At 43.1% G+C, this 115343-nt stretch carries 89 protein-coding genes and 2 tRNA genes (1 of these 91 running past the window's edge); 46 read left to right on the plus strand and 45 right to left on the minus strand.

Translation table 11 applies throughout. From position 1 onward, the window contains the following. Nucleotides 1-857: 857 nt before the first annotated feature. From K333_RS0105930 to K333_RS0105940, 3 genes are read left to right on the plus strand one after another with little or no spacing between them, the layout of a single operon-like run. The gene (locus K333_RS0105930) at nucleotides 858-1061 is read left to right on the plus strand and encodes a helix-turn-helix transcriptional regulator (protein WP_024989756.1); all 204 of its coding nucleotides are present in this window, start codon (nucleotides 858-860) and stop codon (nucleotides 1059-1061) included. After that, nucleotides 1058-1390: a HipA N-terminal domain-containing protein gene (locus K333_RS0105935; protein WP_024989757.1), complete on the plus strand. Its 333-nt coding sequence runs from the start codon at nucleotides 1058-1060 to the stop codon at nucleotides 1388-1390. The genes K333_RS0105930 and K333_RS0105935 overlap by 4 nt, the downstream gene beginning before the upstream one ends. Beyond that, entirely contained in the window at nucleotides 1390-2319 is a 930-nt protein-coding gene (locus K333_RS0105940) for a HipA domain-containing protein (protein WP_024989758.1), read from the plus strand. The genes K333_RS0105935 and K333_RS0105940 overlap by 1 nt, the downstream gene beginning before the upstream one ends. A 204-nt stretch (nucleotides 2320-2523) precedes the next feature. On the opposite strand, the gene K333_RS12015 is transcribed toward K333_RS0105940, so the two are convergent. The 3 genes from K333_RS12015 to K333_RS0105955 all read right to left on the minus strand — a co-directional run bounded on the left by K333_RS12015 (nucleotide 2524) and on the right by K333_RS0105955 (nucleotide 5025). Further along, entirely contained in the window at nucleotides 2524-2727 is a 204-nt protein-coding gene (locus K333_RS12015) for a hypothetical protein (RefSeq protein ID WP_036889089.1), read from the minus strand. 337 nt (nucleotides 2728-3064) lie between these two features. Further along, nucleotides 3065-4078, minus strand: coding sequence for an IS110 family RNA-guided transposase (locus tag K333_RS0105950; RefSeq protein WP_024989760.1), 1014 nt, complete (start codon nucleotides 4076-4078; stop codon nucleotides 3065-3067). A 341-nt stretch (nucleotides 4079-4419) separates the two neighbouring features. Next, nucleotides 4420-5025, minus strand: a complete 606-nt coding sequence (locus K333_RS0105955) for a hypothetical protein (RefSeq protein WP_024989761.1) — start codon at nucleotides 5023-5025, stop codon at nucleotides 4420-4422. 506 nt (nucleotides 5026-5531) lie between these two features. Here K333_RS0105955 and K333_RS0105965 point away from each other — a divergent pair. Then, nucleotides 5532-5738: a hypothetical protein gene (locus K333_RS0105965; RefSeq protein WP_154652993.1), complete on the plus strand. Its 207-nt coding sequence runs from the start codon at nucleotides 5532-5534 to the stop codon at nucleotides 5736-5738. 398 nt (nucleotides 5739-6136) lie between these two features. Here the strand turns inward: K333_RS0105965 and K333_RS0105970 are convergent, their stop codons facing one another. The 7 genes from K333_RS0105970 to K333_RS13125 form a co-directional block, all read right to left on the minus strand. Continuing rightward, on the minus strand, nucleotides 6137-7441 hold the full coding sequence (locus K333_RS0105970; protein ID WP_027452448.1) for a fimbrillin family protein: 1305 nt from the start codon (nucleotides 7439-7441) through the stop codon (nucleotides 6137-6139). Nucleotides 7442-7510: 69 nt separating this feature from the next. After that, a complete protein-coding gene (locus tag K333_RS0105975) occupies nucleotides 7511-8533 on the minus strand; it encodes a fimbrillin family protein (protein WP_024989765.1) in 1023 nt (340 codons plus the stop codon). A gap of 86 nt (nucleotides 8534-8619) precedes the next feature. Continuing rightward, nucleotides 8620-9537 carry a FimB/Mfa2 family fimbrial subunit gene (locus tag K333_RS0105980; protein WP_154652994.1) on the minus strand — a complete coding sequence of 306 codons (918 nt, stop codon included), beginning with the start codon at nucleotides 9535-9537 and terminating at the stop codon, nucleotides 8620-8622. A gap of 9 nt (nucleotides 9538-9546) precedes the next feature. Next, nucleotides 9547-10728 (minus strand): OmpA family protein, encoded by a 1182-nt coding sequence (locus K333_RS0105985; RefSeq protein ID WP_027452449.1) that lies wholly within the window; start codon nucleotides 10726-10728, stop codon nucleotides 9547-9549. A 70-nt stretch (nucleotides 10729-10798) separates the two neighbouring features. Next, on the minus strand, nucleotides 10799-11530 hold the full coding sequence (locus K333_RS0105990) for a hypothetical protein (RefSeq protein ID WP_024989768.1): 732 nt from the start codon (nucleotides 11528-11530) through the stop codon (nucleotides 10799-10801). 321 nt (nucleotides 11531-11851) lie between these two features. Continuing rightward, entirely contained in the window at nucleotides 11852-12988 is a 1137-nt protein-coding gene (locus tag K333_RS0105995) for a helix-turn-helix domain-containing protein (RefSeq protein ID WP_027452451.1), read from the minus strand. Nucleotides 12989-13553: 565 nt separating this feature from the next. Beyond that, entirely contained in the window at nucleotides 13554-13715 is a 162-nt protein-coding gene (locus tag K333_RS13125; RefSeq protein ID WP_154652995.1) for a hypothetical protein, read from the minus strand. A 27-nt stretch (nucleotides 13716-13742) separates the two neighbouring features. Here K333_RS13125 and K333_RS0106000 point away from each other — a divergent pair, with 27 nt between their 5' ends. From K333_RS0106000 to K333_RS13135, 3 genes are all read left to right on the plus strand, one after another. Beyond that, nucleotides 13743-13928, plus strand: coding sequence for a hypothetical protein (locus K333_RS0106000; RefSeq protein ID WP_024989770.1), 186 nt, complete (start codon nucleotides 13743-13745; stop codon nucleotides 13926-13928). 15 nt (nucleotides 13929-13943) lie between these two features. Next, a complete protein-coding gene (locus K333_RS13130; protein ID WP_154652996.1) occupies nucleotides 13944-14105 on the plus strand; it encodes a hypothetical protein in 162 nt (53 codons plus the stop codon). An 89-nt stretch (nucleotides 14106-14194) separates the two neighbouring features. Continuing rightward, nucleotides 14195-14359 (plus strand): hypothetical protein, encoded by a 165-nt coding sequence (locus K333_RS13135; RefSeq protein WP_154652997.1) that lies wholly within the window; start codon nucleotides 14195-14197, stop codon nucleotides 14357-14359. Between the two features lie 96 nt (nucleotides 14360-14455). Here the strand turns inward: K333_RS13135 and K333_RS13670 are convergent, their stop codons facing one another. Next, on the minus strand, nucleotides 14456-14542 hold the full coding sequence (locus K333_RS13670) for an N-acetylmuramidase domain-containing protein (RefSeq protein ID WP_154653000.1): 87 nt from the start codon (nucleotides 14540-14542) through the stop codon (nucleotides 14456-14458). A gap of 119 nt (nucleotides 14543-14661) precedes the next feature. Beyond that, a tRNA-Ile gene (locus tag K333_RS0106020) sits at nucleotides 14662-14735 on the minus strand. A 223-nt stretch (nucleotides 14736-14958) separates the two neighbouring features. Between K333_RS0106020 and K333_RS0106025 the strand changes: the two genes are divergently transcribed. From K333_RS0106025 to K333_RS0106035, 3 genes are read left to right on the plus strand one after another with little or no spacing between them, the layout of a single operon-like run. Continuing rightward, nucleotides 14959-17547: a calcium-translocating P-type ATPase, PMCA-type gene (locus K333_RS0106025; protein WP_027452452.1), complete on the plus strand. Its 2589-nt coding sequence runs from the start codon at nucleotides 14959-14961 to the stop codon at nucleotides 17545-17547. Next, complete coding sequence (locus K333_RS0106030) at nucleotides 17544-18482, plus strand: bifunctional riboflavin kinase/FAD synthetase (protein WP_024989771.1); 939 nt, start codon at nucleotides 17544-17546, stop codon at nucleotides 18480-18482. Before K333_RS0106025 ends, K333_RS0106030 begins: the two co-directional genes overlap by 4 nt. Then, on the plus strand, nucleotides 18482-19315 hold the full coding sequence (locus tag K333_RS0106035) for a CPBP family intramembrane glutamic endopeptidase (RefSeq protein WP_027452453.1): 834 nt from the start codon (nucleotides 18482-18484) through the stop codon (nucleotides 19313-19315). Before K333_RS0106030 ends, K333_RS0106035 begins: the two co-directional genes overlap by 1 nt. Before the next feature lie 209 nt (nucleotides 19316-19524). Here the strand turns inward: K333_RS0106035 and K333_RS0106040 are convergent, their stop codons facing one another. The 9 genes from K333_RS0106040 to K333_RS0106080 all read right to left on the minus strand — a co-directional run bounded on the left by K333_RS0106040 (nucleotide 19525) and on the right by K333_RS0106080 (nucleotide 29556). Continuing rightward, entirely contained in the window at nucleotides 19525-20013 is a 489-nt protein-coding gene (locus tag K333_RS0106040) for a hypothetical protein (protein WP_027452454.1), read from the minus strand. Next, nucleotides 20003-20515, minus strand: a complete 513-nt coding sequence (locus tag K333_RS0106045; protein ID WP_024989773.1) for an RNA polymerase sigma factor — start codon at nucleotides 20513-20515, stop codon at nucleotides 20003-20005. Before K333_RS0106045 ends, K333_RS0106040 begins: the two co-directional genes overlap by 11 nt. A 111-nt stretch (nucleotides 20516-20626) precedes the next feature. Beyond that, the gene (argB, locus tag K333_RS0106050) at nucleotides 20627-21403 is read right to left on the minus strand and encodes an acetylglutamate kinase (RefSeq protein ID WP_027452455.1); all 777 of its coding nucleotides are present in this window, start codon (nucleotides 21401-21403) and stop codon (nucleotides 20627-20629) included. Between the two features lie 66 nt (nucleotides 21404-21469). Continuing rightward, nucleotides 21470-23362: a biosynthetic arginine decarboxylase gene (gene speA, locus K333_RS0106055; RefSeq protein WP_024989774.1), complete on the minus strand. Its 1893-nt coding sequence runs from the start codon at nucleotides 23360-23362 to the stop codon at nucleotides 21470-21472. 15 nt (nucleotides 23363-23377) lie between these two features. Further along, complete coding sequence (locus K333_RS0106060) at nucleotides 23378-23905, minus strand: shikimate kinase (RefSeq protein WP_024989775.1); 528 nt, start codon at nucleotides 23903-23905, stop codon at nucleotides 23378-23380. Between the two features lie 3 nt (nucleotides 23906-23908). After that, the gene (topA, locus tag K333_RS0106065) at nucleotides 23909-26242 is read right to left on the minus strand and encodes a type I DNA topoisomerase (protein ID WP_027452456.1); all 2334 of its coding nucleotides are present in this window, start codon (nucleotides 26240-26242) and stop codon (nucleotides 23909-23911) included. Nucleotides 26243-26366: 124 nt separating this feature from the next. Next, the gene (locus K333_RS0106070; RefSeq protein ID WP_024989776.1) at nucleotides 26367-26888 is read right to left on the minus strand and encodes an NUDIX domain-containing protein; all 522 of its coding nucleotides are present in this window, start codon (nucleotides 26886-26888) and stop codon (nucleotides 26367-26369) included. Between the two features lie 19 nt (nucleotides 26889-26907). Continuing rightward, nucleotides 26908-28344, minus strand: coding sequence for a sialate O-acetylesterase (locus K333_RS0106075; RefSeq protein ID WP_024989777.1), 1437 nt, complete (start codon nucleotides 28342-28344; stop codon nucleotides 26908-26910). A 33-nt stretch (nucleotides 28345-28377) separates the two neighbouring features. Beyond that, entirely contained in the window at nucleotides 28378-29556 is a 1179-nt protein-coding gene (locus K333_RS0106080; RefSeq protein WP_024989778.1) for a TlpA disulfide reductase family protein, read from the minus strand. Nucleotides 29557-29750: 194 nt separating this feature from the next. On the opposite strand from K333_RS0106080, the gene pnp reads away from it, so the two are divergent. Together pnp and K333_RS0106090 are read left to right on the plus strand one after the other, a co-directional pair. After that, entirely contained in the window at nucleotides 29751-31970 is a 2220-nt protein-coding gene (gene pnp / locus K333_RS12020) for a polyribonucleotide nucleotidyltransferase (RefSeq protein WP_024989779.1), read from the plus strand. 157 nt (nucleotides 31971-32127) lie between these two features. Further along, a complete protein-coding gene (locus tag K333_RS0106090) occupies nucleotides 32128-34011 on the plus strand; it encodes a heavy metal translocating P-type ATPase (protein WP_027452457.1) in 1884 nt (627 codons plus the stop codon). A 364-nt stretch (nucleotides 34012-34375) separates the two neighbouring features. On the opposite strand, the gene K333_RS0106095 is transcribed toward K333_RS0106090, so the two are convergent. Then, nucleotides 34376-34449: transfer RNA gene (locus K333_RS0106095), tRNA-Asn, on the minus strand. A 174-nt stretch (nucleotides 34450-34623) separates the two neighbouring features. On the opposite strand from K333_RS0106095, the gene K333_RS0106105 reads away from it, so the two are divergent. The 8 genes from K333_RS0106105 (at nucleotide 34624) to K333_RS0106140 (ending at nucleotide 45911) form a co-directional block, all read left to right on the plus strand. Then, nucleotides 34624-36285 (plus strand): S41 family peptidase, encoded by a 1662-nt coding sequence (locus K333_RS0106105; protein WP_027452458.1) that lies wholly within the window; start codon nucleotides 34624-34626, stop codon nucleotides 36283-36285. A gap of 146 nt (nucleotides 36286-36431) precedes the next feature. Then, nucleotides 36432-36899 carry a ribosome assembly cofactor RimP gene (gene rimP, locus K333_RS0106110; RefSeq protein WP_024989780.1) on the plus strand — a complete coding sequence of 156 codons (468 nt, stop codon included), beginning with the start codon at nucleotides 36432-36434 and terminating at the stop codon, nucleotides 36897-36899. Between the two features lie 3 nt (nucleotides 36900-36902). After that, nucleotides 36903-38171: a transcription termination factor NusA gene (nusA, locus tag K333_RS0106115; RefSeq protein WP_024989781.1), complete on the plus strand. Its 1269-nt coding sequence runs from the start codon at nucleotides 36903-36905 to the stop codon at nucleotides 38169-38171. Between the two features lie 3 nt (nucleotides 38172-38174). Beyond that, complete coding sequence (infB, locus tag K333_RS0106120) at nucleotides 38175-40958, plus strand: translation initiation factor IF-2 (protein ID WP_024989782.1); 2784 nt, start codon at nucleotides 38175-38177, stop codon at nucleotides 40956-40958. Nucleotides 40959-41066: 108 nt separating this feature from the next. Then, nucleotides 41067-42512, plus strand: a complete 1446-nt coding sequence (gene sufB / locus K333_RS0106125; RefSeq protein WP_024989783.1) for a Fe-S cluster assembly protein SufB — start codon at nucleotides 41067-41069, stop codon at nucleotides 42510-42512. A 31-nt stretch (nucleotides 42513-42543) separates the two neighbouring features. Further along, nucleotides 42544-43308 (plus strand): Fe-S cluster assembly ATPase SufC, encoded by a 765-nt coding sequence (gene sufC, locus K333_RS0106130; protein WP_024989784.1) that lies wholly within the window; start codon nucleotides 42544-42546, stop codon nucleotides 43306-43308. Between the two features lie 38 nt (nucleotides 43309-43346). Beyond that, complete coding sequence (gene sufD / locus K333_RS0106135) at nucleotides 43347-44690, plus strand: Fe-S cluster assembly protein SufD (protein WP_024989785.1); 1344 nt, start codon at nucleotides 43347-43349, stop codon at nucleotides 44688-44690. Between the two features lie 6 nt (nucleotides 44691-44696). Next, nucleotides 44697-45911: an aminotransferase class V-fold PLP-dependent enzyme gene (locus tag K333_RS0106140; protein ID WP_024989786.1), complete on the plus strand. Its 1215-nt coding sequence runs from the start codon at nucleotides 44697-44699 to the stop codon at nucleotides 45909-45911. Here K333_RS0106140 and K333_RS0106145 read toward each other — a convergent pair. Beyond that, a complete protein-coding gene (locus K333_RS0106145; RefSeq protein ID WP_024989787.1) occupies nucleotides 45908-46204 on the minus strand; it encodes a hypothetical protein in 297 nt (98 codons plus the stop codon). The genes K333_RS0106140 and K333_RS0106145 overlap by 4 nt on opposite strands. A 112-nt stretch (nucleotides 46205-46316) precedes the next feature. On the opposite strand from K333_RS0106145, the gene K333_RS0106150 reads away from it, so the two are divergent. From K333_RS0106150 to K333_RS0106225, 16 genes are all read left to right on the plus strand, one after another. Next, complete coding sequence (locus K333_RS0106150; RefSeq protein WP_024989788.1) at nucleotides 46317-46952, plus strand: ribonuclease HII; 636 nt, start codon at nucleotides 46317-46319, stop codon at nucleotides 46950-46952. A 1-nt stretch (nucleotide 46953) separates the two neighbouring features. Continuing rightward, nucleotides 46954-47862 (plus strand): helix-turn-helix transcriptional regulator, encoded by a 909-nt coding sequence (locus K333_RS0106155; protein WP_024989789.1) that lies wholly within the window; start codon nucleotides 46954-46956, stop codon nucleotides 47860-47862. A 215-nt stretch (nucleotides 47863-48077) separates the two neighbouring features. Beyond that, complete coding sequence (locus K333_RS0106160; RefSeq protein WP_024989790.1) at nucleotides 48078-51056, plus strand: SusC/RagA family TonB-linked outer membrane protein; 2979 nt, start codon at nucleotides 48078-48080, stop codon at nucleotides 51054-51056. Nucleotides 51057-51086: 30 nt separating this feature from the next. Further along, complete coding sequence (locus K333_RS0106165) at nucleotides 51087-52655, plus strand: RagB/SusD family nutrient uptake outer membrane protein (protein ID WP_036889092.1); 1569 nt, start codon at nucleotides 51087-51089, stop codon at nucleotides 52653-52655. Nucleotides 52656-53148: 493 nt separating this feature from the next. Beyond that, nucleotides 53149-56466, plus strand: a complete 3318-nt coding sequence (locus K333_RS0106170; protein WP_024989791.1) for a SusC/RagA family TonB-linked outer membrane protein — start codon at nucleotides 53149-53151, stop codon at nucleotides 56464-56466. An 11-nt stretch (nucleotides 56467-56477) separates the two neighbouring features. Next, a complete protein-coding gene (locus tag K333_RS0106175; protein ID WP_027452460.1) occupies nucleotides 56478-58070 on the plus strand; it encodes a RagB/SusD family nutrient uptake outer membrane protein in 1593 nt (530 codons plus the stop codon). A 23-nt stretch (nucleotides 58071-58093) separates the two neighbouring features. Beyond that, on the plus strand, nucleotides 58094-58990 hold the full coding sequence (locus tag K333_RS0106180) for a zinc-binding metallopeptidase (protein ID WP_024989792.1): 897 nt from the start codon (nucleotides 58094-58096) through the stop codon (nucleotides 58988-58990). Nucleotides 58991-59004: 14 nt separating this feature from the next. Next, nucleotides 59005-60624: a DUF4302 domain-containing protein gene (locus tag K333_RS12025; protein WP_024989793.1), complete on the plus strand. Its 1620-nt coding sequence runs from the start codon at nucleotides 59005-59007 to the stop codon at nucleotides 60622-60624. Nucleotides 60625-60643: 19 nt separating this feature from the next. Beyond that, a complete protein-coding gene (locus tag K333_RS0106190; protein WP_024989794.1) occupies nucleotides 60644-61804 on the plus strand; it encodes a BACON domain-containing protein in 1161 nt (386 codons plus the stop codon). 630 nt (nucleotides 61805-62434) lie between these two features. Further along, nucleotides 62435-65674: a SusC/RagA family TonB-linked outer membrane protein gene (locus tag K333_RS0106195; RefSeq protein ID WP_024989795.1), complete on the plus strand. Its 3240-nt coding sequence runs from the start codon at nucleotides 62435-62437 to the stop codon at nucleotides 65672-65674. A 22-nt stretch (nucleotides 65675-65696) separates the two neighbouring features. Further along, nucleotides 65697-67322 (plus strand): RagB/SusD family nutrient uptake outer membrane protein, encoded by a 1626-nt coding sequence (locus K333_RS0106200; RefSeq protein ID WP_024989796.1) that lies wholly within the window; start codon nucleotides 65697-65699, stop codon nucleotides 67320-67322. A 250-nt stretch (nucleotides 67323-67572) separates the two neighbouring features. Then, nucleotides 67573-68286, plus strand: coding sequence for a hypothetical protein (locus K333_RS12030; RefSeq protein WP_024989797.1), 714 nt, complete (start codon nucleotides 67573-67575; stop codon nucleotides 68284-68286). A gap of 233 nt (nucleotides 68287-68519) precedes the next feature. Then, nucleotides 68520-69311, plus strand: a complete 792-nt coding sequence (locus tag K333_RS12670) for a GLPGLI family protein (protein ID WP_154652999.1) — start codon at nucleotides 68520-68522, stop codon at nucleotides 69309-69311. Nucleotides 69312-69535: 224 nt separating this feature from the next. Beyond that, the gene (locus K333_RS0106215; protein ID WP_027452462.1) at nucleotides 69536-70327 is read left to right on the plus strand and encodes a GLPGLI family protein; all 792 of its coding nucleotides are present in this window, start codon (nucleotides 69536-69538) and stop codon (nucleotides 70325-70327) included. Next, entirely contained in the window at nucleotides 70328-72886 is a 2559-nt protein-coding gene (locus K333_RS0106220; protein WP_024989800.1) for a peptidase associated/transthyretin-like domain-containing protein, read from the plus strand. Nucleotides 72887-72957: 71 nt separating this feature from the next. Next, nucleotides 72958-74157: a GDSL-type esterase/lipase family protein gene (locus K333_RS0106225; protein ID WP_027452463.1), complete on the plus strand. Its 1200-nt coding sequence runs from the start codon at nucleotides 72958-72960 to the stop codon at nucleotides 74155-74157. Between the two features lie 65 nt (nucleotides 74158-74222). On the opposite strand, the gene K333_RS0106230 is transcribed toward K333_RS0106225, so the two are convergent. Genes K333_RS0106230 through K333_RS0106240 form a run of 3 tightly spaced genes read right to left on the minus strand, consistent with a single transcriptional unit; the run spans nucleotide 74223 to nucleotide 82554 of the window. Beyond that, nucleotides 74223-76109 carry an alpha-glucuronidase gene (locus K333_RS0106230; RefSeq protein WP_027452464.1) on the minus strand — a complete coding sequence of 629 codons (1887 nt, stop codon included), beginning with the start codon at nucleotides 76107-76109 and terminating at the stop codon, nucleotides 74223-74225. 8 nt (nucleotides 76110-76117) lie between these two features. Beyond that, nucleotides 76118-80020 (minus strand): hybrid sensor histidine kinase/response regulator transcription factor, encoded by a 3903-nt coding sequence (locus K333_RS0106235; RefSeq protein ID WP_027452465.1) that lies wholly within the window; start codon nucleotides 80018-80020, stop codon nucleotides 76118-76120. 44 nt (nucleotides 80021-80064) lie between these two features. Next, complete coding sequence (locus tag K333_RS0106240; protein ID WP_051230890.1) at nucleotides 80065-82554, minus strand: glycosyl hydrolase 115 family protein; 2490 nt, start codon at nucleotides 82552-82554, stop codon at nucleotides 80065-80067. 161 nt (nucleotides 82555-82715) lie between these two features. On the opposite strand from K333_RS0106240, the gene K333_RS0106245 reads away from it, so the two are divergent. From K333_RS0106245 to K333_RS0106260, 4 genes are read left to right on the plus strand one after another with little or no spacing between them, the layout of a single operon-like run. After that, complete coding sequence (locus tag K333_RS0106245; RefSeq protein WP_027452467.1) at nucleotides 82716-83885, plus strand: SGNH/GDSL hydrolase family protein; 1170 nt, start codon at nucleotides 82716-82718, stop codon at nucleotides 83883-83885. 14 nt (nucleotides 83886-83899) lie between these two features. After that, nucleotides 83900-85297 (plus strand): MFS transporter, encoded by a 1398-nt coding sequence (locus K333_RS0106250; protein WP_027452468.1) that lies wholly within the window; start codon nucleotides 83900-83902, stop codon nucleotides 85295-85297. Nucleotides 85298-85319: 22 nt separating this feature from the next. After that, nucleotides 85320-86438: an endo-1,4-beta-xylanase gene (locus K333_RS0106255; protein ID WP_024989802.1), complete on the plus strand. Its 1119-nt coding sequence runs from the start codon at nucleotides 85320-85322 to the stop codon at nucleotides 86436-86438. Beyond that, entirely contained in the window at nucleotides 86438-87403 is a 966-nt protein-coding gene (locus K333_RS0106260; protein WP_024989803.1) for a glycoside hydrolase family 43 protein, read from the plus strand. Before K333_RS0106255 ends, K333_RS0106260 begins: the two co-directional genes overlap by 1 nt. A gap of 104 nt (nucleotides 87404-87507) precedes the next feature. Here the strand turns inward: K333_RS0106260 and K333_RS0106265 are convergent, their stop codons facing one another. Further along, on the minus strand, nucleotides 87508-89853 hold the full coding sequence (locus tag K333_RS0106265; RefSeq protein ID WP_024989804.1) for a beta-glucosidase: 2346 nt from the start codon (nucleotides 89851-89853) through the stop codon (nucleotides 87508-87510). A 149-nt stretch (nucleotides 89854-90002) separates the two neighbouring features. Here K333_RS0106265 and gpmI point away from each other — a divergent pair, with 149 nt between their 5' ends. Genes gpmI through K333_RS0106280 form a run of 3 tightly spaced genes read left to right on the plus strand, consistent with a single transcriptional unit; the run spans nucleotide 90003 to nucleotide 92799 of the window. After that, complete coding sequence (gene gpmI, locus K333_RS0106270) at nucleotides 90003-91526, plus strand: 2,3-bisphosphoglycerate-independent phosphoglycerate mutase (protein WP_024989805.1); 1524 nt, start codon at nucleotides 90003-90005, stop codon at nucleotides 91524-91526. A gap of 1 nt (nucleotide 91527) precedes the next feature. Further along, a complete protein-coding gene (gene ung, locus K333_RS0106275; protein WP_024989806.1) occupies nucleotides 91528-92193 on the plus strand; it encodes a uracil-DNA glycosylase in 666 nt (221 codons plus the stop codon). 3 nt (nucleotides 92194-92196) lie between these two features. Further along, nucleotides 92197-92799 carry a DUF3109 family protein gene (locus tag K333_RS0106280; protein ID WP_024989807.1) on the plus strand — a complete coding sequence of 201 codons (603 nt, stop codon included), beginning with the start codon at nucleotides 92197-92199 and terminating at the stop codon, nucleotides 92797-92799. 4 nt (nucleotides 92800-92803) lie between these two features. On the opposite strand, the gene K333_RS0106285 is transcribed toward K333_RS0106280, so the two are convergent. The 4 genes from K333_RS0106285 to rpsT form a co-directional block, all read right to left on the minus strand. Then, nucleotides 92804-93688 carry a helix-turn-helix domain-containing protein gene (locus K333_RS0106285; RefSeq protein WP_027452469.1) on the minus strand — a complete coding sequence of 295 codons (885 nt, stop codon included), beginning with the start codon at nucleotides 93686-93688 and terminating at the stop codon, nucleotides 92804-92806. A gap of 60 nt (nucleotides 93689-93748) precedes the next feature. Then, a complete protein-coding gene (locus K333_RS0106290; protein WP_024989809.1) occupies nucleotides 93749-94669 on the minus strand; it encodes an alpha-L-rhamnosidase N-terminal domain-containing protein in 921 nt (306 codons plus the stop codon). A 76-nt stretch (nucleotides 94670-94745) separates the two neighbouring features. Beyond that, nucleotides 94746-96719 carry a DNA topoisomerase (ATP-hydrolyzing) subunit B gene (gene gyrB / locus K333_RS0106295; protein WP_024989810.1) on the minus strand — a complete coding sequence of 658 codons (1974 nt, stop codon included), beginning with the start codon at nucleotides 96717-96719 and terminating at the stop codon, nucleotides 94746-94748. A 142-nt stretch (nucleotides 96720-96861) separates the two neighbouring features. After that, nucleotides 96862-97116: a 30S ribosomal protein S20 gene (rpsT, locus tag K333_RS0106300; protein ID WP_024989811.1), complete on the minus strand. Its 255-nt coding sequence runs from the start codon at nucleotides 97114-97116 to the stop codon at nucleotides 96862-96864. A gap of 202 nt (nucleotides 97117-97318) precedes the next feature. On the opposite strand from rpsT, the gene recO reads away from it, so the two are divergent. Continuing rightward, entirely contained in the window at nucleotides 97319-98044 is a 726-nt protein-coding gene (gene recO, locus K333_RS0106305) for a DNA repair protein RecO (protein ID WP_024989812.1), read from the plus strand. Here the strand turns inward: recO and K333_RS0106310 are convergent. From K333_RS0106310 to K333_RS0106375, 14 genes are all read right to left on the minus strand, one after another. Next, nucleotides 98041-98490 carry a GatB/YqeY domain-containing protein gene (locus K333_RS0106310; RefSeq protein WP_024989813.1) on the minus strand — a complete coding sequence of 150 codons (450 nt, stop codon included), beginning with the start codon at nucleotides 98488-98490 and terminating at the stop codon, nucleotides 98041-98043. The genes recO and K333_RS0106310 overlap by 4 nt on opposite strands. Before the next feature lie 18 nt (nucleotides 98491-98508). After that, nucleotides 98509-99825 (minus strand): cell division protein FtsZ, encoded by a 1317-nt coding sequence (ftsZ, locus tag K333_RS0106315; protein ID WP_024989814.1) that lies wholly within the window; start codon nucleotides 99823-99825, stop codon nucleotides 98509-98511. A 41-nt stretch (nucleotides 99826-99866) separates the two neighbouring features. After that, on the minus strand, nucleotides 99867-101312 hold the full coding sequence (ftsA, locus tag K333_RS0106320; protein ID WP_024989815.1) for a cell division protein FtsA: 1446 nt from the start codon (nucleotides 101310-101312) through the stop codon (nucleotides 99867-99869). 16 nt (nucleotides 101313-101328) lie between these two features. Then, nucleotides 101329-102135 (minus strand): hypothetical protein, encoded by an 807-nt coding sequence (locus K333_RS0106325; RefSeq protein WP_024989816.1) that lies wholly within the window; start codon nucleotides 102133-102135, stop codon nucleotides 101329-101331. Then, nucleotides 102136-103518: a UDP-N-acetylmuramate--L-alanine ligase gene (gene murC, locus K333_RS0106330; RefSeq protein WP_024989817.1), complete on the minus strand. Its 1383-nt coding sequence runs from the start codon at nucleotides 103516-103518 to the stop codon at nucleotides 102136-102138. It abuts the gene before it with no gap. 11 nt (nucleotides 103519-103529) lie between these two features. Then, nucleotides 103530-104642, minus strand: a complete 1113-nt coding sequence (gene murG / locus K333_RS0106335) for an undecaprenyldiphospho-muramoylpentapeptide beta-N-acetylglucosaminyltransferase (protein ID WP_027452470.1) — start codon at nucleotides 104640-104642, stop codon at nucleotides 103530-103532. 80 nt (nucleotides 104643-104722) lie between these two features. Then, nucleotides 104723-105991, minus strand: a complete 1269-nt coding sequence (locus K333_RS0106340; RefSeq protein ID WP_024989818.1) for an FtsW/RodA/SpoVE family cell cycle protein — start codon at nucleotides 105989-105991, stop codon at nucleotides 104723-104725. A gap of 14 nt (nucleotides 105992-106005) precedes the next feature. Then, the gene (murD, locus tag K333_RS0106345) at nucleotides 106006-107337 is read right to left on the minus strand and encodes a UDP-N-acetylmuramoyl-L-alanine--D-glutamate ligase (RefSeq protein WP_024989819.1); all 1332 of its coding nucleotides are present in this window, start codon (nucleotides 107335-107337) and stop codon (nucleotides 106006-106008) included. Nucleotides 107338-107342: 5 nt separating this feature from the next. Beyond that, entirely contained in the window at nucleotides 107343-108614 is a 1272-nt protein-coding gene (gene mraY / locus K333_RS0106350) for a phospho-N-acetylmuramoyl-pentapeptide-transferase (protein ID WP_024989820.1), read from the minus strand. Between the two features lie 18 nt (nucleotides 108615-108632). Then, nucleotides 108633-110093, minus strand: coding sequence for a UDP-N-acetylmuramoyl-L-alanyl-D-glutamate--2,6-diaminopimelate ligase (locus K333_RS0106355; protein ID WP_024989821.1), 1461 nt, complete (start codon nucleotides 110091-110093; stop codon nucleotides 108633-108635). Between the two features lie 17 nt (nucleotides 110094-110110). Beyond that, a complete protein-coding gene (locus K333_RS0106360) occupies nucleotides 110111-112270 on the minus strand; it encodes a penicillin-binding protein (RefSeq protein WP_024989822.1) in 2160 nt (719 codons plus the stop codon). After that, nucleotides 112267-112719, minus strand: a complete 453-nt coding sequence (locus tag K333_RS0106365) for an FtsL-like putative cell division protein (protein ID WP_024989823.1) — start codon at nucleotides 112717-112719, stop codon at nucleotides 112267-112269. The genes K333_RS0106360 and K333_RS0106365 overlap by 4 nt, the downstream gene beginning before the upstream one ends. Continuing rightward, entirely contained in the window at nucleotides 112716-113630 is a 915-nt protein-coding gene (gene rsmH, locus K333_RS0106370; protein ID WP_024989824.1) for a 16S rRNA (cytosine(1402)-N(4))-methyltransferase RsmH, read from the minus strand. The genes K333_RS0106365 and rsmH overlap by 4 nt, the downstream gene beginning before the upstream one ends. After that, entirely contained in the window at nucleotides 113627-114109 is a 483-nt protein-coding gene (locus tag K333_RS0106375) for a division/cell wall cluster transcriptional repressor MraZ (RefSeq protein WP_024989825.1), read from the minus strand. Before K333_RS0106375 ends, rsmH begins: the two co-directional genes overlap by 4 nt. A 269-nt stretch (nucleotides 114110-114378) precedes the next feature. On the opposite strand from K333_RS0106375, the gene K333_RS0106385 reads away from it, so the two are divergent. Together K333_RS0106385 and K333_RS0106390 are read left to right on the plus strand one after the other, a co-directional pair. After that, nucleotides 114379-115203 carry a glycerol acyltransferase gene (locus K333_RS0106385; protein WP_024989827.1) on the plus strand — a complete coding sequence of 275 codons (825 nt, stop codon included), beginning with the start codon at nucleotides 114379-114381 and terminating at the stop codon, nucleotides 115201-115203. Between the two features lie 13 nt (nucleotides 115204-115216). After that, on the plus strand, nucleotides 115217-115343 hold the 5' portion of the coding sequence (locus K333_RS0106390) for a GNAT family N-acetyltransferase (protein ID WP_024989828.1). Its footprint extends 866 nt past the window's final position; 127 of the gene's 993 nt are visible here — the first part of the coding sequence; it begins with the start codon at nucleotides 115217-115219; its stop codon lies beyond the right edge, outside the window.

A 115343-nucleotide genomic window follows, 5' to 3' on the forward strand; every position in this document is an offset into this window, starting at 1 on the left:
CCCCGTCAATTATTGTCACACTCTCCTCACATTGTTTCAACACATCACACGATACGACTAAAAATCGGTCGATTTTGGGGCGAAAACGAAGAAAAACAAGTCCGGAAAAGCAGAATTTATATCATTCAAAACAACTTTTGAACCCATTATGCGGTGTTTTTGAATTTTCAAAACCTATGATTTTAGAGATAGCCAACATAGTCTTTTACCCAATTTTTTGGCCATAACATCCTCTATATAAGTGTTTTAACGTGTTTGTAAAGAAATATTCAAAATTCCCGAATTTTGAGGTAAAATCCCGAAAATCGAGGATTTTTTTGATTTGATTTTGGCAAAATCGGGAGCAAAATGCGTGAAAACCGACATGAGTGATGTTTAGATTATCATATCTGTGTGTGCGCTGCGATGAGTTCTCTTTATTAAAGTTTGTCATCTTTTAACATATTTTACACTCGCAAAAAACGCTTCACAGTATGTTTGATCATATCGACAACACAAATGGTGAGGAGCAGTGAGCGAAAAATGGCAGATGACAGTTAATTGAAAAGAGGAAATCATCCTAATCATGGTAATATAAAAAAGCACTTGCGAGAAACTTGTAAGTGCTTGATTTTTAGTGTGGACCAGCCAGGGCTTGAACCTGGGACCTCCAGACAATGAGTCTATAGGTATATGCGCGACTATAACTCATGCATCAATTCTATAAACGACCGAATAAAATCGCCACAGATCACCGAAAAAGCTGAAAAACTATAGCAGAAAGCATATAAAAATGTTAAATATTACATTTTTTATATCAGAAAGCATGTAATTTGCAAACAATATTGTAATTTTGTATTCGAAGTAATATAATTTATATGGAAAAGACAAAGTTATCAATGGTAGTAAAGGCATTGCGCAAGGAATATGGACTTACGCAGGAAGATCTTGCCATGAAGTCTGGAGTAGGCTTATGCTTTGTACGCAATCTGGAACAAGGAAAGCCAACACTAAGAATGGATAAGGTCAACCAGCTACTTGATTTGTTTAACTACGAACTGACAGCAACGAAAAAGCAATGAGACAAGCAGAAATATACCGAAAAGAAGTCCTTGCAGGTGTTCTGACGGAAGATGGTGGTGAATACCGCTTCTGTTATGATGAAGCGTACCTCAAACGTGGTGATGCGCTACCTATAAGTTTGACGCTCCCATTACAAACGGAGGCATTTGTAAGTCCTGTATTATTTCCGTTCTTTGACGGACTGATACCAGAAGGATGGCTGCTTGATGTGGCACTTCGCAATACAGACATCAGCATTCTTGACCGTATGTCGCTATTATTGTTATGCTGTAAGGAGTGTATCGGTTCTGTCAGTGTTGTGCCGATAAATAAAGGAAGGAGGCGATAATGTGTAAATGTCTGTATTGCTACAAGGAATTGGAAGAAGGTCAGAAAGACTTTCACCCAAGTTGCGCACGAAAGTTCTTCGGAACAAAAGATGTGCCATTGCTGGAGTACAAACATGAAGATCTCGACCAATTAGCCGAGCAGGTGATTCGTGCTCAAACATCTCTAACAGGTGTTCAACCCAAATTGTCTCTGAACCTCGACAAACATGAAGGTTGTAGCCGACTGACCATCGTGGGACTTTGGGGTGACTATATCTTCAAGCCACAGACGGAGAGTTACGAGCTGTTGCCCGAAAACGAAGATTTAACGATGCACCTTGCGGAAGCCGCAAAGATAAAAGTCGTGCCACATAGCCTTATCCGTCTTGCTGACGGAAAACTTGGCTACATCACAAGGCGTATTGACCGAACCGAGAATGGCGAGAAGATAGACATGGAAGATATGTGTCAACTCACGCTGCATCCTACGGAATACAAATACAAAGGCTCGCATGAGCAGATAGCAAAGACAATAATGCAATATAGCAGCACGCCCAAACTCGACCTCACGAATTACATGCAGTTGCTACTCTTCTGCTTTGTCACAGGCAACAACGATATGCACCTGAAGAACTTCTCGCTCTATCGTCCTTCTAAAGACTATCAACTCACTCCAGCTTATGACCTTCTCAATGTCGCCATAGCCAATCCCAAGGACAAAGAGGAGTTAGCACTTTCTCTTTCGGGAAGGAAAACGAAACTCCGTCTGGCAGACTTCCTGAACGCTGCAAAGACAATGGGACTGGAAGAAAAAGTAGTGCTTCGTCTCATTGCAGGTCTTCATAAGGCATTCCCTAAATGGCAACAGCTTATAAAAGATTCCTTCCTCAGTGAAGAGCAAAAACAAGCGTATGAAGAACTTGTTGTTGCCCGACTGAATAGATTATAGACATTAATTCGAGTATGATTTTCATACTCTACCCAAGTATGATAGTTAAAGATGCTCAAAGGCACTCATTTTTATGCGGATAGATAGGAATACCTGAAATAAATAGAGTACCTTCTGCATCGCAGAACCACATTTCCACTACATCACCCGTTGCGACTGTGGTCATCCATGAACCACAAAAACAATTTTGAAACCACAGCCGCTTCAGTCAGCAAGGGGGGGATGTTCGCCTATCTGTTCCTCCGTTTGCCTTGGTATCATCTCCAATGCTTCTTCACATTTTCTTGTTTCAAGCACTGGCTCATCATTATAATGGTGAGTATCTGTCTTGTCTCTGTTTTTCTGACTTGTATCATGGCTATCGACAATGTCAGGATGCATCAGATGTACAACACTATTCTTATTCACTCAGGAATATAAAACAAAGAGGTTGCCTATGACATCAAATAAAGGTAAAGTTCAGATCATCCACAGTTGATGGTAAGGAGTGAGGTCTCTATTTCCAGATTATCCATAATCGAGTAGTTCGTCAGCTGAATACTGATTATAAAGTATTTGCAGAGAAATGTGATGCAGAGTCTGAGGGCATTGTCATAAACGGCAATCGCTCAAACCTCATGCTTGGCATTCAGGAACGTCTGGCATGGGACGTGGCACGTCTGGGAAAGGTGGTCAGCATTTTGGAAAATGATTTTGGGATTGCTTTCTATGTTAAAATCCAAATATTTCGACCATTTTTTTAGGTTTATGCTGATATTTTATAATCCTTGTCGAAAAGCTGCTTGTTTCTGACCATGGCTGTCACAATGTGTACAAGTTTGTTCTTGACATTGTTAAGTACTATCTGCCTCTTTTTGCCCCTTTCTATAAGCCTTGAATAGTATGAGGCTATGACGGGATTGAATTTGGCGGCAGAAAGTGCAGCCTGAGACAGCATTGCCTTAATCTGCCTGTTTGCCATGTAGTGCACGTGTGGATCGGTATGCACGCTTGTTCCTGAATCCCTGCCGAATGGGGCTATTCCATAATAGCAGGCAATCTTCCTTGAGTCAAAGTTGAACCTGCGGAAATTATCGGTGTAAACCATCAGACATACGGCGTTCTGCGTTCCTATGCCAGGTATGGAGGTTACGATGGTGAAGACTTGTGCAAGTTCTTCATCTGAATCTATCAGCTCCGCAATACGCTTGTCTATCTTGTTCAGTTCGGTAACGATATGCCGTCCGCTCTGGGAGATCATTGTCTTGACAGGTGACTTCTCCATGTTGAGTCTTTTCTCGCCTCTTCTGACTTGAAAACTGCATCTGTGTCTTACTACCATCTGTCTGTAGAGAAACAGTTCGCGGAGCTGCGACAGACTCTCGCTGAGAGGTTCATAAACTATAGCCTTGTCATTGTTTCGCATTGCATATTCAGCAATCATGTTAGCATCGGTGCGGTCGGATTTAAGTCTCCTTATTCCAGATGCGTCCTTGATGCTTTTTGCATTCTCAAGCCACATGTCAAAGCCCCTTCCGTAGAGGAAGTTGCACAACGGCTTGCTGTAGTCGCCGGTATTCTCGCCGCAGAACAACCACAGTGACGGTTCTGTCTCGTTTGAGCTCTCCTCAACCCATTTGACCAGCTGCTTGTAACCTGATACGGAGTTCTTGAACTCATTGAACAATCTCATGGAGGTTTCTGTCAGCCCCTCGGCAAAAATGATTGCCACATCAATTTTTTCTTTCGAAAAGTCAATTCCAATAAATAATTTTTTCATACTTTTGTATCTGTATTTTTAAAGAATTGGTCAATAGTTGTATGGACTAACACTCTAACGAGGCTCTATGCCGATAACTTTCTATCTTGTCTTTGCAACTATGTCGGGGAGGTCCTAAACAATCTATAGACTCCGTTCTGGAAGATTGACTGGTTTACCTCTTCGACAGACCGATTCTTCCTTACAACGACAAAGGTAAGAAACTGTCTTGAATTGCTATTGTTTTTCTCGACCAATTTGCTTTCTTGGGCGGCTGAGCCGCAATCATCTGCAAACTTAGAGAAAATTGAATTCTATTTATATAAGGATAACTCTTATATGCGATTCAATTCACTCATTTATTAATTAATACCTATGGCAACGCCACTCCAAACATAATGATTCGGAAGATTATTTCCGTTTGCATTAAATAAGGTTTCTGCCCCATTTGCAGGATCATACATGGTAAAACCATTTACTTCCCTTTTTACTGCAACCCAATGACCACCATTGTTAACTAATACCACAAAGTGGTTATAGTTTATGTTCTGATCTTGCAATATGTCCTGCAAAGTAGGATTACTTCCATTAAAATTCAGAAGCTGAATGTGATTGTTATTAATTCTTACAGTCTCTTCAGGAAACACGTTTGCGAAGGCTATATTTGCAGCTATCAGCAATGGCGTATTTACGAAGACTTCTGCTGCCATCCCAAGCTGATGTGCATAAATAGCTATACTTGATGGCAAACTGATATGTGTGCCTCCGACTATAGATGCATCTACCAAAGCTTGTGAATTAGGTGCCAAACCAATTTGGACCACTTGTATCCCATGATATGTATTCTCGGGTTGAGGCGGATTATGTACATTCAAGTCGAATAGAATAGCGTCCAATGCATAATCTCCACAACAATTGTTTGGGTTGGGTTGAAAACCAGTTTGAGCTAAATTAAAATTAAAAGGCATATTACTTGTTTTTTACTTTCTTACTCTATCTTAGGCTTTTCAGGAACCGCCTTGTTAATGGTAAGATTGCGATGCAAAGATACGGCGGTTTTTGGAGGGGAACAAGCGATTTACATGAGGGGTGGACTGGCTTACATGAACGGTGAGAATAATGAAGAAAATTTAGCCTTTATGTAAGCCGAAAGGCTGTTCATGTAAGTCGTGAGGTGGAGTGTTTCGTTGCCTTTAATTTTGCGTTCATTGTAGGCAGGTTTTGAGCATGCTTACAGAGTAAACAACTGTTTAACAAAATTGAAATGCAAATGAAATAAGATGAACTTTTGGATTTTGGTGAAGACAGTAGGCAAAGGCCGTATGTAGTAAGTGACGGCTTCTTCGTGAAGACTGATGAGAAGTGGGAGAAGGTGAGGTATGACGAGATTCTGTGGGTGAGAGCCTTCGAGACGTGTTGTTGAGCGTAAGCGAAAAATGGGAGTGTCGTGTTCCTGACCGACGGGAAGAGCCTGATGGTGAACCATCGGCTGTGGAGAATTGAAGAGATACTACAGGAGCATCCGAACTTCGTGCGCATCAACAGGTCGGAGATTGTTAATCTGGATGCTGTTGACGGCTTTGAGGGTAACTGCTACTACATCGGCAAGAATCCGCTCTATGCCACTGGCGACTATCGTCAGCGCATGGAAGGTGTCTTCGTCAAGGCAAAGCAGCAATGACGTAAAGATACGAAAAAACCGCCCGGGAGCCTTCTCATGAGGACTCTCGGGCGGCTTGGTCGTGCTTGCTATGGCCACGGGATGTGAGGGTTACTCTCACATCACGCTGTGTCATTGCCCTTACTGCCTGACCAGCCTGTGCCGTCAGACGGTATTGTGCCCAGCAAGAATCTGTGTCATTTGTTCAAAGAACACTTGAGCCGAATGCAGAGCCGAGCTTGCTCGTGCTATGCTGAGGCGATGGTGTTTTTCGGGCGAAGCCCAAAGAACACTATTTCCTTCTGTAAATGAAAAGGAGGGCGGCGTCGTCCGCGCCGTGGCTTTCGGGCCGCCCTCCTTGTGGTATCTACTGCCGCTCAAGCAGCTAAAATAGATAAATTGGTGAATCGATAAATGGGTTAGAAAGCGGAGATGAGCCTAGTATGGAAGTTCTCGGGAGATGACGGATTCGGGGCGAACTGGCCCCATCCATCCGCTTTAATGGCCCAAGCGACTGTCGTGGAAGCCATGATGTTGGACGTACTAGACCAATAGCGCACAGTTCCCATATTACTCCATCCTGTCACGCTGCTGCACTTAGTGTTGATGCAGTTGTAGCCAGTGCCGCCGCAAGCGGTCATGATTTCAGTCCACTGTTCCTTGCTGCCGATAGTGAAGGTACTGCCACCAGCGGTCACGCTGTAGCCGCAGGCGGTTGACCAGTTGCCTGAAGTAGAATAGTCGGTACACATGATGTAGTAACCGTTCGTAGCGCTGGTATATACCTTGGCGCAGTTGTAGCTGCCCATCGTAACAGACTCCACGGCGGCCGCCTGCTCCTCAGCCTGTCCTCCTGCGAGTGTCTCGCCGGTCCAGTCCTGTACGGTGACGCTTGCCACCTCAATCCTGTTCTTACCTACTACGAGGTTGAAGGTGTAGCTGTTGCCTGCATTCAGTTCGGGGATGCCCTTCACGAGGAGGGTGTTGTATTCGCCGTCGGTCAGGCGGATGAAGCGGGCGCCGCTGTCACCATAGCCAGGCACTACGAGGGCGGTGTAGGTAGAGCCTTGACCACCGTTGCCCTGTGCGTATGGCTGGATTTCGGTGCTGCTGCCCGTGGGATTGCCGCTGGAGATGCCGCTGGCTTCGCTGTAGATGCTGACGTTGCTGACGGTCTTCTCGTCGTCATCGTACTGGCTGCCGAAGCCGCTGATGCGTACAATGACGCGCGCCATCTTGCGCTCCAGCTGCATCTGGATGTCGCCGCCGCCCTCGGGACGGGAAATCACCTGCTGGCGGGTCATGTAGTCGGCGAGGGCGATTTTGTCCACGCTGCTCTGGTCGGTGGGCAGGGTGAAGGCGGTCATCGACGTGCCGGTGGTCACTGGATAGTAAGCCGAGAAGGTGAGCGTGGGCTGTGTCCAGAGGAGGAACTTGCCTGCCACGGTCTCTGTCCAAGTCTGGTTCTCGGTTGACGTACACTGGAAGATGACGGCCTCCTGGTCGTTGGTGCTGACGCTGATTTGGTCGCCTTGGTTGAACTGGCGCTGCGTGTCGTCGGTGGCGATGGCGTTGCTGCGGGTGGTCTGCAGCGAGCCTACGGAGACGTTGATGCCCACGGCGTTGGCGGGACGGGTGACGGTGAAGTCATCGTCGCTCTGGCAGCTGGCGAGGGTGCCCATGAGGGCGAGGGCTGCCATGGAAAGATATTTTGTTGCTTTCATATTATCTTTTTATTGTTTTTATTGTTAATGATTGGGGCTGCGATAGTATCGCAGCTTACTGGACATTTTTTACTCTGTGCCGAGGTTGTCGCCGGGCTGGTCTTCCCATGCGCTGGCGCTGAAGGCGCGGGCGGGAGCGGTCACGGTGTCATAGCCTACGGTGAGGGGCAGCGTGTAGCGCTTGCCCTGCTCCAGGGTGATGGCCTCCTCGTTGGTCCATGAGAACGAGCGGGTTCCGATCTTGAAGCTGACGGTCAGTGCGCCTGCAGCAATCTGCTGTGGCACTACGATGGCCTCGTAGGTGGCATGGCTGTGCATGTCGGCATCGGTGGCATCGGTAAAGGCGCACTGGTTAGCGAGAATGTCGGCAGGGGTCGAAGCGGTGACGGTCACAGTGCCGTAGTTCTCGTTGGCAGTCTCCATGGCCTTGAACTGGTAGCCGGCGTTGGTGCCCTTGATGGTGAACTCGGTAATGTCGGAGGCATTGTTCAGCTTCGGGTCAACATTGTAGAACTCGTTGGCCAGGTCGAGTGTCACGTCGAGCTTGGCCAGGGCGTGGTAGAAGTTGATGACCAACTTGCCGTTCTGCATCAGCGTCTCCTCGATAGAGGGGTTGGCGATGGTCTTAGTCGGCATGGTCAGCAGATCCTGCTGCTTCAGCTTGGCCTCGGTGCTCTGGTCGGCAGCCACGGTGAGGTTGGTACCGACGATGAAGTCATAGTCGCTGAATGTCTTGCCCTGCTTGTAGGTAGCGGTCACGGTGATGCTCTGCTGGTCGTTCTGCCAGAGCATACGGTTCACGGGTTTCCACTCAGTGCCGTTAAACTGTACGGTATTGAAGTAGCTGTACTGAGCCGATGTGGGGTTGACAATCTTCACCTGGAATTGCTGACCGTTCTGGTTCACATCGCTGCCAGTGATGCTGGCGCGGGTGGTGGCGATGATGGGGTCAACGAGGTTGGTGGTGAAGCGCATCACGCCGTCCTCTGGGAACTGCGACTTCTGCTGTACGGTCTCGATAGCGTCGTCGCTGGAGCATGCCGTCAGCGCCATGGCTGCTGCGGCTGCAAAGAAAATGTTTTTGATTTTCATAATACTTTAATTTAAATTAAAAAATGATGGTTATAAATGAATTTTTTGTTATTCCGACGGGGGAACCGTCGGGCGCAGTAGGGGGGCTACTGGTGGACCTGGCCGCCATTAAGGTCATTACCAACTTCCCAATCGTTGACACCAGTTGATTTGATATAGATATAGGGGTGAATATCGTCATAACTCAAATCCAACTTGTAGTTCTGACCTATCTGCATGTTAGGAGCATCGATTGTACAGTCTTGTTCTATGCCCTGTGATGTAACAAGATAGAGGTGAATTATCGTACGTTCTGCGGAAGAAGCCGTCGGCATGAGTCGTTTGGTCATACTGAAGCTTGTGCCCGTCGAAGGCATGCTACCGAAGTCAACCGTCAGCTCATCTTCGGAAGGTACACCATAGTGGCCCGCAGTTGTCTGACTGGTCAGCAAAACGCTCTGAGCAATATGTTCCACCTTGGCATTAATGGTATAACCCTCTGGCATATTGCCGATGTTCAGCGTCAAGGTTGTCAACAAGCGGCGAAGGCGAAACTCTGCCACCGTGATTTTGTCCTCACTTATGGTGACGTGGGTCACGGCATACCACGACTGGCGGGGCGACGAGGCGGGTTCACGAAGCGAGACGCTGGTGGGCGTGAGGAGATTTTCTGCGGGAGAACCGCTGGACGCGAGGACATAGCCGGATGGCTCGTCCATGTCGGCAGTGACGAGGATGTCGTACTCGCCGACGGGCAACTGCTGCAGCCAGTCGGCACTCTCCTCAATGGATGAGAACGAGCGGGCGTGGCTCACGCCGTTAGCACCCTGCACCTGGAACGAGAGGGCGTTGATGGAACCAATGGCAGCGGCATCGGCCTCGTCTTCCCAGAGGAGTTGCGGAGCGACATAGCCTACGGGCTTGCCGTCGAACTCGTTGGGCGTAAACTCATGCTTATCGTGATAGCAGGCGGTGAGCAGCATCATGGCAGCTGCCGCCATCAATGGAAATATCTTCTTATTCATACGCATCACTTATTTCTTGTCGTTAATAATCAGTTCCACGCGGCGGGCCTGCTTGCTGTCGGCAGCATCGCGGTCGATGCCACGGCCAACGACAGGCTTCAGACGGCTGCCGTCAATGCCACGGCGCACAAGCAGCATCTTCACCGTGTTGGCGCGACGCTGGGTCAGTCGGAGATTGTAGTCCTCGCTACCCGTGTTGGAGGCGTGGCCGACGATGTTCAGCGTTACATCGGGTTGTGCCTTCATCATCTCTGCCACGGCATCGAGCTTGTCAGCCTCTTTCTGTGTCAGGCGGCTGCTGTTGTTGGCGAAGTAGATGGTGGGGAGGTCAGCAGGAGCGGTTTCCACCACTTCGGGCTTCTTCTCCTTTACGGCAGCGGTCTCGACCACAGGCTGTGCCTTCTCCATAACGGGCTGCGGCTCAGGCTCTGCAATGACAGCGGCTTCTTCCACGACGGGAGAAGCCTTGCCCTTCTTCCCGAAGTGATACGACAGTTTCAGACCGGCCTCATACATGAGGTTGCTCTTGTGGTGATACTTGGGAATGTTGTCGAAGCGGTCGCCCGTCAGGCAGGTGATGCCGCCGTAGAGTTGCAGGCCAACGTTCTTGGCCACACGGTAGCCCACGGCAGCCTGACCGCCCAGGCCGAGATGCCACTGGCGGTCGAACTCATGGTCATAGCCGGTGGCAAGGTGCTTGGTGCGTGTGGTCACAGCCGACACCTGCGGAGAGAGGTTGAGTGACCACCTGCTGGTAGGCTTAGTGAGAAGCGACAGCACATCGAAGTTGGCCTGCAAGCCGAAGCGCATCCACTGCGTCTTCGCTTCGAGGTCACGATAGTAGTTGCCCTGCTTGCCAAGGATAGGCGCAAAGCTGAAATCGCCATCGGTGGCCAGCCAGAACGGGTCGCATTCGAGCGAGGTCTGTTTCTGACTGCCCAACGAAGCGAGGACCTCTACGGAGAACAAGCGACTGAACTGATAGCCGCCAAAGACACCGAACTGAGCACCGACATTGGTCTTGCTCTCGGTGATGCTGCGGAACGTGCCCTGACCGAAGGAGGTGCCGCCGCTCAGCCCTGCGTACCAGCCACTATTGTAGTCGCGGCTGTCGGTTTGGGCAAAGGCCGTCTGCACCCCGGCGGTCATCATCGCCACAAGCAGCAGAAGAGTGATTATTGTTTTCTTCATTGGTTAATTGGGATTAAATGATTATATATTACTATTACTATTACTGTCTTCTTCCTCCTCCTCCACAATCTCACCCTGCGTGGTCAAGGTCTGCAGCGTCTCCGTGCGCCAGACCACGAAGACGATGATGCCGATGGAGAGCCACTGCGACAGGTACTCGTGCAGGAGCGAGCCGCCGTTGGTGGTATACACGGCATAGACGGACACGAACACCGCCATCAGCACCAGGCTCTGCCACACCTCCTTGTGCTCCAGGTCGGCAAAGTTCATGAGCAGCCACCGTTTGTAGTACCGCAGCGCCTGCACGTAGCATGCCACGAACACGACGATGAGCACCATCTGGCACATCACCATCAGCCCCGACGCATCGCCCCGCCACACAGCCCCGACGGCCAGTACCGCCATCGGCACATGCGCCACGAGCCACGGCCACACCCTGCGCCGCCGGTCCTGCAACAATCGCAGCAGCCACGCCATCATCAGCGGCACCAGCGTCAGCAGGTCGAGCGAGATGCACGCCATGTCGCGAATGGTTTTCCCTGCCCATGCCTCCACGGGTACGGCCCACCACACGTGGCTGCCCACCACCGTCGCCATGAACGCCGCCGCCCAGCGCCTGAGCGCCCTCGGCGGCATCTTCACCTCTCTCGTAAACGCGTTGCCCCGCGTTGCCAGCAGGTACACCCCGGCCAACGTTGCCATCATCGCCACCGCCCAGTAGAGCGCCACGAATAGAAAGTTGTCTATCCCTTGATGTTCGTACATAAATTAGATTATTATATTCAACCTTAAAATTAATCAAAATCCTTCGTCCCCACAATAGCAAATCGCCCGCCAACGAAAGTTTTGTAAATTCTGAAACAAGTTTTGTAAATTCCGTTACTCGATTGTAAATTCTGTAACTCTAATTGTAAATTCTGTAACTCCTTTCCGCACCAAACCCCACGGTTTCATCGATGAAGTGTTACAAAAAGCGATGTTTCTTCTATCATCGCTATGCCAAAAAACGAAGCCGCCGAGCCCATCCTTTCGGATGTCCCGGCGGCGGTATGTCAGCAGTATTAAATTGTTTGGGGGACCTGATGTATGACCACTCCACGGTCGTATGCCTAAGTAAGAAATATTACTTAATTCCCCCCCCCCCATTCATCCACTCGGTCACGCTCTGCCCCATGCGCTGCTTGAAGGCTACGCTGAAAGTGGTGTAGCTGCGGTAGCCGCTCTCCAAGGCCAACTTCTTAGCGGTGAAATCACGACCGTCGGTGACAGCCTCGTGGTAGAGGCTGACGAAATGCAGGATACGCAGGCCGTTGATGTAGTTGTTGTAGGTGGTGTTCTGACTCGAAAAGTATAGGCCGAGGTAGGTGCGGTTGGAGCCAATGGCCTGGGCCAACTGGGCAAGCGTCAGGTCGTGGTGCAGGTAGAGCCGCGCATCCTTGCAGCGCAACTTCAGCAGGGAGCCTATCTGCTCGAATGTTGCATCGGAAAGGTTGTCGGACGACTGGTGCTCACCGTCGTCTTCTATTCCTGTCTTCCCGTCTTCCGGAATCTCAATGGTCAGCGGCTGCGTGATGCTCAGGTCGCTCAGCGTCTCCACACGCCACAGCAGATGGTCTATGAGCACGATGCCACACACTTGCACGATGTATGCGTAGGCGATACTGCCGTCACCACCCACGTAATAGCCGAGCATGAGCACAATGACGGCCAGCACCACGAACGTATGCCACACCTCCTTGTGTTCCAAGTCGGCAAAGTTGTCGCGCAGCCACCGCCCATACTGCCTTAAGGCGTGTACCATATAGGCCACGAGGCCGATGCCAAACAACAGCAGATAGCCATACACCATCGGCATATAGGCCTCGCTGCGTGTGACGATGCCAGCTACCATCAACACCACGAGCGGCGCAGTCATCACACCGACCGGCCACAGCGGCCGCTGCCGGTCCTGCAGCATGCAGAGCAACAGCACGGTGACCAGAGGAATAACCGTCACGCAGTCGAGCAGTCCACCCACGAGCATGCACACTGTGAAGTCTTCATCCGTGAGTACGGCAGCCGGCAGGTACCACAGATGCCCAATGGCCAGGACGGCGAAGAACGCTGCCGTCCACCGTCTGAGCCGCACGGGCGACGTCACCTCGGGCGCAATGGCGTTACCCCGCCGCATCAGGTAAAGGCAAGCGATGAGAGCCGCCATCGTGCCTGCGCCGTAGAGTAGGAAAAACAGTATTGTATCGAGAGAAATCTGTCCTAACATTCGCGTATCTGAATCAATATTGATATAATAACGGTGCAAAATACGGAAAATTTTCCACTCTCATTACATTCATTATATATTTTTTTCGATTATTTAAGAATCCAGCAAATCGTTCGTTATTTGAGGAAAGTGCACATAGCATCTTTCAGCTTCCTATTCTCGTTAACCAACTTAGTCAGCCCGTATCCTTGGCAAGTCGGCACTCACCACGGACAGCCTCCAAGACCTGCTCCGACCTCTCAAGCAGAAGACAGAGAATCCTGATGATGGGCAGCTCTATTTTGATTCCAAACCCGATTAACATATATTAATAGACACTAGTGAAGTTCATAATATAATAAAACGCCTCATCCCGACAACGCAAGGTTGTCAAACGCAGGAGTTGGCCCTGCAAACGCTTAAAACAAACTGGCAATAATTTCCTGACAGTCAGTACGTTGCAAAGCATAGTGGTCGGGTAATCGGCCACCTTTTCTTTTTGGCGTTCACGAAATTTTTGGCGTGTTTTTGGCGTGATAACATTATTTAACGAGCTATCGCCCCATTTATACTGAATTGAATTGTATTAGTTTGCAAAATGATAGGCAAACAGATTTGATTTAATAATGCCGACGCCAACCGCAACAGTATCGTACTGCTGAGCGCAGGTAACAAGCTGGGCTATGCCAAGACCGACCGTACCATTGAGAACGGAAAGGCTCTCGGTGCGTGCCGTGCCTACTTCCATATTCCTGCTGTCAGTGGCAACGCACTGATGGCCCGCAGCTTCGTGCTGAATTTTGGCTTAGGCGAGACTACGGGCATTCAAGAGGCCACGGGGGCACAGGTACAAGAATATAAAGATGGTGGATGGTATACGTTAGAAGGTGTGCGTCTAAGCTGCAAGCCCACAAAGCGCGGCATCTACATTGTAAATGGTAAAAAGATAATCGTAAAATAAGCGGAGGATAGCAATATGAAGAAAAAATATATGAAGCCATCGATGTCCATCGTGCAGTTACAACAGCAGTGTCAGATTCTGGCTGGCAGTCAGCCTGCAGCTAGAGGCTTCACTGACGATCCCGAAGGCATCAATTGGGATTACTACGGCCTGGATGATGAAGATGATTTAAGATAATTCTTCTAACGATAAGTGATGTCAGATAAGATATGAGTATAATTCAAATAATAGCATAAATTGTTCTGGTTGGCTTTGTCATCTTTGGAATGTGGCTTCAATTCTATATCAGACGCTGCCATAAAAGCAATGCCAAAGAGCATGCCAAAGAGCATGCCAAGAGATTGCGCGAATGGATTAAGCGCAATCCCAAACGTACGAAAGAATTGGGCTACACCAATATGGAAAAAGACGACATGCCAGACGACAAATGACGTTAGTATCGTACGTACATACATAATTATTTATAACAAAGAAAGGACAAAACTTTAATATGGGTTTTGTCCTTTCCTATTTATATAAGATTATTGCTATTTATATTTCATGTAAGCCTTCTGCAGTTTCTCGTCGTATTTGTTCTGTGCATATTGAGGGCCATTCTGACTATAATGCATCATAGATACTCTATGATACTGGGTGTCCGAAAAGGGGAGACTGAAATAAAATGTTTACGCATTGTTTACGCAGACATGAAAAAAGGAGTTACGCGATTTGCGTAACTCCTTGATTTTCAGTGTGGACCAGCCTGGGCTTGAACCAGGGACCTCCAGATTATGAGTCTGTTGCTCTAACCAACTGAGCTACAAGTCCGTTGAAATCTTGAAATTTCGACTGCAAAGATATATAATTTTAGGGGAATAACCAAATCTTTTCGTAAAAAAGTTGGAATGAAGTGCTGTCGTTTCGGTTTTCTGAGGTCGTTGGTGGGCGTCCTCTCGTAAGGGAGAACGGCGTAAATTAGGTTAAAATATATTGATGGAAAAACGCATACACGGATTTTTTAGTAACTTTGCATAAAATATACTTTCGTGAAATGGACTTAAAGAATACATCGGAAAATTTTTATATCCAGGGATTAAACGATGCTCAGGTGGCAGAAAGCAGAAAGGCGCATGGACAGAATGTGCTTACTCCGCCTAAAAGAACTTCTTTATGGATGTTGTATCTTGAGAAGTATCGTGACCCAATCATCCAAATATTACTCGTGGCTGCTGCAATCTCGCTGGTGCTAGCCTTTCTTAATAAGGATTTTGTGGAGACGATAGGTATCTTCGCCGCTATCATCCTTGCCACCACCGTGGGCTTCTATTTTGAGCGAGACGCTGCTAAAAAGTTTGGTGTGCTCACAGCTCTTGGAGAGGAACAACCTGTTAAGGTGCGCCGAAATGGTAGGGTGATGGAGATACCGCGCCGTGATGTTGTGGTAGGCGATATCATCCTCGTAGAGGTGGGCGACGAGATTCCTGCTGATGGTAAACTGTTCTTTGCTACTGATCTGCAGGTGAATGAGTCGCAGCTTACCGGTGAACCGATCTGTACGAAGTCGCTCGATGCAAAGGGGGAGAACACTTATCCTGATGATGTTGTCTTGCGCAGTACGATGGTGATGAATGGCCGTGGTGAGGCCGTGGTGACCGCCGTGGGCGATGATACAGAGATAGGAAAGGTGGCACGACAGGCTACTGAGAAGACGGATTCGAAGACGCCTCTCAACTTGCAACTCGATCGGTTGGCCCATGTGATATCAAAGGTAGGTACGGGTATCGCCGTGGCTGCCTTCGTGACCTTCTTGGTGCATGATATCGTGACTAATCCGGAGTGGGGTGGTCATAATTATCTTAGGATGACACAGATCGTACTTGACTATTTCATGATGTCTGTGACGCTCATTGTGATGGCTGTTCCCGAAGGTTTGCCGATGGCGGTGACCTTGAGCTTGGCTCTGAATATGCGCCGAATGCTGAAGTCGAACAATCTGGTGAGGAAGTTGCACGCCTGTGAAACGATGGGTGCTGTGACGGTGATATGTACTGACAAGACAGGTACGCTCACGCAAAATAAGATGCAGGTGGGAGAGGTCTTTATGGTGGATGGTGCTGATAAAGAACTATTGGCACAAGGCATTGCTGTGAACTCTACCGCTGAATTGGATGGCGACATGGGTATCGGAAACCCTACCGAGGTGGCGCTGTTGCTCTGGATGAAGCGTAATGATATGGATTATCGCTCGATGCGTTCGGATGCTGAGATTATCGCTCAGGTGCCTTTCTCTACGGAGAAGAAATATATGGAAACCACAGTCAGGGTGGGCGAGAATAGGATGAGATTCATCAAGGGTGCACCTGAGGTCGTGATGGCGAAATGCAAAATCGAGGAAGAGGAATATGCGTGTGTTGCTCAGCAGTTGACGAGTGCACAGAATAGGGCGATGAGAACGCTTGCCTTTGCGGTGGCGAGAGATGATGAACCGATGCATCTGCAGGCTGTCGTCGCCATTGCTGACCCTATCCGAGAGGATGTGCCTGAGGCGGTGATGGAATGTCGTCGTGCCGGTGTACAGGTAAAGGTGGTCACGGGTGATACTGTGGCGACGGCCTTGGAAATCAGTAGACAAATTCATCTCTTCGATGATGTGGAATATGATCATAGCAGACCTTTGCTCGAACAACTGGATAAGGAATGGTATATCACAGGCCCGGAATGGGCTACCCTAAGCGATGATGAGGCCTATCAGCGTGCGGCGAAGATTCGTGTGATGTCGAGGGCTCGACCTACAGACAAGCAGCGCCTTGTGGCCTTGTTGCAGAAACGTGGCGAGGTGGTAGCGGTGACAGGAGATGGTACGAATGATGCTCCGGCATTGAATTATGCACATGTGGGACTTTCGCTCGGCTCGGGTACCTCTGTGGCCAAAGAGGCTTCAGACATGACGTTGCTCGATGATTCGTTCGGCTCTATCGTGAATGCGATCATGTGGGGTCGTTCATTGTATCGCAATATTCAGCGATTCTTGTTCTTCCAGTTGGTGGTCAATGTGGCAGCGCTATTGCTCGTGCTGGGCGGTGCTGTGTTGGGCACGGAACTGCCGCTCACGGTGACGCAGATTCTTTGGGTAAACTTGATCATGGATACTTTTGCTGCCATGGCGTTGGCTTCGTTGCCTCCTTCGAAGGAGGTGATGGCAGAGAAACCTCGTCGACGTAATGAATTCATTATCACCAAACAGCTTACTCGAGGTATCTTGTTGTGCGGAACGGCATTCTTTGCTGTGATGTTCGTTTTCCTCTGGTGGTGTGAACGCAGAGGACAGGGGGGCGTCGATGTGCGCGAACTCACGTGGTTCTTTACTAGTTTTGTGATGATGCAGATGTGGAATCTGTTCAATGCCAAGTGTCTAGGCACAAATCATTCCGCTTTCCGCAAATTGTGGGCTGATAGAGGATTGATGCTCGTGGTGGTTATCATTCTGGTGGGGCAGTGGATTATAGTAACCTTGGGTGGTGATATGATGCGCACGGTTCCTCTAAGTCTGAAAGAGTGGGGTGTCATCATTGCGGCAACCTCCATGGTACTCTGGATAGGCGAATTGTGGAGAGGTGTAAAAAGATTGATAAAGAAATGAAGATAATAAGATTAGATCAGGAAACAATGGTATATAAGCCTTGTGTGGCGACGATTGGATTCTTCGATGGGGTGCACCGGGGACATCAGTTTCTTATCAAGCATTTGGTAGAAACAGCTCGGGCTGAAGGTAGGGAGTCGACAATTATAACGTTTGAGGAACATCCGAGAAAGGTGCTCCAGAGTGATTACCAGCCACATATGCTGAGTACGCTCGACGAAAAATTGCAGTTACTCTCGAAAACGGAAGTTGATAATGTGGTGCTGTTGCATTTCGACCGTGAAATGGCAGAAATGTCGGCACATGATTTCATGAAGAATATTTTGCATGATAAACTTTGTGTGCAGAAGCTCTTCATTGGCTATGATCATCGCTTTGGGCATAATCGCAGTGAGGGTTTCGAGGATTATGTACGTTATGGTCGAGAGATGGGGATGGAAGTTGTGAAGAATCAGGCTTTCGTGCTCAACGGCATTAACGTAAGTTCTTCAGAAGTTCGCTCGTTTGTGGAAGCTGGTGAGGTGGAATTGGCGAAACGCTGTTTGGGGTATCCTTACACGATCATTGGTAAGGTGGTGAAGGGCTTTCAGGAGGGTAGGAAGATGGGCTTCCCAACGGCTAATCTTGATATCAGTGAGTTCGGACAGATGACACCGGAACCTGGTGTGTATGCTGTTAGGGTGAGGATGGAGAAGACTGACGGAATGAAAGAAGGAATGATGAATATAGGAACTCGACCGACCTTTGGTGGCGAAAAGATAACGCTGGAGGTGAATATCTTTGATTTCACGGGTGATCTCTATGGCCAGCTACTGATGGTAAGCTTTGAACATAGGATACGCGGAGAACGGAAATTCTCATCGCCGGAGGCTTTAGCTCGCCAGTTGACGACAGATCAAGAGATAATAAAACAGAAATTTAAGGAGGAATTATAATGGATAAAGGTGTTGTAAGAAATATCGTAGACGTGTGTTTTTATGCTGCTATGTTTTTCCTCATCCAGTTTGTTGTGCACATGATTGGTGTGGGGGTGATAACGTTGGTGAACCATGTAGATTTTAATACGGCTTTCTCTGAACTTATCGCGGGAAAGAACGGTGGTGCCTTAGCGGTGATTAGTGTGTTCTGCAGTTTGATAACGATCGTGCTCTATGCCAAACTGAAATGGTGCCCAGTGTCGCGTAACTATTTGGCTTCGCGCCCGTGGATTGTATTGATATGGGTGGTGTTCCTCTCGTTGGGCTCTATTTTGCCTTCTGAGTGGCTTTATGAGCAGATGCAGATTACTATGCCGGAAGAGTATCAAGAGCTCTTTGAGGGCATAATGAAAGAACCGTGGGGCTATGTAGCTATTGGTATGTTGGCACCGATAGCAGAGGAGATGGTGTTCAGAGGTGCTGTGCTGCGTTCATTGTTTAAAGTCATGGACGGAAAGTGGCATTGGGCAGCAATCGTTTGTTCTGCACTCATCTTCGGTGTGGTGCATGGTAATGTGGCTCAAGGTGTACATGCTTTTGTCATGGGCTGTCTGTTGGGTTGGTTGTATTATCGTACCCGTTCCATTGTTCCGGGCATTGTACTTCATTGGGTGAACAACAGTGTGGCTTATGTGTTGTTCAACCTCATGCCGGAGGCTTCTGATGGTAAACTGATTGATTTCTTCCATGGTGATGAGAAACTGATGTTGGGAGGAATCGCGTTTTCTCTGTGTATTCTGATTCCAAGCATCTTCCAGTTGGCTCTGAGAATGAAGAAAGTTGAGATATAAAGCAGAGAAGCAAAATTGAAGAAATAAAGTTGAAGAATTGTGCTCGTTCATCGGGCACTTATAAAAAACGAATTGGGCTGTCAATCATCATTGACAGCCCTTTTACGTTAGTATGTTATGAAAAATTTGAGAGAATTGAAACTTCACAGTTTCATAATTGTTTTGTTTTACTAAACATGATTTTTATAGAGAAAGCATAGAAATTTTTTCTACTTCAAGATAGTGGTGTTGGAGTTTACTTCGCTCGTCTCGATGCTACTGTGCTGTAGACTGTCGATACTGGAAGAGTCGCTCATGGCAACTGATTCTCCCTTTTGATGCTGTACACTATACCCTTGTGTGGTATTAGCATCATCACCACCTGTAAAAGAAACCTGTGCTGCGTTGCCGAGAGTCAGGAATATGGCTACTACGGCTGCTGCCTTGAACAATGGCATCAAGCGCTGACGCATGGTTACTACGCGCGCCTTAACAGGCTGAGGCTCTTCGATCATTGACAAAATCTTCTGGTCGAAATCGTCACCAAGTACTTCTGCCTTTTTTTCGTTGGCCTCATAGGTAAAGAGGTCTTTGTATGGAAGAAGTTCTGTAGGAACATCTTTCTGGCTAAAGAATGTGCGGAGTATAGCTTCCTCTTCGAGTGAAGTTTCGCAATTCCAATAGCGATCCAAAAGTTGTGTAATGTATTTATAGTCCATATTTGTCAAATTCTCGAAATTGTTGTTTAATAGCCTGTCGAGCTCTGAAAATGTTCACTTTCACTTGTTCTTCAGTGATGCTCAAGATGTTGGCGATTTCTTTGTAAGGCTTTCCTTCGAAATCTCGTAGCTGCATACAACAGCGTTGCTTTTCGGGTAGCCCATCTACTAATCTATGCAAGAGATTGATGCGATCTTTCTGTAGCATATCCTCGTAGGGATTGGATGATTGGTCAATCTCGTCTTGTGGCCTTTCATCAAGCGATTTGGTGTCTCTACCACTCTTCTTGAGATGGTCTAAACTGAGGTTTCGCGTGATCGTCAAGCAATATGCTTCTATCGAATCTATATCACCCCAGTGGTCTCGATTGTTCCAAACCTTTATCAGTGTATCTTGCACGATGTCTTCTGCCTCGGCTCGGTTGAGCGTAATGCGCAGTGCTAGTCTGAAGAGTTCATTCTTCAGTGGCAACACATCGTTACGGAAACTGATATTTTTCATCCTCTCTATTTTTTATGACGATTAGGTTACTTGGAAGTTACAAGAAATCTTGCTTTTCTCTCAAATTTAACGTTTATTTATATTTTCTGCAATTCTTATCTGTTGAAATTATCATTTTGTAATCATTGTGCCATGCTTTCCATCGATGGCTGTAGCAAGAGTGATGATGACCTTGTTCACTCCTTTATCTACGGCAGCGAGGGCATTTTCTATTTTAGGTATCATGCCACCTGCTACGGTTCCGTTGGCCACATATTTTTCGAAACCTGCTCGTGTGATGGTGGGGATAACACTTTCGTCGTCATCAGGATTGCTGAGTACACCTTTCTTCTCGAAACTGTAGATCAGTGTGACGTCAAAGTATTCAGCGAGTGCCTTAGCAGTCTCTGAAGCAATCGTATCGGCATTCGTATTCAGAATGTTGCCTTGTCCGTCGTGGGTGAGCGGTGCTATTACTGGTATGATACCTTCTTCGATAAGTGTTTTGAGTTTTGCACCGTTCACGCGTTCTACATCACCTACGAAACCAAAGTCGATACCATCTTTCAATGGTCGCTTATGACTATGGATGATGTCGATATCGGCTCCTGTAAGACCTAATGCGTTTACGCCATTTGCTTGTAACTTAGCAACAATATTTTTGTTGACGAGTCCTCCATAGACCATGGTGACAACCTCGAGCATATCGGCGTCGGTGATACGTCTGCCGTTTATCATCTTGCTCTCTATGCCGAGTGCTTGGGCAATTTTAGTGGCACGTCGTCCGCCTCCATGAACCAAGATCTTCTGACCTTTGATGGAAGCGAAGTCCTGTAATAATTGTGAAAGGCGCTCACTGTCTTCTACAATAGCGCCTCCTACTTTTACAATAGTTAATCTCTCTTTCATAAGCATATTTTATTTCATCGCGTAAGGAGATGTTCTCCTTAACGCGTGATATCTGAATTCGGCTGTTTACTCCAGATAAGTGTAACCGTAGAGGCCACTTCGATAGTTGTTAAGGAATTCCTTACCTTCTTCGAGTGAAATCTTACCAGTCTTTACACTCTTGGTGACCCATTGCTCAAGCTGGCGAACGAGTTTCTTTGGATTATACTGAACATATCCAAGTACTTCGTCAACGGTTTCTCCGTCGAATATCTGATCGATATTGTATTTGCCGTCTTTGATACTGATGTGTACGGCATTGGTATCACCGAATAGATTGTGCATGTCGCCGAGAATCTCTTGGTAAGCGCCTACAAGGAATGCTCCAAGATAGTAAGGTTCGTTCTTCTTTAGAGAATGGAGTGGCAATACATGACTTGGGCGACCGTTGACTACGAAGTTGGCTATCTTTCCATCACTGTCACAGGTGATATCTTGTAATGTCGCATTGCGGTTTGGACGCTCGTTGAGACGTTGGATAGGGATGATTGGGAATAACTGATCGATAGCCCAACTGTCTGGAAGACTCTGGAACAAACTGAAGTTGCAGAAATATTTATCGGCAAGTAATTTGTCGAGTCCACGAAGTTCATCCGGTACATGTTTCAATTGTTTGGCGAGGTTGTTAATCTCGTGACAAACACTCCAATACATAGCTTCAATCTCAGCACGTGTTTTCAAATCTACTAGGCCATGAGAGAAAAGCTCCAGTGCTTCATCTCTAATCTGTTCGGCATCGTGCCAGTCTTCTAGCATATTACGAGGTGTAAGGTTATCCCAAATCTCATATAAGTCTTTTACAAGTTGATGGTCTGTATCTTTGGCCTCAAATTCTTCTGGCATCTCTGGCAATGATGCAGTTTCAAGAACATCAATTACGAGTACGGAGTGGTGGGCTGCAAGGCTTCGACCACTTTCTGTAATGATATTTGGGTGCTTGATATTGTTTTTGTTGGCTGCGTCGACAAAGGTGTAAACACAGTCGTTGACATATTCCTGAATAGAGTAGTTTACGGAACTTTCACTGCTTGAACTTCTAGTTCCGTCATAATCGACACCGAGTCCACCTCCACAGTCTACGAAATCTACATCGTATCCCATCTTGTGTAGGTTGATATAATACTGTGCGGCCTCACGAAGGGCTGTTTGAATGCGACGAATCTTGGTAATCTGGCTACCTATATGGAAGTGGATAAGTCTTAGGCAATCGTGCATACCCATTTCGTCAAGTTTATTCAATGCCTCGAGTAATTCTGAAGAGGTGAGTCCGAACTTAGAAGCGTCACCTCCGCTTTCTTCCCATTTACCGGAACCCGAAGAAGCTAATTTGATGCGAATACCTAGATTTGGTTTCACATTCAGTTTTTTGGCTGCGCGGGCAATGGTGTCAAGTTCATTTAATTTTTCTACAACAATGAAGATTCTTTTGCCCATCTTTTGTGCAAGCAGTGCCAGTTCAATATAGCTTTCATCCTTGTATCCATTGCAGATAATCAGGGAATCACTCTGGCATTGTACTGCGATGACAGCATGAAGTTCTGGCTTACTTCCTGCCTCAAGCCCCAGGTTGAACTTTCGGCCGTGAGAGATGATTTCTTCAACGACAGGTTGCATCTGGTTAACCTTGATAGGGTAGATGATGAAATTCTCAGCTTGATATTCATATTCCTTCTTTGCTCTTTTAAAGCATTCTGAAGTTTTTTCGATACGATTGTCGAGAATATCAGGGAAACGAAGTAGTACAGGCGCTGTAATATCTTTCAGTGCCAGCTCATCCATAATCTCTCGTATGTCGACTTGTGTTTCGTCTTTGCAAGGGGTTACGTATACATTTCCTTTTTCGTTTACACCGAAATAAGAAGTTCCCCAACCATTAATGTTGTAGAGTTCCTTAGAATCTTCTATCGTCCACTTCTTCATTTATGTAATATTATCTTAAATCTTTAATAGTTCTTTTATTTTTGCTACTGAAATTTTAATTTTTTCGTAATTATCCATCAGGTCTACATTCAATGTGTACTTAGCCTGAGTATAATATGGGTTTCGTTTCTCAAGTTGCTCATTAATGAATACCTTCACTTCTTCTGGTGTCTTGTTGAGCAAAAGCGGACGAACAGTCTTCCCCATCTTTAAATGACCGTAGAGGACTTCGGGACTGGCTTTTAGAAATACCGTTTCACCTTGTTGATTCATATATTCGATATTATCGAAGAAACAAGGTGTTCCACCACCGCAGCTGATGATGACATTTTCGAATTCTGCTACTTCGTGGAGCATATTGTGCTCAATCTTTCTAAAGCCCTCTTCGCCTACTTCATCAAAGATTTGCTTTACAGTCTTCCGCATACGACTCTCGATATACCAATCAAGGTCGTAGAAATCCATATTTAGTTCTTTAGCAAGGCATTTGCCGACTGTGGTCTTGCCAGCTCCCATGTATCCAATGATGATAATTCTTTTCATTCTTTATTTTTTCGTGCGTCTTGTCTTTGTTTTAGGTTCTGGCGCATTCTTAATGATTTCCATACATTGTTCGAGTGTTAGCTCGGCTGCTTTCTCATGGAGGTCTTTAGGGATACGGAAATTCTTTCCATCGTAAACGATGTATGGTCCAAAGCGTCCTTTCAATATTTCGATATTCTCATCTTCTTCGAACTTCTTTATATGGCGCTCTTTCTCTGCCTGACGCTTCTTTTCGATGAGTACGACAGCCTCTTCGATGGTTATCGTCATCGGGTCTTTCTCCTTAGGAATAGAAACGTATTTCTTGTTGTGGAGAACATAAGGTCCGAAACGGCCTGCACCAATAGTTACTTTGGTGCCTTCGAAAGTGCCTAATGTACGTGGTAACTTAAAGAGTTCGAGAGCTTCTTCCAATGTGATAGTCTCCATGCTCTTATCTTTTGGAATCTGAGAGAAGCGTGGTTTTTCTTCATCTTCGGCAGTACCAATCTGTGCAACCGGTCCAAAACGACCAATCTTTACAAATACAGGTTTGCCACTTGCTGGGTCTATACCTAATTCGCGCTCGCCAGCTTTGTGCTCGCTTCGAGCGTTCAGAACTTCCTCAACAATAGGTTCAAACTTCTTATCGAAGTTTTTCATCATCTTCTCCCATTCTTCCTTGCCTTCAGCGATTTTATCGAACTGTTGCTCAACATCTGCAGTGAAGTTGTAGTCCATGATGTGAGGGAAGTTTTCCATTAGGAAGTCATTTACGACGATTCCGATATCTGTAGGCAGAAGTTTTCCCTTTTCAGAACCTGCCATCTCTTTCTTGGTCTTTTGGGTAATCTGAATACCCTTTAGCGTATCGATGGTGTAAGGACGTTCTTCCCCTGGCTTGTCACCCTTGGTAACGTATTCTCGATTCTGAATGGTACTAATTGTTGGTGCGTATGTAGAAGGACGGCCGATACCAAGTTCCTCGAGTTTTCTTACAAGACTGGCTTCTGTGTATCGGATAGGTCCCTGAGAGAATCTCTCTGTTGCAGTAACTTCTCTGCGTTGCAGATTGTCTCCCTCTTTGAGGGCTGGTAGTGTGCGTACTGCATCTTCTCCGTTTTCATCTTCATCGGTAGATTCACGATAAACCTTGATAAAACCATCGAAGGCAATAATCTCGCCATTGGCAACAAACTTCTCATCACAACCACTGATATTGATGTTTACTGTGGTTTTCTCAATCTGAGCATCTGCCATCTGAGAGGCAGCAGTTCTTTTCCAGATAAGGTCATACAAACGCTTCTCTTGTGAAGTACCTTCAATCTCAGCTTTATCCATGTAGGTAGGGCGGATGGCCTCGTGGGCTTCCTGAGCACCTTTAGAATGAGTTTGGTAGTTGCGTGGCTTACTATATTCTTTGCCGTAGAGTTTGATGATTTCATCCTTACTGGTGTTGATAGCTAATGTAGACAGGTTTACACTATCGGTTCGCATGTAGGTAATGCGTCCACCTTCGTAGAGGCGTTGAGCTACCATCATGGTCTGACTGACAGTAAAGCCTAATTTGCGAGCAGCTTCCTGTTGTAGGGTAGAAGTGGTAAAAGGAGGAGCTGGAGAACGTTTCAGCGGTTTTTTTGCCACAGATTCTACAGAGAATGTAGATTCCTTGCATTTTTCAAGGAAAGCTATTACCTCATCATGGGTAGCAAATCTTCTATCAAGTTCTGCTTTTACCTCAGTAGCACTTCCGTCTGGAGCAATCAATGCGAAAATAGCATTTACCTTAAAGTAAGGTTCGCTTTTGAATTTTTGGATTTCGCGTTCACGTTCTACGATAAGTCTTACCGCAACACTCTGAACACGACCGGCACTCAAGGCAGGTTTAACCTTGCGCCAGAGTACAGGAGAGAGTTTAAAACCTACCAAGCGGTCAAGTACACGACGTGCTTGCTGGGCATTCACCAAGTTCATATCGAGATGGCGTGGATTCTTGATAGCCTCAAGAATAGCCGATTTCGTGATTTCATGAAAGACGATACGAGAAGTCTTCTCCTCGTCTAAACCAAGTACTTCGCAAAGGTGCCATGAGATAGCTTCTCCCTCGCGATCCTCATCGGATGCTAACCAAATCTTTTTAGCCTGTTTGGCATTTGCTTTGAGTTCTGATACAAGTGCCTTCTTCTCTTGAGGAATTTCGTAAGTTGGTTCCATGGTCTTCTCGTTGATACTGATTTCTTTCTTCTTCAGATCGCGGATGTGTCCGTAGGAAGACATTACTTTGAAATCTTCACCTAAAAATTTTTCGATTGTCTTTGCTTTTGCAGGGCTCTCGACTATAACTAAATTTTCTTGCATATTCGCTTGTACTTCTTTTGGGGCACAAAAGTAAGCAAAGTTTTGGCTTGTACCTTATTATATAAGCAAAATTTTAAGATTTTTAATGTTTTTAGATTTCATTCTAAAAAATTAAGAAGATGCATCATGGCATCTCCTTAATAAATTGCATCAATCCTTGTTGTATGGATTTTAGTCCGAACAGTTCTGGATGTATGTCTTTTATTGCTATCCATTTTACTTCCAAAGCATCGTCCATGGCTTTTAAAGAGGAGAAGTCGTCCACCTGACAAAGATAAAACATATCGAGTGTCGGGATGTCGAGATCGGAATATCTATATTTGTTCGGCAGACTAAAGAGGTATTTTGCTTTTTGGACATTTAGTCCTGTCTCTTCCTTCACTTCTCTTATCACACCCTGCTCGGATGTCTCCCCGATGTCAGCAAAGCCTCCTGGTAAGTCAAGAGTTCCTTTGGCAGGTTCTTTTCTCCTCCTTACCACCAATAGTTCCTTTTTATCGTTTAAAATCAAGGCTACGTTGGCACTACTGGGATTCATGTAATATTCAAATCCGCATTCGTTGCAACGTTTACTTTTCTCATCTTGTTCTTCAAAGTGCGAGGAACCACAGATAGGACAATATTTGAATTTATCTAAAGGATGCAATGTGTTTTCTGTTTAAATTTTATTTATCCCAATTGTCGGTTCTGAAAGGAAATAGTGGAAGTAAACCGGCATTCTTTACATTACCGAGTTGGAAATTCTTGAAACAATATCTTACAGAGACAGGCTTTTTTACAGCAGGACTCTTTACCATAAGTCCGATTCTCCAATCGTATGAAACTTCGGCAGGATAGAAAACCTTATCTTCACCGGCAATCTCAAATCCTTTGAAGTCTTCGTATCTGGAGATGGCATCGAAATCATTCTTTAAAAAGATGATCGCTGTGTCACCTTTCACGGTCATATGGTCAAATTCAGGACTCTCGCAGATGATACTCTTCATTCCGTAGGTCTTGTTGAGAGCTTGAAAAGCAAGTCTTTCGCCTACTTGACGTTTCTGGCGAGGATGAATTTGTTGGGTCTCCCAAGGGTAAACCAAATCGTTGGTACAGATGATGCCGCTGTTTGGTATAATTTTGCTGGCTTTCAGTTGTTCCTCGCGCAAGAATGCTGCAGATGTTTGGTCTGCGTTATCATACCAATATGGAGCAATCTGAACAAAATAGAATGGAATCTCTCCTAATCCAAACTGGTTTCTCCATTGTTTTACGAGTAAATCGAGTAAGAAAGAATAACTAGGTTTCTCTGCTCCTACATTAGAACAACCCTGATAGAAGATGATTCCTTTCACGGTGTAGTTGATAATAGGATTAAAAGTGCCGTTTCCCCAAACTAGAGGACGTAGATAATCCCATGAATATTTCTTTACGAATTTGTTAGAGTCGAGAGGCTCTTCCGTGTATTTCTTCAGATTCTCTTTAGTAAGCCAACTTTCCACCCTAGAACCACCTTTGTTTGCCATGATCAATCCTACAGGGATGTTGAGTGCACGATTGATATACTGTGCAAAGAAATATCCCGTAGCCGAGGCATCACCGACGGTATTTGAATTGATTTCTTCCCACTTACAGTCGGCATCTTCTTGGGGCTTCATACTCATCACGCTGGGAACTTTCATATAGTGAATACCTCTGTAGTTGTTGGCCTCTATTACGGTTTCGTTGTAGTCTTCTATCGGACAGTTACTGAAACCTTTTATAGGCATTTCCATATTACTCTGCCCGGCACAAACCCAAACCTCTCCCGAAAGAATGTTCTTAAGTTCGATGCGGTCTTCTCCGTCGCTGAATGATATGGATAAAGGCGTGTAACTGGCTGTTGGACTTTGGACTTTTACAAACCATCTTCCACCTTTGTCGGCTTTTACAGAATATTTCTGATCAGACCAACTGGTATTTATCTTTACAGTTTTTCCGGGATTGTCCCATCCCCAGAGCCTTACTTCACAGTTCTGCTGGATGACCATATTGTCACCAATCAGATGCGAAAGTTTTAATTTGGCGTGAACGCCCATGGTAAGGGCAGTCACAGCCGATAATATAATGATACGTTTTAGCATGGTATGGTTATTATGTTTTTAGGCATTGCTGAATTACAGCAATGCCTTAATTTCTGCGTCGAGATCTGCAATCTGAGAATCTCTCTTATAAAGTGAATTATTTCTGTCAATCAAGAAGAAGGTAGGAATGCTCTGTACATTGTACTGGATGAGGCTCTGTCCCTGAATACCATCCTCGTCACGAACAGAGATCCAAGGAAGAGCAGCAGTCTGAGTCTTCCAGAAATGTTCGTCAGGATCTACAGAAACCTGATAGATTTCAAGACCGGCAGCATGATATTTGTTGTACAGATCGCGGAGCATCATGATTCTCTTGGTACTTTCGCTTGTCTGGAACATATGGAAGTCGAGCAATACAACTTTTCCTTTCAGATCCGTAAGTCTGCGAACATTACCTTTGTTGTCAGTCAAAGCCAAGTCGATGATATTTGAAACCTTTACCTTGCTGGCCTCAATCTGTTGCTGTGCACGTTCAGCCTGAACGATTCTGATATTCTTCATACCCTCAATAGCGATGTTATGAAGGTTCTTACCACGCTCAGAACCAGGATAATAGGTATCCCAACTTGTAGCAACGGCAGCAAATACCTGTACGTCTTCTTTGTTGGCACGAGGGTTGAAAATCAAACTGTTCGTATTTCCCAATTGTACAGTCTGGAATAGAGCATAGTAAGATGAGGCCTGCATAGGAGCCTTGAAGATATAGTTACGCTTTACATTATCTTTGTATTTCTCTAATACCATTTTTATGGCTAGTTCGGTAGAATCTACACCGATATTATTGTTAGCAGCGATAGCATTGATAGTTCCTTGCAATTGCATCTGCATAAAAGAAAGTTCCTTGATTCTTGTACAGTTCTCAGACCCCGATACCTCATATTTCGTAGCTATTGTAGGCCAGGCAGCCTTTACGGTTACAGTTTCAGTAGAGTCGATAGAGAGGTTAATACTCTGGTTGGCAATTCTCAATCGATAGAACTCAGGAGTAACAGAATCCATTGCAGCCTCGTCGAATTCGAAGGCACCATTTTCGTCGAGTTTAACAGAATCAACCTTTACAGGACCGTTAAGACTGATGTTTTCGAGATAAAGCATGGAATCCTTGGCATTTTCGATGTTGCCATTGATGTGGAACTTCTTGTTAGAGCAAGAAGAAATGGTCAGCGCAGCAGCGATGAGGGCTGCAACTGAAAAGAACTTTGATATTTTCATGTTTATAGTATTTTCATTATATTATCGATTGCAAAGATAGAAATTTTCATGGAGAAATGAACAAATGGAAAGATAATTTCTGAAAAATATAGAAATAAAGTGCCAAACTTTTGTTTTTCTCATATTAAATAGGTATCTTTGCGGAGTTTTATATTATGATGTTTAGTGAAAACAATAAAGTTTTAAATTTTTAGATGAACGTAATTACGAAAACAGTTCAATTGCCAGATGGAAGAACCATCTCAATTGAGACCGGAAAGGTTGCAAAACAGGCTGACGGCTCCGCAGTATTAAGACTCGGAAATACTGTACTTCTCGCAACCGTTTGTGCAGCCAAAGAGGCAGTTCCGGGTACAGATTTTATGCCTTTGCAGGTAGATTATCGTGAGCAGTACAGTGCTGCAGGTCGTTTCCCAGGTGGATTTACCAAGCGCGAAGGCAAGGCTAGCGATGAAGAGATTCTTACTTCACGTCTTGTAGACCGTGCTCTTCGTCCATTATTCCCATCAGACTATCACTGTGAGGTCTATGTACAGGTTATGTTGCTTTCTGCAGATGGCGTAGATCAGCCAGATGCACTTGCTGGTTTTGCAGCATCGGCAGCTATGGCTTGTTCAGATATTCCTTTCGAATATACAATTTCAGAAGTTCGTGTTGCTCGTATCAATGGTGAGTTTGTTATCAACCCAACATTCCAGCAGATGGAAGAGGCTGATATGGACTTGATGGTTGGTGCTACCAAAGACAATATTATGATGGTAGAGGGCGAGATGAAGGAGGTTTCAGAGCTTGACTTGATCAATGCTTTGAAGGCTGCTCATGAGGCTATCAAACCAATGTGTGAACTTCAGGATGAGTTGGCTAAAGAACTTGGTACTGACAAGAAGCGTGAGTATGATGATGAAATCAATGACGAAGAACTTCGTCAGCAGATCAAGGACGAGCTCTATCAGCCAGCTTATGATATCAACCACAAGGCTTTGCCTAAGCACGAGCGTTCTGACGCTTTCGATCAGTTGTTGGCAGAGTTTCTTGAGAAGTATGATGCAGCTCATACAGATCTTTCAGAAGACGAACTTGAAGAGAAGCATGCAGAAGCTAAGCGTTATTATGATGATGTTATGCGCGATGCTATGCGTCGTTGTATTCTCGATGAGGGCCTTCGTCTTGATGGTCGTGCTACTACCGATATCCGTCCTATTTGGTGTGAGGTATCTCCTCTTCCAATGCCTCACGGAAGTGCAATCTTCCAGCGTGGTGAGACTATGTCTCTTTCTACCTGTACTTTGGGTACTAAGTTGGATGAAAAGTTGGTTGACGGTGTTCTTAACCGTGGTTACCAGCGCTTCCTTCTTCACTACAACTTCCCTCCATTCTCTACCGGTGAAGCTAAGGCTCAGCGTGGCGTAGGTCGTCGTGAGATTGGTCATGGTCATTTGGCATGGCGTGCGTTGAAGGATCAGATTCCTGCAGATTATCCTTACACCGTACGTTTGGTAAGTCAGGTTCTTGAATCTAATGGTTCTTCTTCTATGGCTACAACATGTGCCGGTACTCTTGCATTGATGGATGCTGGTGTTCCAATGAAGAAGCCTGTATCAGGTATTGCAATGGGTCTTATCAAGAACCCAGGCGAGGATAAGTACGCTATTTTGAGTGATATCCTTGGTGATGAGGACCACTTAGGTGATATGGACTTCAAGACCACAGGTACACGTGATGGTTTGACAGCTACACAGATGGATATCAAGTGTGACGGTCTTTCTTTCGAAATCCTTGAGAAGGCATTGATGCAAGCTAAGGCTGGTCGTGAGCACATCATGGATGAGATGATGAAGACAATCTCTGAGCCACGTGCAGAACTTAAGCCACAGGTACCACGTATCGAAGCATTCACAATTCCTAAGGAGTTTATCGGTGCTGTTATCGGTCCTGGTGGTAAGATCATCCAGCAGATGCAGGAAGAGACCGGTGCTACTATCACCATCGATGAGGCTGACGGCGTAGGTAAGGTTCAGGTTTCTGCTCCTAATAAGGAAAGTATTGATGCAGCTTTGGCTAAGATCAAGGGTATCGTTGCTATTCCAGAGGTAGGTGAGGTTTACGAGGGTACTGTTCGTAGTGTTATGCCTTATGGTTGCTTCGTAGAGATCCTTCCTGGTAAGGATGGTTTGCTCCATATCTCTGAGATTGACTGGAAGCGTCTTGAGACTGTTGAAGAGGCTGGTATCAAGGAAGGTGATAAGATCAAGGTTAAGTTACTTGAGATTGATCCTAAGACAGGTAAGTATAAACTCTCTCACCGTGCTCTTCTTCCAAAGCCAGAAGGTTATGTAGAGCGTGAGCGTCGTCCACGTCGTCGTAACGAGCGTCGTCACAATGATGAGAAGCAGGAGAACAATAATGCAGAATAATCGTTAGATTACACATTATTATATAGTAGGAGTCCCGCAGTCGTAAGATTGCGGGACTTTTTTTATCCGCATCTTGATATGAAAGTTCACTTTGCAACCGAGTTGCATTGACATCATCTTATTTTTGCATCAGAAAGAAAACAAAAAGCAAGATAAGATGAATAAAAAACTATTGAGAGTGATCGGTTCTGCGGTACTTCTTTTAGGAGCATGGCTTGTGGAGACATATTGCATGTTGCCAATGTGGCAACTCCTCATAGTGTATCTCGTGCCTTATCTCCTTGTAAGTTATGATGTGCTGGGTGAAGCGATGGAAGGTATCATGGAAGGAGACCCTTTCGACGAAGATTTTCTGATGAGTATTGCGACGATAGGAGCGTTATTTATAGGATTTCTTCCTGGTGTAGAATCACAGTTTACGGAAGCTGTCTTTGTGATGCTATTCTTTCAAGTAGGTGAATTGTTTGAAGACTATGCTGAGGGCAAGAGTCGTGACTCTATCTCTAAGATGATGGATATCCGTCCCGATACGGCCAATGCGTTTCGTCATGGAGAACTGTCAGTAGTGAGTCCGGAGACAGTAGAAGTCGGTGAGACGATAGTTATCAAACCAGGCGAAAAAGTGCCAATGGATGGCGTTGTTATCGAAGGGCGATCTACTCTCAATACCCTCGCACTCACAGGTGAGAGCGTGCCCCGTGACGTAGAAGTTGGGCAACAGGTGATTTCTGGTTGCGTGAATATCTCAGGCTTGTTGAAAGTCAAGGTAGAGAAGAGTTTTGGAGAGTCTACAGCCTCCAAGATTATCGATCTTGTGGAGAATGCAGCCGAAAATAAGTCGCATAGTGAGTCCTTTATCACGAAGTTCGCTCATATCTATACCCCGATAGTAGTGTTTTTGGCTTTAGCTTTGGCTTTTCTTCCGCCATTCTTTACCGATGATTATGCAGAATCTTTTGCTGTGTGGCTTTACCGCGCATTGACCTTCTTGGTAGTCAGTTGTCCTTGTGCCTTAGTGATCTCAGTACCTCTTACGTTCTTTGGAGGTATAGGAGGAGCATCCCGACGAGGCATCCTGATCAAGGGAGGAAACTATATGGATGCTTTAGCACATATAGGTACTGTGGTTTTTGATAAAACAGGTACCCTTACCCGTGGTGTTTTTGCAGTAGATGCAGTCCATCCGGAACAATTTGACGAGAAAGAACTGCTTCATTTGGCAGCTCATGTTGAGCGATATTCTACTCATCCTATCGCTACGGCATTACGTGAAGCTTATCCAGATGAAGATGATGACTGTAGGATAGAGAATATACACGAAATAGCAGGTCATGGTGTTCAGGCCGATGTGAATGGTCGTGTTGTCAGTGTGGGCAATGCCAAGATGATGGAAGCTGTAGGAGTCAACGTTCATACCTGTGAAGTATGTAAAAACCATGTAGGTACCATCATTCATGTGGCTGTAGATGGCAAATATGCAGGTCATATTGTCATCTCTGACAAAATCAAATCCGATTCACGAGAAGCAATTTCTGCTTTAAAGCATTTAGGTGTAGAACGAACGGTGATGCTAACGGGTGATAAGAAAGAAGTTGGTGAGTTCGTGGCTCGCCAGTTACAACTCGATGATTATCAGGCTGAACTACTTCCTGTCGATAAGGTAGCCCAAGTAGAACAACTTCTTCAGTCAGAAACAACAGGAAAGACTCTTGCTTTTGTGGGTGATGGCATCAATGACGCACCTGTTCTTGCTCGTGCAGATGTTGGAATTGCGATGGGAGGATTGGGTAGTGATGCTGCTATAGAAGCCGCAGATGTGGTGCTTATGGATGACAAGCCTTCCAAGATAGCCTTGGCCATTCGTATAGCCCGTCGAACGATAGGTATAGCCTCCCAGAATGCTTGGTTTGCTATCATTGTCAAAGTGTTGGTACTTGTCCTTGCCACCTTTGGTTGGGCATCCATGGCTCTTGCCGTCTTTGCAGATGTCGGAGTGATGGTATTAGCAGTACTCAATGCGATGAGAGCCTTACGAGTATAAATGGTGTTGCTTTGAGAAGCGAAGAGTAACTTATCAGTATCTTTCTTACTCAGTTGATTGTGCGACGGCCGTGGCATTGGTGTGCGACGTTCGTCGCACATGTGTGTTACGGCCGTCGCACACTTGTATCACGGCCGCGGTACATACTATATATCCTGACAAATACAAATGTTATTTCACTTTAAGTTAACTACGTAATGCTTCAATGTATTCTTTGAAGGCTTTCCCGGTAGGGGTGATGCGACAGATAGTATAGGGTTTCTTTCCCTTAATTCCGCAAAGTGAGGACGTAAGATTGGGGTTGTTGTGAAATATATAAAAATAAAGCCTCGCAAGTAGAAAACTTGCAAGGCTTTGCTCTTAGCGCTTCAAGATGGGCTTGAACCAACGACCCCCTGATTAACAGTCAGGTGCTCTAACCAACTGAGCTATTGAAGCATTTAGCAATCGTTGTTTGCTTGATTGCGAGTGCAAAGGTAAGGCAAATATTTTATTCCACCAAATATTTTTGAGAAAAATTTCACGAAAAATGTAAAATACACTAATTTTTTTTGTTTTTTGACCATTTTACCGCTTTTATATAGTACTTTTGTGGTCATAATTCGATTTATCATGAAGAAAATAATTATTTCACTTCTCATCCTGGCCACATTGCCAGTGATGGCCCAGGTAGATAACGACCACAATTTTAAGGTGACGAAAGATCTAGAGGTGTTTACCGATATCTATCGTTATCTTGATATGATGTATGTAGATACCCTTGATGCCGATGAGGTTATCGGTAACGGTATCGATCAGATGTTGCGCAGTCTCGACCCGTATACGGAGTATTATCCAGAGAGTAAGGTGAAGAATCTGCAACAGATGCTTACCGGTAAGTATGCTGGTATCGGTGCTTTGATCAGATATAATCAGCAGTTGAAACGTGTGGTCATTGATGAGCCATATAAGGATATGCCAGCAGCAGAGGCAGGACTGAAGAAGGGTGATATCATCCTGAGTATCGATGATACCTTGATGACGAATAAAGACGTAAGTTATGTGAGCAGTCATCTGCGTGGTGATGCTGGTTCTTCTTTTATTATTAAGGTGAAGCGACCAACTACCGGTAAGATACTGAAGATGAAGGTAACCCGTCGCTCAATCCAGTTGCCATATCTGCCTTATTATGGAATGCAGGAAAACCAGATCGGATACATCAATCTGAATTCGTTTACAGAGAATTGTGCCAAGGATGTGCGTCGAGCCTTTATCGACTTGAAACGACAGGGAGCGAAGGGATTGATCTTTGATTTGAGAAACAATGGTGGTGGCTCATTGCAACAGGCCGTTGAAATCGTCAATATGTTTGTGCCAAAAGATATCACGTTGGTGAGAACCAAAGGTAAGTTGGCTCGTGCCAATCGAGAGTATAAAACCACTGTAGAACCTATAGATACCGTGATGCCTATTGTTGTCTTGGTGAATGGCAATACAGCCAGTGCAAGTGAGATTACCTGTGGTTCGCTACAAGATTTAGACCGTGCCGTCGTGCTTGGTACACGTACCTTCGGTAAAGGTTTAGTTCAGGTGCCTGTGGATGTTGCCTATAACGGGCAACTCAAACTCACGACAGCACATTATTATATACCTTCGGGGCGTTGCATTCAGGCAATCAACTACAAGCACAAGAATGGTGGTTCTGTAGAACAGGTGGCAGACTCACTTACAAGAGTTTTCCATACAGCCAATGGAAGAGAAGTGCGCGATGGTGGCGGTATCAAACCTGATCTGGAAGTGAAAGCAGATACATTGCCAAACATCTGTTTCTATCTGGCCGGAGCTCGTGATAGTTCAGAAGTATTGCTCAACTACGAAGTCGATTTCATTGCCAAGCATCCTTCGATAGCCACTCCGGATAAGTTCGAGTTGACAGATGCAGAATATGATGATTTCAAGCAGCGTGTGCTGAAGGCCGATTTCAAATATGACCGTGAGACTGAGAAATATCTGAAAGACCTGGTAAAGTTGGCTAAGTTTGAAGGCTATTACGATGATGCCAAACCAGAATTTGAGGCTCTGCAGAAAAAGTTGAAACATAATGTCGTAAAAGACCTTGATTACAATAAGGAAGCCATCAAACAACTTATAGAGACAGATATCGTTGCCGCATATTATTATCAAGCCGGAAGTACCCAGTTGAATTTGCGCTACGACCGACAGATGAAAGAAGCCATACGATTGATACAGAATAAGATAGAATATCAGAAATTGCTGACACCAAAGAAGAAATAATATGCTCATTTCCTTGAAAATGTGCAACTAAGATAAAGAATTTTATACTTTTATTTGGCTGCTTGCGAAATTATTACTAATTTTGCAACGTTCAGTGGAATGAGGGGCTCAATCAGAGCTCCTCATTTTATTTTAATAAGGATGATATGATAGACAAAAACGTCGTAAAGAAATTAGTCGACGAATGGCTTCAGGATAAGGAATATTTCCTGGTAGACATTCAAATTAGTCAGGACGACAGGATCGTAGTAGAAATTGATCATGCAGATGGCGTGTGGATAGAAGACTGCGCTGAATTGAGTAAGTACATCGAGGAGCATCTCGATCGTGAGGAAGAAGATTTCGAACTCGAAGTTGGTTCTGCTGGTCTTGGTCAGCCTTTCAAGGTAGAGCAGCAGTATTTGAATAATATTGGTAAAGAGGTTGAAGTGCTCACTGCAGAAGGAAAGAAAATCCAAGGAGTCTTGAAGAGTGTTGATGGCAATGACTTTGTGGTTACTGTCAATGAAAAGGTAAAGGTTGAGGGTAAGAAACGTCCTGTGAAGATGGATGTAGATCATACCTTCCAGATGGATAATATAAAATATACAAAATACTTAATAAGTTTCAAATAAGCTATGGCAGCAAAGAAGATTCTAGAAGAAACTGTAAGCATGATCGATTCGTTCAAGGAATTTAAGGAGACCAAGAATATCGATCGTACTACTATGGTGAGTGTGTTGGAAGAGAGTTTCCGTAATGTGCTCGCTAAGATATTTGGTAGTGATGAAAACTTCGATGTTATCGTCAACCCAGATAAGGGTGACTTTGAAATCTACCGTACCCGTGTCGTTGTGGCAGATGGGGAAGTTCAGGATGAAAACAAGGAGATTTCACTTACCGAAGCTCAGAAGATAGGACCTGATTATGAAGTAGGCGAGGAAGTAAGTGAGACTGTCGACTTCAATAAGTTTGGTCGTCGTGCCATTTTGAACCTTCGTCAAACCTTGGCTAGCAAGATTCTCGAGTTGGAGCACGACTCATTATATAATAAGTACAAGGACCGTGTCGGTCAGATCATCTCTGGTGAGGTTTATCAGATATGGAAGCGTGAAGTCCTTATCGTAGACGATGAGAATAACGAACTTATCTTGCCTAAGAGCGAGCAGATTCCTTCTGACCAGTATCGCAAGGGAGAAACCGTTCGTGCTGTCATTGCTCGTGTAGATAATGAGAACAACAATCCTAAGATTATCCTGAGCCGTACCAGTCCTGTATTCTTGGAGCGCTTGCTCGAGGCTGAGGTTCCTGAGATCAGTGAAGGATTGATAACCATCCGTCGTATTGCCCGTATGCCGGGAGAACGCGCTAAGATCGCTGTAGAAAGTTTCGATGAGCGTATCGACCCAGTAGGAGCTTGCGTCGGTGTGAAGGGAAGCCGTGTACACGGTATCGTTCGTGAATTATGCAATGAAAATATCGATGTGATCAACTACACCGATAATACAAAATTATTCATCCAGCGTGCATTGAGCCCAGCTAAGATCTCAAGCATCAATATTGATGACGAGAATAAGAAAGCTGAGGTATATTTGCAGCCAGAAGAGGTAAGCCTCGCTATTGGTCGTGGTGGTTTGAATATCAAGTTGGCTTCAATGCTTACCGAATACACTATTGATGTATTCCGTGAGATTGATGAGAATGAAGCTGAAGATGATATCTACTTGGATGAATTCTCTGACGAAATTGATCAATGGGTTATCGATGCTATCAAGGGTATTGGTCTCGATACGGCACGTCAGGTACTTAATGCACCTCGTGATATGCTTATCGAAAAGGCCGACTTGGAAGAAGAGACCGTTGACAATGTAATTAAAGTATTGAACGCAGAATTTGAAAAAGGATAATTAATGAGCATCAGATTAAACAAAGCACTTCGTGAATTAAACATAGGACTTCAAACGGCAGTTGAGTTCCTAGAAAGCAAGAAAAACCTGGGTGAGGTGAAAGCCGACCTGAACTTCAAGTTGAATGATGAACAGTATAAGGCATTGGAAAGCCAGTTCAAGCAGGATGCAGAAGTTCGTAGTCAGGCTGAGAAAATGATCTCCCAGAAGAAACCTAAGGAAAAGAAGCGTGCACCAGAGCAGAATGACGCCAACGCTGAAAAACCAGTTAAGGCCGATGGCCCTCAGAAGTTTACTCCTCTGGGCAAGATCGATCTTGACAGTATCGGCAAGAAGCCTTCTGCAAAATCTGCTGCTCCTCAAGAGCATAAGGAGGCTCCGAAGAAAGAGGCTGCTGCCGTCAGCCATGAGCCTGCCAAGTCTACTCCAAAGGTAGAAAAGCCTGCTGCTCAGGCACAGTCTGCTGCAACTCCTAAAGAGACTCCAAAGGAGGCTCCGAAGGCTGAGGCAAAACCTGAGAAAAAGGTTGAGACTCCAAAGGCAGAACCTAAGGAGACAAAGCCAGCAGAAAACACTTCTGCAGTATTTACCTTGAAGAGTGAGAAGAAGTTGGCTGCAAATGAACCTAAGGTCTTGGGTAAAATCGACCTTTCTTCGCTCAATCAGAGCACTCGTCCTAAGAAGAAGAGTAAAGAAGAAAAACGTCGTGAGCGTGAAGAGAAAGCCGCTCAGATGCATAGCGATCGCAAGAAGCGCGTACGCATCAATAAAGAGCGTGTAGATATCAATGCTGCTGCTAATCAGCAGAATGATAACAATAATAAAAAGAATCGCAATAATAAGAAGAATAACCGTAAGCGTAACCAGAAGCCGCTGGAGGTGAACGAGGAGGATGTTGCACGTCAGGTAAAAGAGACGCTTGCACGTCTTACCAATAAGCAGAACCAGAATAAGAAGGGTGCTAAGTATCGTAAGGAGAAGCGTGAGGCTGTTCAGGAAAAGCTCCAGAAGGAGGCAAGTGCTGAACAGAGAGAAAGCAAGACGCTGAAACTTACAGAGTTCGTTACCGTAAGTGAGTTGGCTACGATGATGGATGTTTCTGTTACTCAGGTTATCTCTACCTTGATGGGCGTCGGTTTGATGGTATCTATCAACCAGCGTCTGGATGCAGAGACCATCAACCTTGTAGCCGAAGAGTTCGGATTCAAGACAGAATATGTTAGTGCCGAGGTACAGGAGGCCGTAAGCGAGGAAGAGGACGATGAGAATGATTTGGTTTCTCGTGCTCCAATCGTAACCGTGATGGGTCACGTAGACCATGGTAAGACCTCTTTGCTCGACCATATCCGCAACACCAATGTGATTGCCGGTGAGGCAGGTGGTATTACCCAGCATATTGGTGCTTATGGTGTGACATTGAAGAATGGCCGTAAGGTGACGTTCCTCGATACTCCAGGTCACGAAGCCTTCACCGCTATGCGTGCCCGTGGTGCACAGGTTACCGATATTGCGATTATTATCATCGCTGCAGATGACTCTGTGATGCCTACCACCAAGGAGGCTATTGCTCATGCTCAGGCAGCAGGTGTTCCTATGGTATTTGCAATCAACAAGATAGATAAGCCGGGTGCCAACCCAGACAAGATTCGTGAAGACCTAGCACAGATGAACCTCTTGGTAGAAGAGTGGGGCGGTAAATACCAGTGCCAGGAGATTAGTGCCAAGAAGGGTATTGGTGTAGATGAATTGATGGAGAAGGTTCTCCTCGAAGCCGATATGCTCGACCTGAAGGCAAACCCTAACCGTAAAGCTACAGGTACTGTCATCGAGTCTTCACTCGATAAAGGTCGTGGTTATGTTTCTACCGTACTTGTAAGCAACGGTACCCTGAAAATTGGTGATATTGTATTGGCAGGAACCTCTTGGGGTCGTGTCAAAGCCATGTTCAATGAGCGTAATAGTCGTGTTGAAGAGGCAGGTCCGGCTTCAGCAGCTATCATCCTTGGTTTGAACGGTGCACCAACAGCAGGTGATCAGTTCCACGTTATCGATACAGATCAGGAAGCACGTGAGATTGCCAACAAGCGTGAGCAGTTGCAGCGTGAGCAAGGTTTGCGTACTCAGAAGCGTCTTACCCTGGGTGATATCTCTCATCGTATCGCACGTGGTGAGTTCCACGAGCTCAACATCATTGTCAAGGGTGATACCGATGGATCAGTGGAAGCACTTTCAGATTCATTCATCAAGTTGAGTACCGAGAAGGTTCAGGTGAACGTTATCAATAAGGCGGTAGGCCAGATATCAGAGAACGATGTCATGCTAGCGTCAGCATCAGATGCCATCATCGTAGGATTCCAAGTTCGTCCTTCTGCCGATGCTCGTCGTCTTGCCGACCGTGAGGGTGTAGAAATCAACACCTATTCTATCATCTACGATGCTATTGATGATATCAAGAGTGCTATGGTCGGTATGCTTGATAAGGTGAAGAAAGAAGTTGTTACCGGTCAGATCGAAGTTAAACAAGTCTTTAGAATCAGTAAGGTGGGTACTGTTGCCGGTGGTATCGTTACCGAGGGTAAAGTACATGCCAAGGATAAGGCACGTGTTGTACGAGACGGAATCGTTGTACATACAGCACCTATTAACGCATTGAAGCGTTATAAAGATGATGCTAAAGAGGTCGCAACAGGTCTCGAGTGTGGTATCAGCTTGGTTAACTATAATGACATCGAGTCAGGTGATATCATTGAGACATTCACCGAAATCGAGGTTGAACAGAAACTTTAGTAACATTTGTGCCCAGCCTTAGGGCTCGGCATCGTGTTTGTTATACCATTCATAGGGACGGATCTTAAAAGAAGTCCGTCCCTATATATTTAAATAGGTATTAATAATATGGCGCAAATCAATCAAAACGAGTTTGTCAAGGAGGTAGCCGATAAGAAGTACGAGTATGGCTTTACCACCGATGTACAGACTGATGTCATACCAAAAGGTTTGAACGAAGATGTCGTTCGACTGATTTCTAAGAAGAAGGGTGAACCGGAGTGGTTGCTCGACTTTCGTTTGAAAGCTTTCCGCTACTGGCAGACACTCCCTGTTCCTAAATGGGGTCATGTCCACGTACCGGAAATCGATTTCCAGGAAATTTCTTATTATGCCGACCCTATGGCAAAGAAACCAGCCAATAAGGAGATCGATCCAGAGCTGGAAAAGACATTCGATAAATTGGGTATTCCTTTGGAAGAGCGTTTGGCACTTAGCGGTACTGCGGTAGATGCCATTATGGACTCAGTTTCTGTGAAGACAACATTTAAGGAGAAACTGGCCGAGAAGGGTATTATTTTCTCTTCTATCGGTGAGGCTGTCAAGAATCATCCGGATTTGGTTCGTCAGTATCTGGGTTCAGTAGTTCCTTATCGCGATAATTTCTCAGCTGCGCTGAATAGTGCAGTATTTAGTGACGGCTCCTTTGTTTATATTCCTAAGGGTGTACGATGTCCGATGGAATTGAGCAGTTATTTCCGTATCAATGCACGCAATACGGGACAGTTTGAGCGTACACTTATCGTTGCGGATGACGATTCTTATGTAAGTTATCTGGAAGGATGTACAGCTCCGATGCGTGATGAGAACCAGTTGCATGCAGCTGTTGTAGAAATCGTTGTCAACGACAATGCAGAGGTGAAGTATTCCACAGTTCAGAACTGGTATCCGGGCGATGAAAACGGAAAAGGTGGAGTACTCAACCTAGTAACGAAACGCGGAGATTTGCGTGGCGTAAACTCAAAACTAAGTTGGACACAGGTAGAGACAGGTTCTGCTATTACCTGGAAATATCCATCATGTATTCTTCGTGGTGACAATTCAGTTGCGGAGTTCTATAGTGTAGCTGTTACCAACCATCATCAGGAAGCTGATACCGGTACCAAGATGATTCATATGGGAAAGAATACCAAGAGTACGATTATATCAAAGGGAATCTCTGCAGGATATAGTCAGAATTCCTACCGAGGACTGGTTCGTGCCACAAGTAATGCCGATAATGCCCGCAACTATAGTTCTTGTGACAGTTTGCTATTAGGCAGTAATTGTGGAGCACACACCTTCCCATATATGGATATACACAATGATACTGCCATTGTAGAGCATGAAGCGACCACCTCAAAGATCAGTGAAGACCAACTCTTCTATTGCAATCAGCGAGGAATACCTACAGAGGAAGCTGTAGGACTTATCGTCAACGGCTATGCCAAGGATGTACTTAATAAACTTCCGATGGAGTTTGCTGTTGAGGCTCAGAAACTTCTTTCCGTATCACTAGAGGGTACTGTAGGATAAGGTAAATAAAATCAGGTAAAGTAAAATTATTATGTTAGAAGTAAAGAATTTACAGGCCACAATTGCTGGCAAAGAGATATTGAAAGGCATCAACCTTACAGTAAAAGATGGTGAAGTACATGCCATCATGGGTCCTAATGGTTCTGGTAAGTCTACCTTGAGTGCCGTTCTTACAGGTAATCCACTTTATACGGTGACAGGTGGTGAGGCAATCTTCAATGGCAAGAACCTTCTGGAGATGAAACCTGAGGATCGTGCCCGTGAAGGTCTTTTCCTCAGCTTCCAGTATCCAGTAGAAATCCCTGGCGTTAGCATGACCAACTTCATGAAGGCTGCCGTGAATGCCAAGCGAGAGTATGAAGGCAAAGAACCACTGAAGGCTGCCGAATTCATGAAACTCATGCGCGAGAAACGCAGTCTTGTAGAACTAGACAGTAAACTGGCTCATCGCTCAGTAAACGAAGGCTTCTCAGGTGGTGAGAAGAAGCGTAATGAGATTTTCCAGATGGCTATGCTTGAACCAAAGTTGAGTATCCTCGATGAAACCGACTCAGGTCTAGACGTCGATGCCATGCGTATCGTAGCAGAGGGAGTCAACAAGATGCATAACGAGAAGACCTCTACAATTGTCATCACCCATTACGAGCGTTTGCTCGATATGATCAAGCCGGATGTAGTACATGTATTATATAAGGGCCGCATTGTGATGACAGCAGGTCCGGAGTTGGCCAAGGAAATAGAAAAGCGCGGTTACGACTGGATCAAAGAAAAGGCAGATGCTGAGTATGGCGAATAATATTCGTCGATGAAATCATGGATTTTTAAGTTTGAATAATGAGTAGCGAAAAACAATATATCGATTTATACAGTGAAGCTCGCCAGATGATTCTTGATCATAGTTCGGCTCCACTGAATGCGGTGCGCGATCAGGCTTTCGAAGATTTCAAAGCACAGGGCTTCCCGAATCGTAAGGTCGAGCGATATAAATATACCAATATGCAGGAACTCTTTGCTCCTGATTATGGTTTGAATTTGAATCGTTTGGAGATACCTGTCGATCCTTATGAGGCTTTCAAGTGCGATGTTCCTAATCTTAGTACATCACTCTACTTTGTCGTCAACGATGCTTTCTATGCCAAGGCATTACCAAAGGTAACCCTTCCAGAAGGAGTCATCATTGACTCTTTGAATCGTGTAGCTACAGAAAAGCCCGAATTCATCGCTAAATATTATGCCAAGATAGCGAAGACCAACGAAGATGCGATAACAGCACTCAATACCATGTTGGCTCAGGACGGACTTTTCGTATATGTGCCAAAGAATACTAAAGTAGATCGTGCCGTTCAGGTTATCAACATACTCCGGTCTGATGTTGATCTGATGATTAACCGTCGTGTATTGATAGTCCTTGAAGAAGGCGCCGAGGCGAAGTTCTTATTCTGTGACCATGCTGCTGACGACCGTAATTTCCTTAGCACACAGGTGATAGAGGCTTACGTAGGTGAGAACGCAAGTTTGGAACTTAACTGTTTGGAGGAAACCCACTATAAGAATGTACGCGTAAGCAATGTATATATCGATCAGCAAGCTAACAGTCGAGTAAATCATAATGTAATCACTCTTCATAATGGTACCACCCGTAATATGCTCAATCTTGTATTCAAGGGTGAAGGTGCAGAATGCCATTGCAATGGTTGCGTGATTGCAGATAAGAGTCAGCATGTAGATAATAACACCCTGATAGATCATCAAGTGGGACATTGTGACAGCAATGTACTTTACAAGTATGTGCTCAATGATAAAGCTGTAGGAGCTTTTGCCGGTAAGGTGTTAGTACGTAAGGATGCACAGAAGACCACCTCCCAAGAGACCAATCAGAATCTTTGTTCTACCAAGGAGGCACGTATGTATACACAGCCAATGCTGGAGATCTATGCAGATGACGTAAAATGTAATCACGGTTCAACGGTTGGTCAACTCAATGATGCAGCGATGTTCTATATGCAGCAGCGAGGAATCAGCGTAGAGGAGGCAAAACTACTGCTTGAATTCGCATTTATCAACGAAGTCATCGATAATATGGAACTGGAACCATTGCGCGATCGCTTGCATCATCTGGTAGAAATGCGTTTCCGCGGCCAACTCAACAAATGTGAAGGCTGTAAACTTTGTAAATAAGAGATTATGTATAATATAGATAAGGTAAGGGAAGATTTTCCGATATTATCGCGCAAAGTCTATGATAAACCATTGGTGTATCTCGACAATGCAGCAACTACACAGAAACCACTTTGTGTGCTCGATGCCATGCGCGATGAATATCTTAACGTCAATGCCAATGTACATCGCGGCATACATTGGATGAGCCAGCAGGCCACCGAACTTCATGAGGCCGCACGTCAGACCGTACGTAAGTTTCTCAATGCCAAGTCTACAACAGAAATCGTGTTTACCCGTGGTACCACAGAGGGACTGAATCTTGTCGCTTCCAGTTTCTGTGATGCCTTCATGCACGAAGGTGACGAAGTCATTGTCAGCACGATGGAACATCATAGCAACATCGTGCCATGGCAGTTGCAAGCCCAGAAGAAAGGTATTGTGCTCAAGGTGATTCCGATGACTGACGAAGGAGAATTGAAGCTCGATGAATTCGAGAAATTGTTTACGAACAAAACCAAAATTGTCAGTGTCACTCAGGTAAGTAATGTGATGGGAACGATAAATCCTGTAAAGGAGATGATCAAGATAGCCCATGCACACGATGTACCCGTTATGGTTGATGGAGCCCAGAGTACACCACATTTCAAGGTAGACATGCAAGACATGGATTGTGATTTCTTCGTTTTCAGTGGTCATAAGATCTACGGTCCTACCGGTATAGGCGTACTCTACGGTAAAGAAGACTGGCTCGACAAATTACCTCCATATCAAGGTGGTGGTGAGATGATAGCCAATGTAAGTTTCGCAGGTACCACCTTTGAGCGTCCCCCTTTGAAGTTTGAAGCCGGCACACCAGATTATGTTGCAAGTAACGGATTAGCCAAGGCTATAGAATACGTTTCCGCTCTTGGTATGGACAATATTGAGGCTCACGAACAAATGCTTACCCGCTATGCTACCGAGAAGATGAAGAACATCGATGGAATGCGTATTTTTGGTACAGCAGATCCAAAGGATGCCGTTATCAGTTTCCTTGTACGCGATATCCATCACATGGATATGGGTACATTGCTCGACCGTTTGGGCATTGCCGTTCGTACCGGCCATCATTGTGCACAACCTCTGATGGATCGTCTGGGCATCCTCGGTACCGTACGAGCAAGTTTTGCCCTCTATAATACCAAGGAAGAAGTAGATGCCCTTGTCGCAGGTATAGAGCGTGTAGCTCAGATGTTTTAGAATTCCTTTTTACATCTCAGTAGACTCCACACAAACCATCCGCCGCAAATAGCACGAAGGATTAGAGAGCAATCTACCGGGAAGATACCCAATACGAAAGCAGACTGTGTTTCCAGCAGAAGCATAGTCTGCTTTGTTGTTATCTCCTTCTCCATAACTTGAGAATAATATTTCCGCAACCATTCCAAAGGCATCCCGAAGCCTTTGGCGATACGGGCGATAGCCTTGACGAAGTTATCGTTCTCTAAAACCTTGTTGCTCTCGTTGACAGATAAAATGATATTCTTTTCCATAATTTTCCTTATTTCCTTGTTTCTGTTGGCAAAATTATGGCCCGTTTGTGCAATATATGTTCTATTCTTGAGTTTTAATGTTAAATATCAAAGATTTTAAAGTCTATTAACAATGTTAGAACCACATTATTATAAAGACCTGATAGAAGCAGGATGTGATGAAGCAGGAAGAGGATGCCTGGCAGGTAGTGTATATGCAGCAGCCGTCATATTGCCTGCAGATTACAACAACCCAGCCCTCAACGATAGCAAAAAGATCTCTCCCCGAAAGCGCTATGCCCTTCGTGAACAGATCCAAGAACAAGCATTAGCCTGGGCAGTAGGCATTGTAACCCCCGAGGAAATTGATAAAATCAATATCCTCCATGCCAGTTTTCTGGCCATGCACAGAGCCCTCGACCAGTTGAAAATACGTCCACAAGCCATCATCGTTGATGGAAACCATTTCGACCCATATCGTCCCTTGCTTGAAGATGGAAGTAGAGGAGAGCCCCTTCCTTTTACTACGATCATCAAGGGAGATGGACATTATCAGTCGATAGCAGCCGCCAGTATTCTGGCCAAGACCTATCGAGATGACTATATGGATGCCTTGGCCAAGGAATATCCATATTATGATTGGGAGAGCAACAAAGGCTATCCTACGAAGAAACACCGTGAAGGAATCCGACAGCATGGAATATCCCCGTTCCATCGTAAAAGCTATAATCTATTAGGAACAGGAGAACTCTCTTTAGACTTTAAGTAATATGCGACACGACAAACTGGAAAAAGAACTGAATCTGTTATTGCTTCTTACAGAGAACCACAATTACGAAGTAGAACAAATCTGCGAGAAGATCGGCATATCCCGTCGTATGCTTTACTATTATCTGGAGAGCTTCCGCGATTGGGGATTCAAGGTAGAGAAGAACGGACGATATTATAGTATCGACCGCCAATCCCCATTCTTCATGCACCTCTTCGAGCGAATCAATTTCACTGAAGACGAAGCCCTCACCCTTTTGGCCATATTAAATAAGGTAGACGACCGTAATGCCATCACAGAGCGCATCCGTCATAAGCTCGACCGATTTTATGACCTCAACATTCTTTCCCATCCAGAGATTCGCGAAAAGACAGCTCATAACGTAAGCGTACTTTATAAAGCCATCAAGTCGAAGCAATTGGTGAAGATCATAGGCTATTCATCACCACATAGCAAATCCGTAAAGGACAGAATCGTAGAACCCTTCCTGCTGTTGAACAATAATAACGAGATACGAGCCTATGAGTATAGTTCCAATATGAACAAAACCTTCAAGGTATCCCGAATGGGTAATGTAGAACTTCTCGATTTGAGTTGGGAGCATGAAGGGAAACACAAACAGATCTATACCGACATATTCATGTTCAGTGGAGAAGATAAACAACATATCAAACTACGTCTAGGTTTACTTTCTCACAATCTCATGCTCGAAGAATATCCAGAGTCACGCAACCATATCACCCAAGAAGACAACCAACATTGGATACTCGACCTGGAAGTCGTGAGCTATCTGGGAATAGGGCGTTTTGTCCTCGGTCTTTTCGAAGATATAGAGATACTCGAGAATGAAGAGTTCAAAGACTATATAGCCCAAAAGATAGGAGCGATGCTGAGCAAGGCAAATTCATAAGTTAAGGCATCAATAACTTACGATTTATTTAAAAATAAGACAAAATTAGCACTTTTTATTAATAAAATTTGGAAGTTTGGTGAAAATAATATAATTTTGTACCCGTTTGTGCGTATCGACGCCTTAATACAGGGACGAGAAAAAAACTTGTAATGTTTGAGGTTTTAGAATACACGAGAGAAGAATAGTTTAATAAAGTAATATTTAGAGATTTTATGGTTAAAAGACTAGCTATGTTTGTAGTCGGCCTTGTTCTTAGTGCAAGTGCGGCTATGGCACAAAAGCAAATCTCCGGTACCGTAATTTCCAGCGAAGACAACGAACCAGTTATTGGTGCGTCTATCAAGGTCGTTGGTACAAGTACTGGAACAGTGACTGACATTAACGGTCATTTCGATTTAAATGTTTCTAACAATGATGTTCGCTTGACATTCTCATACATTGGTATGATCAGCAAGACACTGAAGGCAAGCGAAAACATGAAAGTAGTTCTTGATCCAGAAAACAAGACATTGGATGATGTCGTTGTTATTGGTTATGGTTCAGCTCGTAAGATTGGTACCATCACCGGTAATATCGCTACGGTGAATTCCGACAAGTTGAAGAATACACCATCAACATCAGCCCTTGACAATCTTCAAGGTCAGGTAGCAGGTTTGAGCGTACTTTCTTCATCAGGTGAGGCCGGTGACAACTCATTGAGTGTCAACCTTCATGGTATTGGATCACTCGGAGCCAGCTCAACGCCACTCTACGTTATTGATGGTATTCCTTCATCAAGCCGTACCATTATGGCGATGAATCCAAACGATATCAAGACCGTTTCAGTTTTGAAGGATGCATCAGCAACCTCTATCTACGGTTCACGTGCAGCCAACGGTGTTATCTATATTACAACCAAGAATGGTGGTTACAACTCTAAAGCACAGATTACATTCAGCACTCAGTACGGTTGGTCAACATTGGCTAACAAGAGCTTCTATGAGGACATGATGAGTGGTGACGAACTCTATGATTTCTGGTTGAAGAGTGGGTTGGCAACAGAAGCACAGTTGAAGACCAAATACGATGACAACGGCTATCGTGCCAACACCAAGTGGTATGAGATCTATCAGCAGTTCAATAACCCACAGACACAGAATAACCTGTCTATCCAGGGTGGAAGTGACAAGATCTCTTACATGATAAGTGCATCACAGTTCCATCAGAGAGGTACCGCCGTTGGCAACTATTTCGACAAGTACACCTTCCGTACCAATGTTGATGCAAGACCAAAGGACTGGTTCCGTACAGGTGTAAACTTCAACATCTCTTACGACAAGCGTCAGCGTAATGCCAACTGGGGTAACTCTAGCGACAACTCAAACAACCTGAATGGTGGCTTGTCATACATGGTTAACCCACTTTATCCAGCTTATGATGAGAATGGAAACCTATATCCACAGCGTTTCCCTAACAGCATGCTCAACCCATATTATACTACAGAAAACAATCCAGACGTATATTCGCGTTATGGTTTAGTAGGTAATGTATATGCAGAGATCACCCCTGTCAAGGGTCTGAAGATTCGCTCACGTGTCGGTACCGACCTTTATTTCATCTTGGACAACTGGATGTCATATCCTTCTTATAGCGCAAACAACGGTAGTGGAACGAAAGGTAAGTCAACCTCATTCGAGTATAACAATACAATTACCAACACTATCGAGTACAGTTTCGATGTCAACGAAGACAATCACTTCACCGTACTTGCCGGTCAGGAAGGAACCATTGACAAATACGACTCCTACTATGCACAGTCACAGGGTCAGTTGGTAGATGAACTGATGAACCTTCAGAATGGTAAGAAGGACACCTATGCGATGAAAGAGAATGCAACGACAAGTAAGTTCCTTTCATTCTTCGGTCGTGTAGACTACAACTTGAAGGACACCTATTTTGCCGACCTCACCATCCGTAACGATGCCAGCTCACGTTTCGGTCGTGACAACCGTAATGCCACATTCTGGGCAGCAGGTTTAATGTGGAAGATTGCCAACGAGAAGTTCATGAAGCCTTACAAGTGGGTAAACAACTTAGATGTTAAGGTAAGTTACGGTACTCAGGGTAATGCAGCCATTGGCGATTACGCATCATTGGCACTCCTCGGTACAACCACCGATTTCGGCAACGCAACCTCATTGGTATTCAGTCAGCCACTTACATCAAACCTTACATGGGAGAAGCAGAAATTATTTACTGTTGGTGTAAACGGTCGTCTATGGAATAAGTTCGACTTCGATTTGTCATACTACGATCGTCGAACCAGCAACATGCTCATGAGCGTACCTTACGCATATACCACAGGATTCTCTTCATTGACCAACAACGTTGGTGAAGTTATGAATACAGGTATCGACTTGAAGTTAGGTTACGACATCGTACGTACCAAGGATTACTTCCTGAATGTATCAACAACCTTCAACTACAACTGGATGAAGGTCAACGAACTCTTCGACGGTCGTCATCGTTGGGAGGTAGCCGGTACAATGGTAGCCTATGTAGTAGGCAATCCGGTCATGTACTATCTTCCACTTTATGCCGGTGTAGATCCAGAGGACGGTGCACCAATGTGGTATAAGGCAGGCGAAGATGTCGATGTTACCACCAAGGCCGAGACAACCAAGAAATTTAGTGAGGCAGCCCTTACCCAGAATTCAGGTAAGAAGCGTTATGCTCCTGTTAATGGCGGTTTCAGTGTCATGGGCGGCTACAAGGGACTCAGTTTGCAGGCGGACTTCTCTTATGTACTTGGTAAGTATATGGTAAACAACGATGCATATTTCTATGAGAACCCTAATGTAGTAGGAATAGCATACAACCAGCGCAATACAGTAACCGACTTCTGGACAGAAGACAACAGAAATGCCAAGTTCCCTAAGTGGAGTGACGGTTACACCTTGCAGTTTGATGATCACTTGCTCGAAGACGCATCATTCCTTCGTCTCAAGAGTTTGATAGTAGCCTATACATTGCCAAAGCAGTTGCTCACATGGCAGAATGTAGTCAGTGATATCAAGATTTCGTTTACCGGTCGTAACCTACTCACCTTTACAGGTTACAAGGGTATTGACCCAGAAGCGGGTACAAACCTCTCTTTGGGTAAGATTGGTAACAGCAAGCAATACCTCTTCGGTCTCGAAATTACACTTTAATCAGGTAATCACATAACAAAGAAAACGATAATGAAAATCAATAAATATATCATGGTATTAGGTATGGGTCTTATGGCCCTTACCTCATGTAACATGGATGAAGCCCCAACGACATCAGTCTCTGTAGAGGATGCAAACCATGCTATCAATGACCGCTTGCAACTCGATGCTATGGAGAGAGGTATCAACCAGTCTTTCCGTGCATGCATGTATGGCGATATGTCAATGGTAGACGAAGTGATGTGTGATGGTTTCAATGCTACATCTGACTTCGGTAACAACTATGGTCCAATCCATCGTACAGATGTAAGTCTCACAGCAAGTGATGACGACGTAGAGTCCATGTGGTCAAATATGTATGGTGCTATCAAGAACTACAATATCTTTATCGATAATGTAGAGCGCTATGTACAGATCGATACACTTCCAGAGAATCAAGCAGAAGCACGTTATGGTCAGGCCGAAGCACGTTTCTTCCGTGCCTATTCATACCTACAGTTGGTTCGCCATTATGCTAAAGCTTACAATGCAGCAACAGCCGGTCAAGAGTTAGGCGTACCATTGGTATTGCATTTCGATTTGAAGGCAAAGCCAGCTCGCGCAACAGTAGCAGAAGTGTACGATCGCATCAAGGTAGATTTGGATTCAGCAGCATTACAGTTGAACAAGGTAGTCGGAGAGGCACGTGCAGAGCGTCCTACCGTAGACGCCTTGAACATGATGTACGCTCGTTACTATCTTGATATCAAGGATTACACAAATGCAGCAAAATATGCACAGAAAGTCATCGATACCAAGAAGTACCTTTTGTCAGCAACAGCTGATGAAATGGCAGCAGAGTATACCAACGACGAAGGTACAGAGCCAATCATGCAGTTGCCTGCAACATTGACAGAGAACGGTTCAGGTACCAACGGAGATTACACCCGTTTCGCTGCCTATGCACTACTCAAGCAGTATGGCTATCCTGGTGGCGGTTTGTACGAAGAGCCATATTTCTTGCCATCACAGAAGTTGCTTAACCTGTATGAAGACAAAGACCTTCGTGTAGATCAATGGTTCCAGACAGGTATATACACAGTTTATTTGGCAGGTCGATTCTTCAAGAGTGGTGTCATCACTTTCAACAAGTACGAAGGCAATCCAGCGTTGACATCTAATGGCGTACCAAATGGTCGTCAGCATGTTAAGCCATTCCTGATCAGTGAAGCATACCTGATTGCAGCAGAGGCCAACTTCAAGGCAGGCAACGTTCCAGCAGCCAAGACAGCATTGAACGCTATCCAGAGGGCACGTAAGGCAACCCTTACCGAAGCTACCGAAGAGACCATCGAGAACGAATGGTTCAAGGAGACCGTAGGAGAAGGTTTACGTATGAGTTGCTTGAAGCGTTGGGGCAAAGGTTTCGACGGTCGTGCCGCTCAGCCATTTGCCGCTAAATATGGCGCTGCGCTGACAGATGATCCAAAGAGTTCAGTTCACGTCTACGACTTGAAGAAGTTGTCAGCCGACGACTATCACTGGGTATGGCCTATTCCAGCTCATGAGTTCCGCTTGAACGACAATCTCAAGCAGAACAAAGGATATGATGAAAATTAAAATTAAAATCTCTCTTATATAAACTAAATCTTTTAATGCGAGTCGTCGTGAGACGATTCGCATTTTTTTATATGTATATCCCAGATATATGCAATAAATTAACATTCGTTTAAGTAAAAATCACTTATTTTTTTAATAAAGCATGAATTTAAAATCTAATATGTGTTTATAAAAGATGAAGTTAAATAATAGAATGTGTATAAAACTATATATTTACTATCGTTTTATTATTATATAATAGGTATAAGTATCAATCTGTACCACAAGTGTGGTATTTTGTTGTTAATATATGTAAAAATAACAACCCGAGATATGTGAATATTTGTTAGGTTAATAAAGATGCATTACCTTTGTGATATGTTAAAAAGATAAGGACAACGAATTAACCATTAAAAAGATTGTATTCTGATAAGATTTTTTCGTTGACAGGTTGTACTTAACTCATAAATATAACTTTAATATATGCGTATTTAATTTTTAAGAAAGAGATCTTATGGAAAAAAGACTAACAATGTTTTTAGCCTGTCTGTTTCTGAGTTTAGGAATGGCCCTGGCGCAAAACAAAGTTTCCGGAACCGTGGTTTCTGCCGATGATGGAGAGCCTATTGTTGGCGCCTCAGTATTGATACAAGGCACCAAGACAGGTACAGTAACCAATATCGACGGAGAATTTTCATTGAATGTTCCGGAGGGTAAGAAAATTGTGGTAACTTACATTGGAATGAAATCCCAAGTTGTTGCGGCAAAGGCTAACATGAAGATTAGCTTGCATCCGGATGACAAAACTTTGGGCGAGGTCGTCGTAACCGGTATGACCCAGATGGACAAGCGATTGTTCTCAGGAGCCACCACCAAGGTGAGCGCAGCCGACGCCAAGATCGACGGTATGGCCGATATCAGCCGTTCCCTCGAAGGTCGTGCAGCCGGTGTCAGCGTACAGAACGTCACCGGTACCTTTGGTACAGCACCGAAGATTCGTGTTCGTGGAGCCACCTCAATTTACGGTAGTTCAAAACCACTATGGGTTGTTGATGGCGTCATCATGGAAGACGTACAAGAAGTAGATGCCGACGCCCTATCATCAGGTAATGCTGAGACCCTGATATCATCAGCGATAGCAGGATTGAATGCCGATGATATCGAGAGCTTCCAGATATTGAAAGACGGTTCTGCCACCTCTATCTATGGTGCCCGCGCCATGGCCGGTGTGATTGTTGTAACCACCAAGCGAGGTAAAGCAGGTACAGCCCATATCAACTATACCGGTGAGTACACCATGCGCTTGAAGCCAAGTTACAACAACTTCAATATCATGAACTCACAAGACCAGATGGGCATCTATCAGGAACTCCAGCAGAAAGGATACCTGAACTATGCCGAGACCGCCAATAAGATGAATGGTGGTATCTATTCGAAGATGTACAACCTTCTCACCACCTACGATGAGACCACCGGTCAGTTTGCCCTTGCCAACACCACAAAAGCACGAGACGCCTATCTGCGTGCTGCCGAGTATAGAAACACCGACTGGTTCGATTTGCTTTTCTCTAACGCCATCATGCAGAACCACTCTGTCAGCATGTCAGGAGGTTCCGATCGTGCCAACTACTATGCATCAGTATCAGCGATGTACGATCCAGGATGGACCCTACAGAGTAGAGTACAGCGCTATACCGCCAATTTGAACAACACCTTCCACATCAACAAGATGCTCGATGCCACCATGCTTGCCAATGCATCATTCCGCAGACAGAAAGCACCGGGAACATTGACTTCAGATGTAGACGTTGTATCAGGAAAGGTAAAGCGCGATTTCGATATCAACCCATATTCATATGCCATGAACACCTCACGTGCGTTGGATCCAAATGAATACTACACAAGAAACTACGCACCATTCAACATCTTCCACGAGTTGGAGAGCAACTATATGGATTTAGGTGTGAACGATTTCCGTCTCACTGGTCAGTTAGATTTCAAGCCTATCGAAGGATTGAAACTATCTATGCTGGGTTCCGTAAAATATTCTACGACATCTCAGGAGCACTACGTATTGGATGATGCCAACCAAGCATTGGCATACCGCGCAATGGGCACATCTACCATTCGTAACAACAACCCGTTCCTGTATAGAGATCCAGACAACATCTATGCGTTGCCAATCTCAGTATTGCCAAACGGAGGTATTTTCGAGCGTACAGACAACAGTATGTTCGGTTGGGACACCCGATTCTCTGCAACCTATAACACCGTGATCAACAACGACCATATCTTGAACCTCTTCGGAAGTATCGAGACAAGTTCAGTAGATCGTCACAGAACTTGGTTCCGTGGTTGGGGTATGCAATATTCAATGGGAGAGATTGCCAATTACGCATACGAAGTATTCAAGAAAGGTGTAGAAAACAATACCGACTATTATGCATTAGGCAATAGCCATGTTCGTAGCGCATCCTTTGTAGGTATGGCCAACTACTCATACAAAGGCAGATACTCATTGAACCTTACAGCCCGCGATGAAGGAACCAACTTCCTCGGCAAGGCAACATCAGCCCGCTGGTTGCCAACGTGGAACGTATCAGCAGCATGGAGTGCACACGAAGAACCATGGTTCCAGCGCGCCTTCGGCAAAACATGGACAGATGCGAAATTACGTTTGAGCTACTCACTTACCGGTGACCGTCCATCTGTAACCAACTCATATCCAATCATCAAAAGTTACAACCCATGGCGTCCAACTGCTAGTGTTAAAGAGTCTGGACTCTATGTAGCAAGTTTGGGTAACGAAGAACTCACCTATGAGAAGAAGAAAGAGTTCAACCTCGGCTTAGACTTAGGATTCTTCAACAACCGATTGAACCTCCAGGTAGATACCTATTGGCGTAACAACTACGACTTGATCGGTTGTGCCACGACAGAAGGTCTCGGTGGAGAGATTATGAAATTTGGTAATATCGCCACAATGAAATCAAATGGTGTAGATTTAGCGATCAGCTCAGTGAATATCAAGACCAAGAATTTCAGTTGGATAACCAATTTCAACTACTCACATCTACATAACGAGGTTACAGAGTTGAAGACCACCAAACGCATTATCGATCTTGTTTCCGGCAATGGATTCGCACAGGAAGGCTATCCGGTAAGAGCCTTGTTCTCTATACCTTTCATGGGATTGAACAGCGAGGGTCTTCCAACATTCCTCGATCAAGACGGAAACATCTCCGTTTCAGGTATCTACTTCCAGGAGAACAATCCAGATAAGTTAGGCTTCTTGAAGTATGAAGGATCTGTAGAGCCAACCGACTTCGGTTCATTAGGCAACGTCTTCAAGTATAAAGGATGGACCTTGAACTTCTACATCACCTATTCTTTCGGCAATGTAGTACGTCTCGCCCCAGTATTCTCTAACGAATACGACGACCTCACCTCAATGCCAAAGGATTTCAAAAACCGTTTTGTCAATTCAGGTGACGAGAAGACCACAACGATACCGGTGATAGCAAGTGCCCGTCAGAACGAGTTGGATACCAACCTTAGCTACGCCTATAACGCTTACAACTATTCAACAGAGCGTATCGCCAAAGGCGACTTCATCCGTATGAAGGAAATCTCATTAGCTTACGATTTTCCACGCACTTGGTTGAATAGCCTAAGAGTTAACAACCTCTCATTGAAGTTGCAAGCTACCAACCTGTTCTTGTTCTATGCGGACAAGAAGTTGAATGGTCAAGATCCGGAATTCGTTAACAATGGTGGTGTAGCCGTACCAGTACCAAAGCAGTTTACACTTACTTTAAGATTTGGACTTTAAAATAGAAGACAATGAAAATCAAAAAGATATTTTACAGCACACTAACATTAGCATTTGCCGGGATGACCCTTATATCATGTAACGACTTCCTTGACAAGATGCCCGACAACCGTGCCACTATAGATACAGACGACGAAGCTATCTCACTACTTACTTCAGCCTATCCGGAGAATGATTACATGATGGTAGGTGAGTTTATGTCAGACAATGTAGACGATTACGGAGCCAACAATCCATATACCGATCGCTTTATCGATCAAGTGTACCATTGGCAAGACGTTACCGAGGACGATAGTGAGTCACCGGAAGAGTTCTGGCAGGCATCCTATAAGGCCATTGCCAATGCCAATCAAGCCCTAGCTTCAATCGAAGAGATGGGTGCAAACAAGTCTGAGAAATTGTCTCGTGCCAAAGGCGAAGCATTGCTTTGTCGCGCCTATAATCATTTTATGCTCACCAATATGTTCTGTAAGAACTATAATGACACAACGAGCAACAAGGATTTAGGTATACCATATATGGAAGCCCCTGAGACCACACTTTATCCTAAGTATTCGCGCGGTACGGTGGCCGAAGACTACGAGAAGATCGAGACAGACCTTCTTGAAGGTCTGTCACTGGTAGGCGATGCCGACTACAAAGTGCCAAAATACCATTTCAATGTCAAGGCAGCCTACGCCTTTGCCAGCCGTTTCTATCTGTACTACGAGAAATGGGACAAAGTCATCCAGTATGCTGATCTGTTGTTAGGTTCTGATGCCAAGTCACAGTTGAGAGACTGGTCACAGGTAGCAACGATGACAACATCTTTCGATGCAGAGTCACAACACTACATCGATGTCAGTCTGAATGCCAACCTATTGCTGCTCACCGCATACTCATCACTGCCATTGGCAACAGGTCCATACAGATATTACACCAGATATTCACATGGCAACTATCTGGCACAGAACGAAGATTGCAAGGCATCAAACCTGTGGGGAAGCTATATCTACTTCTATTCACGTCCTCATACCTACAGTGCAACCAACCTCGACCGTGTGATATTCTACAAGTTACCATACCTGTTTGAATATACCGACCCTGTGGCAGGTATCGGTTACCGTCATACCGTATATCCAGCCTTCACCACAGACGAAGCCCTACTCAATAGAGCAGAAGCCTATGTGATGCTGAAACAGTATGACAAAGCTGCCGAAGACCTGAACACCTGGATGCACAACATCACCAGATCTACCACCCAGCTTACTCCGGAGAAGATCACCACCTTCTACAAGTCAAAGGCATATTCTTATGACGATGATGCCAAGATCGCCTCTACCATAAAGAAACACCTTCATCCGGCCTTCAAGATCGACGAAGAAGGTAGCACCCAAGAGTGCATGCTCCAGGCCGTATTAGGTTTCCGTCGTATCGAGACCCTTCAGACCGGACTCCGTTGGTTCGATATCAAGCGATATGGCATAGAGATCGTACGTCGTGTAATTGGTGCAGACGGCAAGCCAGCCAAGTTGGTAGACGTATTGAAAGTCAACGACCCACGTAGAGCCGTACAGATACCATCCAAGGTTGTTGCAGCAGGTTTGGAAGCTAACCCAAGATAAATAACATATTAAGAAATATAGATATGAAAAAATATATATTGTATTCCATGTTGTTGGCATTGTCGGTATCATCACTGACCTCATGCTCAGAGGATTCACTCGATGATCACAGTATCATCAAGTCATCACAGACCGAAGATAATGCCTTCGACAAATGGCTTACAGCCAATTATATAAATCCATACAACATTCGTTTTGAATACCGTTACGACGATAACGAGACCGATATGGATTATTTTAATGTTCCTGCAGACTATGACAAGGCCGTGAAATTAGCGCATATCGTCAAGTATGCCTGTATCGAAGCCTATGATGCCGTAGGTGGAGTAGCCTTCACCCGTAATTACTTCCCAAAGCTCCTCTATACCACAGGAGAATTTGAGTATCGCAACAACGGTACCATGATTCTCGGTACAGCCGAGGGAGGTCGCAAGATCTTCCTTGCCGGAACCAACAAGTTAGATACCTATGGTAGCACCCGTGACGGCCTTAATGAATATTATCTGAAGACCATCCATCACGAGTTCACCCATATCCTCAACCAGACCAAGGATTACAGTCCAAGTTTCCAGTTTATCACAGGTTCATCCTATCTGTTGGATGACTGGAGCAGCGATGAAGGCAAGAGCGGTTATCTTACTCGTGGTTTCATCACAGCCTATTCACAGTACTCCCCAACAGAGGATTTCGCAGAGATGCTATCAACCTATCTTACCAATCCACAGTCAAAGTGGGACAGCTGGATGACATCAGCAGGTACCGAAGGTGCATCATTGATCGGTCAGAAGTTGGAGGTCGTTCGCAACTACATGAAAGATTCTTGGCATATCGACATCGACAAGTTGCGTGATGAAATTCTCAAACGTGAGGACGATGTCGTTAAAGGCAAAGTAGATTTAACAGATTTGACGGTTAAATAAAAACAGATGAAATTATGAAAATCAATAAAGCACTTATATATATACTTCTGGTTCTTCCGGCAATTCTGTTCCAGTCTTGTCTGATGAACGAAGAAGATAAATTCGATGATTCAGCAGCCAATCGTTTGCAGAAACGTTTGGAAGAGACCCAGAAAGTTTTGGTCAGTTCGCAATATGGATGGGCATTCGACTACTATCCTGATCGCGAGCAGAGCTATGGCGGTATCAACTATACCGTAAGGTTCACCAAAGACTCAGCCTATGTCGGCAAACTCGGTGCCGGTGAGGAGGTAGCCTCTTTGTATAAGATGGCCACCAACAATGGTCCGGAATTATCTTTCGACACCTACAACACCCTGATGCACCAGTATGCCACCCCAAGTTCATCTCGTTATGAAGCATACGACGGCGACTTCGAGTTTATCATCGACAGTGTAGGCGACGATAAGGTCAAGATACACGGTATCCGAAGTAAGAACGTCATGTACCTGTATAAACTCACCGAACCGGCAGAGAAATACCTGGAGAAGGTAGCCAAAGAACAAGCCGAATTCGCATTCTCAGGTTTGGAAGGCAAGAACGGAGAAGAATCCGTTTCAGTAAGTCTCGATGCGTATGACAGACAAGCATCCTATCTCTATTGTCCGGACAGCACCGAAGACGCGTCAGCCTTCATCTTCTCCGACAAAGGTATCCGTTTCTACAAGCCAATCACCGTGAACGGCGAGTCAGACTACGACTTCGAGTATCATGCCGATAATGCCACCTTTACCGGTGTCAACAATCCATCATTGGTATTGAAAGGCATCCTCTCACCAGAATATATCATCAAAGTGTTGAAGGGATCCGTAGGCTTTACTAACGAAGCATCAACCCGCACCGTAGAAATCGCCAACTTGGATCAGTTCACCTTCTCTACTGAAGACGACTGGTTGACCGTAACTACAGACAAGAACACCCTGACGATTTCAACAACTGCCAATACCACAGGCGAATGTCGTATGGGTAGCATCCTTGTTAAGTCAGCCCGTAGCGAGGCAACCCTTTCTGTAGTACAGGCCGATCCGGACGAAAACTTCGTAGGCATCTACGACTACGGATATTACGATTCCGAGGATAGTCCTACATTCGGTTATGGTAAACTGACCAAGGTAGCCGACAAGAAGTACAAGTTCTCGTTCACCATGGCAGTAGGAAGTTTGAATGTACCGATGGAAATTCCATTGACCTACAACCCTGATAATGCCACATTCTACTGGCAGAGTGGTCAGATCGTCAGTCCAGAGACCGTATTAGGCTATTATGTATTTGCAGGATTCCTCAATACAGAATTCACCAATTGGACCAAGTTCAGCACCGACTATTATGCCACATTCGCCATGCAGAACGACAAAGATAACGGAACCTATTCTGTTATCGGCGGTAACTTCGACAACGAAGAGATTGGTGGTGTCTTGGTAGGAGCCCTGAATGGTCCGGAGGTCATCGAAGGCAACTATGCCGGATATATCGAATTCCTTCAGGGCCTCATGATCTTAAAGGAATCAGGAGCATCTTCCAAGCAAAAGCTACAGAAGAAGTTTCAGACCCGCAAGCATGGTCACATCTCCTTGAAAAGGATAAATATAAAATAACCCACAAGATTATAAGGAAATGAAAAAAATATTCAATATAGCAACACTGCTTGCATTTGTTCTGGTCATCGCTTCTTGTAGCGATGACACAGACAATCCGTATGCAAAGACATCCACCCTGAAGGTGATCAGTTCAGACGTCATTTTCAGTGGTGCTGCAGATACAGGAACCGTTGTTGTCGATGCCCAGCAAGGCATCAGTAGTGTAGATTTCAAGAGCAGTTGGGCCAAGGCCAGTGTTGATGACAATAAGGTAACGGTCGTTGCCGATGCCAATGAAGATCTGGAAGGTCGCTCATCACTGCTCACCATCTGGTCGGGCAAAGATTCCGTGCAGGTCACCGTACAGCAGAGAGGTTTCGCGCTGAATCTCGGTTTAGGTAGCACAATAGCCTTTCCTAACAAGACCGAGTTGACCAAAGAAATCGAGATCGAGCACTCCACCGATGTAGCTTTCACCGCCGATGACGACTGGGTGAGCGCAAAGGTAGAAGGCAACAAACTCTCTATCGTGGCAGCACCTAACACGACAGGTCATATCCGAGCAACCTATCTGCATTACACCTCAGGAAAAGTCAAAGACTCTATTCAAGTGAACCAAGGAGAATTCTCCGATTTGCAAGGCAAGTACTATATGTTTGGTTATACCGAAGATGAAAACAATCCGGATAAACTCGTATCAATCTATTTGCCGGTAGAACTCAAGAAGAGCGGTAGCAGTTATATCCTAGATATCGCGGCAGCCAACTTGAAGTATCCTGTAGATTTCGATGCCAACACACTGTCGGTAACGATCAGCGGTGGACAGTCACTCGGAACCTATACCGTGAGCGGCACCAAATACTACGTGTTCTCAGAGATGTTCGACCCAGTATCAGGATATCTTACATGGAGCACAGCAGCCCAGATGACAGCACCTTTTGTCTATGATGCCGGCAGCGGTCTTGTAGAAGCCGTCTTCAAGGATAACGGAGGCTGGGGAACACATGTAGCCCGTGGCATTTTGCTCGAACTATACAAAGCCAACACAGCAACCAGTGCCAACCGTGCCAAGCAATATATCTTAGAGATGCAATATCCATATCTCATAAAGGTTCCTACCAAAGATCCTCGGGCCAAAGAAAAAATATTGAAATCAAAGATAAGTACTCCTCTCTCTCTTAAGAGAAATTCTAAGTGATCTTAGGATTATAATTCGCGTAAAGGGGTCAACCATATTATGTGGTTGACCCGTCTTTTTACGCAGTTAACTTCGTCGGCCTACATAGTTAACTTCATCAGCTTACGCAGTTAACTTCGTAAGCCTACGCAGTTAACTTCGTAAGAAAGCGTCTTCGGTAACGTAAAAACAAGATATATACAAGAATATAGCAAAATTAACATTCGTTGAGTAAAAAGGCGTGGAAATGTATGTGTATACAAGTAATATTTACGTACAAAGCGATATTGCGAGGAAAGAAAGTCGAAAATGAAAGAATGATGCATAAAATATATCTTTGGTTTTCAAAATGTAACAAAAAACCACATAAAAGTATCATATTATCCTCATTTTACCCCTCTGAACAGTTAATAAAAGTAAAAAATAGTAGGTTTTAATTAAGATTATTTGTTAGGTTAATAAAGTTGTTATACTTTTGCAAAGTGTTAAAACTTCAAAAGAGACGAGAAAAACTCTTAGAAGCAATCAAGTAGTTTTATGATCTTGTATTACGAGAGAGATTTTTAGTAGCGAGATTTGAGGACTGTTTTAGAATAGCGAAGATTTATTTTTATTTTTTTTATACTTAACTTTTTAAGAGAGAGAGATTTTATGGAAAAAAGACTAACCATGTTTTTAGCCTGCTTATTCCTTAGTTTAGGAATGGCACTGGCTCAGACACAGTTTAGTGGTACCGTAGTATCTGCAGAAGATGGTCAGCCAATTATTGGTGCATCTATCAAAGTAGTAGGTACTAAGACAGGTACAGTCACTAACATTGATGGTGACTTCTCATTGTCTGCTGCTGTAGGCGCAAAGCTTGAAATTTCATACATTGGTATGAAGAGCAAGACTGTAACAGCAAAAGCCAACATGAAAATTGCTTTGGAGGCTGACAACCATTCATTGGATGAGGTTATGGTTGTAGCTTTCGGTACTCAGAAACGTTCTGCTTTCACTGGTTCTGCTGCTGTCGTAGGTTCTGAGGAACTTCAGAAAGCACAGGTTACAAGTGTAACTAATGCTTTGGCAGGTGCCGTTCCTGGTATCCAGCTGACATCCTCAGATGGTGCTCCTGGTTCTTCTTCAAAAATTCGTATTCGTGGTTTCAGCTCTTTGAACGCAGAGCAGGATCCGTTGATTATTGTGGATGGCGCTCCTTATAGTGGTGACCTTTCTAACCTCAATCCTAACGATGTTGAGAGTATGACAGTATTGAAGGATGCTTCTGCTGCAGCATTGTATGGTGCTCGTGGTGCAAATGGTGTCATCATGATTACTACAAAGAATGCGAAGAGTGGTAGTAAGATTACCTTCGATGCAAAATATGGTTGGAATACTCGTGCGCTCCAGCATTATGAAACTGTAAATGACCCTGCTCAGTATTACGAGATGCATTATGGTGCTCTTCGTGATTATTATTTGGCAAACGGTAAGACCGCTGATGAGGCATGGACATTAGCTAATAAATATCTGACTTCTTCAAAGAATGGTGGTCTTGGATATAACATCTGGACTTGTCCTGATGGTGAAACTCTTATTGGCAAGGATGGTAAGATGAATCCTAACGCAACACTTGGCTATAAAGTTTCTTACAAAGGTCAGGATTTCTTGATCACTCCTGATGATTGGGAAAGTGTAGGTACACGTACCGGTATTCGTCAGGAATATAATCTCTCTATGAGTGGTGCCGGTGAAAAAGGTCATTTTTATACTTCTTTAGGTTACTTGAGTAATGAAGGTATTACTGAGGCTTCTGACTTGAAGCGTTTTACCGGTCGTCTTCGTGCTGACTATCAGATGAGAGACTGGTTGAAGGTTGGTGCAAATATGTCTTATGCTCATTTCAACGCTAATTCTTTGGATGATAATGGCTCAAGTTCTTCTACTGGTAATATTTGGGCATTTACTTCTCAGATGGCTCCTATCTATCCGGCTTACATCCGTAATGCAGATGGAACTGTTATGATTGATAAGAACGGTATTGGCATGATGGACTATGGTGATGGCGTGAATGCCGGTATGGCTCGTCCTTTCATTTATAATGCAAACCCTATCTTGGATACTCGCTTAAACACTCGTAACAAAGAAGGTAATGCTTCTACAGGTAGTGCATTCGCAGATATCAACATCTTTGATGGCTTGAAGCTTACCTTGAATGGTACATATAACCTCGATGAAGAACGTTCTAATAATGTATATAATCCATATTATGGTCAGTTCGATTCTACGGGCGGTACTACAGAAATGTCACACAAACGTACTCTTGATGTTGACCTCCAGCAGATTCTGAACTATTCTACCACAATTGCTGATCATCATAATCTGACCGCGATGTTGGGTCATGAATACTATAAGAACCGTGTTTATTATCTCTTTGCTGCCAAGTCTCAGATGTTCTCTCAGGAGAATAAAGAGTTGAATGGTGCTGTTGTAGATGGTAAGAGTGCTACTTCATATAAGAAGACATACAACAATGAAGGTTATTTCGGTCGTGTGTTGTATGATTATGATGGTAAATATTATGCTGAGGCTTCTTATCGTCGTGATGCAACTTCAAGATTCTCTCCAGATTATCGTTGGGGTTCTTTCTGGTCATTGAGTGGATCATGGGTATTGAGCAAGGAGAATTGGTTTAAGTCTTCATGGATCGATATGTTGAAGTTGAAGGCTTCTGTAGGTTCTCAGGGTAATGATAGAATTGGTGATTATCGTTTCACCGATCTTTACAATATTATTAATTCAAGTGGTAAAGTTGGTACTTCTTTCAAGTCAAAAGGTACTAAAGATATTACTTGGGAGACCAATACTAACTTCAATATCGGTGCAGAGTTCGAGTTATTCAAGAAACTTTCTGGTAGCTTGGAATACTATTATCGTAAGACCACAGATATGTTGTTCGAGTTCTCTGTAGCACCATCTATCGGTTATGCAAACTATTATGCTAACGTGGGTGACTTGTATAATACTGGTGTTGAGTTGACATTGAACTATAATGTTCTTCGTACAAAGAATGTAAACTGGGATATACGTTTCAATGCTGCAACATTGAAGAATGAATTGACAAAACTTGATGCTGATAAGAAGATTGCTACTGCTTTTGATGCTGACGGTAATGCTTATCAGGGTTATACATCTGGTAACTTCTTTATCACAGAAGGTAAGTCTCTGTACACATGGCGTATGAAGGATTATGCCGGCGTAAATGAGGAAGGTCTCCCAATGTGGTATAAGAATAAGTATGAGACAGATGCTCAGGGTAATCGTGTACAGGAGAATGGTCATGACAAGGTAATTGGTCGTGAAACTACAACTACATATGCTGATGCAGACTATTATGTAATGAATTCTTCTACAATGCCTAAGGTATATGGTGGTCTTGGTACTACTGTAAGTGCTTATGGTTTTGATTTCTCAATCAATTGCTCATTCTCTCTTGGTGGAAAGCAGTATGATGATACTTACGCCCAGTTTATGACTCCTCCAACAAGTAGCAGTTGTGGTTATAACTATCACAAGGATTTGTTGAAGGCATGGACACCTACAAATACAAATACTGATATTCCAAGATTTGTATATGGTGACTTGTATTCAGCTAGTACATCTTCTAGATTCTTGACTAATGCAAGCTATCTGAACATTGAGAATCTTAACTTTGGTTATACACTCCCTCGCAGTTTGACAAGCAAGTTTGCTATTGATATGCTTAGATTCTATGTTTCTGCAGAGAACCTTTGCTACATCTCTGCTCGTAAGGGATTCGACCCAAGACAGTCATATGATAAGATGACAAATGCAACAAACTATTCTCCAATGAGAACTGTTTCTCTTGGTGTAACCGTTCAGTTCTAATTATATCTAAAAAGAATATACAATGAGAAAAATTAATAAATTATATACGTTAATGCTTGCAGCATCTGTCTTGAGCTTCTCTAGTTGTATTGAAGAACCTATTCCAGAGGACTCTATTGCAACCTCAGAGCAACTAAGTTCTTCTTCAAGTGCTTTGGAGGCAGCTGTAAATGGTATTCCTTCACAGATGGCTCAGGGATATCTAGTTTATGGTAAGCAGGTCCATGAGACCGATATGGCTTTCCCTCAGTTGATGATTGCACAGACTGAGATGTTGGGTGATATGTATCCGGAAGGTTCTAACTCTGGTTATGACTGGTATCGAAATTACAACTGTTTTAATCGTGATTTTGGTGAGAATAGTTATTTCTCATATTTGCCTTGGTATACGCTTTATAAGTTCGTAAAGGCAGATAACGCTATTATCTCTTCTGTAAATATTGATGACCCTAAAGTTTCTAATGAAATTAAGGGGTATGCGGGTATTGCTTATGCAGCACGTGCCTTCGACTATTTTATGCTTTCTACTTTCTGGGAGCCAAAAGCCAATATCTATACCGATTGCTCTAAGGTTCTTGGTTTGACTGTTCCTATTGTAACAGATACAACTACTGCTCAGACAGCAAAGAATAATCCTCGTGCAACACATAGTGAGATGTTGAAGTTTATGCTTTCTGACCTTGATAAGGCAGAAAGTGCATTGAAGAACTTTACACCAGCAACAAAGAACGTTCCTGACTTGGCTGTTGTATATGGTATTAAAGCAAAAGTGTATTTCTGGGATAAAGATTATAAGAACGCTGCTAAGTTCGCACGTCTTGCCATTGAAAATACTGATGGTGAACCAATGAACGAAAATGAATGGACAGATCCTAATTCTGGTTTTACTACTGCTACAAGTGGCTGGATGTGGTATATCCATTATGATCCAGAGAATATGTCTAACTTGGCAAACTATGTAGGTTGGGTTTCCGGTGAAGCTGACTGGGGTTATTCTTCTTTGACATGTCCTTCTATTGATAAGTCACTCTATGATCATATCGGTAAGAAAGACTTTAGAAGAAAGGTCTTCTTGGATCCTGAGAGAAAAGCTACGGATTATAAGACATGCCGTGATACGAACTTTATTAATGAAGCTCCTGACTACCTGTCTCTCAAGTTCCGTTGTAAAGGTGGTAACTTTGAGACTTACTCAGAAGGTGGTGCTACCGATGTTCCTGTTATGCGTGTAGAAGAGATGTATTTCATCGAAGCTATTGCTAAGGGTTTATCTGATGGTGCAGCTGCTGGTGAGGATCTTTTGAACTCATTCATGCAGAAGTATAGAGATCCTGACTATAACTACACTGGCTCTGACGTAAATGCTTTTGTAAAAGAAGCTTTGGCTCAGATGAGAGTAGAGTTCTGGGGTGAGGGTAATGCGTTCCCAATTGCTAAGACTCTTGAGGTTGGTGTTATGCAGAACTATACAGGTACAAATGCTCCTGAGGATATCTTTAAGATTAACTGTAAGGGCATCAAGCCAAACTGGAACTTTGTAATTCCTATTAATGAGATTGATGCTAATGTGGCTCTTAAGGGAAAGAATAATCCAAACCCAACTCAGTCAGTAAAAATACCTTCGCCAATCGATAAATATTCAGAGTAATCTTATACAACATATTTGTAGGAAATAAGGTTAACCTTCGTTGTTAACCTATTTCTCTCTCGTCTTTCGAGGTCGGCTAGTGATAGCCGACCTCATTTTAGTTATTGCCTAATAGGTAGAAAGGCTAGAAATATACCTCTATTGTGGATAATATATACTATTTGAACATTAAAAAATGGTTAAAGTGATTCCCAGAGTTGGACATGTGAGGAAATTGGTGTAACTTTACATATTGAAAGATTAATAAACCATGAAACACTTCTCTGTTTACTTTTTTATCGCTTTAGAATTCTTCATATTATGCTCATGTGGGCATGATATTGATACAAAGTTATCTGATACTGATATCACAAAGGTTGCTCAGGTTGATGTATCAAAGAAAAATAAAGAATATGATATGGCATTATCCTCTGAAAGGGCTGTAAATGAAAAACTGGAGAATAGTAATAGAACCTTAGAGAGACTTATCGTTAGTGTGATATTGTTTTTTCTTATCGTTTCCTTTCTTGAATTGCATGTTATATTTGAAGAAGAGAAAGTCTTGAGGTATGAGAGAACGAAAGAGGAACACATATCGGAGAAATTAAAGAATAAAGAGTCCCAGTTGAATATCATGAAGAACTTTTTAAATGAGAAAGTTGATGTTTATAAGAAATTAGAAAAACTGAAAGGAGAACCAATTAAGCATGTTGCATTAACTCAAAGCGATTGGAATGATATTAGCGTTTTTCTTGAAGTCTCAGATAATCTCTTTGTGACTCGAATTAAAAAGTCTTTTCCGTCGCTATGTGCAAAAGATGTCAAATTATTAATGCTTATTCGTTTAAAACTTTCAACAAAGGTCCTTGCCTCTATATATGGAATTAGCGAAAAGTCGGTCAAACAAAATTTATATCTTTTTAAAAAGAAGGTTGGATTGATGGGAAAGAATCAATCTCTAAGGTCCTTTGTAGGAAACTTTTAGTGTCTGTTTATGTGGAATTAGACCTTGTTATTCCTTTTGCCCTTCTAAGTTGTTGATAATTAATGATTTGTGAAATGTTGTAGCCCCATATTTTTAGACCTCGTTTTCTTGCTTTTGAGAAATATTTACCATAACTTCGCCAACGAAACTAAATATTAAGAGTGCGAAGTTTTTTGGAAACAATCAGCCGGCATGCCGGCATATCTATTAAAAATCTTAAATTTAAATATATTATGAGAGAAATATTTGCGTTATTGTTTTTATTTTTTATTTCTTTGTCTACTACCGCACAAACCGTAGTTGATACTGTACGTTATCGGTTCTCGTATGCGATGAAGGTAACCACAACAGAGACTGCCAAAAAACAATATGATGACGAGTTAAGTGTAGATATAGGAGATCATATAACTTATTGCTATAGTAGATTTGATGAAGATAATACTGCATTATATGAGAAGATAAAAAAATCGGGTGGTAGTGCTGCTGATTATCTAGCTCAGCAAGGTCCTATTAGTATGTGGGATGAATATGATATCAAGAATTATCCCTCGAAAGGGAAACTCTCCGTGATTACATTCCTTTATAAGTATTTTATGTATGAAGAAGCTATCCCTACTCAGAATTGGACGTTAGAGCAGGGTGATACAACCATAATAGGCTATTCTTGTAAAAAAGCACGTTGCGACTTCAGAGGTCGTAGTTGGGAAGTATGGTATTCTTTGGAAATACCTATCTCAGAAGGCCCATGGAAGTTAAGTGGACTTCCCGGAATGATATTATATGCTAAGGATGGGAAAAATCAGTTCTCATTTGAATGTATAGGCCTAAAGGCTGGAATGAATGTTCCGATGAGTTTAAGATATGCAAAAAAATCTATAAAGACTTCTGTGGATAAGGTTCGAAGCCTTGTAAAACTGAAATACAAAAATCCGGATGCTTATGATAAAGCTGTAGGAGTTACTAATATAGTTTATGGATTCAAAGCTAAAAGTAGACAAGCATGCCTAATAGAGTTATGTAGATAGATGAAGAAACTCTTTTCACTTTTTTATTGCTTTAGGATTCTTCATATTATGCTCATGTAGGCATGATATTGATACAAAGTTATCTGAAACTATCCTCTCATGTGATAATGTGCCAAATACATTAATAGAAGGAGCTGCATCAAAAGAACAAATCTCGGCGACTCAAAAGCGCATGATGGAGGAATGTAGTAACTGATAGACAAACAATTAAATTTAAATATATTATGAGAGAAATATTTGCGTTATTGTTTTTATTTTTTATTTCTTTGTCTACTACCGCACAAACTGTAGTTGATACTGTTCGTTATCGGTTCTCGTATGCGATGAAAGGAACCTCAACAGAGACTTCTAAAAGACAGTATGACGACGAACTGAGTGTAGATGTCGGAGATCGTATAACTTATTGTTATAGTAGATTTGATGAAGATAATACTGCATTATATGAGAAGATAAAAAAATCGGGTGGTAGTGCTGCTGATTATCTAGCTCAGCAAGGTCCTATTAGTATGTGGGATGAATATGATATCAAGAATTATCCCTCGAAAGGGAAACTCTCCGTGATTACATTTCTTTATAAGTATTTTATGTATGAAGAAGCTATCCCTACTCAGAATTGGACGTTAGAGCAGGGAGATACTACAATAATTGGCTATTCTTGTAAAAAAGCACGTTGTGACTTCAGAGGACGTAGTTGGGAAGTTTGGTATTCTTTGGAAATACCTATCTCAGAAGGCCCTTGGAAGTTAAGGGGACTTCCCGGCATGATATTATATGCTAAGGATGGGAAAAATCAGTTCTCATTTGAATGTATAGGCCTAAAGGCTGGTATGAATGTTCCGATGAGTTTAAGATATGCAAAAAAATCTATAAAGACTTCTGTGGATAAGGTTCGAAGCCTTGTGAAATTAAAATCCCAGAATCCGGAGGCTTATGATAAAGCTGTAGGAGTTACTAATATAATCTATGGATTCAAAGCTAAAAGTAGACAAGCATGCTTAATAGAGTTGTGCAGATAAATGAAGAAACTAATCCTATCTTTAATATTTATATTTGTATCAATTTGTGTTGAAGCACAGGAACTTTATGGATATGTGAAAGATGCAGATGACACTAAACGGTTGGATTATGCATCTGTCGTTGCACTTGACGAAAATAATAGTCCCTTGTCATACTGTCTAACAGATAAAAATGGATATTTTAATCTGTCACTTCAAGATGACAAGAAAGTAAGAACTGTGTCTGTTACAATTTTGGGGTATAAAAAGAAATTACTACCAATCGGTTCGTTTAAGAATGGAATGGTTATTTCCTTACATCCTGAAAGAACAACGTTACGTGAAGTCGTTGTGAAGAGTAAACGATTGATGCAGCGTAGTGATACCCTGATTTATTCAGTATCCGGATTCCGACAGAAACAAGATCGAAGTATCGCTGATGTCCTTGCTAAGATGCCGGGAATAGAGGTCGCTGAGAATGGTATGATTAAATATCAGGGAAAACCTATCAATAAGTTTTATGTAGAAGGTATGGACTTGATGGGCGGAAAGTATTCTATGGCATCGGAGAACATCTCAGCTTCGAAGGTGAAGAATGTAGAAGTATTACGTAACCATCAGCCGGTGAAAGCCTTGAAGGGGGTGCAATTCTCTGATCAAGCTGCTCTGAATTTGGTTCTCAACGATGATGCTAAAAATATATGGACGGGTTCCTTGGAAATGGGTGCCGGAGGGCAATTGCAAAAAGGTATCGGGGAAAATCTTCTTCGGGATGGTAGAGCGGTGTCTTTGCTCTTTAGTAGTAGGGCACAAAATATCTCGATGTATAAATGGAATAATACGGGTAAGGATATTCAACACGAGATTAGAGACCTTACGTCTGGGGCAGGACTGAACGATTATAATTTCGGCTGGATTGGAAATATACATTTGAACGTACCGGAGTTGAAGCAAGAACGATACAATTGCAATGATACGCGAATATTGGCATCGAACGGTCTCATAAAACTGGGGACAGAGGCAAAACTTAGGCTACAAACCTCTTTCCTCTATGATAAGACCATTGGATTCAGCAGGCAAAGCACTACTTATACAAATATTCTCGGTATGCCCGTGGTTGATGAGAGCTTTGATGCTAGAATGTATCGAAGAGAATTCAAGACTGAGTTGCAATATGAAAAGAATGCTGATAGTACATATATTAATAATGTATTAAGGTCTTCCTTCGGATGGAATAATTCTTTCTCTTCTACTCTGTTCCAGGGTAAATCAATACGAGAGTCGGTGAAGCCTACTAATAGGATGGTAGAAGATGAATTGAAATTGATATTAAAAATCGGAAAGGAAAGAAGTTTTAACTTTAATGCTTTCTTAAGGTATCAGAATAGTCCAAGTTTGTTGGCCATAATAGATTCCGTGTCTCCTTTTCAGCGCTTGACTCTAGAATCTATAACCGCGAAGATGTTGACTGGCTTCCGTCATAGGATCATGAAGATGTATGTTTCTTATGATGCTCAGATGAATTATAATCAGCAGAAAGTGCAGACGATATTGTCTGATAAGCATGAAGAAGAGTATAGGAACATTGAATTTAAATTGACCCCAAGGCTAAGTTTCGAGAGATATGGACTCCGTACCGCTCTTGCGATACCGGTTAGTTTGATGAATTATAGAATATCAACAGGTGATAGCTACCATTTATATCTGAAGCCTTCTCTGTTCTTGGGATATAAGTTGGGCGCTTTATGGGATTTTACGGTGAATTGTAATCGGCAATATAATCCGTATGACTTTCGGACGGCAATACCTTTAATATATTATGTGGATTATTATAGACGTAATAAGGGTACAGGGACTTATGGAAGAACCAAGGCTGATGCCTTCTCGGGTAAAATAGAATATTCAAATCCTATAAATGGATTATTCTGCAATGCCTCCGGACAATATCTTAGAATGAATGGTGTACCTGTGTATGAATATGAATATAAAGATGGGATTTATACGATGGGTTCTACTGGGTTGGTTTCACATAACAATCAGTTGTTATTATCTTCAGAGTTAAGCAAAGCTTTCTCTTTGGGTAAGATGACATGTAGTTTAGGTGGTGATTACCAGAAATCTACTTATGAATCACTAGTCTCCGGTACTATCTGTCCATGTGATCTTAGAAGTTATTCTGCTTATTTTAAAGTGGCATATATGCCTTTTGCTTCTTTCTCTGTTGAGGAAAAGTCTACATTCAAGAATTCAAAGATGATCAACAAGGCACTTCCTCAATTTTCTATGGATGCGATAAGTGACTTTAAACATTCTTTGACCCTTTTCGTTATGCCGGGCAAATGGAAATTCTCTTGGTTGAATGAACTTTATCACAGTAATGATAAAAGTCTTAAGACTTCTTATTTCAGTAATCTCTCAGTGAGCTTCTCTTCGAAGAAATATGAAATAAGTATGATTCTTAATAATATCTTTGGTACCAAAGAGTATGATAGGTCTGTACTTTCTGACAGATATTTTTTATATTCTTATAGTCTGATTCGACCGAGAGAGGCTCTTGTGAAGTGTGCTTTCTATTTATAATTTATCTTTTGCCCGATGCTTTGAATTTGTTTTTTTGTATCTTTGTATCTTGAAAGTAATAAGGTAGAAAGATGAAAAGAATTTTTTCTTTGTTGATGCTGCTCGTCTCTTTGTCTGCCGGTGCGCAGATGAGGGCGTTGACGGGCAATCATTGGGTGGGAACCTGGGCTACGGCACAGCAGATTCCCGTGAAGTCGTTTATGCCGTATAACAATAATATGTCGAATCGATCGGTACGACAGATCGTTAAGGTGTCGATAGGTGGTGGACTGATACGACTGAAACTCTCTAACGAGTTGTCTAATGAACCTGTTGTCATCAGGTCGGTATATATCGCTCATGCAAGGGATTCGTTCGCTGTCTTTACCAAGGGGGCAAAGTATTTACTGTTCCATAAAAAGTATAAGACGGTGATCCCTGCGGGAAAGATGGTAGTGAGTGATGCGCTGAAATTCGACCTTAAACCACTGGAACGGGTCGCGATAACGATCAACTATACTTCGGCTCCTAAGAACCCTACGGTACACATGGGGTCTCGTACTACTTCGTATATTATGCGGGGTGTGACGAATGTTCATTCTAATTTCGCTTCGGCGTTCCGTGAAAATCATTGGTTTAATATCGATGCTATCGAGGTGTATCATCCTACAGCTTATGCTATCGCTATCATTGGCAACTCGATAACGGATGGAAAGAATTCTACGGATAATGCGCAAAATAGATGGCCGGATGTGATGTCGGAAACGCTGCAGCATAGGTATAAAATTAATCATGTTGGGGTGCTGAACCTCGGCATCGGTAATAATCGGGTGACGCTGAACGGTGGCTTCGGTATTCGTGCCATTGACCGATTCAATCGGGATATCCTAAAACAAGAGGGCGTGGAGAAAGTGGTTATCTTCGAGGGCGTTAATGATATCGGTGGCGCCGCCGGGGGAAACAGCGAGACGGTGGCTCGTCTGCTCATCGAGGGATATGAGTCGATGATAGCTCGTGCCAAGGCTGCCAAAAAGAAGGTATATCTCGGTACGATATCTCCTTTTAAGGGTGCCGGATATTATAGTCCGTTCCATGAGGCAGCTAGACAGACGGTAAATGAGTGGATAAGGAATCAAAGGGATAGAGTGGATGGTATCCTTGACTTTGATGAGTTGCTGCGTGACCCTGTGGAACCTCAAAGGATGAAGAAACATCTGCAGAGTGATTGGTTGCATCCTAATCCTGAAGGGTATCGCCTTATGGGGGAATATGCTGCGGAAATATTAAAATAAGGTGTGCTAAGGTTTTATATCCGGTTGGCAAAATGTGCTAACCGGATATAATGGTATGATAGGTTTTATTCTTCAATAGGTTGGTGAGCGAATGTCCGGAAATAGTTGAGACATATCGTGCGCCATTCTTTTGCGTTCTCTTCTTGAACATCAAGGAGGTGGTTGGTGTGCTCCCATTGCTCGGCATCGATATAGGGTTTCATGTCGCCCCATATCCTCTGATAACGTTCTACTTCTGATAATCCGTGATTATAATGCTCGCATAGGTTCTGCCATAGGGTCTTGCCGTTCTTCATCTTGTAGGTCCATGCTACATGATGGAACCATAGCAGATATTCTTCCGGGCAGGTGTTGATGTTTTCGTACTGACTACGGTATGGTTCCCGATACTGTGCTGTGGCACCGCTGCCCGTTGCGATGGTTCTGTCGAAGCCTACACCGATGGAATCGGCCTTATGGTAATATACTGGGCACCATTCCAAGGGGTATTCTGCAATGAAACCGTCCGGCTCGGGACCGTAATGGTGGTCGAACTTGAAGATGTGGTGCAAACCGAGGGGCATCATGTAATCTACGCAGGTTTCGCGACTGGTCATCATCATCTTGTTGATGGCTGCTACTGCTGAGGTGTCTTGGGTAAGGGTCTGCCTGGTCCATTCGTCTGCGATTTCATCGGCGCTAAGCTCCGGATTCCATGCCAATCGACCGAAGGCATACCAGTTGGCTTGCGAGAAGGGATGGCCACACCAGTTGGCATCATCGCCTACATTGCTGACACCGGCAATACCTTTCAGTTTGTTCGGGGCTATGAAAGAGAAAAATTCCTTCCACATGGTACCAAGATATACAAGGTGCTGACTTTGACCGGTGTACTCCTGTGTAATCTGAAATTCTGCCATTTGATCGGTCTTCTTCATGTTGTCGAAGATTGGTGCGTATGGTTCACGAGGCTGGAAGTCGAGTGGACCGTTCTTGCTCTGCAAAAGGACGTTGCCGCGAAATTGTCCGTCGAGGTCTTTGAACTCTGATACGGCTTGCATCACGCGGTCTTCACCTTTATGCTTGGAACCATATACGAAACTGCGCCACATCACAATGCCGCCGTATGGTTTTAGGGCATCGGCCAGCATGTTGGCTCCGTCGGCATGGGTGCGACCATAGTCGAATGGACCCGGCTGACCTTCTGAGTTGGCCTTTACCAAGAATCCTCCGAAGTCGGGGATGAGTTTGTAGATTTCCTTGACTTTGCTGTTCCACCATTTGATAACACTTTGATCCAATGGGTCGGCAGTTTCGGTATAGCCTAAGGCCTTTGGTGTACCGAAGTTGACGGACAGATATACTTTGACGCCCCATGGACGCAAGATGTCTGCAATCACTTTGACGGAGTCGAGATAGGTGCGTGACAGCATCTTTGGGGATGCATTGACATTATTCAATACACTGCCGTTGATACCGATGGAGGCTTCGGCACGTGCATATTCGTTGATTCTCTCTGCCCATGTCTTACGGCTGACGGGTGAATTCCAGAAGATGCTCTTGCCGGCATATCCTCGTTCGATGCTTCCGTCGAGATTGTCCCAATGGTTGATGATGCGCAGAGCGTAGGCCGGACGCTCGGTGATGTCGATGGCTACCGGTGCTTGAGTGAGGTGACCATTCTCCGTGAGACGGGTCTTCTCGATGCGCTTGAGCGCAAAGGCTCCATAGATGGCTCCCTGACGACTGCCGGCAATAATCCGACGAGTCCATGTCTTGTCGCCAGGTTGATGGCGGATGATGACTTCATAGCCGTCGCCGAGTTGCCTTTTGCCATTCAGGGTTACCTTGATGCCTTGAAATAATGACTTCGTGTCTTTGGCAACGCCTGTGAGCCATAGGTTGTGCCCATTGTCGGCTTTTGCGGTGAAACTAATGATTGATAGTAGGAATAGGATAAATGATTTCTTCATATTTCTTTTTATTTCTTCTCTGATGTACGATGACTGTATTCTGAAGGACTCATTCCATAATGACGCTTGAAAAGTGTCGAGAAATGGGTTTGATTGCTGAATCCTACGGCGTAGGCCACCTGTGTGATGTTTATAGTGCCTTCATCGATGAGGCGCGCGGCCTGTTCCAGACGGATGTTTCGGATGAATTCTCCTGTAGAGATACCGGTGATCTCCTTCATCTTGCGATGAAGTTGCGCACGACTTACACCTACTTCTTCGGCCAGCTTCTCTACATTGAACTCTGAACTACCGATGTTCTCGTTGATGCACTTCATGATTCTGTCCATGAGGGCTTCGTTGTTGCCGGTGACATGAACCTTGGTGAGCTTGGATTCTTGTTTTTGTGCTCCGGAGAATTTACCTTTGAGTCGGCGGATGTTGCTGACGATATTATCGATGAGGATGTGCAGTTCTTCCATGTCGAAAGGTTTGGCCAAGAATGCGTCGGCTCCTTTCTTCAAACCTTGCAGACGGTAGTCCACTTCGCTCTTTGAGGTGAGAAGGACTACCGGGATGTCGCTGATGTTGGAGTTTGACTTGATATTCTTGAGGAAACTGATTCCATCCATCTCGGGCATCATGATGTCGCTGATGACGAGGTCGTAACTTCCTGAAAGGAGCTTCTGTAATCCTTCCTTACCGTTGTAGGCGGTCTCGAACTTGTACCATTCGCCTAACTCGCTCTCGATGTATCGGGAGATCTCGGGATCATCATCGACAATGAGGATATGGTAGTTCTTGCTTCCTTGTTTCTTGCGCTTTGTCTTTGCGATGTTGGCTTCATTTTCTTCGATTTCATCGCTCTCTTTTATCTCCTGTGGCGTCAGATGGGCATTGCCTAAAGGTATGCTTACCTCGAAGATGGCTCCTCGCTGTCCGTCTTGTCGGTTGCGTGCGGAGATGGTACCGTGGTGCATCTCGACAAGGGCCTGACAGAGGTTCAGACCGATGCCAGTACCTATGATGTGCAGACCGTGGGTGTTGTTGCCTTGATAGAATCTCTCAAAGAGTCGGTCGGTCTTCTCTTCCTTGAAGCCTATGCCACTGTCTTGGAAGATGAGGCATGCCTTGTTGCCCTGTTCGCTGAGGATGACTTGGATGTCTCCGTTGTCGAATGTATATTTCAGGGCATTGGAGAGTAGGTTGCTGATGACTTTATCAAAGTTGATGCGGTCTATCCATACCGGTAACTCTTTCTTATCGTGTCGGAAAGTGAGCGTGATATTCCGTTCCTTCGCATTGTAGGCATATAGTTTGACGATGTTTGCCGTGAACTTCACCAAGTCGGTCTCCTGACAATGCAGATGCATTTGGTCTTTGTCAATCTTTCTTTCGTCGAGAATCTGGTTGACAAGGAGGAGCAGGCGTTGCGCATTCTTCTCGATGATGGTGAGCTCGGAACGACTTTCTTTGTCGGTGATGCGCTCTTTGAGTTTCTTGAGCGGTGCCATGATAAGGGTCAGCGGTGAACGGATGTCATGGGTGGCATCGATGAGAAAGCGCATTTTCTGTTCGTCCAAGTCTGCCTTCTTGCGTCGGTCATAAGCTCGGGCAGAATAGTAAAGGATAACTCCTAATAATATCAGATAGACCATGCAGGCCCATGCTGAAGAATACCATGGACTGTTTACCGTGATCTCCAGTTTGGTGATTTGGTTGGATGGTACTCCGTTGCTGATGGCTCGTACATCTATATAATAGGTACCGGGCTGTAGGTTGACGAAAGGTATGGCATTGACACCCTCGGCTGTGGTTATCCATTCACCCTCGTTGATGCGATATTGGAAACTGATGTCCTGGGTGTTTTTGTAATTGAGTAAGGAGAACTCCAAGGTAAAGGTGTTCTGATTATAGGATACGTTGAATTTGGTATGGTCGGTATCCAGATTCTCTCCGTCAACGAAGAAGTTGGTAAGGTATGCTTTACCGAGTTTGATATTGTTCTTATTAACGGCAGAAGGGTAGAAAAAGGCGATTCCATCGGAATTTCCGAAACCTATCAGGTCATTGTTGCCATGCAGTACGGCTCCGTTGACATATTCATGGGAGGTGAGACCGTTTCCCTTGGTGTAACTGATGAACTTATGGTTCTTCTTCTGATATTGCCAGATACCCATCGTGGTGCTGATCCATAGATCGTTCTGCGCATCCTTGACGATTCCGCAAATCTGTTTTCCCTTCAGACCGTCTGCTTCCGGGAAGTTCGCTACTCGTTTTGTGCGTGGCATATATCTGTAGAGACCGTTGTCGGTTCCGATGATCATATTGCCTTCTTCATCTTCGCAGAGATAGTTTGATTGTATTGTGTTGAGGATGCGGGTCCAACCATGTCGGTTGAAGTGGAAATTGGTAGGGTCCATGCAACAGATGCCACTGGATGTGGCTATCCACAGCATACCTTGATGGTCGAAGGCAAGATGACGGATCCAGTCGTTGCAGAGTGCGCCATATCTACTTCGCATACTCATGTTCAGTATCTTGACTTTGTCGTTCTTGGTGTCGTAGATATACAGTCCCTTGCTATAGACGGAAATGTATAGTTTTCCATCGCCATTGTCGGTCATGCAATAGACGCCGGCACTTTCGAACTTCAGACACTGGGTGGCAGAACCTGTATAGGGGTTGTAGCTGTATAGGGCATTACTGGTTCCTAACCAATATTGTCCGTTCTTGTCTCTGTAGATGAGGCTGGTACCTGCCGGTGATGACGGATGACTGATGATCTTTCCTTCTTGGTTGAACTGGAAGACACCACTGTTCTGTACGGTACACCATGTGGTATTTTTGTCACCGGGGGTGATAGAAGAGATGCACGTGCCTACATGGTAATTCTGGGAGGCAAAACTGCATTGATGGAAGACTTCCTGATCATTGTTGACAAGATATAGCCCTTTCTTGTAACATCCTATCCAGATGTTATGGTCTTTGTCTTCCATGATATCCTTGACATAGGCGGAGGAGATGTCAAGGTTGTTGTCGCTGATATTGATAGGTGAGAAATGTCTCTCTTCTTTCTTGGCAACGAGTACACCATACTCGGATGTCGCGATGTAGAGATTCTTCTTGTAGTCTATGGTAGCGCTGTTGATGGTGATGTCCTTGCTGTATGGCCCATAGTCGTAACCGGCATCCCGAAGGCATCCCGAAGGGTACTCGTAGGTAATGATGCCGAACATACAGACGATGAGCAACTGGTTGGACTGTGACTGGAAGAAGGCTACGGGTGCCCCATAGGGTGACGTGAAGGTCTTGCTCTTTGGGTGTTCTCCGCGAATGTCGTATCTCGTAAAGGTTGACAGGTGACTACTCTGCCAGAGATATCCGTGATTGTCTTCGAAAATCTGATTGAAATAGTCGTTGGACTGGCGTCGACCGAATTCTTTCTGGAAGACGATCTTGTCTTGTCCTCTTGGGATGGCATAGAGTCCGTAGCCTGCGGTTCCGATGAGTAGGTTGCCTTTGTGGTCTTCACGAATGGTAAAGACTCGAGGATGGCGTCCTTCCGGGAAGGAATAACGGATGAAGTGATTCTTGTGATAGTCATATCGCATGAATCCCTTGGAACTTCCTATCCACAACTTACCGTATTTATCCACATATAAGGATGAAATGGTGTTGTCGGTAATCGTTGTGTTGTCTTTCTCGTCGTGCAGGTAGTTGGTGAACCGATAACCGTCGAAACGACTCAACCCGTATTCTGTTCCTATCCAAATATATCCGTAATGGTCTTGGATGATGCAGTTGATCAAACTACTGGGGAGTTTGTCGGAGGTATAGAGGTGTCCGCTATCGGCCCAGGTGAGGAGGGTCAATAGTAGACATATAGATGTTAATAATTTCTTTTTAAATGATTTTTGTACTTTCTTCATGGTTGTGCAAAAATAGCAACTTTATTGCTAACATGCAAGTTTTTTCACTTGATAGTGTGTGGAGTTTCTGTTCCGAACAGATATTGTGGTTGATACCCTTGTCCGTTGACAACGATTTTCTCGAACACGATTCCTGGGTCGAGTGGTTGTATGGTCAGGGTATGGTGACCCTCGTGATGTTGCCATGGAACACGTACCTTACTTTCTATCACTCTACGCGCTATGGTAGGATAATAGATGCTATAGATGTTTTCCGGTTTTTCGTTCAGGTTACCGTTCATGTTCACAACTATTGGCTGTTGGTCGTCAAGTTGTACGGAGAAGCGTAGACCGCCTTTGTTCAGGAAGTCAAGTGTTGACTTTGTGATGATGTGGATGTCTACATTTTCCACGTTTTCATCGCTCATCTTGAACAGATAGGTAAGCGAAGCCCCCTTGGTAGATACTGTGTAAGGTTGCAGGGAAATTCCACTGAGTGTTCTGCCCATGAAAGGGATGACCGTCCATGTGCCCTTGGTGGTATTCTGGGCATGATGGAAATGTTCGGCCTCCATGACAACGTATTTTGTGGAATCGTTGAAACAGAAACCTCCGAGTTGTTTGTGTTCAAGACGGAAGGTCTCCGGAAGCATATCGTGAGGGAAGTCATCATTCCAATTCTTGTATCCAATATGCTTTTGAATCATCATCCCGTCCCATTTACCATTGGCAATATTTTTATTATATTCACGGCAGAGAATGCTGTCTCGCTTAAAGGCTTCCTGCACGCGGTCGGCCCATTCGTTGCATTCCGGATTACCCTGGCGATAGAGTTCATGATTCATGGCCTGGGCATAGTACATCTGATAAATATTGGATACAGCCTGTACGGGGAAGAGGATGAGTTCACGATAGGCATCACGGTATTCTGGTTGAAGGGTGATAAACTGTCGCAAGGCTTCCGTTTCCAGTCGCATGTAGTCATCGGCAACCCTTTTCCATTCTCCGGAATGAAGATCGTAAGTTTTGCTGTCAAGCATTTCTGCCGTAATTCTACCGGAATATTTCCCCTGAAGGTTGAGGATGCGTGCTGCCTTCTGGGCCTGATCGGAACCGAAGGCTCTCGCACAGAAGTCAAGGGTATGATTTAATAAGGTAGAGGCATTGTATCTGGTAGGATTCCATGCCATATCCATGAACAAGTCGATAGGATATTCCATAGGTTTGAGGTCGCCGACATTGAGTATCCAGACTCTGTCGAGTCCATATTGATAGGCGAGAGACAGTTGCTCCCACATGTTTTGAGTAGGGGTGACATTGAGCCATTTGGAATTACGAGGAGCACCTACGTAATCGACATGATAATATAGTCCCCAGCCACCGGGATGTTTGCGCTCTTTTGCGGTCGGTACACGACGGATGTTGCCCCAGTTGTCATCGCATAGCATGATCGTCACATCGTCAGGGACACGCATCCCTTTATCATAGTAATCGAGAACTTCTTTGTACAAAGCCCAGACTTGTGGCGTCTCCTTGGCAGGACGACCGGTGACATCGGCAATGATCTTGCGTTGGTTGTCGACGATTCTTTCGAGGAGCCTTGTGTCGGCTTCGGCACTCATGGCTTCGTCACCATCGCCACGCATGCCTATGGTGATGACATCCTCAGCACCCTTTACGCGTTCGATACCTTCACGGAAGAATTTGTCGAGGACTTTCTGGTTCGTTTGATAGTTCCAAGCTCCGTTCTTGCCGCGGGAACGTGCCCATTCTTGATGGTTTCTGGCCATAGGCTCATGATGGGATGTTCCCATGATAATGCCCATTTCATCGGCCGTTTTATGGTTTTCCGGATCATCGGCATAGAAGGCATATCCCCACATGGCAGGCCACATGAAGTTGCCTTTCAGACGGAGAATCAATTCGAAGACCTTGGCATAGAATTCATGACCGGCGTATGGGGTCTTGAAGGTGTTGGCAATCCATGTTGTGAGACAAGGGGCTTCATCGTTGAGGAAGAGACCTCGGTATCTGACGACGGGTTCACCATCGGTATATACACCTTTCTTTATATATATGTGCTGATGCTTCTTTACAGGGACGTCTGCCCAGTAGTACCATGGTGATACGCCAATCTGTCGACTGAGTTCGTAGATGCCATAGATGGTTCCTCGGCGGTCGCTTCCGGCAATCAAAAGTTTGTCGCCTTGTGTCTTGATGATAAACTTCTCGCGCTTGCCTTTCAATAGTTTCTTATCGATGAAACGGTCGATAATTGCAGAATGACCGATGGTTCCGATGATAATCTTCGCATCTGTGTTGTCGGTGATGGATACGTTTGCTCCGCACACCTTATTAATATCTGTACATAGGTTGCGTGCTGCAATGTCAACACCTTTCGGTTCTTGGGAAGATAAATGAATGCTGATGTGCTGCTTCTCGTTGAGAAGGAGGGCTCCTTTCTCGAAGTTGACAAATGTTTCGCAGGCATTTGCCGCTATAGGCAGGCATAATATCAGCAGAAGAGTTAATACATAAGGTTTAAGATAGTTCATAGTTATATTTGTTTTTCTGCAAAATTACCATTTGTTTCATTTCAAACCTAATATAGAATGGAAAAAAATGTCTAAATGAAACAAATAGAAAAGTATAGGTTACGTTAGAAATGAATTTTCTTCGTGGATATTCGTAAATTTGCAGCAAATACCTATTAATCATGAAAAGTTTATATTCTTTTTTAGTTATGGCCTTGATGGCCTTGCCGGTCTCGGCTCAGAAAAATCTTTCTTGGGTAGGAACTTTCGCTACTGCTGCTGAGTTTGCAGGTAAGTCGGATCTGCCACAAAAGACGAATCTTGCGAATACTTCTTTGCGTGAGATCGTTCAGGTTTCTTTAGGTGGAAAGAATCTGCAGTTGCAGTTCTCGAATCAGTTTAGTAAGCAACCGGTAGAAATCAAGTCTGTTTATATCGCTGATAGTAAGGATAGCTGTGATATTGATGCGAAGTCGGCAACTTATCTTAAGTTCAATGGTAAGAAGTCTGTTGTGATTCCTGCCGGTGGAATTGTATATTGTGATGAACTGAAATATGATTTGAAACCACTTCAGCGCTTGACGATTACGATCTGTTATGGGGAACAGGTGCCAACGAATGCTACTGCGCATCGTGGCTCGCGTACTACTTCGTATATTGCACAGGGTACTGTGAAACCGGGAATGAAGTTCCAGACTTTCGAAAAACTCGACCATTGGTATAATATCGCTCAAATCAATGTGAGATCTAAAGCTGAGGCTATTGCTATCTTGGGTAACTCGATTACGGATGGTCGTGGAAGTACGACTAATCTGCAGAACCGTTGGCCTGACCGTATGGCACTTGCCCTGAATGGTGGAGTCGGTGTACTGAACTTGGGTATTGGTGGAAACTGTGTGGTACAGTATGGCCTTAGTGAACCGGCAATGAAGCGCTTTGATCGTGATATCCTCGGTCAGAAGGGTGTGAAGAAGTTGATTATCTTCGAAGGTACCAATGATATCGGTATCAGCAATGGAAATTATGAGCATGTGGCTGATACGATGATTGCTTGTTATAAGGTGCTGATAGCAAAAGCTCGTGCTCATGGTATGAAGGTGTATGGTGGTACGATTACTCCGACAAAGGGTAATGGCTGGTTTTCTTTCTTCCATGAGGCTATTCGTCAGACGGTAAATGCGTGGATTAGAACACCGGGCAACTTTGATGGGGTTATCGACTTCGATAAGATGGCTCGTGACCCTCAGGATGAACAGAAACTCAAAGCTGAATATTCTGATGACTGGTTGCATCTGAATCCGAAAGGATACGATGAAATGGGAAAATTTGCAGCAAAATACTTTGAAAAATAATAATGACAAATATTATGGAAACAAATGAAATGAAAGAATCTAAGGGATTCTATAAATTAAATTGGATACAGAGAATAGGTTATGGGTCTGGTGACCTTGCACAGAATTTGATCTTCCAGACGGTAGCATGCTTTTTGATGCTATATCTTACAACGGTATTGAAGATTAACCCGGCTTTCGTTGGTGGACTCATTCTTGCTGTACGACTTCTTGACTGTTTCTGGAGTCCAATTGTCGGACGATATATTGATAATCGTAACCCTAAATTAGGTAAGTATCGTGCTTATCTTCTCTACGGTGGTATCCCGCTTACTGCTGCTGCATGTTTGCTAATGCTTCCTCAGGTGGCAAGTTGGTCTATGTCTATGAAGATTATTTATGCAACAGTTAGTTATACGGTGCTGAGTATGATCTATTCTGTAGTGAACATTCCTTATGGTTCTATCATGGCAAGTATGACCCGTGATAACGATGAGGTACTTAAACTTACATCTACCCGTATGGTATGTGCTAATATTGGTCAGATCACTGTTCAGGCAGGTTTCCCTATCGGACTTGCTATCGTTGCTCAGGCTGTTATTGATTGGAATCAGGCTTTGTTTATGGCTATCGGTACTATCCCTGCCTTTGTCATCTTGCCATCTTTGCCATTCTTGAAAAGAGTGTTCGGAAAGAAGGGACTGTATTATTTGCTTCTTTCTATAGGTTTCTTGGGCTTTGTGATCTTGTATACCATTCCAAAGGTTTCTGATGTCGCAAGTTGTAATACTTTGGTTCAAACAGCTAAGGTGATGACTGGTGTGGGTCTGCTCGTCGGATCTTTGATGTGGGCTCTTGTTCCGGAGGTTATCACGGAAGCAGAATATCGTACAGGAAACAGACCGGCTGCAACGGTTAATGCGCTCGCCGGTGTCGCCTTCAAGGCTGGTTTCTCTATCGCTGGTTGGATTACTCCATTGGCAATGGGATTGGTAGGATTCGATTTGGCAAACGAACAATCTGCTTTGCAAACAGACCCTAATGCGTGGTTTGTCGTTACTTGCTGTTTTGCAATTATCGGTTTTGTCCTCTTGTTACTTTGCTTTAATGGTTGTAAAGAAAGAATCGCTACAACACCGAAAAAACCTGTTTCTTATGGTGAGATGTTCCAGGAATTTAAGGCTAACAAGTGTCTTCAGTTGATGCTTTGTATCTTTGTGGTGGTTTTCCTTGCTTCGTTCATCAGTGCACCTGTGAATGCTTATTATCCTAAGTTGGCAGATTATTCTGCTACTTCGCAGGAGGCTATCTTGTGGTTTACATGTGTTATCCCTGCTATCCTCCTTGTTGTTGTGGGCTATCTTATATATAAGTATCCTCTTACAGATGAGGTGATCAATAAGATGAATCAGGAAATCGAGAATCGTAAATAATTAATAAACATATATAGTTTAAATGAATAAAAGAATTCTATCCATCGCGCTGGCTTCTCTGATGCTTGTTCCTGTGGCAGGTGTGGCTCAGAAAAGTCAGCCAACAATGAAAGATGTACTCGGTAAGTATTTCCTTATAGGCGCTGCGGTAAACGTGAATACTGTTTGGAATCGTGACGCAAAGGCTGCGGAGGTGGTGAAGAAGAATTTTAATTCTATCGTTGCCGAAAACTGTATGAAAGGTGAGGAAATTCATCCGGAGGAGAATGTTTATGACTGGAAAGATGCCGATCAAACCGTTAAATTCGGTGAGGAGAATGGACTGACAGTTATAGGACATTGTCTGGTGTGGCACTCTCAGGCTCCAAAGTGGATGTTTGTCGATAAAGAGGGTAAAACGGTTAGTCGTGAGGTCTTGATCGATCGTATGTATCATCATATCACTGAGGTCGTGGGAAGATATAAGGGCCGTATCAAAGGCTGGGATGTCATCAACGAGGCCTTCAACGATGATGGTACTTATCGTGAGACTCCTTATTATAAAATCATCGGTCCTGAATATTTTGAGTTGGCTTTTAAGTTTGCTCATGCTGCCGACCCAGATGCAGAACTCTACTATAATGACTATTCAATGTCAAAACCTGAAAAGCGTGAGGCTGTATGTAGACTGGTTCGCAATCTGAAAGCTAAGGGCTGCAGAATTGATGCTGTTGGAATGCAAAGTCATAATGGCCTAGATTATCCAGACTTGACAGACTATGAAAATTCTATCAAGGCTTTGGCTAAAGAGGGGGTGAAAGTACAGTTTACTGAACTTGACTTGAATATGCTTCCTAATCCTCAGAATTTCGGGGGCGCAGAAATCAGTCAGCATGCGAATTATATGAAGAAGATGGATCCTTATAAGAAAGGTCTTACAAAAAACGCTCAGAAACAGTTCAATGAGCGATATCTCGCATTCTTCAAAATCTATAAGAAGTATGCCAAAGATATCGAACGTGTAACAATCTGGGGTGTGGATGATGGCACCAGTTGGTTGAATGACTGGCCTATCCCTGGTCGTACCAACTATGGCCTACTTATCGATAGAAATTATCAGGTGAAACCTGTTGTTAAGGATATTATTAAATTATTTGAATAATGAAAGCAAGATATTTATTCCCAGAAGATTACATGGCAGATCCTTCTGCTAATGTATTTAATGGTAAATTGTACATCTATCCTTCACATGACTGGGATAGTGGTGAGTGTTTTGATGATGATGGTGGTCATTTCCAGATGAAAGACTATCATGTTCTTTGCATTGATGGCGATCCTATGACTGCTGAGGTAAAGGACTGTGGCAAGATCCTCGATGTGGAGAATGTGGCCTGGGCAGAAAAGCAGATGTGGGATAATGATGTCGTTGAGAAAAACGGTAAGTATTATCTGATCTTCTCTGCAAAGGATTATAATGGTGTGTTTCATCTCGGTGTAGCTGTTGCTGATAAACCGGAGGGGCCTTTCATCGCTAATCCAGATCCTATCCGTGGCTCATATAGTATCGACCCTTGTGTCTTCAAGGATGATGATGGTAGCATCTATGTTTACTTCGGTGGTATCTGGGGTGGCCAGTTGCAGTGGTACAAGGATAATAAGGCTTTGAAATGCGAACATTTGCCTGAAGGTAAGGAAGATCCATTACCTTCTCGTGTTGCTAAGTTGACTGATGATGTTCAGCAGTTTGCTGAAATGCCTAAGGCTGTGGTTATCCTTGATGAGAACGGCAAACCTTTGCCTGCTGATGATCCTCACCGTTTCTTCGAGGCTAGTTGGATGCATAAGTATAATGGTAAGTATTATTTCAGTTATTCTACCGGTGACAGTCATCTGCTTTGCTATGCGATAGGTGATAATCCTTATGGTCCTTTCACTTATCAGGGTGTTATCTTGGAGCCTGTTGTCGGTTGGACTACGCATCATAGTATTGCTGAGGTCGGTGGCAAGTGGTATTTGTTCCATCATGACTGTGTGCCTTCTAATGATACAACATGGCTTAGATCATTAAAGGTTATGCCTTTGGAATATGATGAGAATGGTAAGATCATTACCATGAAGAGTGAGTAATCTCCTATCCTTTTAGGGATAGACTGTAGATCATATAAAAAGAGGATTTAGCATATTGCTAAATCCTCTTCTGTTTTTTATTTTAGAGAAAGGATCTATCTATTTTACTGATGAAGTAAATTCATCTTCGTGTTCAAAGGAAGTGAATTGGTAGTCTTCTCTGTGTATTCTGACAAGTTAAGACTGGCTGTACCTTTGATGCTTTCTACGTTGTCGCCAACACAGAATTCGTATTTCCCGGCATCAACCTTCCACTGACTGTTGGCTTCGTCGAAACTTGCTAAGTCGCGCTTAGCGATGATCATCTTCAAAGTTTCGCTCTGACCAGGTTTCAGGTTCTTGGTCTTAGCAAAGGCTTTCAACTCGCAAGATGGTTTCTCATAAGCACCCTTAGGAGCCTTTACATAAACCTGAGCAACCTGTTTGCCTGCAACCTTTCCTATGTTCTTGACAGAAACTGTAACTGTAATCTTGTCACCATTCAGAGATACTGAAGGTTTACCGAATTCGAAGGTGGTGTAACTAAGACCATAACCAAATGGATAAGCAACCTTTTTGTTGAAGGTATCGAAATAGCGATAGCCTACGTAGATATCTTCTTCGTGGTTTGTGTAGTTGACACCTTTCATGTTGTTGCTATAGAGTTTGTCGGATAGGTTATAGTAAGCTGGCTGTTGTGGGAAATTCTTGGTAGAAGGAACATCTGCAGCGCTGATAGGCCATGTGCTGGTGAGGTGGCCTGAAGGGTTTGCCTTACCGATAAGAACATCGGCTACACTATTACCACCTTCTTCACCTGGCTGCCATGCAACGAGAATGGCATCAACACGGTCACGCCAAGAGGCTGTCTCCATGACACTACCAGAGTTGATGATGACAATAACGGGTTTGTTGTTGGCATGGAAAACATCGCTGACACGAGAAATCATGGCTTTCTCATGATCTGTAAGGTTGAACTCTCCTTCGATGGAACGGTCCATTCCTTCACCTGCCTGACGAGCTATCGTGATGATGGCTGCGTCGGCATCACCAACTTCGTGCTCTACACAGCGCTGAGTAATCTCGATCTCGTCGAGCTTTGGCTGTCCCTGATCCAAGAACCACATCTCTGGATTCTTGTCTGCCTGTAGCTTAGCCTTGGCATATTTTACGTAGTTCTCGTAAATCTCGGTGAGCTGTTTGGTTGTCGCAATACCTGCATTCTGTAGTCCATGAACCATGTCGACAACATAAGGGACATTGACGCAACCGGAACCAAGACCACCGCTGAGAAAATCGTATGAGTTAACACCGAATAGGGCAACTTTCTTCATGTTCTTGACAGGAAGAACGTTGTTATCGTTCTTTAGGAGAACCATACCTTCTGTTGAAGCCTGACGTGTGATCTGTGCGTGTGCCTTCAGGTCTGGTTGGTTGGTGTATTTGTATTTCTTGTAACGAGGAGTCTTGAGAATGTACTCAAGCATATTCTTGATGTTGCGGTCAACATCCTTTATGTCGAGGCGACCAGCTTTGACTGCTTCTACGATGTGCTTTGCCTGATCTGCATATCCTGGCATCATGAGGTCGTTGCCAGCTTCTACTTCTGTCTCTACAGGGAGATCTGCACGTTCACCGATCCAGTCGGTCATGACGATACCTTTGTACCCCCAGTCTTTACGAAGGATGTTGGTGAGCAAGTCTTTGCTGCCTTGGGTATATGTACCATTAATCTTGTTGTAAGATGACATCAAGGTCCAAGGCTTGCTGTCGCGAACCATGATCTCGAATCCTTTGAGATATAATTCACGGAGTGCACGCTGAGAGATGCGCTCATCGACACGGGTACGGTCACTTTCTTGTGAGTTGGCAGCAAAGTGTTTTGCACTAACTCCAACGCCTTGGCTTTGGATACCTTTTACCATGGCAGAACCAATGAGACCTGTGACAATAGGATCTTCACTATAATATTCGAAGTTGCGTCCACAGAGCGGACTGCGGTGTAAGTTCATACCAGGACCCAGGATAACATCGATGCCATATTCCAAAGTCTCGTTTCCTATGGCTTTTCCTACATGATAAACCAAATCAGTGTTCCAAGTAGATGCCAAACATGTACCGATAGGGAAACCTGTTGCATAAAATGTTTGATTTGTTCCTGGTCGGGTAGGATTTATGTGAACACCTGCAGGACCATCTGCAACGACTGTTGCAGGGATGCCGAGGCGTGAGATTTCTGCTGTCTGTCCGGCTGCACCGGCAACAAGGCGTGAATGTTGTCCGAGCATAGCTCCAGAACCTACGAAATCCTGATGCCCAACACCAACGAGAAGTTGTGCCTTCTCTTCTAATGTCATAGCGGCAATGACTTCATCGATATTTTTCTTGTTAAGTTGTAGTGCTTTTTGTGCTGTCATTGTAGTTGATAGAAGTCCTACGGCTAAGGTAAGACTAAGTTTTCTGTGTTTCATTTGATAGGATAATTTTGTTGTTTATTCGTTGCAAATATACAATAAATAATCTAAAAGTTAAAATCGTTTTGTTTTTTTCTTTGTCATTTCGTGTAATTACAGTATCTTTGCAGACTAGGAAATATTTATTAAATAGGTATATTTAAGTTATGGCAAAGAAAGCTTTATTGATGATTCTCGATGGATGGGGAATCGGTAAGCATGGTAAAGGTGATGTAATCTATAATACACCAACTCCTTACCTCGATTATTTAACAGCAGTTTCTGCACATTCAAAGCTTCAGACCTCTGGTGAAGATGTTGGTCTTCCTGCAGGTCAGATGGGAAACTCTGAGGTAGGTCACTTGAATATTGGTGCTGGACGTATTGTTTATCAGGATCTTGTTAAGATTAACAAGGCTTGTGAAAGTGGTGATATTCTAAAGAATCAGCAGGTTATTGATGCATATAGCTATGCTCAGAAGACGGGTAAAAAACTTCACTTGATGGGTCTTACCTCTACTGGTGGTGTGCATTCTTCTCTGAATCATTTGTTCAAAATGATTGAGATTGGTAAGGAATACAATCTGAAGGATGTGTATGTACACTGTTTTATGGATGGACGTGATACTGACCCTAAGAGCGGTAAGGGATTTATCGAGCAGGTACAGCAGTGCTGTGATAAGAATGGTGCTCATATCGCTAGCATTATCGGTCGTTTCTATGCAATGGATCGTGATAAGCGATGGAATCGTGTGAAAGAGGCTTATGATTTGCTCGTTAAGGGTGAAGGTAAGCAGGCTGAGGATATGGTTAAGGCCATGCAGGAAAGTTATGATGAAGGTGTAACAGATGAGTTTGTCAAGGCTATCAATAATAGTAAGGTAAACGGTACTATCGAAGAGGGTGACGTTGTTATCTTCATCAATTATCGTAACGACCGTGCTAAGGAGATCACTCAGGTTCTTACTCAGCAGGATATGCCGGAGGAAGGTATGAATACTGTTAAGGATTTGAAGTACTATTGTATGACTCCTTATGATCCAAACTTTAAGGATGTTCATGTCCTCTTCCCTAAAGAAAACGTACAGGATACTTTGGGTGAATATCTTTCTAAGTTGGGTAAGAAGCAGTTGCATACTGCAGAAACTGAGAAATATGCTCACGTAACATTCTTCTTTAACGGTGGTCGCGAGGCTCCTTATGAGGGTGAGGATCGTATATTGGTTCCTTCTCCAAAGGTTGCTACTTATGACTTGAAACCTGAGATGAGTGCCTTTGAGGTAAAAGATAAACTCGTTGCTGCTATCAATGAGGATAAGTATGATTTTATCGTTGTAAACTTCGCAAATGGTGATATGGTAGGTCATACCGGTATCTATAATGCCATCGCTAAAGCTGTTTGGGCTGTTGATAATTGTGTGAAAGAGGTTATCGAGGCTGCTAAGGCTAATGACTATGAGGCTATCATCATCGCCGATCATGGTAATGCTGATAATGCGATCAATGAAGATGGAACTCCTAATACGGCTCATTCTTTGAACCCTGTTCCTTTCATTTATGTAACAGATAATAACTCAGCTACTGTTAAGGATGGTCGTCTTGCTGATGTCGCTCCTTCAATTCTCCATATTATGGGTCTTGAGCAGCCTGCTGATATGACTGGTGAAAATCTTATCTCTGATAATAAGTAATATGAACGTAAAGATTGAAAGTAGTTGGAATGAACATTTGAAAGGGGAGTTTGAAAAACCTTATTTTTCTGCTCTTACTTCTGCAGTACGTGAGGAGTATAAGCATTATCCTTGTTATCCTCCGGGACGTCTCATCTTCAATGCTTTCAATCTTTGTCCCTTTGAACAAGTGAAGGTGGTTATCATTGGACAAGATCCATATCATGAACCGGGACAGGCCATGGGATTGAGCTTTTCTGTTCCTAAGGGTGTTCAGATTCCTCCTTCGCTTGTTAATATTTATAAGGAAATAGAGCAGGACTTGGGTATTCCTGTTTCTCCAAGCGGAGATCTTACGCATTGGGCAGAACAAGGTGTGTTGCTGCTAAATGCTACATTGACCGTAAGAGCACATGTCGCCAACAGTCATCAGAAATTGGGTTGGACAACTTTTACGGATGCTGCTATTAAGGCGTTGAGTGATTGCAGAGAACATCTGGTCTTCATGCTTTGGGGTGGCTATGCACGAGGAAAAAAGTATTTGATTGATCAGACGAAGCATTTGGTCTTGGAGTCTGTTCATCCTTCTCCTTTATCTGCTAATAGAGGTGGATGGTTTGGTAATCATCATTTTTCTCGTTGTAATGATTATCTTCAAAACAATGGTATCAAACCTATTAAATGGTAAAAAATGAGTTCTAACGAGTTGCATATTCTTCAGGTGGGAAATGTTTTGGTTTCACCTGATGTCTTTACTGAAAAATTTTGTTGTGATCTGGAGTTGTGTAAGGGACAGTGTTGTGTGGAAGGCGATGCTGGTGCTCCTGTGACGCTGGATGAAATCGGTGAGATGGAAAATGTACTCGATACGGTTTGGGAAGATCTAAGTGCCTCTGCACAGGCTGTGATAGATAAACAGGGTGTTGCTTATACCGATAGGGAAGGTGAACTGGTTAGCAGTATCGTAAATGGTAAAGACTGTGTGTTTACTTGTTACGAGAATGGTATTTGCCTTTGTGCTCTTGATCGTGCTTATCGAAATGGTAAAACTAAATGGCCTAAACCTATCTCTTGTGCTCTTTATCCTATTCGTGTAAAGAGTTTCGGTAATAATCTGTTTGGTATCAATTATAATAAGTGGGGTGTTTGTAAAACGGCACGAATAAAGGGTAAAGAACTTAATCTTCCTCTTTATCAGTTCCTTAAAGATCCTCTGATCAGACGCTTTGGTAAGGAGTGGTATGATGAACTCTGTGAGGTCGCTGATCAATTGAAAGAGCAGGGCTTGATCTGATTGATTATTCGAGTAATCTGTATTTGGACGGTGACATTCCTACGTGTTCCTTGAAGTATTTTCCAAGAAAACTTTGATTTGGAAAATGTAGATCTTGTGCAATTTCCTTAATACTCTTGGATGAGTTCTTTAATAAGATTCTGATCTCTAAGGTCACATAGTTGTCTATCCATTCATTTGGTGTGCGATGACTGACAGCTTTGATGGTCTCTGAGAGGTACTTAGGGGTAATGCATAGTTGCTGACTATACCATCCGACTCGTCTCTCGTTTCTGAAATTGTTTTCTACGAGTTTAATGAATTCTGTAAATATAGATTCAGCCCTGGTCCTACGTTGGGTGCTTGTGTTCTGAATTCTATATATCGCGTTGCTCACATCGTAGATCATAGTGGAAAGTAGCATTCTAACGACGTCCTTTCTGAAGTGATGATTAACTTCCTGTACCTTTGATTTGATAAGTTTGAAGTAGTTTACAATGTTGGAAACTTCTTCATTCAATAGGTTGCATACTGGATGGTTGCGTGAAAATATAAATAATGAGGAAAGTTCATGGATTCCGGCGATTACTTCTCTGAAGAAGTCATAAGAAACCATGATGGCAATACCTCTGCAATCATCACTTAGCATGAAGTCGTCAATAACTTGTCCTTCGCTGATAATGATGAGGTCTCCAGCATTGACTTTGTGTTCTACCGTGTCCACGGTGTATTGGGCGGTTCCGTTTATGCATAATGCCATAAGCAAGCAACTCATTTTCCTTGGCTCACTTGGTAAGGGAACGTCTGCTACTTCATCGAAAAGTAGAAGGTCGTCTTTGATATAGTCTCCTTTAGAATATAATTCTTTGGCTGATTTAACTGTAATTTCTTCTAAGTTATGCTTACTCATATTTTCCTCTTTTGAAGGCAAAGGTATATATTTCTTTTTATATTACGGAGAAGTAAACAGTTAATATGTGAAAAAGTCTTCTGTTTGCTCTTCTATCTCAAGTCCTTCTATATTTTGTATAGATAGTTTTCTGAACCTTTCATCTCCACTGATGATGATATCTTGCTGATAGTCTTTAGTGAATCTTCTACAGGCTTGTTCGTCCATGCTTCCATTACAGATATATGTGTAATTGCCAATGTTGACAATCTGTCCTACTTTCGCATCGCGTATGGTTAATCTTATCCATCCCCAAAATGGCTTGACAAAGTGGCATCTGTATTGATTTCCTTCTTTATATATTTGCTCAGGATAGTATATATGTGTAATCTTTTGCTTTGTGATAGGTGTTATTTTGCTTCTAAGGGAATATAATGTCGTGTCTGAGGATTCTATAGGATGTTCCCATCCTAATAGGCTTACAGTGTTATATTTCCATCTTGGGAAGTATCCTATGGATCGGAATGATTCTGAGTTGTCTTTTCCTGTTATTCCCGGAGATATTCTACAATACCAGTTTCCGTTTAGGGGGTGGGAGAATTTGTTGCCTTTGGCATCTATGCCATAATAGTAGAGAGAAATCTGTTTGTCAGTGTTTCTCTTTGTTCCTGGTGAATACCAAATGGCGATCGTATTGGAGTCTTTACGTAGTATGTTCGTTATATCATAGTTCTTTTCAATGATACACATTGAATCTTTTTCTTCGTTACTGGTATAGACTTCTCTACCTACTCTTCGTCCATTGACATAGAGTTGGCATCTTCCTGTTGATGCTAATGCTATTCTTCCGATCTTCGGTTTCTGATTACTATGAAAAGTTTGTCTAAACCATATCTGAGAACTGTCATCGGGCTCTGGATAGCACATCCAATGGGTGCCAAACTCTGTTGCGTGTATATTGATGAAATAGAATAAGAATATGATAAAGGTAGATATTCTCATGAATGAGGTGTCCTAGTTTAATGAAATTGGGGCGGGCATATAAGAAATAAGCCCGCCCCAATTGATATGTTATTTATTATGCGTCGATATTGGCATAAGTAGCATTCTGTTCAATGAATTCGCGACGTGGTTCTACGTCATCTCCCATAAGCATAGAGAAAATTTCATCTGCATCGGCTGCATTCTCTATAGTAACTTGCTTGAGTAGACGTGTCTTAGGGTCCATTGTTGTTTCCCAAAGTTGTTCCGGATTCATCTCACCCAAACCTTTGTAGCGTTGTGTGTGGATGTTCTTGTCTTCAACTCCTTCTCCGTATTTGTCCAAGAAGGCTTGGCGCTGTTGTTCTGTATAGCAATACTCGCTCACTTTATTCTTGAAAGAACATTTGTAGAGTGGTGGAGTAGCGATGTATAGGTGACCTTCTTCGATAACTTTTGGCATAAAGCGATAGAAAAGTGTCATTATCAGTGTGTCGATGTGAGAACCATCGACATCGGCATCGGTCATGATGATGATCTTGTCGTATCTCAGTTTGTCGATATTTGCTTCGCGGTCGTCTTCTCCTTCAACTCCGAAACGTACACCAATACTTTGGATGATGTTCATGACAGATTCTGCTTCGAAGACTCTATGCCATTGTACTTTTTCTACGTTCAGGATCTTACCACGAAGTGGAAGAATTGCTTGGGTGTATCTGTCGCGTCCTTGTTTTGCTGATCCACCTGCGGAATCACCCTCGACAAGGAAGATCTCACAATCTTTTGGATCTTTGTTAGAGCAATCTGCTAGTTTTCCAGGAAGTCCACCTCCGCTCATAACGCTCTTGCGCTGTACGCTTTCTCTTGCTTTGCGTGCTGCAATACGTGCTGTGGCTGCAAGAATAACCTTTTCACAGATCTTTTTAGCCTCGGAAGGATGTTCTTCTAGATAGTCAGAAAGGGCTTCGCCAACTGCTTGTTGTACGGCACCTGCAACTTCGCTGTTACCAAGTTTTGTTTTGGTTTGACCTTCGAATTGTGGTTCTGCGACTTTTATTGATATTACTGCGGTAAGTCCCTCACGGAAATCCTCACCGGCAACTTCTATTTTTGCTTTCTCAATCTGTTTTGAAATAGCAGCGTCGTTGTCCGCATAGTTCTTTAGCACGCGGGTTAAGGCTGCACGGAATCCTGTAAGGTGGGTACCACCTTCGATGGTGTTGATGTTGTTTACGTATGAATGTATGTTTTCGCTATAGTCTGTATTATACATTACAGCGACTTCGATAGGAACTCCTTGCTTCTCGGTCTTTAAATAGATGACATCATCGAAAAGATGAGTACGATGGCGATCTACATAACGAACAAATTCCTTCAGACCATCTTTTGCGTGAAATACTTCCTGACGGGTCTTTCCTGTTTCTGGATCAGGACGCATATCGGTAAGCGTAATTCGAATACCTGCATTAAGATATGCAAGTTCTCTCATTCGGCTTGCCACAATATCCCATTTGTATGTTGTAGTTGTGAAAATTGTTCCGTCTGGCCAGAATTGTTGACGTGTACCACGCTTGTCGGTTGTTCCAACAACCTTTACTGGATAAAGAGGCTTTCCCTTCTCGTATTCCTGTTGGTAAATCTTTCCATCGCGGAATACTTGTGATTTCATGTGTGTAGAAAGGGCGTTTACACAACTTACGCCGACACCGTGAAGACCTCCGGAAACTTTATATGAACCTTTATCAAATTTACCACCTGCGTGTAATACGGTCATTACAACTTCAAGTGCTGATTTATGTAGTTTTTTATGCTCATCAACAGGAATACCGCGACCGTCATCCTCGACAGTTACAGAACCATCCTCGTTAAGAGTAATCTCAACGTTCTTACAATATCCTGCCATGGCCTCATCGATAGAGTTATCTACAGTTTCATTGATAAGATGGTGTAGACCCTTCTCTGAGATGTCGCCAATGTACATTGCAGGACGTTTGCGTACAGCTTCAAGTCCCTCGAGAACTTGGATATTACTGGCTGAGTAATTGTTCTCGTTATTTTGATTTTCTGCCATTTGTATTGATTAGTATTGTTTCGTGCAAAGATACTAAAAAAGAGCGAAATATTAAAATATTTAGATACTAAAAATGTAAAAAAAATAAGGCTGAAATTCATATTGAATTTCAGCCTTATTTTATCTACAATAATTCGACTTATTAGCCGAGTTTGTTGATATGTAGAGCTAAACTTGACTTCAAGTTAGCAGCTTTGTTGCTGTGAATGATGTTGGTCTTTGCCAACTTATCCAAAAGCTTCTGAACTGTAGGGTATAGCTTAACAGCTTCATCCTTGTCAGTTGTTGCGCGAAGCTTGCGAACAGCATTACGCATAGTCTTTGCATAATATTTGTTGTGCAAAGCCTTCTTCTTGTCCTGACGGATTCTCTTAATGTTTGATGAATGATTTGCCATCTTTATTTCTTATTTTTATTTTCTTGTAGTCCCTAGCAGAGTCGAACTGCTCTTTAGAGAATGAAAATCTCTCGTCCTAACCGATAGACGAAGGGACCTTGAGGTCTTTTTGCGGGTGCAAAGTTACGACATTTATTTTAATCCTGCAAATTTTCTTCGAAAAATTTTCTATAATCTGCCATTTTTTTGTATCTTTGCGGATATGTTGACAAAATCTAGGGCCATAGTCTTGCATTCTTTGAAGTTTGGTGATAATCAAATGATTGTTGATTTATTCACAGAAAAGATGGGTAGACTGTCTTTCATTTGTCGTATTCCTTCTTCTTCCAAAGCTAAAATTAAAAAACAGTTCTTTCAACCTCTTTCTATCTTGGATATAGAGTTTGATTATAGGGCTCAGCAAAATCTTCAGCGGTTCAAAGATGTTAGGATTGCTATTCCTTTCTTAGGAATACCGTTTGATCCTTTTAAGTTGTCACTATCTTTGTTTATTGCAGAGTTCTTGCTTTATAGTACTCGGAATGAACAGAATAATCCGTCTTTATTCTTATTTATATTAAATAGTATATTATGGTTAGATGAGACAAAGGAAACGTTCTCTAACTTTCATCTGATTTTCATGGCTCATCTTTCTAAGTTCTTGGGCTTTTATCCTAATCTTGAAGATTACCAGAAGGGATATGTCTTTGATCTGCGTGAAGGACAGTTTGTTCCTTATGTTCCTTTGCATGTAGATTATCTTAATACAGAGGATTCTAAGATGTTAATGCTTCTGATGAGGATGTCTTACGAAACAATGTGCCTCTGCAAAATGTCTCGAATAGAGCGAAACAAATGTGCAGAGGCAATCTTGTTCTTTTATCGTTTACATGTTCCTAGTTTCCCGGAACTTAAGTCTTTCTCGGTATTGAAGGAGCTTTTTGTTTAAGATAATAACTTCTTGACGATGCCAGAGATTATTTTACCATCAGCCTGGCCAGCCATTTTCTTAGAAGCTATTCCCATCACTTTACCCATCTCTTTCATACTAGAAGCTTTTGTTTCAGTGATAATCTCTTTCACGATGGCTTCAATTTCTGATTCGGTAAGTTGTTTCGGAAGATACTCTTCCAGTACTTTGACCTGTGCCAATTCTTCGTCGGCAAGATCCTGACGATTGTTGTTGGTATACGTCTCAGCAGTTTCCTTACCTTGTTTGGCCAACTTTTGGATAATCTTGAGTGCAGCGTCGTCACTTAGTTCTCCATCAGAGCCGGGGGCTGTTTTGGCCTCAAGGAATACCTTCTTTATATTACGCAATGTTTCGAGACGAACTTTATCTCTGGCTTTCATTGCAGCCTTAATGTCTTCGTTGATTTTATCAAAAAGTGCCATTATTATTTATTTTATAATTTAGGCAAAACTGATGATACCTTGTACAGGTTCCTGTTTGTCTTTTTTATCGTTTTCTGGGATGTCACCTTGTGCCAGATTTCTAATATCATCAAGCATCTGACGTGTTCTCTTGTAGGTAGGTGTGCTCTCAACAGCAAGTATCACATCCTCATTATCCAAGTCTTCTGGTCTAAACAAGAAAATATGTGGACGTCTCTTATATTGTGTATTGCTATTGTCCTTACCATAGTAACGGTTGCGTCGATCTTGTCTTTCTGCAGCCTTCTCTTCCTCTTCTGCAATTCTATTAGCTTCTTCCTGTGTATGTTTCTTGCCAAGATGGTTGTTCATACCATCTACGTTTTCTATACCGAAACCTGTTGCCAAGATGGTTACTTTAACTTTCTTGTCAAGTTCAGGATCTATGGCGATACCCCATTTGATTTCGAAATCACTTCCGAATTTAGACATGAAGTCGTTTACGTCGTTCATTTCATCCATCATCAAGCCATTGTCGCCACCATTCTCGCTAGAAAAAGCAATACTAAGAAGTATCTTCCTAGAGTTGTAGATGTCGTTGTCGTTGAGTAGAGGAGAGTTCAATGCATCTTCTATAGCTTGTTTTACTCTGCCTTCGCCTTCACCGTATCCGGTACTCATAATAGCTACGCCACCATCCTTTAAGACTGTTTTAACATCGTTAAAGTCAAGGTTGATGAGTCCGTGTGTCGTAATGATTTCCGCGATACTCTTTGCTGCAATACTTAGTGTGTCGTCAGCCTTTGCAAAAGCGTTAAGTACAGATAATTCTGGATAGATCTCACGTAGTCTCTCATTGTTGATAACCAAGAGGGCGTCCACATGCTTGGCCATCTCCTCAACACCGTCTAGAGCTTGGTCAATTTTACGATCTCCTTCGAAACGGAAAGGAATCGTTACAATACCAACAGTTAGTATGCCTAGTTCCTTGCTGACTCTTGCGATGACAGGAGCAGCTCCTGTTCCGGTACCGCCACCCATACCAGCAGTGATAAAGGCCATTTTAGTTCCGTCGTTGAGCATTCCTTTGATGTCATCAAGGGTTTCCTCAGCTGCCTGTCGTGCTCTTGCAGGTTTATTTCCAGCACCTAATCCTTCTTTACCTAATTGAAGGTGAACAGGAACAGGAGAATCGTTTAATGCCTGATTGTCGGTATTACAGAGCACGAAACTGACGTCATGGATTCCTTCACGATACATGTGGTTGACAGCGTTTCCACCACCACCACCAACACCAATAACTTTGATGATGCTGTTTTCCTTTTCAGGTTCTCCGAAGTCTAATATATCTGACATAGTTGTAATTTTTATATATTAATAATGTGAGGTGGAGAATTTTATTCTTCTGAAATCATGTCTTTACCAAGTTTCTTGATATGTCTCCAACATTTATTCAAGATACTATTTTCTTTTCTTCTGGCAGCTTCTTCCATTTCGAGTTTCTCAGCTTCAACTCTTGCAATTTCCTCCTCTTCTTCCTTCTTCTTTCTTGCCTCTTCTTCCGCTTTTTGTTTTTCTGCGGCAGTCATGACAACTCCAGTACCCGTTGTCTCTTTGAGGTCTCTTGGCTTTTGGTGAATATCTGCAGTCGTTGTAGGCTTTTGTTCACTCTGTGTAAACAAGTCATCGTGTAACTCACCTCCAGCACAGTTCATATCACCTTTTGCAAGAAGTCCGAGGATGGTATTCAGTTTACCATCATGCTCTGTAATTTTAGGATCTTTAGAATTGATAGCCTGTGTTACAAACTTTGCGATGCGAATTTTCTCTATGTGAGTGTGGCTGCGGAATGCCTTTTCAATATTTGGCATATTACTTCCACCACCCGTAAGAATAATACCGCCTAAGAGTTTGTCTGCATATTCATTTGGAACTTGGAACCATGCATTTTCGATGATTTCCTCGACTCTACCTTCTACAATCTCAATAAACTTTCTGCTCTCGATTTGTCGGTCTGCATCAATAGAATAGGAGAGTGTGTTGTCGATTTCATTATTCTCGGTAAATGCACTCGCATATTTTATTTTCATCTTTTCAGCATCGCTATCTTCCATTTGCAAAGAAGCAATATCTTTTGTTATGTTACTTCCTCCTAATGGAATTACTGCAAGATGACGAAGAATGTTCTTATAATATACAGATACTGTGGTCGTGTCCGCACCAAGGTCTATAAGTACACATCCAGATCTTTTTTCTGCATCAGTAAGTGTACTGTCAGCTAGTGCCAAAGGAGCAAGATACATTTCTGCTATTGCGATACCTGCATTGTCGAAACATGTATTTAGGTTTCTATAGAAATTCTTGCGCCATAAGATGTTGAGGAAGTTACCTTCTAAGTGGGTGCATTGGATACCGACAGGATCTAACTGAAATTGGTTATCAAGTTTGTATTCCTGGGTTGCTGCATCTAATATCTCCAAGTCGGGATATGACATGTTTCTATTAGCATCCATCAGTTCGTTTACCATCTCTTGAGTGACTTGTGTAGCAGAAGGTAAATCCTTGACGATTACGTTTTTGACACTGCGAATAGATTGACCTCCAACACCGACATAAACGTGTGTGATATCCTGCTTCAAGTTGTTTTTCAACTTTTGCATGATACTTGTTAAGCACTGTCCCGTTTTCTCAATGTTGTAGACAACACCCTTGCGAATACAAGACGTAGAGTCCTCTTCGACGATGGATAATACCGAGATACTACCATCAAGATTCTTCTGACCTGCGATTCCGGTCATTTTAGATGAACCAAGCTCTATGGCTACAATAAATTCTTTTGGCATACGTCTATTTTGATTATCAATTCTGTATATTTTCTGTGTTATGTTTCTTACAAATTATTTGATTGTCAAATTCTAAGTTTATATAACTATATTTGTTCCATCCAGCCTGTGATAATCCATATTTATAGAATTTCTTAAGGCGATCTAATTTGTGAGTTACAAAATCTTCAATTTCTTTCTTTCGTTCTTTTTTAAGATTGCTCTCTGGGAGTGCACCAAGATAGATGATGTGATTACCGACTCTTGGAATCAACTCTACTCCCTTATCCGGGAGAATATTGATTTGTTCGATTTGGTTTTTCCAGAAATCATCATACATGATGGTTTTGCTTAATGTGGAAATATAGCGTTGGGCATACCATTTCGTGATATATCCTGTCGCAATAATCATATCGCTTGTATATTTCGTATTTGGCATGATAGCATCATGATCGTCTATATAATAATCTTCACCTATATAGTTCTTGATACGCACAATGGGCATTCGTTGAGTTAAATTTATACAAACGTGTCCATCTTCAGTCTTATAGCATTCTGCGGTTTTAACGAATGGGCTTTCCTTTAACATGTCTTCAATGTTTCTTGCTGTGACATATTTCATAGGTTTTCCCAAAGGATAAAGATTTTTTTGTTCTAGTCGCTTTTTGATTTCTTTGGTATCCAGAAAACCATTTGTCATCTCGTCTTGAATGTTGATGCTGACTTTTGTGCATTTCCTGGCTGTTTCATCAGGTTTATTAAACGAGGTGAAAGCTAATACCAGGTATGCTGCAAGGATAACATCCAAGGTAATGATTATTGTTTTCTTCCAGTTGATACGCATTTATTTTTCTTTGCTTTCTAGAATTTTTGCAATTTGTGGAACATAGTTGTCGAGGTTACCGGCTCCTAATACAACGAGAACATCGAAGTCGCGACTCTTGACAATATCGAGAACATCATCTTTTTTGATAATACTTTTTTCTACACCCTCTTTGAGTTCATCATAAATGATTTGTGATGTAACTCCGGGAATAGGTTCTTCTCGTGCTGGATAAATCTCTGTGAGGATTACCTCATCGAAGTTGCTCAATGCATCAGCAAAGTCTTTATAGAAGTCTCTTGTTCTTGTATATAGATGTGGCTGGAAGATTGCAGTAATCTTTCGTCCTTTATATAATTCCTTGAGACTTTTTGCACTCTGTAGAATTTCTTTTGGATGATGTCCATAGTCTGATAAGAAGACGTGTTTGTCGTTCTTTATTTTGAAGTCAAATCGTCTGTCTACACCAGAGTAGGTTTTCATTCCATATTTCAATTCTTCTGCGGTACAGCCGTTCAACTGTGCCATAGCCATTGCAGCAATACTATTCTCTATATTTATAGGGATAGGTTGCCCCAATTCTATGCCTGTAACGTTTTCTATAGGTGAAATGAAGTCGAATGTAATTTCTCCATTTTCTATTTTGATATTTTCAGCATGGAAGTCTCCTTCGTTTCTACTATATTCATATACCTTCACACCATCTTGAACATGAGGTTTCATCTCCAGATTTTTGTGAATAATCAAAGCTCCGTTTGGCTGGATTAGTTCTGTGTAATGACGGAAACTCTCCAAGTATGCTTCTTTTGTGCCATAGATATCCAGATGATCCGGATCTGTAGCGGTGATCACACTCATCCAAGGGCGTAGCCAATGGAAGGAGCGGTCGAATTCATCAGCCTCGATAACAACGTAGTCGCTCTTGTCTGACAAAATATAGTTTGTTCCATAATTCTTGGAAATACCTCCCAAGAAAGCATTACAGTCTTTCTGACTTTGGTGCATGATATGTGCACACATAGTAGAAGTTGTTGTCTTGCCATGAGTTCCTGCGAAGCATAATCCCTTATGAGTTCTTGTTAGGATACCCAGCACTTGGGCTCTTTTCTGAACTTCGAATCCATTCTCCTGAAAATACTTCAGTTCGATATGTGTTGCTGGTATTGCAGGAGTGTAAACTACTAATGTAGATTTCTGTTTTTTGCATACATGAGGAATTTCTTCAAGGTTCTCCTCATAATGAATCAACATACCCTCTTTTTCCAACTGGCGTGTTAGATCAGTTGGAGTCTTGTCATATCCAGCTACAACCATTCCTTTATGAATGAAGTAACGGGCTATAGCACTCATTCCGATGCCACCTGCACCGATAAAATATACAGATTTTATATCTTTAAGTTCCATCAATTATATCTTTATTTTCCTAATGCCAATTTGATGACTTCGTCGGCAATAGTGTCGGCAGAGTTCTTATATCCAAGTTTTTTGATATTCTCACCCAGTGAAACAAGAAGTTTCTCGTCGTTTATAACCTCTAAGGCTCTGTTTAGAAGTGCCTCTGGAGCATCTGAGTCTTTTACGTATATGGCAGCATCTTTGTTAACCAATGCCATTGCATTCTTAGTCTGATGGTCTTCTGCAACGTTAGGACTTGGTACCAAGATCACAGGTTTGCCAATGATTTGGAATTCACTAATACTACTTGCACCGGCACGACTGATGACAAGGTCAGCAGCCTTATATGCAGCTCCCATATCGCCGATAAAGTCTGTTACGATCAGATTCGGAAGGTTACCGAAGGAATCTACAGCCTTTTTCATCTCTTCAAAGTAGTATTTTCCTGTCTGCCAAATAAATTGTATTTGACTGGACTTTATGATATTCAAGTGCTGTATCATGCTTTCGTTAATGGTTCTTGCACCTAGACTACCGCCTACTATCAATATAGTTTTTTTGCTAGGATCTAATCCGAAAGACTTCTTGGCTTCTTCTGCACTTATTTCAGTTTCTATGACGTTTTGTCTTACAGGATTACCTGTCATGATGATCTTTTCTGCAGGGAAGAACCTTTCCATGCCATCATAAGCAACACAGATTTTCTGAGCTTTCTTGGCGAGCAGTTTATTGGTAACGCCAGCATAAGAATTCTGTTCCTGAATTAGACATGGGATATTCTTGCTTGCACAGACGTTTAATGTTGGACCACTAGCATATCCTCCTACGCCAACAGCTGCCATAGGTTTAAAGTCTTTGATGATTTTCTTTGCCATCATTTGACTTTTCCATATTTTGAAGAGAACGGCAAAGTTCTTTAAAGGATGCTTTCTGTCGAAACCACATATTGGTAAGCCTTTGATCTCATATCCAGCTGCAGGAACCCTTTGCATTTCCATTCTACCCAGGGCTCCTACGAATAAGATCTTTGTGTTAGGGCGTTTTGCCTTTATAGCATTGGCTATTGATACAGCAGGGAAAATATGTCCTCCTGTACCTCCTCCGCTAATAATAATTCTTAATTCACTTTCCATATGTTTCTTGTTTATTTCGCAAAAGTAATTAATTTTTTCTTGTTTTGGTAATTTTATGGCAATTAATTATTACTCTTTAATCAACTTATTAATTCATTCTGTTCTTTTTTCTCTGGAGATATTTGCTTTTTCTTTGCAGAACGACTAATGCTGAGTATGACACCAATATACACACAGTTGATGATAGTTGATGTACCTCCCTTACTGATAAGTGGTAATGGCTGACCTGTTACAGGTGCTAATCCGACGGCAACAAGCATGTTGAAAAGTGCTTGGATGACAAGGAGTAATGCCAGTCCCATAGCAAGGAGTGCAGGGAAATTGTTCTCACATTGGTTGGCAATTTTTCCGGTTCTGAATAATAAGATGATATATAAGAGTGCTACAAAGACGGCACCTTCAATACCTAGTTCTTCAATGATTATGGCATAGATAAAGTCTGAGAAAGCCTGTGAAAGAAAATCTCGTTCTACAGAGTTACCTGGTCCTTTACCTACAACATTAGAACTTGCTATCGCTATATTGGCGTGTGCCTTCTGTCCATCTTTGTCCAAGTCTACCTGTTCTGGCGTGATATCTTTGTCATCAAGGAATCCATCTATACGTGACTTCCAAGTGTCGGCTCTGTGGAAGATTTTAGCTATAGTACTAGGGCTATCTTTTTTCCCATTTATCTGCTCAGTCATTTGCTGATTTGGATTCTGTTTTTCTTTATCTTCTCCAATGATCATGATCAGACCAAGGACCGTCACGATAATCAACATAGTAACACCTACCAGTTTTCCTACTTGTGACAACGGAATTCTACCGAGAATCATCATCAACAAGATAGTTACGCATAATAGCATTGCAGTTGATAGGTTCTCAAGCATGATAAGTGGGACAATGAAGGCACATACTATGAGAATATACTTTATTGCTCTTTTGTCTGCGCCATGTTCAGTTTGTAGCGCACTTAGTATTTGCGCTACAGCTAAGATCATTGTTCCCTTGGCTATCTCTGATGGCTGAAACTGTATACCGATGAAGCTGACCCATCGTTGGGCGCCATTCGTAGATTGACCTGCAACCAAAACCCATATCAGCGTAAAAAATGATATGAAAAGAACAAAAGGCGTGATAATCTTGAAATATTTGCATTGAATATTCAAGGTGACGACCATAAAGAAGAGACCAACAAAGAGAATGCCAACATGCTTTAAGACAGGACTCCAGTAGTTTCCTCCTTGATATGTTAGTGAACTCGAAGCAGAATATACCTCGACGATACTAATCATACAAAGAAAGAAAAACACCATCCAGATGACTTTGTCTCCTTTGAATATGTTACTTAAAGTCTTGTTGTTCATTTCTCTTTATTGAATTATAAACTTCTAACCAGTGATTTAAACTGTTCACCACGATCTTCCATATTCTTGAATAGGTCGAAACTTGCGCAGCAAGGACTTAGCAGAACTGTATCGCCAGGTTTTGCCATTTCATAACAAGCTTTTACACAGTCTGCCATACTATGAGTATCTCGTGTCGGAATTCCGAGATTATCAAAGTTGTCGTGAAGTTTTTTATTGTCTGCACCAAGATATACTATACCTTTGCATTTCTTTTTCACTAAGTCGAAGATCTGGCTATAATCATTACCTTTGTCTTTTCCACCTATAATGAGAATAGTAGGGGTCTTCATGCTTTCCAAAGCATACCAACATGCATCTACATTTGTAGCCTTAGAATCATTTACATAGTGTACTCCGGCAACATCACAAACTTTTTCCAGTCTGTGTTCTACACCAGGGAAATTACCTAAACTCTTTTTGATAATCTCTTTTTTGATACCAGCTATATTGGTTGCCAATCCAGCAGCGAGACTATTGTAGATATTATGTTTGCCAGTTAAACTAAGTTCCTCTTGCTCCATATTGAATGGGACAGGATATTCTAGTTTATACATGCCATCTTCTATATATCCAATAGCTCCCTTTTCCTTAATTTCGGAGAAAGGACATGCGATAGATTTTATTTCAAATTTCTCGAGTTCCTTCTTGATGACAGGGTCATCGTTCCAGTAGATAAAACTATCTTCCTGAGTCTGGTTTTGGATGATACGCATCTTTGCATCTGCGTAGTTCTCAAACTTATTATCGTATCTATCCAGATGATCTGGTGTGATATTCAATAAGATAGCAATGTTAGCATGGAAGTTGTACATGTTGTCGAGCTGGAAACTACTTAGTTCGATGATATAGTACTCATGTGGTTCCTCAGCTACTTGAAGGGCAAGACTTTTACCAATATTTCCAGCAAGTCCTACATCATATCCAGCCTCCTTGAAAATGTGATAGATCAGTGAAGTTGTAGTTGTCTTACCATTACTTCCTGTGATACATACCATTTTCGACTTAGTATATCTTCCAGCGAATTCAATTTCGCTGATGATATGCGTGCCCTGTTTGATTAGTTTCTGAATGATAGGAGCCTCTTTAGGAATTCCAGGACTTTTGATGATTTCGTCAGCATTCAGAATTTTTTCTTCAGTATGGTGGCCTTCCTCCCATTCGATATTATGGTCATCCATTAGTTTCTTGTATTTGTCTTTGATGAGAGACATATCAGAGACAAATACATCAAAACCTTCTTTCTGGGCTAGTACAGCAGCTCCAGCACCACTTTCACCAGCTCCCAATATAACGATTCTTTTCATATCTTTTATCTAATCTTTAATGTAATGATAGTAAGTGCTGCTAAGATTATCGTAATGATCCAGAAACGTATGGTAATCTTGCTTTCATGCTTTGCACCATGTGGAACCTTGATGAGATATTTACATTCAGGGTCGAGTTGACTATCCTGAGTTCTGAAATTATCATGTATAGGGGTTCTCTTGAAGATACGCTGTTTCGTACCTTTCTTCTTACCCAACTTGTAATACCACACCTGTAGGATGACACTAAGGCTCTCAACAAAGAAGATTCCACAAAGTATTGGTAGTAATAGCTCTTTGTGGATAATAATAGCACCAACACCGATGATACCACCGATTGTTAGAGAACCGGTATCGCCCATAAAGATCTGGGCCGGATAGGCATTGTACCATAAGAAACCTATTAACGCACCGATAAAGGCACAGAAGAACACCACCAGTTCTTGACTTCCTGGTATATACATGATATTCAGGTATGCGGCAAAGTTGATGTGCGAACTTACGTATGCCAATATACCCAATGCCACACCTATGGTAGCAGAGTTTCCTGCACACATACCATCCATTCCGTCATTCAGGTTTGCTCCATTGCTGACAGCGGTGACAACGATGATGGTCATGATTACAAATAGAAGCCATCCTGCAGCTGTCTTATATTTACCGCAGAATCTCATAATTCTCGAATAGTCGAGATTATGACCTTTGACGAATGGGATGGTGGTCTTCAGCGACTTGACAGCCTCTGGTCTGTGTTTTACCACTACCTCCTGTCCGTTTTTCTGCTCAATGGTCAGATTTTCATTCATCTTTACGTCAGGTGAAGCCCAAAGAACCAATCCCACGATCAAGCCGATACCGATTTGTCCTACGATCTTGTATTTTCCTTTGAGTCCTTCCTTGTCTCGCTTGAATATCTTTATGAAATCATCCATTCCACCGAGGAATCCTAACCATACGGTCGTGATAATCATCAGAATGAGATAGATGTTGCGTAGTCGGCCAAGTAATAATACTGGTACAAGAATTGCAACAATAATGATGATACCTCCCATTGATGGAACACCAATCTTCTTTACTCCGAAAGGATCAATAGATGCATCTCTTTGAGTTTCTGTGATTTGCTTACTTTTAAGATATTTGATAAACTTCTCTCCAAACCATGCAGATATCGTTAGTGAGAGGATGAGCGCGAGAAGAGCACGGAAAGAGATGTAACCCCACATATGAGAGCCACTGATTCCAAATTGCTCAAGAAATCTAAAAAGATAATATAGCATATTCTTTAATCTTCTTTATTAAGCCTTTTGTTCGTCAAAGATTTCATGTAAAACTTCCTTATCATCGAAATGATGTTTTACACCTTTTATTTCCTGATAATTCTCATGACCTTTTCCAGCTACAAGAATCACATCTCCCTTCTCTGCAAGCATACATGCTGTTTTGATAGCCTCTTTGCGGTCGACAATGCTAACAACCTTTTTCATTTGTTTACTGTCAAGTCCTGCGAGCATATCGTTGATAATGTCCTGAGGCTCTTCAAAGCGAGGGTTATCACTTGTGATGATCACCTTATCGCTCTGCTTTACAGCTTCTTGTGCCATGATAGGCCGTTTGCCCTTGTCACGATTTCCACCTGCACCACATACGGTGATGACATGTCCTTTTCCGTTTAGAACCTCATGTATGGCTTTCAGCACATTTTCAAGAGCATCTGGTGTGTGTGCATAATCCACGACTGCGGTATATCCTTCTGGAGAATGAATAGGCTCAAGTCTTCCGCTGACGCTATGGAGGGTGCTCAAAGCAACTAAGATTTCTTCAGGTTCCTTGCCTAACATGATGGCAGCGCCATATACAGCTAATAGGTTACTTACATTGAACTTTCCAATGAACTGTACACCAACCTCATGTCCGCCAATCTCCAAATACATTCCCTCAAAATGGCATTCAAGGATTTTAGCTCTAAAGTCTGCCATTTGCTTGATAGAATATGTCTTGACGGTAGCCTTGGTATTTTGTACCATAACCATACCATTCTTGTCATCAGCATTCGTGATGGCGAAAGCATCTTTTCCGAGATTATCAAAGAAAGCCTTTTTAGCATCTCTATAGTTCTCGAAAGTCTTATGATAGTCGAGATGATCTCTTGTCAAGTTGGTGAAGAGACCTCCTGCGAACTTCAGTCCTCCGATTCTCTTTTGATGAATAGCGTGTGAAGAGCATTCCATAAATGCATATTTACATCCTGCCTCAACCATTTCACCTAATAGTTTGTTGAGTTCTATAGGATCTGGTGTTGTATGGTCTGCTGGTACTGGCTTGTCGTCAATATAGTTACAAACAGTAGACAAAAGTCCACACTTATATCCGAACTTACGGAACATATTATATAATAAGGTGGCAATTGTTGTCTTTCCGTTTGTTCCTGTTACTCCGACAAGGGTCAAATGCCTAGAAGGATCACCGTAGAAAAGAGTAGCCACCTTTCCTACCGCATCTTCTGTTGAATTTGTCTGGATATATGTGACTCCTGGGATTTTATTTTCAGGAAGTTCCTCACATAAAATTCCTTTTGCTCCTAACTCAATGGCCTTGTCTATATATTTATGACCATCGACTTGGGTTCCCTTCATTGCAATAAACAGATGCCCGTTCTGGATTTTTCTAGAATCGATGTTTACACCTGTAATCTCAACTTCGGCATCTCCAATAATTTGAATTGGCTTGATGTCTTTGAGCAATTCATTCAGTTTCATATCTTAATTTTTTATTTCTATTCTAATATCAGTTCACACTTTTCGCCTTTTCCTATTTTATGTCCAGGTTCAAGACTTTGTTTGACAACTTTCCCTCGTCCTTTCAGAATAACCTTTACGCCTCTGCTTTCGATGAGATAAACAGCATCGCGTGCGCCCATTCCGATAACATCTGGTATCATAGAATGACCATATATAGGTTGACGCTTGAGTGCCACCATTCGATTGCTTTCCTTTATGGCCTTTCCCCAAATAGGATTTCCATCGGCATAACTGCCACTCCAGTTGGTGTTATTTTGAATACCAAGATGGCTCAATACATAATTTGCAGCAAGAATATTTCCATCCTTCACATCAGGTATAGCGATTGATGTAGAATCTCTAGAATCCTTTACGTCAAGTTTCAAATTCTGGGCCATAATGCCTTCTGCGATGTTGTGGAATACCACTCCGCTCATACCACCTCCAGATGCAGGAAGCCCAGACTTCTGAATACATACGATACAACTATATCTAGGTTCGTCAGAAGGGAAATAACCAGCAAAACTCAGTAGATAGTTGGTTCCTCCGGCCTTATATCCGGCAGCACCTTTTGACATTTGGGCTGTTCCGGTCTTACCGGAAACTTTAAAGGATTTACTACCAGCCTTCTTTCCTAATCCGATGCTTACAACTTCTTCCAATATTTTCTGTAGCTTTTTCAATGCCTCTGGGTGATTACAGATCTTCTCTCTCATCACCTCAGGTGGATATTCCATAATGGTTTGTCCATTCTTGACCACTTTTTGTACGAATCGTGGACGCATCATCTTTCCATTGTTAGCCACAGCATTATAGAATGTAAGTGTAGAGATCGGTGGTATCTGAGTTTCATATCCGATACTCATCCATGGTAATGTCGTCTTACTCCAGTTATCATATTGTCCGTGACTATTTTTATGTGGCTTCCTTATGATTGCAGGAGTTGAACCTACCAGAGGAATCTCTAGGTCGTCAGCAATACCAGTACGGTATACGCCTTTGACGAATTTCTCAGGATCATTTCTGTAATGGTCATCAATAATTCTACTTACACCGATATTCGAGCTGTACCATAGTGTTTGAGGAAGGGTCAGCAATCCATAACCACCTTTGCGCCAGTTGTGGTCTTTCATATCTCTTCCATACATATTCCATATACCACCACCGGTTTCTACAGTATAGGTAGTGTCAACCACGCCATCATCAAGAGCTGTCAAGATAGAGATAGGTTTGAATACAGAACCAGGTTCCAGCAAGTCGCTTACAGCATGGTTCCTGATTTCACGATATTCACCATCGAAACATTTCTCCATATTTACGATAGCCTTTACGTCACCAGTAGCTACCTCCATCACGATAGCCACTCCGACATTTCCGTTGATTTCCTTTAATTCATCGATGACAGCACGTTCTGCTAAATCCTGCATGCTTACATCTATAGTTGTCACGATGTCTGCTCCATCTATAGCAGGAACGTCTGTGATGTTAAGGAATTTATTTCTTACTTTTCTTCTATGTACTACACCATTCTTACCACGTAAGATAGAGTCGTATGATAGTTCAAGTCCGAATCGTGCTGTGTCTTTTGCTCCATACATAGCGCCAATTGTTCTACCGGCAAGAGAACCGTAAGAGCGTTTGCGCGCGTTGAACTCTTCCCAGTGGAATCCCCCCTTGTATGAAGAAAGTTTGAATACCGGAAAATTTTTAATCTCCACAAACGTGTTATAGTCGATTCGCTTTGACCAAATGGCCCAATGTCTGCTTTGTTTTTTCCTTCCTTCGGATAGTGTCTTCTTGAAAGTTGCGACACTTTGCTCAGGGAATACATTATGTAGTCCTTCACAAATACTGTCCACTTTACGGTTCCAAAGCGAATCATTGTTAGCAGCATGTAGAGCTTGGAAGTCCATGTAGATTTTAAACTCCGGTAGACTGCTGGCCATTAATTGTCCATCACAACTTAGTATGTTTCCACGGCTCGGCTTTACTTGTACAGAGTCACGCTTTACACGGTCGGCTACGCGCATCCAATAATCCCTTTTGGCCGTCATGAGGAAGACCGTCTTTCCAATTACGAAGAAGGCTACAACGCTTAGTATAATAGCTATAGCGATGTATCTAGGCATAACTTTTTCTTGGTCAAACTTGCTCATTCTTCGCCCTCCGGAATATTAATAATATATGGTGGCTGATTAGCTATTTTCAGCACACTGTCTTTGTTGTTCTGAAGCATTTGCAGAATATGACTTTCACGACTTTTCTCTGTGATTTGACTGCTACTGGATAATGCTTTATATTTAGCATCCTGTAGTTCATTCTGCAATTCATCGATTTTTATCAAATCCTTCTGTACACTATATCGGTTAGAGATATAAATAATCAAGAAGAATACGATCAATATGATGAGCCATATTTGCTGTCGCATGGCTTTAGCAGACAGAATGTCCCCACCGAGAATTTTCTTGAGCGTGAAATTCTTGGAAAGTGGAGCCTCCCCTTCTATCGCTTGTTGTACGATAGCCTCTTTTAAGGAACTTACTTCGTTAGAAGTCCCTTGCTCAGAATTGGCATTGTCGTTTTTGTTATCAATATCTTCTTTCATTTTTTCTCTGCGATTCTTAATTTTGCGCTTCTGCTTCTCGGGTTTCTTTCCTGTTCCTCTCGGGTTGGAACAATCACTTTACTGTTGATAAGTTTAAATGGAGTTTCTATTCTACCAAAAAAGTCTTGTTCTATCTTTCCCTCAGGGTTTCCAGACTTCATCATATTCTTTACGATTCTGTCTTCTAGTGAGTGATATGTGATCACCGACAATCTTCCTCCCGGTTTAAGAATCGATACTGCAGCCTTTAGCATTTCTTTCAGCGCACTCATTTCGTGATTCACTTCTATTCGTAAGGCTTGAAATACCTTGGCTAAATCTTTTTTCTCGCGTTCTCGTTTGAATAAAGGCTCTATGACATTAATAAAGTCCTGAGTGGTCTCTATTTTCTTTTGTATCCTGTTTTTGCAAATTATGGATGCTAATTTTCTGGAATTCTTTAGTTCTCCATATAAATAGAAGATATCAGCCAAGTTTTCTTCCTCATAATTGTTGATGATGTCTGCGGCAGTATTGCCAGACCTTTTGTTCATTCTCATGTCGAGAGGAGCGTCGAATCTAAAAGAGAAACCTCTGGTTTCATCGTCGAAATGATGACTTGATACACCAAGATCAGCGAGTAGTCCGTCAATCTTCTCTATACCATAGTATTGCATCCAGTTCTTCAAGTATCTAAAATTAGAACGGACGAAGGTGAAATTAGGATTGGCCACGATGTTCTGTTCAGCATCGGGATCCTGGTCGAAACTGTACAGATGTCCATTGCCATTGATTCGTGATAGAATTTCACGAGAATGGCCACCACCACCGAAGGTGACATCTACATAGATTCCGCCAGGTTGTATATTGAGTCCGTCTACACTGTCCTTCAATAACACAGGTACGTGATATGTTTTGGCTGTTGTAATCATAATTCTCCTTGGTTTGAGTCTTCACTGTTTTTTGTAATATCCGACATAATGTCCTGCAGGGCTTCACGGAATTCTTCAGGTTCCATGAAAGGATTACCCTCCTCAAGGCTGCCCCATATTTCGATGGTATCATCGACACCAATAAAGGTAATGCTTTGCCCCAAATTGATTTTTTTGCTATATCTCTTTGGGATCAGAAACCTACCATTGCTGTCAAGGTTGATAAGCTCAACATTAGAAACAAAAGTTCTGAAAATTTGTTGGTGTCGAGCGTTCCATCTGTTAAGATGTGCACGTAAAGCATCCAATTGCTTGTTCCATACGGATTCTGGGTAAAGAACCAAGCATTGCTCAAAAGGATTCTTCTTTAGAACCAGTCTCTCCTCGTTAGATGCTTGTAGCACCTTGCGGAAAGCAGATGGTAGGAAAGCTCTTCCTTTAGAGTCTGTCTTGGCTTCTATGTTCCCTAAAAAACGCATACGTACATATATAATGTGAAATATGGGTTCAAAGTTACATATTTTCTACCACATTTCCCCACATTTTCCCACTTTTTTTTGTTTTTGCAGAGAAAAATATTTTTTGCTTCTGTTCATGTCTCTCTAAAACAAATCGAATTTGTTATTATTATTCTTATTTCTGTTGATGAAATCGTGTCAAAATGGTTGTTTTTTGAACTTTTTTCGAAGAAATGTAACGTTTTAGAAAAAGTTGTGTTATTTTTGCATGGTGTTATTGGAAAATGAACATGGGTGAGAAAGTAGAGAAGACAATAGACATAGAAAAGGTCCTTCAAGGGAAAATGGGAAAGAAAGCAAAACTGGTTCCGCGTTTTGTTGTTTCTTGGCTCAAACATATCATCCACGAAGATGAGGTGAACAAATTCCTTTGGGAGAGTCGAAATATAAGTGGTACAGAATGGCTCACGGAGTGTGTTCGTTATCTTAAAATGACCTTGGATATCAAGGGAATGGAGAATCTGCCGGATAAGAATGACGGAAAACTCTATACCTTTGTTTCTAATCATCCTCTTGGTGGTCAGGATGGTGTAACCTTAGGGTCTATCATAGGACAGCATTTTGATGGTAAGTTTAGGTATCTTGTGAATGATCTGCTGTTGAATTTGCCTGGTTTGAAACCTGTGAGCATAGGAATTAACAAGACAGGCAAGCAGAGTCGTGATTTCCCTCGTATGGTGGAAGCCGCTTTTCAGAGTGAGAATCATATCCTCATGTTCCCGGCAGGTTTGAATAGTAGAAAGATAAATGGGGAGATCCATGATTTGCCTTGGAAGAAAACCTTTATCAGCAAGAGTGTAGAATATCAAAGAGATGTGGTCCCTATTCATTTTAGTGGTCAAAATTCAAAGCGATTTTATCGGATAGCTAAGTTTAGTGACCGTTTCTTGCCATTTAATTTGGCTATGCTTTTCCTGGTTGATGAGATGTATAAGAATGTCGGGAAGACTTTTGAAATACGAATCGGTAAGCCAATACCTTGGCAAACCTTTGATAAGTCGAAGACACCATTGGAATGGGCTCAATATGTAGAGAACAAAGTTTATGAATTGTAAGTGAATGTGATATATGGAAGAGGAAATCATTCAGCCTATAGACAAGCAGTTGCTAAAGCGTGAACTCACTTTGGATAAGCAGTTGCGTATGACAAATAAAAGTCATAACGAAATCTATGTCGTTACTGCTCAGAATGCTC

The organism is Segatella albensis DSM 11370 = JCM 12258 (genome assembly GCF_000426565.1).
GTDB classification, from domain to species: Bacteria; Bacteroidota; Bacteroidia; order Bacteroidales; family Bacteroidaceae; genus Prevotella; species Prevotella albensis.

Excerpts from the sequence above, each read along its gene's own strand:
- K333_RS0105930 (WP_024989756.1), top strand. The coding sequence starts at position 858 with ATGGAAAAGACAAAGTTATCAATGGTAGTAAAGGCATTGCGCAAGGAA.
- K333_RS0105935 (WP_024989757.1), top strand. The coding sequence starts at position 1,058 with ATGAGACAAGCAGAAATATACCGAAAAGAAGTCCTTGCAGGTGTTCTG.
- K333_RS0105940 (WP_024989758.1), top strand. The coding sequence starts at position 1,390 with ATGTGTAAATGTCTGTATTGCTACAAGGAATTGGAAGAAGGTCAGAAA.
- K333_RS0105950 (WP_024989760.1), bottom strand. The coding sequence starts at position 4,078 with ATGAAAAAATTATTTATTGGAATTGACTTTTCGAAAGAAAAAATTGAT.
- K333_RS0105955 (WP_024989761.1), bottom strand. The coding sequence starts at position 5,025 with ATGCCTTTTAATTTTAATTTAGCTCAAACTGGTTTTCAACCCAACCCA.
- K333_RS0105965 (WP_154652993.1), top strand. The coding sequence starts at position 5,532 with ATGGTGAACCATCGGCTGTGGAGAATTGAAGAGATACTACAGGAGCAT.
- K333_RS0105970 (WP_027452448.1), bottom strand. The coding sequence starts at position 7,441 with ATGAAAGCAACAAAATATCTTTCCATGGCAGCCCTCGCCCTCATGGGC.
- K333_RS0105975 (WP_024989765.1), bottom strand. The coding sequence starts at position 8,533 with ATGAAAATCAAAAACATTTTCTTTGCAGCCGCAGCAGCCATGGCGCTG.
- K333_RS0105980 (WP_154652994.1), bottom strand. The coding sequence starts at position 9,537 with ATGAATAAGAAGATATTTCCATTGATGGCGGCAGCTGCCATGATGCTG.
- K333_RS0105985 (WP_027452449.1), bottom strand. The coding sequence starts at position 10,728 with ATGAAGAAAACAATAATCACTCTTCTGCTGCTTGTGGCGATGATGACC.
- K333_RS0105995 (WP_027452451.1), bottom strand. The coding sequence starts at position 12,988 with ATGTTAGGACAGATTTCTCTCGATACAATACTGTTTTTCCTACTCTAC.
- K333_RS13125 (WP_154652995.1), bottom strand. The coding sequence starts at position 13,715 with ATGGAAGTAGGCACGGCACGCACCGAGAGCCTTTCCGTTCTCAATGGT.
- K333_RS0106000 (WP_024989770.1), top strand. The coding sequence starts at position 13,743 with ATGGCCCGCAGCTTCGTGCTGAATTTTGGCTTAGGCGAGACTACGGGC.
- K333_RS13130 (WP_154652996.1), top strand. The coding sequence starts at position 13,944 with ATGAAGAAAAAATATATGAAGCCATCGATGTCCATCGTGCAGTTACAA.
- K333_RS13135 (WP_154652997.1), top strand. The coding sequence starts at position 14,195 with ATGTGGCTTCAATTCTATATCAGACGCTGCCATAAAAGCAATGCCAAA.
- K333_RS13670 (WP_154653000.1), bottom strand. The coding sequence starts at position 14,542 with ATGATGCATTATAGTCAGAATGGCCCTCAATATGCACAGAACAAATAC.
- K333_RS0106025 (WP_027452452.1), top strand. The coding sequence starts at position 14,959 with ATGGACTTAAAGAATACATCGGAAAATTTTTATATCCAGGGATTAAAC.
- K333_RS0106030 (WP_024989771.1), top strand. The coding sequence starts at position 17,544 with ATGAAGATAATAAGATTAGATCAGGAAACAATGGTATATAAGCCTTGT.
- K333_RS0106035 (WP_027452453.1), top strand. The coding sequence starts at position 18,482 with ATGGATAAAGGTGTTGTAAGAAATATCGTAGACGTGTGTTTTTATGCT.
- K333_RS0106040 (WP_027452454.1), bottom strand. The coding sequence starts at position 20,013 with ATGGACTATAAATACATTACACAACTTTTGGATCGCTATTGGAATTGC.
- K333_RS0106045 (WP_024989773.1), bottom strand. The coding sequence starts at position 20,515 with ATGAAAAATATCAGTTTCCGTAACGATGTGTTGCCACTGAAGAATGAA.
- argB (WP_027452455.1), bottom strand. The coding sequence starts at position 21,403 with ATGAAAGAGAGATTAACTATTGTAAAAGTAGGAGGCGCTATTGTAGAA.
- speA (WP_024989774.1), bottom strand. The coding sequence starts at position 23,362 with ATGAAGAAGTGGACGATAGAAGATTCTAAGGAACTCTACAACATTAAT.
- K333_RS0106060 (WP_024989775.1), bottom strand. The coding sequence starts at position 23,905 with ATGAAAAGAATTATCATCATTGGATACATGGGAGCTGGCAAGACCACA.
- topA (WP_027452456.1), bottom strand. The coding sequence starts at position 26,242 with ATGCAAGAAAATTTAGTTATAGTCGAGAGCCCTGCAAAAGCAAAGACA.
- K333_RS0106075 (WP_024989777.1), bottom strand. The coding sequence starts at position 28,344 with ATGCTAAAACGTATCATTATATTATCGGCTGTGACTGCCCTTACCATG.
- K333_RS0106080 (WP_024989778.1), bottom strand. The coding sequence starts at position 29,556 with ATGAAAATATCAAAGTTCTTTTCAGTTGCAGCCCTCATCGCTGCTGCG.
- pnp (WP_024989779.1), top strand. The coding sequence starts at position 29,751 with ATGAACGTAATTACGAAAACAGTTCAATTGCCAGATGGAAGAACCATC.
- K333_RS0106090 (WP_027452457.1), top strand. The coding sequence starts at position 32,128 with ATGAATAAAAAACTATTGAGAGTGATCGGTTCTGCGGTACTTCTTTTA.
- K333_RS0106105 (WP_027452458.1), top strand. The coding sequence starts at position 34,624 with ATGAAGAAAATAATTATTTCACTTCTCATCCTGGCCACATTGCCAGTG.
- rimP (WP_024989780.1), top strand. The coding sequence starts at position 36,432 with ATGATAGACAAAAACGTCGTAAAGAAATTAGTCGACGAATGGCTTCAG.
- nusA (WP_024989781.1), top strand. The coding sequence starts at position 36,903 with ATGGCAGCAAAGAAGATTCTAGAAGAAACTGTAAGCATGATCGATTCG.
- infB (WP_024989782.1), top strand. The coding sequence starts at position 38,175 with ATGAGCATCAGATTAAACAAAGCACTTCGTGAATTAAACATAGGACTT.
- sufB (WP_024989783.1), top strand. The coding sequence starts at position 41,067 with ATGGCGCAAATCAATCAAAACGAGTTTGTCAAGGAGGTAGCCGATAAG.
- sufC (WP_024989784.1), top strand. The coding sequence starts at position 42,544 with ATGTTAGAAGTAAAGAATTTACAGGCCACAATTGCTGGCAAAGAGATA.
- sufD (WP_024989785.1), top strand. The coding sequence starts at position 43,347 with ATGAGTAGCGAAAAACAATATATCGATTTATACAGTGAAGCTCGCCAG.
- K333_RS0106140 (WP_024989786.1), top strand. The coding sequence starts at position 44,697 with ATGTATAATATAGATAAGGTAAGGGAAGATTTTCCGATATTATCGCGC.
- K333_RS0106145 (WP_024989787.1), bottom strand. The coding sequence starts at position 46,204 with ATGGAAAAGAATATCATTTTATCTGTCAACGAGAGCAACAAGGTTTTA.
- K333_RS0106150 (WP_024989788.1), top strand. The coding sequence starts at position 46,317 with ATGTTAGAACCACATTATTATAAAGACCTGATAGAAGCAGGATGTGAT.
- K333_RS0106155 (WP_024989789.1), top strand. The coding sequence starts at position 46,954 with ATGCGACACGACAAACTGGAAAAAGAACTGAATCTGTTATTGCTTCTT.
- K333_RS0106160 (WP_024989790.1), top strand. The coding sequence starts at position 48,078 with ATGGTTAAAAGACTAGCTATGTTTGTAGTCGGCCTTGTTCTTAGTGCA.
- K333_RS0106165 (WP_036889092.1), top strand. The coding sequence starts at position 51,087 with ATGAAAATCAATAAATATATCATGGTATTAGGTATGGGTCTTATGGCC.
- K333_RS0106170 (WP_024989791.1), top strand. The coding sequence starts at position 53,149 with ATGGAAAAAAGACTAACAATGTTTTTAGCCTGTCTGTTTCTGAGTTTA.
- K333_RS0106175 (WP_027452460.1), top strand. The coding sequence starts at position 56,478 with ATGAAAATCAAAAAGATATTTTACAGCACACTAACATTAGCATTTGCC.
- K333_RS0106180 (WP_024989792.1), top strand. The coding sequence starts at position 58,094 with ATGAAAAAATATATATTGTATTCCATGTTGTTGGCATTGTCGGTATCA.
- K333_RS12025 (WP_024989793.1), top strand. The coding sequence starts at position 59,005 with ATGAAAATCAATAAAGCACTTATATATATACTTCTGGTTCTTCCGGCA.
- K333_RS0106190 (WP_024989794.1), top strand. The coding sequence starts at position 60,644 with ATGAAAAAAATATTCAATATAGCAACACTGCTTGCATTTGTTCTGGTC.
- K333_RS0106195 (WP_024989795.1), top strand. The coding sequence starts at position 62,435 with ATGGAAAAAAGACTAACCATGTTTTTAGCCTGCTTATTCCTTAGTTTA.
- K333_RS0106200 (WP_024989796.1), top strand. The coding sequence starts at position 65,697 with ATGAGAAAAATTAATAAATTATATACGTTAATGCTTGCAGCATCTGTC.
- K333_RS12030 (WP_024989797.1), top strand. The coding sequence starts at position 67,573 with ATGAAACACTTCTCTGTTTACTTTTTTATCGCTTTAGAATTCTTCATA.
- K333_RS12670 (WP_154652999.1), top strand. The coding sequence starts at position 68,520 with ATGAGAGAAATATTTGCGTTATTGTTTTTATTTTTTATTTCTTTGTCT.
- K333_RS0106215 (WP_027452462.1), top strand. The coding sequence starts at position 69,536 with ATGAGAGAAATATTTGCGTTATTGTTTTTATTTTTTATTTCTTTGTCT.
- K333_RS0106220 (WP_024989800.1), top strand. The coding sequence starts at position 70,328 with ATGAAGAAACTAATCCTATCTTTAATATTTATATTTGTATCAATTTGT.
- K333_RS0106225 (WP_027452463.1), top strand. The coding sequence starts at position 72,958 with ATGAAAAGAATTTTTTCTTTGTTGATGCTGCTCGTCTCTTTGTCTGCC.
- K333_RS0106230 (WP_027452464.1), bottom strand. The coding sequence starts at position 76,109 with ATGAAGAAATCATTTATCCTATTCCTACTATCAATCATTAGTTTCACC.
- K333_RS0106235 (WP_027452465.1), bottom strand. The coding sequence starts at position 80,020 with ATGAAGAAAGTACAAAAATCATTTAAAAAGAAATTATTAACATCTATA.
- K333_RS0106240 (WP_051230890.1), bottom strand. The coding sequence starts at position 82,554 with ATGAACTATCTTAAACCTTATGTATTAACTCTTCTGCTGATATTATGC.
- K333_RS0106245 (WP_027452467.1), top strand. The coding sequence starts at position 82,716 with ATGAAAAGTTTATATTCTTTTTTAGTTATGGCCTTGATGGCCTTGCCG.
- K333_RS0106250 (WP_027452468.1), top strand. The coding sequence starts at position 83,900 with ATGGAAACAAATGAAATGAAAGAATCTAAGGGATTCTATAAATTAAAT.
- K333_RS0106255 (WP_024989802.1), top strand. The coding sequence starts at position 85,320 with ATGAATAAAAGAATTCTATCCATCGCGCTGGCTTCTCTGATGCTTGTT.
- K333_RS0106260 (WP_024989803.1), top strand. The coding sequence starts at position 86,438 with ATGAAAGCAAGATATTTATTCCCAGAAGATTACATGGCAGATCCTTCT.
- K333_RS0106265 (WP_024989804.1), bottom strand. The coding sequence starts at position 89,853 with ATGAAACACAGAAAACTTAGTCTTACCTTAGCCGTAGGACTTCTATCA.
- gpmI (WP_024989805.1), top strand. The coding sequence starts at position 90,003 with ATGGCAAAGAAAGCTTTATTGATGATTCTCGATGGATGGGGAATCGGT.
- ung (WP_024989806.1), top strand. The coding sequence starts at position 91,528 with ATGAACGTAAAGATTGAAAGTAGTTGGAATGAACATTTGAAAGGGGAG.
- K333_RS0106280 (WP_024989807.1), top strand. The coding sequence starts at position 92,197 with ATGAGTTCTAACGAGTTGCATATTCTTCAGGTGGGAAATGTTTTGGTT.
- K333_RS0106285 (WP_027452469.1), bottom strand. The coding sequence starts at position 93,688 with ATGAGTAAGCATAACTTAGAAGAAATTACAGTTAAATCAGCCAAAGAA.
- K333_RS0106290 (WP_024989809.1), bottom strand. The coding sequence starts at position 94,669 with ATGAGAATATCTACCTTTATCATATTCTTATTCTATTTCATCAATATA.
- gyrB (WP_024989810.1), bottom strand. The coding sequence starts at position 96,719 with ATGGCAGAAAATCAAAATAACGAGAACAATTACTCAGCCAGTAATATC.
- rpsT (WP_024989811.1), bottom strand. The coding sequence starts at position 97,116 with ATGGCAAATCATTCATCAAACATTAAGAGAATCCGTCAGGACAAGAAG.
- recO (WP_024989812.1), top strand. The coding sequence starts at position 97,319 with ATGTTGACAAAATCTAGGGCCATAGTCTTGCATTCTTTGAAGTTTGGT.
- K333_RS0106310 (WP_024989813.1), bottom strand. The coding sequence starts at position 98,490 with ATGGCACTTTTTGATAAAATCAACGAAGACATTAAGGCTGCAATGAAA.
- ftsZ (WP_024989814.1), bottom strand. The coding sequence starts at position 99,825 with ATGTCAGATATATTAGACTTCGGAGAACCTGAAAAGGAAAACAGCATC.
- ftsA (WP_024989815.1), bottom strand. The coding sequence starts at position 101,312 with ATGCCAAAAGAATTTATTGTAGCCATAGAGCTTGGTTCATCTAAAATG.
- K333_RS0106325 (WP_024989816.1), bottom strand. The coding sequence starts at position 102,135 with ATGCGTATCAACTGGAAGAAAACAATAATCATTACCTTGGATGTTATC.
- murC (WP_024989817.1), bottom strand. The coding sequence starts at position 103,518 with ATGGAACTTAAAGATATAAAATCTGTATATTTTATCGGTGCAGGTGGC.
- murG (WP_027452470.1), bottom strand. The coding sequence starts at position 104,642 with ATGGAAAGTGAATTAAGAATTATTATTAGCGGAGGAGGTACAGGAGGA.
- K333_RS0106340 (WP_024989818.1), bottom strand. The coding sequence starts at position 105,991 with ATGAACAACAAGACTTTAAGTAACATATTCAAAGGAGACAAAGTCATC.
- murD (WP_024989819.1), bottom strand. The coding sequence starts at position 107,337 with ATGAAAAGAATCGTTATATTGGGAGCTGGTGAAAGTGGTGCTGGAGCT.
- mraY (WP_024989820.1), bottom strand. The coding sequence starts at position 108,614 with ATGCTATATTATCTTTTTAGATTTCTTGAGCAATTTGGAATCAGTGGC.
- K333_RS0106355 (WP_024989821.1), bottom strand. The coding sequence starts at position 110,093 with ATGAAACTGAATGAATTGCTCAAAGACATCAAGCCAATTCAAATTATT.
- K333_RS0106360 (WP_024989822.1), bottom strand. The coding sequence starts at position 112,270 with ATGAGCAAGTTTGACCAAGAAAAAGTTATGCCTAGATACATCGCTATA.
- K333_RS0106365 (WP_024989823.1), bottom strand. The coding sequence starts at position 112,719 with ATGAAAGAAGATATTGATAACAAAAACGACAATGCCAATTCTGAGCAA.
- rsmH (WP_024989824.1), bottom strand. The coding sequence starts at position 113,630 with ATGATTACAACAGCCAAAACATATCACGTACCTGTGTTATTGAAGGAC.
- K333_RS0106375 (WP_024989825.1), bottom strand. The coding sequence starts at position 114,109 with ATGCGTTTTTTAGGGAACATAGAAGCCAAGACAGACTCTAAAGGAAGA.
- K333_RS0106385 (WP_024989827.1), top strand. The coding sequence starts at position 114,379 with ATGGGTGAGAAAGTAGAGAAGACAATAGACATAGAAAAGGTCCTTCAA.